Below are 114690 nucleotides of genomic sequence, written 5' to 3' on the forward strand. Positions count from 1 at the left end.
CGATCAGCAGGGTGCCGATGACGCCACCGACCAGGTGCACACCGACGACGTCGAGCGAATCGTCATAGCCGAAGCGGGATTTCAGTCCGACCGCCAGCGGGCAGATCGCACCCGCGATCAGGCCGAGGAAGATCGACCCGACCGGCGTGACCGCGCCGCACGCCGGGGTGATCGCGACCAGTCCGGCCACCGCACCCGAGGCTGCACCGACGCCGGTGACGTGGCCGTCCTTGAACTTCTCCACCGTCAGCCAGGCCAGCGTCGCCGCACAGGTCGCGGTGAACGTGGTGACCATGACGATGGCGGCCGATGTGCCCGCGGCCAGCGCCGACCCACCGTTGAACGCATACCAACCGGCCCACAGCAGACCGGCGCCGAGCAGCGTCAGCGGCACATTGTGCGGCTTGCGGAACTTGCCGAAGCCGAGCGACTTGCCGAGCACGATCGCGACCGCCAGCGCCGCGGCACCCGAGTTGATGTGCACCGCGGTGCCACCGGCGAAGTCAATTGCCTTGAGCTTGTTGGCAATCCAGCCGCCGGTGGAATCCGGTGTGACCACACCGTCGAAAGCGAACACCCAGTGCGCGACGGGGAAGTACACCAGGATCGCCCACGCCGTCGCGAACGTCATCCAGGCACCGAACTTCATCCGGTCCGCCGCCGCGCCGGAGACCAGCGCCACGGTGATCGCGGCGAAAAGTGCTTGGAACAACGCGAACAGGCTCACCGGCAGGCCGTTGATGGTGGTCATCGGATCGGTGAGGTTCTTCATGCCTGCGAATTCGGTGAAGCTGCCGACGAAACCGCCGTAGGACGTCCCGAAAGCCATCGAGAAGCCGAACAACACCCACAGCACGCCGACGACGGCCACGGCGCCGAACGTCATCATCATCATGTTGGTCGAGCTCTTGACGGACACCATGCCGCCGTAGAAGAGCGCGAGCCCGGGAATCATCACCGTGAGGCCGATGATGCAACACAGCATGAATGCTGTGGTTCCTGTATCCATATACATCTCCTGCAGTGGTGCGGCTCCGGCGCGAGCCGTTCACTGTCAGTAACCGATGTTTCTGTTACGTGGACCCGCTTGAGGTGTTTCGCACGGGTTACAGTTCCCTGCGATGTTTCGTAGTCGGCGGTTGTGGGTCTATATCGGTGTCGTCGTGGTGGTGGCGGTCGCCCTCGGCTTGCGGTCCACCGTGTTCGACCGCACGTCCGAGGAGTGCCAGCCGGTCAAGGAACTGCTGGACTACAACCGCGCCCAGGGTGAGCACATCGCGTCGAAGACCGGTGATTCAGAAGGCATTCCGACCGCAGCGGAGGAGACCGCGTATCAGGCGTGGGCCGACGGCATGGCCGAACGCGCGCAAAAGGTGACCTCGCCCGACCTGGCGCGCACCGCCACGACCGTCGCAACGCTGGCCAACGACTTCGTCGGGCAGTTCGCCAAGTTGCGCGCCGAGGCCGAGACCCGGGCCCCCGGCGCACCCGCGCCGCCCGCGGCTTTCGAGATGGCGGCGCTCAACGCCAGGCTCAGCGACAACCTCGCCCAGCTGTCAAAGGCGTGCTCCTGAGCCCCAGCGGCCACTGAACGCGATTTCTTCCAGCGGCAGTCGCTGCCGACCCTTGGCATCGCGCTCGACGACCTCCGGTGGCGCGTTGTCGTAGTCGCCGAGTGATCCGATAGCCACCACGGCGATGGGCCGCACCCCGTCCGGAATGCCGAACGCCTCGTGGGCGGCGTCGGCGTCGAAGCCGGCCATCGGATGGGCGATGAGTCCGCGGGACACCGCCTCGACGGTCATCTGCGCGATCGCGGCCCCTGCGTCGACCGCCGCATAGCGCGCCGTCCGCTCATCCTCGCCCTCGTCGACGCAGACCATGATCAGCGCGCCTGCCGCCGTCGCGTAAGCGTTGCCGCGCTTGAGCAGCCGGGCGATGCCCGTGTTGGTTTCGTCACCACGTAGGCCGACCAGGAATCGCACCGGCTGGCGATGGCCCCAGGTAGCGGCCCACCGCGCTGCCTCGAGCAACGCGACCAGATCGTCGGCCGTGAGCTCGGCTTCCGCGTCGAACAGTCGCGGACTCCACCTGGCGGCGAGGTCGGCGTGAATAGGCACCCGGGTCTGTGCGCAGCGCTCTGCAGCAATCTTGACCACGTCTTGACGCTACCGGCGGGATAAATGGGGTGCGCGAAACCCTTATTCTTAGGTGAACCCACCTCCGGAAGGTTTGACAGTGGCGCTCGTCGTGCAAAAGTACGGCGGATCCTCGGTATCTGATGCCGAGCGGATCCGCCGAGTCGCCGAACGCATCGTGGAGACGAAGAAACAGGGCAACGACGTGGTCGTGGTCGTCTCCGCGATGGGCGATACCACCGACGACCTGCTGGATCTGGCCAAGCAGGTGTGCCCGGCGCCGCCGGCCCGGGAGATGGACATGCTGCTGACCGCGGGGGAGCGGATCTCGAACGCGCTGGTCGCGATGGCCATCGACTCGCTGGGGGCGCAGGCCCGCTCGTTCACCGGGTCCCAGGCCGGGGTGATCACCACCAGCACGCACGGCAACGCCAAGATCATCGATGTCACGCCCGGCAGGCTGCAGTCGGCGCTGGACGAGGGTCTGATCGTGCTGGTCGCCGGTTTCCAGGGCGTCAGCCAGGACAGCAAGGACGTCACCACGCTTGGCCGCGGCGGGTCGGACACCACCGCCGTCGCGCTGGCCGCCGCACTGAACGCCGACGTCTGCGAGATCTACACCGACGTCGACGGCATCTTCACCGCCGATCCGCGCATCGTGCCCAACGCCAAGCGGATGGACACCGTGTCGTTCGAGGAGATGCTCGAACTCGCGGCGTGCGGCGCCAAGGTGCTGATGCTGCGCTGCGTCGAATATGCCCGCCGCTACAACGTCCCGGTACACGTCCGGTCGTCGTATTCAGATAAGCCCGGCACGATTGTGACCGGATCGATAGAGGACATCCCCATGGAAGACGCCATCATCACCGGAGTCGCTCACGATCGCAGCGAGGCGAAGGTGACGATCGTCGGCATCCCCGACGTACCCGGCTACGCCGCCAAGGTGTTCCGCGCGGTCGCCGACGCCGACGTGAACATCGACATGGTGCTGCAGAACATCTCGAAGATCGAAGACGGCAAGACGGACATCACCTTCACCTGCTCGCGGGAGAGCGGGCCGGGCGCGGTGGAGAAGCTGACCTCGCTGCAGGAGGAGATCGGATTCTCCAAGGTGCTCTACGACGATCACATCGGCAAGGTGTCGCTGGTCGGTGCGGGCATGCGCAGCCATCCCGGCGTCACCGCGAAGTTCTGCGAGGCGCTGGCCGGGGTTGGCGTCAACATCGACCTGATCTCCACCTCGGAGATCCGAATCTCGGTGCTGATCAAGGACACTGAGCTGGACAAGGCGGTGCTGGCCCTGCACGAGGCGTTCGAACTCGGCGGCGACGAAGCTGCGGTGGTGTACGCGGGAACGGGACGCTGATCATGGTCAACATCGGAGTGGTGGGCGCGACCGGCCAGGTCGGCCAGGTGATGCGAAAGCTGTTGGAGGAGCGCGATTTTCCCACTTCAGGTGTGCGGTTCTTCGCCTCGGCGCGCTCGCAGGGCAAGAAGTTGTCGTTCCGCGGTCAGGAGATCGAGGTCGAGGACGCCGCCACCGCCGATCCGAGCGGCCTTGACATTGCACTCTTTTCGGCCGGCGCGACGATGTCGCGTGTGCAGGGGCCGCGGTTCGCGGCGGCGGGCGTGACGGTCATCGACAACTCGTCGGCGTGGCGCAAGGACCCCGATGTGCCGTTGGTGGTCAGCGAGGTCAACTTCGCCGATGCGCGCAATCGCCCGAAGGGCATCATCGCCAACCCGAACTGCACGACGATGGCCGCGATGCCGGTGCTCAAGCCGCTGCACGACGACGCCGAACTGGTGCGGATGATCGCGTCGACGTACCAGGCGGTGTCCGGCAGCGGAATCGCAGGCGTCGAGGAGCTTTACGGTCAGGCCAGCGCGGTGGTGGGCGACAGCAGGGAGTTGGTGGCCGACGGTTCGGCGCTGCAATTCCCGAAACCCGACAAGTACGTCGCGCCGATCGCGTTCAACGTGGTGCCGCTGGCAGGCTCCTACGTCGACGACGGTTCCGGCGAGACCGACGAGGATCAGAAGCTGCGTAATGAAAGCCGGAAGATCCTCGGCATCCCGGACCTTCTGGTGAGCGGAACGTGTGTGCGGGTGCCGGTGTACACCGGGCACTCGTTGTCGATCAACGCCGAATTCGCCAAGCCGCTGTCCGTCGAGCACGCGCGGGATCTGCTGGCTCAGGCGCCGGGGGTGAAGCTGGTCGACGTGCCGACGCCGCTGGCCGCTGCCGGTGTGGACGAGTCGCTGGTCGGGCGCATCCGTCAGGATCCCGGGGTGCCAGAGGGCCGCGGCCTCGCGTTGTTCGTCTCCGGCGACAATCTGCGAAAAGGCGCGGCGTTGAACACCATTCAGATCGCCGAGCTGCTGGCCGCGGAACTCTGACCTTGCGCCGGCGTATTCCAGCAGGCCTCTTCTCGATATTTCTCTGCTGGAATACGGTTTCGGCAGTAACCGCGTCCGCGGAGCCGGAACCCATCCCTGGGCCCGTGTTGCCGCCACTGGCGCCGGGCCAGGTGGTCCGTATCGCCCCGGCGGCTGGAACGGGAACTCCGACAAGCGATTACGACATCGGCGCGACCGACCTCTGCGAGTTCATGGAGTTTCCCGACGGCGTCTTGCAGGTCTGCGGTGACAGCTTCGCGGGCCAGGGTGTCGGGTTCGGCCCGTGGCATTCCCCGATCGCGTTGCATGTCGAAACGGACTCCGTCGACGATCCGACGGGCGTGCGCTACGACCGGGTCACCGGCAACTTCAATCCGCTGCTCGCCGAACCCACGCCCGCGGGGATGTCCCAGTTGCCTGCGGGCGTGGTGCAGATCAACCGCGACAACTATCTGATGGTCACCACCGTCAAGGATTTAGTGCCGCAGAACTCCCGACTGGTGAAAGCCAATGCAGGACAAGGTAATTGGTCGACGGTGCCCAACTCGCAGCGGCCCGCGTCCTATCAGGGCGGCATGCAGTCGCAGATCAGCGGCTACTACGACCCGATCCCGAAACCCGATTCGCCCACCGGCTGGGTGTACATCGTGGCGAACAACTTCGATCGCAGCAGCCCGGCGGTGCTGTACCGCGCGAAACCGGAGACCTTCACCGACCGGGCCAGCTGGCAGGGCTGGTCAGCCAAGGGATGGGGCACACCGCCGACGCCGTTGTGGCCGGACCGGCTTGGCGAGATGAGCGTGCGGCAGGTCGACGGCAAGACGGTGCTTTCCTACTTCAACGCGAGCACCGGCAACATGGAAGTCCGGGTCGCAGACGATCCGACCGGCCTCGGCACGGCCCCGGTGACCACCGTGATCGTCGCGGGGACGTGGCCTGATCCCGCGGAGGACCTGGGCCCGCCGGACAACAACCGGCTCGCGCAGCCGTACGGCGGCTACCTCTCACCGGGGTCGACGCTCGACGAGTTGCGGGTGTTCGTCAGCCAGTGGAACACCGGTCCCGGCGACAACACGCCGTATCGCGTGATCCAGTTCGCCGTGAACCCGTTCAAGCCGTAGTCGTCAGCGCAGGAACCACCGGAACGACGCCCTGACCGGCGGCGCACCCCACATCGCCCCTGTCAGCGCCGCGGCGGCAAGGGCCATCAGACCCGACATCGCCATGATCGTGTCGCTGTTCATGACCAGATCTGTACCCGTCCGCCGCCCTGTCCAACCTCGATGTGAAAACAACAGCGTGCCAAGGTGATTCGCGACAGCAGGACATGACCGACAGCTATACGCCGAAGCTGCCGGCCATCCCAACGCGGTAAAGCTCAGTCCGCGCTACCCGCGGTGTTACCCATCCGTGGGAAGGGTCAATCATTTCTGGGACACTCCCGGGCGTTGATGAGCTTGCCGCAGGCCTGTCGCCAGAGCAGGGAATTCCGCAGCTCGACCGTTCACAGCTGATTCATAAGTTATTCATGACAAGCGCATCGACGCCGCTTGCATCCTCGAAGCATGAGCGAAACAACCCCCTCCTCTGAACCGGCAACCGGCCCGCTGACCACCACGCCGCCGCCCGCCGAACCACCGACCGTCGTCGCCGAGCCGCGCCGCCACGGCAGACTCACCGCGGTGGCCGCGTGGGTCGGAATCGTCGCGGGTGTCGTGTTCATCGTCGCCGTGATCTTCTTCTCCGGCTTCTTCCTCGGCGCGCATTCCGGCGGTGGTCACCGCGGCTGGCATCACGGCGGCGACCGCCATCGCGAGTTCGGTTTCATGCACCGGGGGCCGATGATGTTCCCGATGGGCCCACCGCGCGGCGAGTTCGATCGCCCGTTCGGGCCCGGCGGCCCGAACTTCCAGGGCCCGCAGGGACCCGGCTCCCAGCAGCCCGGCGGCCCGACCACGACCGCACCAAGACCGTCCTAACGGCGCCTTGCCGTCTCCGGACGGGCTGGCATGATCGTCCGCATGAGCATCGAAGTCGTTTTCACCGCAGAGTCCACGGCAACCGGCGGTGGCCGGGACGGCCACGTGAAGTCTTCGGACGGCAGGATCGACCTCGACACCCGCCCACCGAAAGAGGCGGGCGGCAGCGGCGAGGGCACCAATCCGGAACAGCTGTTCTCGGCCGGCTACGCCGCCTGTTTCCTCGGCGCGCTCCGCCTGGTGGCCCGCAACAACAAGATCGACCTCGACGATGCGAGCGGCATCACCGCGCAGGTCGGGTTCGGTAAGGACCCCGCGGGCGGATTCGGCATCAACGCGAACCTGATCGGCTATCTGCCCGGGCTCGAGCAGAGCGTCGCCGACGATCTGATGAACCAGGCGCACCAGGTGTGCCCGTACTCCAAGGCCACCCGCGGCAACATCGACGTCACGCTGTCGGCGAAGGTCTGAGCCCGTGCGGACCGTCGCAGCGATCGGCGTCGGTCTGGCGTTTGGTCTGTCAGTCGCGGCGCCGGCGCAAGCCCGACCATCCGACCCCGGCGTGGTGAACTACGCCGTGCTCGGCAAGGGTTCGGTCAGCAACATCGTCGGCGCACCAATGCGATTCGCGTCGACGTACACCGAGCCGGTCCAGTCGTATTACGTCGACAACCCGGTATGCAACAACTGGGCCGACATCGGCCTGCCCGAGGTGTTCCTCGACCCGGATCTCGCGTCGTTCAACGGTGCGGTCACGCAGACGGCCGACAACGATCAGAGCCATTTCGCCAAACAGGCGGTCGGTGTGTTCGCCACCGCCGATGCGGCCGATCGGGCGTTTCACCGAGTGGTCGACCGGACCGTGGGCTGCAGCGGTCAGACCACCGCGATGCATCTGGACAACTTCACGACCCAGGTGTGGAGCTTCTCCGGTGGGCCCGCCAGCGCGACCGACGCCGACTGGGTGAAGCAGGAGGCCGGCACCGACCGCCGCTGTTTCACCACCACCCGGAAGCGGGAGAACGTTCTTCTGCAAGCGAAAGTCTGTCAATCTGGCAACGCCGGGCCGGCGGTGAATGTGCTGGCAGGGGCGATGCAGAACACGCTGGGGCAGTAGCGAGCAACGAATCGGAAGCACACGTCACGAACCTGTCATCGAAAAAGCACGAGACTTTGTCGGTGGGCTCTGGAAGATGGACTGAGGGCCGCGATCATTCCCTACCCGGAAGGGGCCGGAAGACATGACCTTCGCCATCTCGTCCGATGTGGACGACGCCCACCCACGGAAAGCCGATGCAGACGAACTGACCAGCGCGGAGAGCGCCGCGGCCTACATCAGCGAGACGTCCCTCGCCGACGGCCGGGTCGGGCGGGTCGGCCTGGAGGTCGAGGCGCACTGTTTCGACCTCGCCGATCCGATGCGTCGCCCGGACTGGGCCGAACTGACCGACGCGATAGCGCACGTGCCGCCGTTGCCGGGCGCCAGCACCATCACCGTCGAACCCGGCGGTGCGGTCGAATTGTCCGGGCCGCCCGCCGACGACCTGATGGCTGCCATCGCGGCGATGACCGCCGACCGGGCGACGCTGCGGTCGACGTTCGCGCAAGCGGGGTTGGGACTGGTGCTGCTGGGCGCTGATCCGCTGCGACCGGCGAAACGGGTCAATCCCGGCGACCGGTACCTCGCGATGGAGCAGTTCTTCAACGCCAGCCAGACCGGCGAGGCGGGCGCGGCGATGATGACGTCGACGGCATCCATTCAGGTCAATCTCGAAGCCGGGCCCCGCGACGGATGGGCCGATCGGGTCCGGTTGGCGCACGCCCTCGGTCCCACGATGATCGCGATCGCCGCCAACTCGCCGCTACTCGGCGGCCAGTTCTCCGGTTGGCAGTCGACCCGCCAACGGGTGTGGAGCCAACTGGATTCGGCGCGCTGTGGCCCGGTTCTCGGCGTCAACGGCGACGATCCCGCCGGCGAATGGGCCGGGTATGCATTGAAGGCCCCGGTGATGCTGGTGCACGGCCCGGAGGCGATTCCGGTGACCCAGTGGGTGCCCTTCGCGGACTGGGCCGACGGCCGGGTGCTGCTCGGCGACCGCAGGCCGACGCACGCCGATCTCGACTATCACCTGACCACCCTGTTCCCGCCGGTGCGACCCCGGCGGTGGCTGGAGATCCGCTATCTCGACAGCCTCCCCGACACGCTGTGGCCCGCGGTGGTGTTCACGCTTGCCACCCTGCTGGACGATCCGGTTGCCGCCGACGCCGCCGCCGAGGCCACCGAATGGGTGGCGACGGCATGGGACCGCGCGGCCCAGATCGGGCTCGGTGATCGACGAGTGCACCAGGCCGCCAACCGCTGCGTGCAGATCGCCGCGGAACGCGCGCCTGCAGAACTCGTGGAATCGATGCGGCAATTGGTGCGTTCGGTCGAGATGGGACGATGCCCGGCCGACGACTTCTCCGATCGGGCAGTCACATACGGGATCGAAACGGCGATCACCCAACTGGCACAAGGGGAAACGTGACCGCACGCGAAACGCTCGCGCGTGAGCTGACAAAGGCCAGGGACCGCACGCTGCGGTTGGTCGACTTCGACGACGCCGAACTGCACCGCCAATACAACCCGTTGATGAGCCCGTTGGTGTGGGATCTCGCGCACATCGGCTGGCAGGAAGAGCTCTGGCTGCTGCGTGGCAACAACCCGGACCGGCCCGGCATGCTCGAGCCACGTGTCGAGCGCTGCTACGACGCGTTTCTCAACCCGCGCGCCAGCCGGATCGACCTGCCGCTGCTGCCGCCGTCGGACGCCCGCGCCTACTGCAACACGGTCCGCAACAAGGTGCTCGACACGTTGGACAAGCTGCCCGCCGACGACCCGGGCTTCAACTTCGGTCTGGTGATCAGCCACGAGAACCAGCACGACGAAACCATGCTGCAGGCGCTGAACCTGCGAACCGGCGCACCACTGCTGGGTCGCGGATCCGCGTTGCCACACGGCCGCGCCGGTGTCGCTGGTGAATCGGTGTTGGTACCAGGCGGTGAATTCCTGCTCGGAGTGGATGCGGTGAGCGAACCGCATTCGCTGGACAACGAACGCGAACCGCACGTGGTCGACTTGCCTGCGTTCCGCATCGGGCGGGTGCCGGTCACCAACGGCGAGTGGCGGCACTTCGTCGACGACGGCGGCTACGGACAGCAGCGGTGGTGGTCTGAGCGCGGGTGGAAGCACAGGCAGGAGGCGGGGCTGACCGCACCGCAGTTCTGGAACCCCGACGGCACCCGCACCCGATTCGGTCACGTCGAAGAGATCCCAGCCGACGAGCCCGTCCAGCACATCACCTACTTCGAAGCCGAGGCCTATGCGGCCTGGGCGGGCGCGCGGTTGCCCACCGAGATGGAATGGGAGAAGGCGGCTGCCTGGGACCCCGCGGCCGGGAAACGTCGCCGATTCCCTTGGGGTGCAACAGAACCCACACCGCACGTTGCCAACCTCGGCGGTGATGCGCTGCGGCCCGCACCGGTTGGGGCCTATCCGGCGGGGGCGTCTGCGTACGGCGCCGAACAGATGCTCGGCGACGTGTGGGAATGGACGTCGTCACCGCTGCGGCCGTGGCCGGGTTTCACCCCGATGCTGTACGAGCAGTACTCGCAACCGTTCTTCGACGGCGATTACAAAGTGCTGCGCGGCGGATCGTGGGCCGTCGCGCCCGGCATCGTGCGACCGAGCTTCCGCAACTGGGATCACCCCTTCCGGCGGCAGATCTTCTCGGGCGTTCGGCTGGCCTGGGACGCTTGATGTGCCGTCATCTGGGGTGGCTCGGTGAACCGCGATCGATCGCGTCGCTGGTGCTCGAACCGCCGTCGGGGCTGCTGGTTCAGTCGTACGCGCCGCGGCGGCAGAAGCACGGCCTGATGAACGCCGACGGGTGGGGCGTCGGCTTCTTCTCGCCTAGTGTGCCTAACGGCACGCCCTGCCGGTGGCGCAGCGCCGCACCGCTGTGGGGTGATGCCTCGTTCGCATCCGTCGCGCCCGCATTGAGCAGCGGATGCGTTGTGGCCGCGGTACGTTCGGCCAGCATCGGCATGCCGATCGAACCGTCGGCGTCGGCGCCGTTCAGCGACGGCCAGTGGCTGCTGTCGCACAACGGGCTGGTGGACCGAGGAGTGCTGCCGTTGTCGCAGCGGGCGGAGTCCACCGTCGACAGCGCGCTGCTGGCCGCGCTGATCTTCGACCGCGGCCTCGACGCGCTCGGCGACACCATCGTCGAGGTGGCCGCCGCCGACCCCAACGCCCGACTGAACATATTGGCCGCCAACGGATCTCAACTTCGGGCCACAACGTGGGGGGACACCCTGTCGGTGTTGCGCCAAGCCGACGGTGTGGTGCTGGCGAGCGAACCGTACGACGACAACCCCGACTGGCAGGAGATCCCCGACCGCCACCTCGTGGTGGTCGACGGCACTGCAGTCGACCTGATCCCGCTGAAAGGATCCCCATGACCATCTCGCTGTCCAACTACCTGGCCGCGGACTCCGCAGCGCGGGCGCTGCGACGAGACGTCCGCGACGGATTGACTCAGACGCCGAAGTCGTTGCCGCCCAAATGGTTCTACGACTCTGCGGGCAGCGACTTGTTCGACCAGATCACCCGGCTACCCGAGTATTACCCGACGCGCGCGGAGGCGCAGATCCTGCGAGCCGCATCGACGCAGATCGCCGACGCATCGGGCGCGGACACCCTGGTCGAACTGGGCAGCGGCACGTCGGAGAAGACGCGGCTGCTGCTGAATGCATTGAACGAGCGCGGATCGCTGCGCAGATTCATCCCGTTCGACGTCGACGCCGGAGTGCTCACCGCGGCAGGTTCAGCGATCCAACGCGAATATCCCGGCGTCGAGATCGAGGCCGTGTGCGGCGATTTCGAAGAACACCTCGGCAAGATCCCGCGCGTCGGCAGACGGTTGGTGGTGTTCCTCGGCTCGACCATCGGCAACCTGACGCACGGTCCGCGATCGCAGTTCCTGTCCACTCTTTCGGAGACGCTGCAACCGGGCGACAGCCTGCTGCTCGGCACCGACCTGGTGAAGGACGTCGACCGGCTGGTCCGAGCGTACGACGACAGCGCCGGGGTCACCGCGAAGTTCAACCGCAATGTGCTGGCCGTCGTCAACCGGGAACTGCACGCCGACTTCGACCTGACCGCGTTCGAGCACGTGGCCAAGTGGAACGCCGAGGAAGAGCGCATCGAAATGTGGCTGCGCGCCGCCATCGCGCAACGCGTGAGCATCGCGGACCTGGACCTGACCGTGGACTTCGCCGCCGGCGAGGAGATGCTCACCGAGGTGTCGTGCAAGTTCCGGCCCCAGGGCGTGGAATCCGAACTGGCGGCCGCGGGCCTGCGCAGAACCCACTGGTGGACCGATCCGGCGGGCGACTTCGGGCTGTCGCTGTCGGTCAAATGAGCCTCGCCGATCAGTGGCGGATGGCCAGGGCGAAGGCCGCCGGCCTGCACCTCGACAGCGGCGCGTGCTCGCGGCAGAGTTTCGCGGCGATCGATGCGGCCACACAGCACGCCACACATGAAGCCGAGGTGGGCGGGTACGTCGCCGCCGAGGCAGCGGCGCCGGTGCTCGACGCGGGACGCGCGGCCATCGGCGCCCTGACCGGAATGCCCGCCGCCGACGTGGTCTTCACCACCGGTGCCAACAATGCGTTGGATCTGTTGCTCGGCAGTTGGCCGGGCGAGCGCACACTGGCCTGCCTGCCCGGCGAGTACGGCCCGAACCTTGCCGTGATGGCCGCCAACGGCTTTGACGTCGCTGCGCTGCCCGCTGATGAGTTCGGCAGGCTTGCCGTCGACGACGCCGCCCGGCAGTTGGCGGACAATCCGCCTGCGCTGGTGCATCTGACACCGCTGGCCAGTCATCGCGGGCTGGCTCAGCCATTGGCGCAGCTGGCGGATGTGTGCCGCGACCTGGGTGTGCCGCTGGTCGTCGACGCCGCGCAGGCGTTCGGGCATCTCGACTGCGCGGTGGGCGCAGCGGCTGTCTACAGCTCATCGCGCAAGTGGATCGCGGGCCCGCGCGGCGTCGGAATGCTTGCCGTTGCGCCGGAACTGGCGCAGCGGCTGCGGCCCCGGCTGCCACCGCCAGAGTGGAACCTGCCGATACCGGTGATGCAGCGCCTCGATCACGGTGAGACGAATGTCGCTGCGCGCATTGGCTATTCGGTGGCCTTGGGTGAGCACCTTGCCATCGGGCCGCAACGCATCCGCGATGGGTTGGCGCGCGTCGGCCGGATGACGCGCACGGTACTGGCCGACGTCAGGGGCTGGCGGGTGGTCGAACCGGTCGACGAGCCCACCGCGATCACCACCTTGGCGTCGTTCGACGGCACCGACCCGGAGCGGGTGCGGTCGTGGCTGATCGCCGAGCGGGCGATCGTCACCACCTACGCCGAGGTGCAGCGCGCCCCGTTCGAGATGGGCGCACCGGTGCTGCGGGTGTCCCCGCACGTCGACACCACCGCCGAGGATCTCGAGCAGTTCGCCGAAGCGTTGGCGGCCGCCACCGCGCAGGTGTGAGGTAGCGCACTTCTGGCTATTCCCTCCGAATGGCCCGTCCGAAACGCGATCGCACGCACTGGCTCTACGTCTTGGTGATCATCGGGGTGATCGCCGGCATAGTTGTCGGCCTGCTGGCTCCGGACGTGGCGAAATCGTTGGGTGTGCTCGGTGAGCTGTTCGTCAAGCTGATCAAGATGATGATTGCCCCGGTCATCTTCTGCACCGTGGTGATCGGCATCGGCAAGCTGCGCGCGTCCGCGGTGGGCAAAGTGGGTGGTCTGGCCGTCGGCTACTTCCTGGTGATGTCGACCTTCGCGCTGGCGATCGGCCTTCTGGTCGGCAACCTGATCAAACCGGGCGAGGGGCTGAACATCTCGGGTGACCCGGGCAAGGGCGCCGAACTGGCGGGTGAGGCGCACGCCGAGGGCGGCCCGATGGAGTTCGTGGCCAACATCATTCCCGACACGTTGTTCTCCTCGCTGACGGCGGGCAACGTGCTGCAGGCGCTCTTCGTCGCGTTGTTGGTCGGATTCGCCATCCAGGGCTTGGGGCGGGTCGGCGAGCCGCTGCTGCTCGGCGTGGAACTGCTGCAGAAACTTGTGTTCCGCATTTTGATCGGCGTTCTGTGGCTGGCACCGATCGGCGCGTTCGGGGCGATCGCCGAAGTGGTCGGCGGCACCGGATTCGACGCTGTGATCCAGCTGGGCGTGCTGATGTTGGCGTTCTACATCACCTGCGTCATCTTCGTCTTCGGTCTGCTGGGCGCACTGCTGTGGGTGGTCGCGAAAGTGTCGATCTTCAAGCTGGCCCGGTACTTGGCCCGCGAGTATCTGTTGATCGTCGCGACCTCGTCGTCCGAGTCTGCGTTGCCCCGGCTGATCGCCAAGATGGAGCACGCCGGAGTCAAGCCTGCCACCGTGGGAATCGTTGTGCCAACCGGCTATTCGTTCAACCTCGATGGCACCGCCATCTATCTCACGATGGCGTCGCTGTTCATTGCCGACGCGATGGGCGACCCGTTGTCGATTCCCGAACAATTGGGGCTGTTGGCGTTCATGATGATCGCCTCCAAAGGCGCGGCGGGTGTCAGCGGCGCCGGACTCGCTACGCTGGCCGCCGGATTGCAGAGTCACCGACCGGAGATGCTGGACGGCGTCGGCATCATCGTCGGTATCGATCGGTTCATGTCGGAGGCCCGCGCGCTCACGAACTTCTCGGGCAATGCTGTCGCCACCGTGCTGGTCGGTCAGTGGACAAACACGCTGGATCGCAGGCAGATTCAGCAGGTTCTTGACGGCGACAAGCCGTTCGACGAGCAGACCATGCTCGATGACGACGAAACAGAGGACGTCTCAGCGAGCGAGCGCCAACCCGCGACCGCCGGACACTAACCGGCCTTGTGGGCCGTCAACAAGAACGCGGGGAACTTGATCCGGCCCTTCTCGTCGGTCGGGTGGACGGGCATAACGAACGGCGCGTCCGGCACCTCGATCGCATTGGCGTGGATGGTTGCCCGCCGGATGTCGTCGACCTGCCAGAACCGCGAAACCGCCTCGTGCAGTTCGTCTTCGTCGACCTCGTGCGGCTTCGGATCCATCTCGGCGGGAAACGCACCCTTGGCGAACACCAGGATGAAGAACGAGGCGCCGGGGGCGGCGGCCCTGTGCACCGAACGCAGGTAGCCTTCGCGACCCTCGACCGGCAGCGAGTGGAACAGCGTGCTGTCGACGATCGTATTGAAGCGGCCGTCGAACCCGGTGAAAACGGTGATATCGGCCTGTACGAACGTCGCACCGGTCAGCCCCCGCTCCTGCGCGGCGGCGGTGGCGGCGGCGATCGCGGTCGGGCTGAGATCGATGCCCACCACCGTGTAGCCGTCGGCGGCCAACGACAGTGACAACTCCGCGTGCCCGCAGCCCGCGTCGAGCACGTCGCTGCGGAAGGAGCCCTCGCGGTGCAACGCGGCCAATTGGGGCTGCGGCTCACCGATGTTCCACGGCGGCGGCCCCGTGAACGCCCCCTCCTGCCGATACGCGCCGTCCCAATCCATCACGTCGTCAGAAGTCATGGCGACCAATCTAGCCGGGGCTATCCCAGGTGTGGACCGGCTCGTTGCTGTGCATCCGCTCGCAGTACAGCCGCAGCATCTCGGCCAGCGCCTTCGGACGCGTCATCCCCCGTTCCTGCAACGCGTGCACCGTGGACACCTGCCACACCGCGCCGTTGCGGCCGGTTTTGGCGCGGCCCTCGATGACCCCGAGATAGCGATCGCGCACATCGCCCGACACCTCCCAACGTCGCAGGCCCTCGTCTGCCATCGGCAAGAGTTTTCGCAGCACCAACTCGTCGGGCGTGACCTCGCCCAGGCCGGGCCAGTACAGCCTGGCCTCCATGCCGTGCTGCGCGGCGGCGACGAAATTATGGTGTGCCGCAGCGAAACTCATCTTCGTCCACAGCGGCCGGTCCTCTTCGGACAGTGTCCGCAGCATGCCGTAGTAGAACGCCGCGCTGGCCATCATGTCCACCACGGTCGGCCCTGCGGGCAGCACGCGGTTCTCCACCCGCAGATGCGGCTTGCCGTCCACCACGTCGTACACCGGCCGGTTCCACCGCCAGACCGTGCCGTTGTGCAACCTCAGCTCGGCCAGTTGCGGTGTGCTGCCGTCGGCGAGCACGGCGACCGGATCCTCGTCGGACAGTTCGGGAAGCAGCGACGGGAAGTAGCGTACGTTCTCCTCGAACAGGTCGAAGATCGACGTGATCCACCGCTCGCCGAACCAGACCCGCGGTCGCACGCCCTGTGACTTCAGTTCGTCCGGCCGGGTGTCGGTGGCCTGCGTGAACAGCTCGATGCGGGTCTCCGGCCACAGTTGGTGGCCGAAGAAGTACGGCGAGTTGGCGCCGAGCGCCAGTTGTGGGCCGGCGAGCACCTGTGCCGCGTTCCAGTTGTCGGCGAAATCGGCGGGGGAGACCTGCAGATGCAGTTGCATGCTGGTGCACGCCGACTCCGGGGCGATCGACGCCAGTTGCAGGCTCAGCCGCTCCGGGCCCTCGATGTCGATCAGGATGTCCTCGCCGCGGGCCGTGAAGATGGAGTTCTCCAGCGCCTGATAGCGGGTCGACTCGCTCATCCAGCCGCCCGAGAGGTGTTCGGGCATCAGTGTGGGCAGGATCCCGATCATCACGATGTGCGCGCCGTTGGAGTTCGCCTTCTCCTCCGCGGCGTTGAGACTGGCCCGCACATCGGATTCCAGCTCGAGCGCTGCGCGGCCGGGTAGCCGCCGCGGTGGCACGTTGAATTCGATGTTGTAGGCACCCAATTCGGTCTGATACGCCGGGTCGGCGATCGACGCGAGCACCTCCTGATTGCTCATCGCGGGTTGGTACTCCCCGTCGACGAGGTTGCACTCGATCTCCATACCGGTCAGCGGGCGGTCGAACTCGAAGCTGGCCCGGGCCAGCATCGTCTCGAACACGTCGAGGCACAGCTGCACCTTGCGTCGGTACTCCCGCCGCTGTGCGCGAGAAAAGTCGGTCTGCTTCACCTCTTCGCCCACAACGCCGATGCTTCAGCGTTGTTGACGACTGCGCAAGCAAATCGCCGCATAAACCGCCAAGTGGCGGGTAGTCCGTCGCGATGGACATCACGGTGACCTTCATCGGCAACGCCACGACGCTCATCTCGGTCCCCGGCATCAACCTGCTGACCGACCCAAACTTCCTGCATCAGGGGCAGCACGCCTACCTGGGCTACGGGTTGCTCTCCAAGCGGCGCCACGGACCGGCCATCGACATCGGCGAACTGCCGGTGCTCGACGGGGTCGTGCTCTCCCATATGCACGGCGACCACTGGGACCGGGTGTCGCAGCGTCGCCTGGACCACGCGCTACCGATCCTGACCACGCCGCACGCGGCCAAGCGGCTGGCGCGCCGCGGCTTCGGCCGCGCGCTCGGGTTGGCCACGTGGCAGAACCACGAGATCGTGAAGGGCGCAACCAGCGTCACCGTCACAGCGCTGCCGGGCAGGCACGCGCCGACCCCGGTGGACAGGCTGCTGCCGCCGGTGATGGGCAGCATGCTGGAATTCGCCGACGGTTCGGCGCGGCGGCGCATCTACGTCTCCGGCGACACCTTACTCGTCGACGAATTGCGGGAAATACCAGTGCGTTTCGAGTCGATCGACGTTGGCGTGCTGCACCTCGGCGGCACCCGGTTGCCGTTCGGGAAGCACCTGCCGTTCGGACTCACGGTCACCATGGACGGGCGACAGGGAGCGGACGCGGTCCAAATGCTCGACCTGCCGCGGATGGTTCCGGTGCACTTCGACGACTACGGCGTCTTCGCATCGCCGCTGTCGGACTTCACCGACGAGATGAAACGACGCGGGCTGGCCGATCGCGTTATCGAGCTCGAGCGCGGCTCGTCGGTCAGGGTCTAGTGGCCACCACGACCTGCGGACTCATCAGGCCGCCGCGCAGATGCACCTCGATCGCCGGGTCGGCGTGTGCGGCCAGCGCGCGCAGCGCGGACGGACTGTAGCAGCGCAGCGAGCTGATCACACCGTCGTGCAGGAACGGCACCAGCGGGGCCAGCGGAAGCATCGTCGCCAACCGGATCAGGTGCAGTCCAGACGGCGGACGGGGCAGGTCGATGATCACCAGTCTGTCGGCCACCCGCGTGCCTTCGGCAAACACTCGCGATGCCGCCGCGGGCGCCAGATGGTGGAACGAGAACGCGAACACCGCAAGATCGAACTGCCGGTCTGCGGCGTCGATAGCGGTCGCGTTCATCTGCTGCACGACGGCCCTGGGATGATCGCCGAGGTCGCCTGCGTCGATCGCGGCGACCGACTGCTTTTCGATGTCAGTGATGGTCAGCTGCGCCGTCGGATGCCAGTCGAGCAGTTTGCGGGACAGCCCGCCGTGGCCGGAGCCCAGTTCGAGGATCTTGGGGTCGGGCACGTCGGCCACCTCGTCGAGCACGATCTTCGCGAACCTCTCGGTATTGCCGAAGAATTCGCCCGTCCACTCCAATGTGCGGATCACACTGCGCTTACGTGCGGCGTCCGCAGGGAGATCGGAGTCGCGGTCGAGGTATTCGGGGACGTTCGTCTGCAGCAGCCGGTCGAGGCAGGAGGCGTCCGGCCCGCCGCGGGGCATGCGGTCAATATCTGCTGTCTGCGAAGCCACGTAGACCATGATGGTCGATTGGAGCAGCCGGAGAAGGGAGCGCATGGGTGGCGGAGTTTGTAGCGGCCATTGACCAGGGCACGACCAGCACGCGGTGCATGATTTTCGACCACGACGGCGCCGAGGTCGGCCGCCATCAACTCGAGCACGAGCAGATCCTGCCCAAGGCCGGCTGGGTCGAGCACAACCCGGTGGAGATCTGGGAGCGGACCGCATCGGTGATCCAGTCGGCGCTGAACAAGACGAAGCTGTCCACGACCGATCTGGCCGCCCTCGGCATCACCAACCAGCGGGAGACCGCGCTGGTGTGGAATCGGCGCACAGGACGCCCGTACTACAACGCGATCGTCTGGCAGGACACCCGCACCGATCGCATCGCCTCCGCACTTGACCGCGACGGCCGCGGCGACGTCATCCGACGCAAGGCGGGCCTGCCGCCCGCCACGTACTTCTCGGCGGGCAAGGTGCAGTGGATTCTGGAGAACGTCGACGGTGTGCGTGCCGACGCCGAAAAGGGCGACGCGCTGTTCGGCACGCCCGACAGCTGGGTCCTGTGGAATCTCACCGGAGGGCCTCGCGGCGGCGTGCATGTCACCGACGTGACGAACGCCAGCCGGACCATGCTGATGAATCTGGAGACCCTCGACTGGGACGACGAACTGTTGTCGTTCTTCGGGATTCCGCGTCAGATGCTGCCGGAGATCAAACCGTCGTCATTTCCCGAGTCGTACGGGATCACCCGCGACGACGGGGCGGTGTCGGGGCAGGTGCCGATCACCGGAATCCTCGGCGACCAGCAGGCCGCGATGGTCGGCCAGGTTTGCCTGGACGCCGGTGAAGCCAAGAACACTTACGGCACAGGCAATTTCCTGTTGCTCAACACGGGCGAGAAGATGGTGCGGTCCGAGAACGGTCTGCTGACCACCGTCTGCTACCAGTTCGCCGACGCCAAACCCGTTTACGCACTGGAGGGTTCGATCGCGGTCACGGGTTCGGCGGTGCAGTGGCTGCGCGACCAATTGGGCATCATCAGCGGCGCTGCGCAGAGTGAGGCGCTGGCCCGTCAGGTCGAGGACAACGGCGGGGTGTACTTCGTGCCCGCGTTCTCCGGGCTGTTCGCACCGTACTGGCGGTCGGATGCCCGCGGTGCGATCGTCGGACTGTCTCGGTTCAACACGAACGCCCACCTGGCACGTGCCACGCTGGAGGCCATCTGCTACCAGAGCCGCGACGTGGTCGACGCGATGGAAGCGGATTCCGGTGTGCACCTTGAGGTTTTGAAGGTGGACGGTGGAATCACCGCCAATGACCTGTGCATGCAGATCCAGGCCGACGTGCTCGGCGTCGACGTGGTCAAACCCGTCGTCGCCGAGACGACCGCGCTTGGCGCAGCATATGCCGCTGGCCTCGCCGTCGGATTCTGGGAGAACACAGACGATCTGCGGGCCAATTGGCAAGAGAACGAGCGCTGGTCACCCGCGTGGAGCGAGGACCAGCGCTCGGCCGGTTACGCCGGTTGGCAAAAGGCCGTCCAGCGCACATTGGACTGGGTGGACGTCGACTGAATCGCTAGATGCAGGCGCCGAAGACGCAGACGCCGCCCCACGGTTCCCAACCGCCGTTCCAGCCACCAGGTACGGGATCGCCACGCCAGCCGCGGTCGTCCCAGCCGTGTCCCCAGCCATGGCCGCCATGCCACCCGTGCCCGTTGCCGTACCACGGTCCCGGGTCGGCGCTCGCGACGCCTGCGCCAAGTCCGAGTGCGCTTGCCGCGAGGCCTCCGGTGATTGCCATCGTTGCGAAAAACTTTGCGGGTTTCATTGTTGAGCAACTCCTTCCGCGGTCTCGATCGCTAGATTAGTTAGCTAGCTTAAATATACCCTGTTGCCCATTGTCTGACAAAGCAATTCAGCGCCGCGCAGTGGTTCGGTATTCCCCGGGGTGAGCTACGCCGCATCGTCGAGTTGGGTCCTGGTGTCGTCGTCCAGTTCGATCTCGACGACCGCTGTGTTCTCCTCGAGATGTGCCACCGACGACGTGCCGGGAATCAGCAACACATTGGGCGCCACCGAGAGGGTCCATGCCAGCGCGATCTGCGCCGGGGTGCGGCCCAGCTTGGCCGCCTCGCTCTGCACGGCGGGGTGGCCGAGCACCGGATTGTCGGCAGCAAAGGCGGACCCGAGCGGGAAGAACGGCACGAAGGCGATGCCGCGTTCCAGGCACGCGTCGAGGACAGGCTGCGACGTCCGGTCCATCAGGTTGTAGGCGTTCTGCACGCAGACGATCTCGGTGCGCTCGAGCGCAATCTGCAGGTGCTCGAGGCTGACACTGCTCAACCCGATGCCGCCGATCAGGCCTTCGTCGCGGGCCTTGATCATCGCGGTCAGCTGGGCGTCGAACAGTTCACGGTCGACCGGGCCGATCGAGCCGGCATCGTCGGCGTGGATGCGTAGATTGACCGCGGCGAGGCGGTCGACACCCAGGGTGCGCAGGTTCTCCTCGATGTCAGCGCGCAACTCGTCGGGCTGCTGCGCTGGCAGCCACGCGCCGGTGTCGTCTCGGCGTGCACCGACTTTGCTGATCAACGCGAGATCGGCGGGGTAGGGGTGCAGCGCTTCGCGAATCAGTTGGTTGGCCACATCGGGGCCGTAGAACTGCGCGGTGTCGATGTGGTCGATACCCAACTCGATTGCCCTTCGCAGCACGGCCAGCGCTTGATCGTGGTCGCGCGGCGGCCCGAACACACCGGGGCCGGGTAGCTGCATGGCGCCGAAGCCGACGCGGCCAACTGTGTACGAGCCAATCGAGTAGGTATCCATACGCGAATTGTGGGCGTCGAGGAGCGCTCACCGCTCCCCGACGCGCGCAAACCGCTAATCCTCGCCGAGGATGCCGTAGATCTCGCGGCGGGCGTTGTTCAGGATGTCGACGATCCGCTGTTGCTGCTCTTCGGTGGCGGTGTGCGCCGACTGCGCGGCGGCACCCATCAGCTGACCGATGGCGGCGCGCAGGTTGAGCTGGCCGGGCGCTTCGTCCTTCCAGCCCTCGGCGATCTCCTCCCACGGCGCTGTTTCGATCTTCTCGACCGCGCTGCGACCGTCCTCGGTCAACTCGAAAAGCTTTTTGCTGCCTTCGCTTTCGGTGCTGGCGATCAGACCCTCGTCGACCAGTAGCTGAAGCGTCGGGTAGACCGAACCGGGGCTGGGCCGCCATAGGTTCTGGCTGCGCTCGGCGATCTCCTGGATCATCTCGTAGCCGTGCATCGGCCGTTCGGCGAGCAGCTTCAAGATCGCGGAACGCACGTCGCCGCGCTTCCCGCGACCGCGGCCGCCGCGACCTCGTCCACGGGGACCGCCGGGGCCACCGAAGCCGAAGCCGAAGCCGCCGCGGGGGTCGAAGCCGAACTCGAAGCCGCGGCCGGGGCCAAAGCCGGGTTGACCGAAGCCCGGTCCGCCGTCGTGTTCACGGAGGTGGGCGCGCAGGTTCTCGCGGAGATGGTCGCGGAGCTCGCGACGCGCCTGACGCCGCTGCTGATGGAAGGCGCGCCGATCGCCGGGGCCGAAGCCGAACCCGAAGGGGCCGGGCGGCGGGGTGAAGGGGTTGGTCATGGATTGGTTCCTAACGTTCGAGGAAGAAAGCGCCCCATGCGCTTCCGATACGTTGACGATATATCGGAACCTATCGCGATGCAACGACAACTGGCGCGGTGGTCATGACCTGTGCCACGACCACCGCGCCGGAAGGGGTCAGTACACGGGGTTGAAGAAGTCGACGCCGCCGACCGGGCATTCGACCTTCGCCTTCCACGTGGTCCCGGTCTGGACGCCCGGAAACCAGAGGTTGTAGGACTGGTTGGCCTGCAGATAGAACGGCACCTTGTAGACCGGCAACGGCTTCACGGTGTTCCATCCGAACCACGGCTCTGCGCTGTAGAAGAACAGGCCTTGGCTGCCGGTCGAGTTGACGGTGACCGTGACGCCCAACGCGTCACTGGCCGTGTTCAGTGTGGACGCCGCCTGCGCGGTGCCCGATCCGAACGCCAGCGCCGGTGCCGCGACAGCGGCCGCAACCGCGCCGACCGCGGCGATGACCGACTTCTTGCGATTGAACTGCTTCGTCATGTGCTGCTCCTTCTCACGTGGTCGCGACTCCGGGTGAGCCGCTCTCATCGGTAGGAGCACCGAGCGCTGTGCGCTCTGACACTTTTCGGAAGAGCTATTTCCCCTCGTGCTCGTCGATGGCCTCGACCAGCCAATTCGCCCACTCCGCCTCCATGGCGTTCTTGCGCAGACCCCATTCCAGCGCGGCACGGCCGTAGAACGCCCCCGTGTCGGCGGTCCAATCGATCGAGTCGCGCAGTTCCTCGAGGCGCTTCACTTCGGACTCGGCATGCTCTGCCATGGCCAATACATGCTTGCGGGCCTGCTCGCGGGGCACTTCCCCGAGTAGGAAGACCCGCAACAGGCCGGCGTCGCGAAAGGGCGGATCGTCGTGCGCGTCGGCCACCCATCGCCGCAGTTCGGCGCGGCCGGCATCGGTGATGCGGTACTCCTTGCGGCCGCGCGGGCCGATGTTGGAAATCTCGATCAGCCCAGCGTCAGCGAGCTTGTTCAGCTCTCCGTACAACTGGCTCTGCGTGGCAGGCCACACATTGGCCATCGATTTCTCGAAGTGTTTGAGCAGGTCGTACCCGCTGGCGGGCGCCTGGGCAAGCAGCCCCAACGCTGCGATACGCAAACTCACGAGCAGATCGTACCTCCACTATTGACATGTCACTACCGACATGTCAGATTTGACCTATGACGGACACATCTTCGACCCTGTTCGGCACGGGTGAGTTCTTTCAGCGCGACAACTACGCACCGGTCAGCGACGAACTGACCGAATTCGATCTGCCAGTCGAGGGCGCCATCCCCGCCGAACTCGACGGCTGGTATCTGCGCAACGGACCCAATCCGCGGCAGGCGACGGCGCACTGGTTCACCGGCGACGGCATGATCCACGGCGTGCGCATCGAGGGCGGGCGCGCGGCCTGGTACCGCAACCGCTGGGTGCGCACCGACAGCTTCGTCGAGGATTTCCCGCTCTACAACGCCGACGGCACGCGCAACCTGCGGGCCAGCGTCGCGAACACCCACGTCGTCAACCACGCGGGCAAGACGCTCGCGCTGGTCGAATCTTCGCTGCCATACCAGATCTCCAATGACCTGGAGACGTTGGGCGCCTACGACTTTGGCGGCAAGCTGGTCGATTCGATGACCGCGCATCCGAAGATCTGCCCGACCACCGGCGAGTTGCACTTCTTCGGATACGGCAACATCTTCGCGCCGCACGTCACCTACCACCGGGCGGACGCCAACGGCGAGTTGACGATCAACCGTCCGCTGGACGTGCCGGCGCTGACGATGATGCACGACTTCGCGCTGACCGCCGAGCATGTCGTCTTCATGGACCTGCCGGTGGTGTTCAACCTCGATATCGCGCTCAAGGGCGAAGGCGACATGCCGTACCGGTGGGACGACGACTACGGCGCCCGACTCGGAGTGCTGCGGCGCGACGACCCGTTCGGCGAGGTGCGCTGGTTCGCGATCGACCCGTGCTACGTCTTCCATGTGGCCAATGCCTACGATGACGGCAATTCCATTGTGCTGCAGGCAGTCCGATACCCCGAACTGTGGCGCGACAGCGGCGGTTTCGATGTCGACGGGGTGCTGTGGAGTTGGACGATCGATCTGGGCAGCGGCGCGGTGTCCGAACGCCAACTCGACGAGCGCGCCGTCGAATTCCCCCGCATCGACGACCGGCTCGCTACGCTGCCCGCCCGCTACGCGGTGTCCGTCGGCGACGGCCGCCTGATCCGCTACGACCTGACGTCCGGGGACGCCGTCGAGCACGCGTTCGGCACCGCGCAGTCGCCGGGCGGCCCGGGGGAGGCGGTATTCGTGCCGTCGACGTCAGGACCCGCGGACGAGAGCAGCGGCTGGTATCTGGGCTACGTCTACGACCCGGCCCGCGACTGCAGCGACCTGGTGATCATCGACGCGTCGGACTTCGCCGCCCCACCGGTTGCCAGAATCGCACTGCCCCAGCGAGTTCCATACGGCTTCCACGGAAATTGGATAGCAGGCTGAGTAACGTGTGCGGCCATGGCGGTGAAATGGCTGCGCGAACCTGAGGCGCACGACTACGACGCAGCCGCGGCGTACCTGAGCATGCTCGCGGAGCAGGAGTCGGTGGACAAGACGGTGGCGGCGCTGAAGGCCGCCGACCCGGTGTTCCAGAAGGCCAAAGACATCCTGCGCGCCGCCGGCTTGAAGCTGTTACCCGAAACCAACGCCCACGTGCGGGCGGACCTGGTGAAGATCAGCGACGGCAAGAAGCTGTCGCCGATCCTGCTGGTGCGCGGAAGCGCGGTGGGAGGGTATCCGCTGCAGATCGCCGACGGCTATCACCGAGTCTGCGCCGGCTATCTGACCGACGAGAACACCAACATTCCTTGCCATTTGGTCACTTGGCACTAGATGTCCGGGTTCGGTTTCCCCACGCTGACGCTGATCGCGGTCGTCGGCATGGCAGGCCCTCTGCTGGCCTCCGTGCCGCGATTCAGCATCCCGGTGATCATCGGCGAACTGGTTGCCGGTCTGGTGATCGGCCGCACCGGCTTCGGGCTTGTCGATCACACCGATGCGACGTTCACCCTGCTGGCCAACATCGGCTTCGCGCTGGTGATGTTCGTCGTCGGCACCCATGTCCCGGTGCGCGACGAAACACTGCGGTCCCAGATTCCCAGGGCGTTGCTTCGAGCGGTGGCCGTCGGTACGGTGGCCGCCGTCCTCGGTGTGGTGTTGGCGCGGGTGTTCGGCACGGGACACGCGGCGGTGTACGCGGTGCTGATGGCGTCCTCGTCGGCGGCGCTGGCGCTGCCGGTGATCGATTCGCTACGGCTGAATGGCCCGCCGGTGCTGTCGGTGACCACTCAGATCGCGATCGCCGATGCGGCGTCAATTGTGTTGCTGCCGTTGGTGATCAATCCCGCACAAACAGCGCGGTCCGCTCTCGGCGCCGTCGCGATCGCGGGGTGCGCCGCGGTGGTGTTCGTCGTGTTACGCGCGGCCAACCGGCGTGGCTGGCGCAGGCAACTGCACCACTGGTCGCATAGGCGCAGGCTGGCGCTGGAACTTCGGCTCAGCTTGATCATGTTGTTCGGGCTGTGCGCGCTGGCGATGACCACTCACGTGTCGATCATGTTGGCGGGTTTCGCACTGGGACTGGTGGTCTCGGCAGTCGGCACACCGCGTCGGCTGGCCCGTCAACTATTCGGCATCACCGAAGGATTCTTCGGTCCGCTGTTTTTCGTCTGGCTCGGCGCTTCGCTGCAGGTACGCGAACTCGGTGAACATCCCGGGCTGATCCTGCTCGGCCTCGGCCTCGGTGTCGGCGCCCTGATCGCGCACGGCATAGGCCTGCTGCTCGGTCAGCCGCTGACGCTCGCGGTGTTGTCGGCCGCCCAACTGGGGGTACCGGTTGCCGCTGCGACGCTGGGTACCGAACAACATCTGCTGGGACCGGGTGAGCCGTCGGCGCTGATGCTCGGTGCGCTTGTCACCGTGGCGACCACGTCGCTGGCGGGCACCATGGCGGCGCGCCGTCAACGCGCCGACGATTCCAAAGCATCGCCCGGGTCATCGGCGTCCGCGCGGTAGGTGTTCGGGCTGACGCCGTACGCCCCGTTTGAAGGCGCTGCTCAGCGCGAACGGGGTGCTGTAGCCGACCCGCTTGGCGACCGCCGCAATGGTCGACTCGCTGGTCCGCAGCAGGTCGGCGGCCAGCGCCAGCCGCCAATTGGTCAGGAAGGCGATCGGCGGTTCGCCGAGCTGCTCGGTGAACCTGGCTGCGAAGGCGGCACGCGAGCTGTCGACGGCGGCAGCAAGATTCGCCACCGTCCACGGATAAGCCGGATTGTTGTAGATCAGCTTCAATGCCGGCCCGACTACCGGGTCGTGTTCGGCGTGCCACCACGGCGGCGCGTTGTCGTCGCGGTCGAACCATGTGCGGACCACCCCGATCAACAACAGATCCAGTAGTCGATCGAGATACGCCTCCTGCCCGGGACCTTCGCCGGTCGCTTCGGCGGCGAGCAGCTCGACCAACGGCGTTTCCCATTCGTCGGCGCGCAGCACCAGCACCGTCGGCAGCGCGTCGAGCAGTCGCGTGCTCACCTCGCTGCGGCCCTCGTACGCGCCGATCACCGAGCGCGTCGCACCAGATGCGCTGTTGCCCCAGGTGCGAACGCCAAGCGACATCTCGAATCTCAGATCCTCACCCGAACGCGTGGTGCAGCGTTGTCCCGGGTGGACGACGATCATCGGCGCTGTCGTCGGGTGATCGGCGAACACGTATCGTTCGGTGCCTCGGGTCAGCGCGACGTCGCCGGGGCCCAACCACGCCGTCCCGCCGGCCTCGCCGACGATCACCGCGCGGCCATGGGTCTGGCAGATGACGGTCAGCGGGGCTTCGTCTTCGATGCTCATCGACCACGGCGGATCCATCATCATCCGCAGGACGAATGCGCCTCGCGCGCGCACCCCGTCGAGCAGGCCGACCACGGCGTCCACGCCGGGAGCCTAACGCGCTGTAGGCCGGTACGCGGCGAGAAAGACCCGCACCGCCCTGCGGACGTGGCTGTCGACGTCGACCGAAGCCAGCACCTGCGGTCCGCCGCAGAACAGCGCCTGATCGATGCATCTGCCGACCACCAGGAACGCGAAATGCTCTGCTGCACAATCTGGTTCAGTGACGTGCAGCAACCCGCGCCGGTGCAGGGCGGCGAAGCAGTCGGCGAAGGCGGCCAGCGCTCGGACGGGCGCCTGGTCGTAGTACAGCCGGGCCAACTCCGGCACCCGATTGGCCTCCCCGACCACCAGCCTGCGCAACTGGACCACGGGCTCCTGCAGCACCGCGCGCAGATAGGCCGCAGCCAGCGCGGTCATATCGGCTTCGAGGTCGGTGGTGTCGCCGAGTCCGTGGATCCGCTCGAGGAACGGCGTCACCGTGCTCTGCAACGCGCCGTCCACGATGGCCAGCAGCAGTTCGTGCTTGTCGCCGAAGTGTTTGTACACGGTCTGCTTGGACACCTCGGCCGCGGCCGCGATCTGGTCGACGCTGGTGCCCTGATAGCCGTTGCTCAGGAACAGGTCACGGCCCGCCGCGAGGATGGTCAGGCGTTTCTGTGCCGAGCGTCCGAGCGGTTGCGCCATGACGATTTCCTATCGGTACTGGACAGTCTAGTTCTGAAAGTCCTACAGTACTGGACAGTCTAGTTTGATTCTTGGCCCGGAGGTGTGACATGACGACGACCGACCGCCCGCCGCTGTCGATTCGCGTGACGAAGTCGCTGCTCGGCTACGGCGTCATCGCGGGGCCCATCTACGTGGTGGCGGTCGCATTCCAGATGATCATTCGCGACGGGTTCGACCCGACCAGGCACGCCGCCAGCCAACTCGCCAACGGAGATCTGGGCTGGATTCAGATCGCCACCTTCCTGCTCAGCGGCGCGATGACGGTCGCCGCGGCGGTCGGAGTGCAGCGGGCGATCGGGCCTTGTCGGCTGTCGGCGTGGGCGTCGGGCCTGCTCGGTGCCTACGGGGTGGCGCTGATCGCCGCGGGCATCTTCCGGGCCGATCCGTCCGACGGCTTCCCGCCCGGTACACCCGCAGGCATGGGCGAGGTCAGCTGGCACGGGTTGACGCATCTCGCGGTGGCGAGCGTCGGATTCCTCTGCCTGGTGGTGGCGTGCTTCGTGCTGGCGGCCTGGTTTGCGCGCACTGGTCAGGCGTCGTGGGCGTGGTTCTCCCGGATCACCGGCGTGCTCTTCGGAGCCAGCTTTGTGGCGTTGGCGTCCGGAACGGGCGCAGCGGCAACCATTTTGGCGTTCACCGCGGCCGTCGTGCTGGTGTGGGCGTGGCTGTCCGCGGTATCGGTGCATCTGTACCGACGGACGGGCGCCGCGGCCTAGACGCACGCGTATGCAACCGGGACGGTCAACCATGGAGCGTGCCCAGCCCGGCCGGTTGACTTCAGACCATGAACACCAGCCCTGTCGTCATCCTGACCGCACTCGCCGCGCTTGCGAGCGCCGCCGCAGGCGGAATGATGTACGCGTTCTCCACGTTCGTGATGCGCGGGCTTGACCGCACCGGACCCGTCGACGCCATCACCGCGATGCGCGGCATCAACACCGCGGCCAACGGAAGCGCGGCCTTCCTGCTCGGCTACTTCGGCGCGGCGATGCTGGCCGTCGCGGTCGGCGTCACCGCGGTGGTGCGCCTGACTCAGCCGGGCAGTTGGTGGCTGCTCGTCGGCGCGGTGTTCGGGATCCTCGGAGCAGTCGTCACGATGGTGTTCAACGTTCCGCTCAACAATCACCTCGACACCGTGCACCCCGACGCCCTGTCGCCGGTCGACGCCGCACGCGAGTGGCAGGCGTACTTGTCGACCTGGACCGCTTGGAACCACGTGCGCAGCGCCACCAGCTTCGTCGGCTCCGCGCTGATGCTGGTGGGGTTGACTTACCGCTGAGCCGACCTAGCTCGGCGGCGTGAAACCGCCGGAGTCGGGCGCGGGCGGCGGTGCGGGCGGTTGATATGCGGGCTGAGCAGGCCAGTGCGGCGGCGGCGGTGGCGCCGGTACCTGAAGGCGTGCCAACTCGCGGCGGTGACGCTCGGCCAGCACCGCGGCGAGCACCATCTGCGACGGCACCCCGGGCGGAGGCGGCGGTGAAATCTGCGCCACCACTTCGGCGGTGATCCGGTAGGCGATCTGGTCGCGGATCGCCGGATCCAATTGCGCTGCGCGGGATAGGAATTGCCGCGCCCGCTCGGCCTGCTCGGGTCCGAGGCCGGACAGCTGCAGTGACGACGCCCACCACGCGAGCTGCGGCGGCATCGGCGGCGGTGGGCTCAGCTTCGGGGCGCGTTCGCTGATCACCACGGTGCCTGCGAAGATGTCGCCGATCCGTTTTCCCTTGGGCGACAACAGGCTACAGATCACCGCCGGGCCGCCGACGAGGGTCCAGATTTCGATGAATCCGGCTAAGGCGCGAAATAGGGCCTGGCGGAACCGTTCCGGGCCGCCGTCCTCCGACACCACCCGCAGCCCGAGCGCAATCTTGCCCAACGACCGACCCCGCGTGGCGGTCTCGAAGATCACCGGATATCCGACCAGTGACAACACCGTGAAGATGATTAGGATCGCCGCCGACAGCGCGTCGTCGAACTGGCCCAGCGTGGTGGCCCACAGCAGCACCCCGATGATGTATGCGATGAACACGACGATCAGGTCGATCATCGCCGCCAACGCACGCACCGGCAGTTGGGCGATCTGTACGTCCAGAACCACCGCGTCGCCGGTCACCACGGGTTCTTGCTGGCCGACCATACTTCGCCACGCTACTAGGATTTGCCATATGGATGTCGACGCGTTCGTGCTGGCGCACCGACCGACGTGGGATCGGCTGGAGGTGCTGGTCAAGCGGCGTCGGCGACTGACAGGCGAAGAGATCGACGAACTGGTCGATTTGTACCAGCGGGTGTCCACCCACCTGTCGATGGTGCGCAGCGCATCGACCGATTCGACGCTGATCGGCCGGTTGTCGGGTCTGGTGGCGCAGGCGCGCTCGGCGGTCACTGGTGCGCACGCACCGCTGTGGCGCGAGTTCGTCCGGTTCTGGACGGTGTCGTTCCCAGTGGTCGCGTACCGGTCCTGGCGGTGGTGGGTCGGCACGGCCATCGGGTTTTTCCTCGTCGTCGTGCTGATCGCGCTGTGGTTGTCCGGCAACCACGAAGTGCAGGCCAGCCTCAAAACCCCCAGCGAGATCGAGGAACTGGTCAACCACGACTTCGCGTCCTACTACCGCGAGCATCCCGCCGGATCGTTCGCGCTGCAGGTGTGGATCAACAATTCGTGGGTCACGGCGCAGTGCATCGGATTCGCGATCCTGCTTGGCATTCCGATCCCGTACATCCTGTTCCAGAACGCGGCGAACCTTGGCGTGATCGGCGCGTTCATGTTCGACGCCGGCAAGGGCGATCTCTTCCTCGGCCTGCTCGCGCCGCACGGATTGCTCGAACTGACCGCGGTGTTCCTGGCAGGCGCGGTGGGTATGCGGCTGGGTTGGTCGGTGATCTCGCCGGGGAACCGGCCGCGCGGTCAGGTGCTCGCCGAGCAGGGCCGTGCGGTGGTGTCGGTGGCAGTCGGGCTGGTGGTCGTGCTGCTGGTCTCCGGGCTCATCGAGGCGTTGGTGACACCGTCGCCACTGCCGACGGCCGTTCGCATCAGCATCGGCGTAGCAGCCGAAATCGCTTTTCTCGCTTACGTTTTCCACTTCGGACGCAAAGCGGTGCGGGCAGGCGAAAGCGGCGACATCGAGGATGCACCCGACGTCGTCCCGACCGCCTAGAGCCTACCGCTGGCCTTCATGGCCAGATAGTGATCGGCGAGTTCGGGCGCCAACTCCTCGGGCGGAGCGTCCACCACGTCGACCCCTGAATGCCGCAGTCGCGACGCGATGGCACGCCGGTCGTTGCGTGCCCGTTCCGCCGCCGCGGCGTCGTACACCTGGGCCGCGTCGGCGCGTCCGCCGGCGAGTTGTTCGATCCGCGGATCCGACACCGCTGCGAGTAGCACCTGATGCTTGGCCGACAGTTGCGGCAGCACGGCCATCAAGCCCTCGTCGAGCGCCGTCGCGTTCAAGTCGGTCAGCAGCACCACGAGTGCGCGCCGCCGGATCCGCCGCTGCACTGTGGCCACCATCGCCCGCGCATCGGACTCCACCAGAGCGGGTTCCAGAGGCGCCATGGCGTCGACGAGTTGTGCGAGAAGTTCGGTGCGCGACGCGTTGTACACGCCAGCGCGGGCCACCCGGTCGTGGGCGATGAAGTCGACGTGGTCGCCGGCGCGGGCAGCCAGCGCCGCGAGCAGCAGCGCCGCGTCCATGGACCAGTCCAACCGCGGCCAGCCACCTGGATCGCCGAGGGTGGGATCGACCCCGACGCGGCCCGCCGACGTGCGACCGGTGTCGAGCACGATGACGACTCGGCGGTCGCGCTCCGGCCGCCACGTCCGCACCACCACATCCGCGCGCCGTGCAGTCGCGCGCCAGTCGATGGAGCGGACGTCATCACCGATTACATACTCGCGCAGCGAATCGAATTCGGTGCCCTGGCCGCGGATCAGCACCGGCGTCATGCCTTCCAATTCGCGCAGCTTCGCCAACCGCGAGGGCAGGTGCTTGCGCGAGAGGAACGGAGGCAGGATCCGGATCTGCCACGGCACCCGATGTGATGCCTGACGGCCCGCCAGCCCAAGCGGTCCGATCGAGCGGGCGGTGACCAGCGCGCTGCGCTGATCGCCGCGCCGGACGGGGTGCAACTGTGTGACAAGTCGAATCTGTTGGCCCGCAGGGATATTGACAGCGTGTGTCCGGGGTTCGGCGCGGGCACTGGGGGCCCAGGCGTCGCGGACCTGACCGCGGAAGTGGCTGCTGTTGGGGTTCTCAACGACCAGCACGGCGTCGACGGGCTGACCGAGCCTGGCCGCGGTGTCACCGAGGCGGCTGCAGTTCAGCCTGCGCGGGCTGGCGGCGAGCGCGATGTCGGCGCCGACGACCGCGACCAACGCCGCCAACAGCACGACGAAGGTGAGCGCGGGCGACGGCGAAAACGCGATCGGCAGCACGCAGATGACCGCGATCAGGCCGACGCGGCCGGTCAGCACCACTAGCGTGGCACCGGCACGGCCGCGAGTATGCCGTCGAGCACACCGTCGGCGTTGGCACCCTCCAATTCAGCCTCCGGCCGCAGCGAGACCCGGTGCCGCAGTGTGGGTCTGGCCATCGCCTTGACGTCGTCGGGGGTGACGTAGTTGCGGCCGGACAACCACGCCCACGATCGGGCGGTGGCCAGCAGTGCCGTCGCCCCGCGCGGCGACACGCCCAGTTGCAGCGAGGGCGAATGCCTTGTCGCGCCGGCGATGTCGACGATGTAGCCAAGCACGTCGTCGGCCACCAGCACCGCGCGCACCGCCTCCCGGCCGGCAGCCAGTTCCGCGGCGCCCGCAACGGGTGTCACCGCCGACAGGTTGCGCGGATCGAAGCCGCGGGCGTGCCGGTCCAGGATCGCGATCTCCTGATCGCGCGGCGGCAGTGGCACATTCAGCTTCAGCAGGAACCGGTCCAGTTGCGCCTCGGGCAGTTGGTAGGTGCCTTCGTATTCGATCGGGTTCTGGGTGGCCGCCACGATGAACGGGTCGGGCAGTGGACGGGGTTGGCCTTCGACGCTGACCTGACGCTCCTCCATCGCCTCCAGCAGCGCAGCCTGCGTCTTGGGTGGGGTCCGGTTGATCTCATCGGCCAGCAGCAGGTTGGTGAATACCGGCCCGGAATGGAACTCGAATTCGGCTGTGCGCGCGTCGTATACGAGTGAGCCGGTGACATCACCCGGCATCAGGTCGGGGGTGAACTGGACCCGTTTGAACTCGAGTTGTAGCGCGGCGGCGAGTGTGCGCACGAGCAGGGTCTTGGCCACCCCCGGCACGCCTTCGAGCAGCACGTGGCCGCGACACAGCAGCGCGATCACCAAACCGCTGACCACGGCGTCCTGCCCGACTACCGCCTTGGCGATCTCACCGCGCAAGGCCAGCAGGGCATTTCGTGCCGACTCCGACGTCGCGGTCTTCTGTGCTGTTGGCTGAGTCACGATTGGGCGACCTGCCTTTCGATGTTGTCGAGGTCTCGAGCGAGGTGCACCAGATCGGGGTCGCTGGCGGGCTTAGGGCCGAACAGGATGTGCACCACCGCCTCAGTAGGCAACCCGCATCGCTGCGCGACGGCCGTCACGACTTCGGGAGGCTGCGCGTCGAGACCGAGGCCGACGCGCGGGATCATCCGTTGCAGCGCCGCGGTGCGCAGTGCGTCGGCGGCACGGTCGAGGGCGCGTCGTGAGCGGTACATGCGGCCGCGGCCCTCGACCGTCTCCGAAGCCCTGATCACCACGGGTAATTGTTCGGCCACCAGGGGACCGATGCGGCGACCCTTCCACAGCGCCAGCGCTGCGACCGCCACACACAGCTGCAACACCACCCAATTGACTTGTGCGGGCATCAGATCGGTGAGTCCTGTGCCGCCGCGTGTCTGGGCACCCGCTTCGCTGTGTTGTGGCGCATACCAGATCAGCCGTGGATGTGAGCCTGCCAGATTCATCGCCAGCGCGGCGTTGCCCTGATCGAGCAGGCCACCGTTGGTCATGAACTCGCTGGAGCTGACGACCGTCACCTGGCGTCCGTCGTGGGTGTATCGGACCAGCGCGCCGCCGTAGCAGCGGATTACCGGCACAACGCCTTTCGCTTCGTAACCGTCGGTAAAGCCGAGTTGCACCTCGCCCGCGCGTTGGGCCTCACGCAGGTCGCATCCCGGTTTGGAGTCACCGAACGTGGTGGCCGTACCGAGAGTGATCTCCGGCGCCAGCTTTTCGCGGGTCCGGCCGATTGGTTCGACCAGCAGCCGATCGCCCGGAAGCGCCGCCAGTCGGTTCAGCAGATCTTCGTCGAACAGGTAGAAAGTCTGCGCGATGAGGATCATCGTGTCGGGACGCGCGGCCCGCTCTACCGCCGCGATGTCATCGGCCGCGACGACGTCCACGCCGCGCTCGCCCAGCAGCGTGACGAGCGCCCTGGCACCGTCGGGCGAGGTCGCATCCGGGTCCATCGGCCCACCGGGCCGGGGCGCGGTCAGATATGCGCTCAGCACTGCCACGCCGACGATCACAGCCAACGCCAACAACACCCACCTGGCGCTGCGCCAGCGCTGCCCGATGGTGGGCCCGACGGCTGTGACGGTGGAGGTCATCGCACCTCTGCCCAGTCGCCGGGAGTTGCAGGAGCCGCATCACCGGGGGCCACCGCAGACGTGCGCGACCGAAGGTGGTCGTCGAGGTCGGCCACCATGCGGTATGCGGCTTCTGTGCCCGGCTGTTCACCGTAGGTGACATCGTTGAAAGTCTCAGCAGCCCTGCGCAATTCGCTGGCGAGCGGCGGGATCGCGCGGCCGGCGTCTCGCGCCAGTTCGGTCGCGGTGCGGCCGGGGACCGGGTCCAGCACCGAACTCTCCTCGAGTTGACGCGCGACGGCTCGGAGCCGGTGTCTGATCGCGGCGGACCAATCACCGCTTGCCGCATACTGTTCGGCGGTGGCACGGTGTTCGGCCGCGCTGAGTTCATGCTCGCCGAACAGGGCGGGCTCGCCGCCACGGTTGGTGCGCATGGTCCGCCGGGCGATCCGGATCGCCACCGCGATCGCGGTCACCAGCAAGATCACGAGCACACTGATGGTCACCCAACCGCCCGGCACCGACGCGCTCGCGTCTGCCAGCCGGTACAGTAGTTCCTCGATCCACTTCATCAGACGGTCGGTCAGCGATGGCTTGGGATAGATCGGCTTCGAGAGTTCACGCTGCGCCGCATCGTGCGCGGCGTCCCGGTCGATGTCTATCGTCGGCACGTCAGGGTTGGCGGGTCAGCCAGAGGTGGTCGGTGGAATCAGCAGGGGCGCCCGGTCCGTACGCGGCGCCGGTTTGCAGGACGAGGTCGAATGCCTCTGCGCGGATCCGGCGATCCGTGTAGAGCAGCACCACCACACCCGCTGAGAACGGCGCGGTGATGATCTGACTGATCGCACTGCCGATGGACAGCAGCACGAGCGCGAGCATCAACGCCAGCGTGGACGACGCCGCAGTCAGCACGAGTTGCCCACCGAAGCTGAATGGGATGGAGACCGCGCCGGCGATCAGTGCGGCCACGATTCCGGCGAGCAACCAGATGCCGAACACCCGCCAGAAGTCGCCGCGGATCAACTTGAACGAGCGCGACATCGCCGCGACGATCGGTAGTCGCTCCAGCACGATGAGGACAGGCGCGAAGCTGAGGATGGTCACCAGATAGATCAGCCCGAGGATTGCCACCAGCCCCAACGGCACGCCCACCACTGCGGCTGCGACGCCGCCGACGGCCATCGCCACACCGGCGATGATGAGCGCCACCACCCCGATCAGCACGACGGCGCCAATGATCTCCAGCAACGTGAAGCCGATCAACGCCCACAGCCGCGGGCGCAGCCGCCGCCACGCCTCACCGACGTTGATGCGCGCCCCGAACACGGCCCTGCCGACGACCACGGTCAGCATGCCGTTCAACAGAATCGACGACAGCCAGGTGGCCGCCGCGCCGGCAAGGCTGGACAACGACGATCCGAGCAGTATGCCCGTCGGCACCTCTTCACCGGCGATCGTTGGCGCGAGCTGACCGGCGGCGGCAAGCGGACCCAACGACAACACGAGCGCTAGGAGCTGAGCGGCTACCACGACGACCGTTGTGAGTCCCAGTGTCGCTTTGGGATTCGCGCGGATGTAGGCGACCGCGCCGTTGAAGATGTCGGAGAGCGTCAACGGCCGCAGCGGAATGACACCCGGTTTGAGCGCCAGCGGGGGGCTGTATCCGGGATACCCCGGCGGTGGCCCCCCGTAGCCAGCGGGCGGATAGCCAGGGGGTGGGTAACTGCCGGGCGGGGGATAGCCCTGGTAGGGCGGCGTCGGATAACCCGGGTAACCCGGGGGCGGGTAGCCGGGAGGGGGATAGCCCGGCGGCGGCGGACTTGCTGGGGGAAACCCGCCGGCGTCGTTGCTCATGATCACCATCCTGTCGATGACTCTGCGAATTGACAACGTGGTCGGGCCGCGCGTGCCGGCCGCTACCGTGACGACATGCCGACTGAGATCACCGTGCGCGGTTCCTTCTCCGCCTTCGAGCGGCCTGAACGCGGCACCGTGCACGCCACGATCGGTTACGAGGGCGCGGCGATGGAACCGGTGTACGGCCGCGTCGCGCGTGATCTGGACGCCGTCAAAGTGTCCGTGGCCGCGCTGGCCGACGACGGTTCGGTGACGTGGTGGTCGGCGGACCAACTGCGCACCTGGTCGCAGCGGCCTTGGAACAAGGACGGCAAGCAGCCGCCGCTGGTGCACCACGCCAGCGTCGACGTGGAGGTGAAGTTCCGAGACTTCGGCGCGCTGTCTGCCTGGGTGAGCAGGCAGGTAGCGGATGTCGAAGGGTTCCGCGTCGCGCGGGTCGAGTGGGCGCTCACCGAGAAGCGTCGCGAAGCACTGGCCAAGGAAGTACGCACCCGCGCGGTGCGAGACGCGGTCACCCGTGCGCAGGCGTACGCCGACGCGCTGAGTCTGGGCGCGATCAGGCCCGTCGCCGTCGCCGACGCCGGGATGCTCGGTGCGCGACCCGAAACCGGTCCCGCCGCCGCGTACATGCGTGCCGCGGCCGTCGGCGGTACGTCCGACGTCGAACTGGTGCCGGAGCACATCGAAGTGTCGGCACAGGTCGACGCGCGGTTCCTTGCCGGCGCCGAATCAGCGCCCCCGGCGTAGCGTTTGCGCCATGGCGGAACTCAAAGACCGGCTGCGCGCCGACCTGACCAGCGCGATGAAGTCGCAGGACAAGCTGCGCACCGCGACGTTGCGGATGCTGCTGGCGGCGATCCAGAAGGAAGAGGTGGCCGGTGACGCGCAGCGCGAATTGTCCGACGCCGACGTGATCAGAGTGCTGCAGCGCGAAGCCAAGAAGCGCAGCGAGGCGGCCGAGATCTACACGCAGAACGGTCGCGGTGAGCTCGCCGCCAACGAGCACGCAGAGGCGCGCGTCATCGACGAGTATCTGCCCACCCAGCTCACCGAAGCCGAACTGGCCGATGTCGCCGACACCGCGATCGCCCAAGTCGCCGAGGCGATCGGTGAGCGGCCGGGCGTGCGGCAGATGGGTCAGGTGATGAAGGCCGCAACCGCCATCGCCGCAGGAAAAGCCGACGGTGCCAGGCTGTCGGCGGCCGTCAAGGCCAGGCTGTAGTCGTTTCGTGATCGGGGGCTCGGGTATCCGAGTGCCATGACGCGGTTTGGCTACACCCTGATGACAGAACAGAGCGGACCTAAAGAGCTTGTCCGGTACGCCGTTTCGGCGGAACGCGCGGGCTTCGACTTCGAGGTGTCCAGCGATCACTACTTCCCGTGGCTGGCGTCGCAGGGGCATGCGCCGTACGCCTGGTCGGTACTCGGCGCCGTCGCCCAGCTCACCGAACGCGTGGAGCTGTTCACGTACGTGACGTGCCCGACGATGCGTTACCACCCGGCCGTCGTCGCGCAGAAGGCCGCCACGTTGCAGATCCTTGCCGACGGCCGATTCACCCTCGGCCTCGGCAGCGGCGAGAACCTCAACGAACATGTCGTCGGCGGGCGATGGCCGACGGTGTCGCGTCGTCAGCTGATGCTCAAAGAAGCCATCCAGATCATCCGTGAGTTGTTCACCGGCGAGCTGATCGACTGGAAAGGCGAGTATTTCGAGGTGGATTCGGCGCGGATCTGGGACCTCCCGGACATTCCCGTCACAATCGCCACCGCGGTGTCGGGTGAACGTTCGGTGGAGATGTTCGCGCCGCTTTCCGACCATTTGATCGCCGTCGAACCGAACAAAGACCTCGTTGACGAATGGCACAACGCGCGGCGCGCGACCGGGCTGCCGGGCGACGTCAGGGTGATCGGGCAGATACCGATCTGCTGGGACCCCGACCGCGACCGCGCGGTACAGCGGGCGCACGACCAGTTCCGCTGGTTCGGCGGCGGGTGGGCCGTCAACGCTGATCTGCCGACCACGGCGGGTTTCGAGGGTGCCACCCAGTTCGTCAAGCCGGAGGATGTCGCCGAATCCATCCCGTGCGGGCCGGATCTGGACGCCATCGTGGACGCGGTGCGCAAGTACTGGGAGGCCGGTTTCACAGACATCGCGCTCGTGCAGATCGGCGACGACGGCCAGGAGTTGTTCTTGAAGGAGGCGGCGGGCGCACTGCTCGAAAAACTTCGGACCGCAGCGGCCTGAACGCCGTTTGGTGCACCCTTTCCCGGGTATTCGGCGGCGACCTGCCCACATCATCGACAGCCCGGGAGGCGCCAATGTTCATCCACAACAAAGACCTTCAATTCGAGGTGCGCGTCAGCGAACCCGATCCGCGATTCGCCACTCTGCTGCAGGAACAGTTCGGCGGTGCCAACGGTGAATTGAAGGCGGCGATGCAGTACTTCACGCAGGCGTTCGTGCTGCGGCAGAAGAACCCGAAGATGTACGACCTGTTCATGGACATCGCCACCGAGGAGTTCAGCCACCTCGAGATGGTCGGGTCGATGATCACCATGCTGCTAGACGGTCTCAACGACGACCTGAAGATGGCCAACGAGCGGTGCGATTGGATGCCCGCGGTCGCCAGCCGTGACGGCCGCGACGCCATCATCCACAGCGTCGCAGTGAACCCGCTGTACTTTGCCCTGAGCGGCGGCGGCCCCGACGTCAAGGACTCCGCGGGCGTGCCGTGGCAGGGCACGTTCGTCAACGCGAACGGCGATCCGACGGTGGACCTGCGGAGCAATCTCGCGGCTGAGTCTCGCGCGAAGATCGTCTACGAATACCTCAAGCAATTCACCGACGACCCCGGCGTTCAAGACACGCTGACGTTCCTGATGACGCGGGAAGTCGCGCATTACCAACAGTTCACGGCGGCGTTGAACGAACTGCCGGTGAACTTCCCACCCGGTCAACTCGCCGGGGACGACCGCTTCCAGAATGTCGCGTTCAACATGTCCAACGGGGACGGGTCGGTGCGCGGACCGTGGAACGAGGGTCAGGGACCGTGGCCCGAGGGCATGGAGTGGGAGTACGTCGAAAAGCCCGAGCAGCAATGGCTCGGCGGCACCAAGCGGCAGAACAGAGGTGCCGAACTCAGCCCGGAGGGACAGCCCGCGGTGCAGAGCGAAAAGCCGTTCACGCACGAACAACGCACGCCCACAGACTGATTCGGACATGAGCGAGGGCCGGCCTCGAGCCGGCTCTCGTCGCGTTCAGTGCTGTTGCGGGTCCGGAGGGTTCTTATCGGCGCGGCCGCTGGCGGCGTCACGCAGATGGTCCGTCATCGCGGCGACCGTTCCCATGGTCTTCTGCACGGTCGCGTTGGGAACAGTGTCGGGATGCGGCCGGGTGGGGGCGATCTTCTTGGCCGTCTCGAGCTTTTCACCCAGCTTCTCGCGGTCCTCGCGGCTGACCGCGGCCTCGAACGCGGGCCACACGACATCCTGCTCGTATTTGATGTGGTCGCGAGCCGCCTTGACGAAATCTTGAAGTGCCTGTTGATATTCCAGGTCACCGGGTTTGCCGTCTTCGAGCGCCTGAAGCAGCTTCTTGCCCGCCTGCTCCTGAGTCAACGCGACGTCGGCGAGTTCGTCACCGCCCTCGACGGCGTCACGGACCGCGGGCCAGAAGAACTGCTCCTCGACGGCCTCGTGCTGGGATTCCGCGATGATCAAATTGGTCACCATTGTGGCCAGCCCGCTGGCGTCGGCACCGGAACCGGATGGCGCGCCGTCGAGCACCTCCAACATGCCGAGCACGCTTTTGTGGTCGTCACGAAGGAACGCCAAAGCATCCATAGTGTTCGCCTTTCGCCGATGTGACAGTTCGCAGCGCATACCCGGGCCGGACAGGTTGAAACGAATCGTCAACGGGTAGTTCAGCGTGAGACGAAAGGATTGTGATGCCACGCGGCAAAGGGATATACGACGAGGAAAAGACCGTCGATGAGACCGGCACGACCAGCGACGCGGGCGATGCCGACACCACCGACGAGAACACGCCTGACGTCGCAGACACCGATCAGGAGCCGACGGGTTAGTCGGCCTCTCGGCCTTGCCGGCTACGCCGATACGCCGCACGCCGGAAGTCGGCGAGCCAGCTCGGGGCCAACTGCACGTCTTCGTCGCTGTGCAGAACGGGGTCGAAAGCGATGTCGTCGTTGCTCGGGTCGAGGTGACGCAAACTCAACCGGGCCAGCGGCGAGAAACCGCCGAACCCGCGGGCCTGTTCGATGTCGAATTCGATTTCCCCGGAGTCGATTTGGTTCCTGATGGTGTCCAGCGACAAGCCCGGTTCGTCGATCTTGGTCACCAGCCGGGCGCGGATCCACCACACGCCACCATCGAAACGGAGCGGCATCAGGCTGGAGAACGTCGTGCGGGACCACGACCGGGTAGGCGCCAACAGGACTCTGCTGTTGGCGACCGTCGAGGCCAGCAGAACATCCCACGGCACACACGACCGCAGATCCTGCGGCGGCGGGATGCGCCATGCCAACCCGGCGACGTCGGCCATGGCGCCAGGCAGTCCGACCCCCTTCGAGACGCGGGCGATCACGTCACAGGACTGCATCGGCAGGCCGTGGTCGGGCGGCGCGAGCCGGTCGAGGAATCCCGTAGCGAGCACACCGCTCGGATGGAACAGGCGGCGATGGCGGGCTGCCGAGCCGAGCCGGATCGGCAACGCGACGATGTCTGAAGCGTGCACGGCACTGGGATGCCCTGAAGACCGCAGCGCAAAACGTGACTACGCGTTTAACCCCGGCGATACCGGGCATTAATGAGGCAGCGCGAGTCGCGCAAGCTAACCCTGTCGAAAGGCCGATGTTGACCACCGCATACACCGACCTGGATGTGCCAGCCGTGACCGAAGGCGTGTATACGCCACAAGAGGACTCGCAGCTGCTCATCGATGTGATGGAGAAAACCGGTCTGGCCCGCGGTCACCGCGTCGCCGACCTCTGCACCGGCAGCGGGGTGGCGGCGATCGCCGCTTACGAGCAGGGTGCTACTGAAGTCAGCGCTTTCGACATCTGCCCGCGAGCCGTCCAGTGCGCGAGAACCAACGCCGCAACTGCGGGCGTCGACGTCGCGGTGCATCTCGGGTCATGGGCACGCGCAGCCGAATTCGGGCCCTACGACCTGGTGGTGTGCAACCCGCCCTACGTGCCGCACGACCCTGGCGTCGACGGCACGTGGTTGCCCTCGCAGGTCGGACCGTCCCGGGCGTGGGACGCCGGGTACAACGGACGTCTGGTGCTCGATCCGTTGTGCACCACGGCGACACAGCTACTCGCGCCCGGCGGCACCCTGTTGCTGGTGCAATCCGAGTTCGCCGATCCGCGGGAAACGTTGGCGCAGCTGGCCGGCGCCGGTCTCGACGCAGAAATCATTGCCTGGCAATGGATTCCGTTTGGACCGGTGCTGAGTTCGCGGGCCGAATGGCTCGAGGAGACGGGCAGGCTTCAGCCGGGCCGCCGAGAGGAAGAGCTGCTGGTGATCAGGGCGGACAAGCCGTGAGCGACGAGCAAGCCCGCGTCGTCCGGGTGGTGCCGTCCGGACCGGTGATGGTGCAGGGCCCGGTGAAAATCGAGATGGCCGACGGCAGTGTGGTGGAATCCGACCGGTTCATGGTCGCGATCTGCACCTGCCGCCGCAGCAAGGATTATCCGTTGTGCGACACCAGCCACCGCTGCCGGATGCGACCGAAGCGGTCAGCCAAGCGGCCGGCGTAGCGACGACTGGCCTGCTCGCCAGCACCGCATAACGTGGTCGGCGAGTCGGTCCTCCACCACGTCGCGAGCCTTGATGCCGAATACCACGTCGCGCTCCAGATATGGCTCGCGCGCAATGAGATCCCCGACGACGTCCGCTCGGACCACCTGTTCGTGGACCGCATCGGCGACCACGTGCTCGCGGTAGAACCGAATGCACGGTTCGGGCGCGCCCATCCGTTCCAGTGCGTCGACCAGTCGGCGCGAACCCGGTGACGAGGTGATCTCCGTCGACGCGAAATGCCCGATGGCCGCGCCGCGGAACTCGCGGTGCAAACCGAACAACGACATCAGGTTGACCGATGCCAGCGCGTCTGCGGGCACGTCGTTGAAGTACGCCAGGTACGTGGCGTCGAGGTCGGCGGCCTCCATCAGATCGGAGTAGAGCTGCTGATGCACCAAATGCCCTCTGCCGCCGCCATATTCGTCGAACTCGACGGCGACGAACGAGGCCTTGGCCTGGCCCATCAGCCGTGGGATCGCGAAGGCGTGCGGGTCGGCCTCCTTGAGGTGGTACAGCGAGCGGTGCACGAAGTACTCGCGCATCTGATCCCAGGTGCCGGTATCGCGCAGATAGTACGAGGGGCCGGTGCCGTCGACGGGCTCGATTGAAAGAGCGTCCATCGCATCGGCCGCGGTCTCGTCTTGCGTGATCTCGCCGACGTCCTGGCGGACCGCGTCTAGGAAGACGTCTTCGAGTCGGCCGCGGGCACGCAGCAGCGACGGATTCCATTCCCATCGAGGGTTGACGTTGTCGAATCCGCGGTAGTGCAGCTCGTAGCAGATGTAGAGCGCGACCTGCAGGTCGAGGCCGTACGGGTCCGCCTCGTAGAGAGGGATGTCGATGGGGCGGTCGTGAAGGGCGGGCCGCCCACGCAAGGCCTCGATGATGGCAGCGGACAGCGGTCCGACCGCCTGGGGCAGGGTGGGTTCGACAGACGTCGACGGCAAAGTCACGTCCGATGTAATTCCCAAGCAGGGTTAAAGCCAAACTTGGAGTTAGCTGTATGTGGCCCTTGCGCGCCTCGTCTCGGCGGGGCCAGTTTAGTTCTACTGTTGGCTGGGAAGTCGACTCCCAGAGTTGTCGAGTCTCAGGGGGGACGTCGTGGTCGGCACCATCATCGCCATTTACTTCGCTGGCTGGATAGTCACCAGTTTCGCGGCCTACGCGGCCGGTAAGCGTCTCTCACACCGTCGGTCTCCGGCCGGGCACCCGTTGCTGGTCAGTGTCGCCGCAGGCGCGGTTTGGCCGCTGTTGCTGATCGGGTTGGTCGAGTTGAGTTCGGTGATCGTGCTGACGAGGGTGCCGTCGAAGCCCCGGCGCAGCCTCGGCATCTACGCGTAGAGCGCCCCGGCAAACAACGAGGCGACCTTCCTGATGAAGGTCGCCATCTGCTCAGTCGGGCTTGTACGCCCCACACTGATCCGCTCCGACACAGGGCAGTGTCAGGGTTTGTGTTTCGACGGCGGCTGGGCGGGTACCGGGCGCGGTAAATCGCCACATCACCACGGGGGAGAGTCAAGTGAAGATCAAGAAAGCGGCCGGAGCCGTCGCCGCCACCGCCGCCATGTTGGGCCTCGGTGCCGTCCCACTAGCCGGGGCGACCAGCAATATCCAAGTGATGGGCGTGCAGGAGACCCTCAAGGACATGAATGGCCCGCTGATCGGTTACACGGTCACGGGTCTCATGCCGAGCTCCGACCCCGTTCCGTACCCGGTCGCTGGCCGGCTTTATGAGGCCACGGTGAAAGCCGACGCGCTGGTCGGAACGGTCATCCCGGTGGTCCCCTTCTTCAACGCCCGCGCCGAGAGCGGGGCCAACTATCGCGTGCTGGCCAATGTCTCCAGCCTCAGTGGAGCGCCGATAGGGCAGGGTGGCAGCACCACCGGCAAGGTTTATTTCGACGTCGTCGGCGACCCGCCTAACAGCGTCGTGTTCAACAATGGCTTTGAAGACATCCTGGGATGGATTCAAACGGCCAATCCGGCTACCCCCGGTGGCTCCCCGACCGGCGGCGGCTCCTCGACGGGGACCAATGGTGGCGCACCCGGTGGCGGTGGCAATGCACAACTGGGACCCTTTAACCCAGGCGGTAATGCGGGCGGAAATTCCGGCAACAACATTACGGGCAATGATCCCGGCGCCGGTGGCGGGGCGACCGGCGGCGGCGGCAGCGGGGCCGCCGGCGGCACCGGCAGCGGAGCCGCTGGTGGCGGAGCCGGCTGACTAAGCTTCGGCGTCAATTCACTTCGCAGTAGCGCGGACCGCCGGTCGATTCATCGCCATCGTCGACCGCCGACCAAGCCACGGTGGACCTGTTGAGTTGCTGTCCGCCGGTTGTGAAGGCGAGCTGATGTGTCGAAACTTGCCCAGATGGTTCCTCGACCTTGGCGCCCAGCGCGTTCGGCGAGCTCGGTGACTGGTCCTGCCCATTGATGATGCAGTTCGGCACGGCTCCCCGACGCCCGCCTGGCGCGCAACATCAAGAAGACGCGAGTTGTCGAGAAACGCTTGCTAATAGCGCGTGCATGGAAACGCCGGGCACGTCAATCGATTCGTCAACGACGCGGTCGGCGGGTCAGCTCGACGGGGCCGCGTTCAAGAACACCAGACGGAATTTGCCGATTTGTATCTGGTCGCCGTTGGCCAGAATCGCCGACTCGACAGGTCGACGGTTGACATAGGTTTTATTGAGGCTGCCGGTGTCCACGACGCGATGTTGTCCGTTTCCCATTCGAAACTCGGCATGTCGTCGGCTGACGGTGATGTCGTCGAGGAAGATGTCGCTGGCCGGAAGTCGCCCGACAGTTGTGACCGGTTGGTTCAACAGAAAGTGGGCTCCAGCATTGCGCCCGCGTCTGACGACAAGCAGCGCCGAGCCGCTGGGCAAGCCCTCAGCCCACAACTCGGCATCGGCCGCGCCGGACGGACTTTCGAACTCCTCATCCAGGTCGAAGGGAAAAGCCGAGGTGTCATGCGCGCTGCCATCATCGCTGCTTTGGTCGTCGCTAGAATTCACGCGCATCCGACCTCCTGCTCGTCGTCTGACCGCGGGTACCGCGCGGCACCTTGAAGGCCGCAGCGATCGGATACCCCGGCCAGGACTTACCAACCACCAGGACCCCGTTTAGCGCGGACACTTCGCGACGCCGGGTACCTGCAGGACGACGACGCGATGTGGTGGTTGGTCTGGTCCACCACTAAGTCGCATGAACGTCGCTCGGTGCCATTCCCGGCCTTCCTAGCTGAGTAGTTAGCAGCACTCATGGCAGGAAAGCAGCGCAACGACTTAGTGTTCACGGCGCCGGGAGGCGCAGTGGTGCAGGTGTCGACTTGGAGACCCCGAGTCTTCCAGCCTGCCGTCGAGCGACTGGTGAACAAGAACCCAGAGTTTCCGACCGTCACTTTCCATCGTCAAGGCCGTCCGAACCATGCTGGGACACGCTTCCGCGGTGCTCACGCTGGACACCTACGCCGACTTGTTCCCGGACGACTTGGAGTTGGTTTCGGCTGCACGAGACGACGCTCGAACGCGGTCGTTGAAATCTGCTGCGGACCAGCTGCGGACTGGAGCACAAGAAGGCCCTGACCAGAACGACCAGTCAGGGCCCTTTGACCTGCGACGACGCGAGTCGGGGTGGCGGGATTCGAACCCACGACCTCTTCGTCCCGAACGAAGCGCGCTACCAAGCTGCGCCACACCCCGCGTGAAGCCACGACAGCGTATCGCACCGACCGGCGGTGAAGCCAAACGGCTTTTCCTGCCCTCGGCCACGCAGAGGCGTAGATCACGACACGCCTCGGGATGGATGTGAGTTGTCAGTGACGTTATGCACACTGACAGCAGCAACTACGAATCGAGGCAGAAATGACTGGGCTAGGAGCTTCGATCTACCTGGGATTCTTCGCCTTGGCCGCCTTGTGGCTGTTTCTGACCTCCGATGGTCCGCTCACCGGGGTTTCCGACGATCAGGGCCAGCGGCCCGACCGTTCGAATTCCACCAGCACGTCGGCCGACGGCGACGGGTCCATGCCCTGGCTGTTCAGCCACTCGTCGCAGAAGTAGGTGTCCGCATAGCGGTCACCGCTGTCGGCCAGCAGGGTCACCACCGAACCGCTGCGCCCCTCGGCGATCATCTCGGCCAGCAGGCCGAAAGCCCCCCACAAATTCGTTCCCGTTGACGGTCCCACCCGTCGGCCCAGCACCCTGCTGACGTGATGTGCTGCGGCGATCGACGCCGCGTCGGGCACCGCGACCATCCGGTCGACCACGTCGGGCAGAAACGACGGTTCGACGCGGGGACGCCCGATGCCCTCGATGCGCGACGACTTCCCGGTCGCCATGTCGCGGCGGCCCTGCGCGTAAGACGGATAGAACGCCGAGTTCTCCGGATCCACCACGCACAAGCCTGTCGCGTACCGCCGATACCGAAGGTAGCGGCCGATGGTGGCGCTCGTACCCCCGGTGCCCGCACCGACCACGATCCACTCCGGGATGGGATGAGCCTCTTCGCGCATCTGCTCGAAGATCGATTCGGCGATGTTGTTGTTGCCACGCCAATCGGTCGCGCGCTCCGCGTTGGTGAACTGGTCGAGATAATGGCCGCCGGTCTCCTCGGCCAGCCGCTCCGCCTCCGCGTACACCTGTGACGCTTCGGCGACGAAATGGCAACGCCCGCCTTGTGATTCGATCAAGGCGATCTTGGCCGCACTTGTCGACGACGTCATCACCGCGATGAACGGCAGACCGAGCAGCGCGGCGAAGTACGCCTCCGACACCGCCGTCGACCCCGACGACGCCTCGATGACCGTGGTGCCCTCGCCGATCCATCCGTTGCACAGCGCGTAGAGGAACAACGACCGCGCCAACCGATGCTTGAGGCTGCCGGTGATGTGCGTCGTCTCGTCCTTGAGATACAGCTGGACGTCACACCCGTCACACCATGCCGCGGGCAGCGGATAACGCAGCAGATGGGTGTCGGCGCTGCGACGAGCGTCGGCCTCGATCAGTCGGACCGCGTTGTCCACCCACGCGCGTGGCTGGCTGCGTGCTGCTGTCGCGGCCTTCTCGGTCACCGAACCGAGACGCTGGGGTGTGACTCCACGTGCGTTCCGGCGTCACGCCCGCCGATCGGGGCGGCCACCAGGGTCAGCAGCGTGGCCTCCGGCCGACAGCAGAACCGGGCCGGGAAGTACGGCGACGTGCCGAGACCCGCCGAGACGTGCAGTTGGGTGTGCGCGCCCCAGCGTGACGCCCCCTTGGCGCGGGACCGGTCGAGGTCACAGTTGGTGACGATCGCGCCGTAGAACGGCAGGCAGAGCTGGCCGCCGTGAGTGTGGCCGGCCATCACCAGCTGGTAGCCGTCGGCCGCGAAGCGGTCCAGCACCCGCGGCTCCGGCGAATGCGCCAGTCCCAGCGTCAGGTCGGCCGCGGGGCTGGCGGGTCCGGCGATGGTGTCGTAGCGGTCGCGCGACAGGTGCGGATCGTCGACACCGGCCACCGCGATCCGCAGGCCAGCCACGTCGAGTTCGCGCTTCGTGTGCGTCACGTCCAGCCAGCCGCGTTCGGTGAACGCCGCCCGCAGGTCCTGCCACGGCAACGGCTCGCCGTGCACGCGATGGCCGCGGTTGGTCAGGTAGTTGGCCGGATTCTTCGGCCGCGGCCCGAAGTAATCGTTGCTGCCGAACACGAACACGCCCGGGGTGGCCAGCAGGTCGCTCAGCGCCTGGACCACGGCGGGCACCGCTTTGGGGTGGGCCAGGTTGTCGCCGGTGTTGACCACCAGATCGGGCTCCCAGCGGGCCAGGTCACGCAGCCAGGCCTGTTTGCGCCGCTGCCGGGGCAGCATGTGGATATCGCTGATGTGCAGCACCTTCAGCGGCGAGGATCCCGGCGATAACACCGGCATGGTCACTTCACGCATCACGAACGCGTTCCGCTCGATCAGCGACGCGTAACCGATCCCGGCGAGGACCGAGCCAACGGTCACGGCGGTGGTGTATCTCAGCAGCGTCGCCGGCGATGGAGTCGCCGATCTGGCGGAAGCGGCAGGCATGACGAAAGCGTACTGCCAGTTGCTGGCGGGCACCGACTTCCACGGCCGCAGCGTGGTCAACTGCACAGCACGATCACGGCGGCGGGGGCGCAGGAGGCGGCGGCCCGAGTACAGGCACGGTGATCGGCGGCAACCCGGGAATCTCGACGACCGTCGTCCCGATCTCCGGCGGCATGCCCGGGAGCCCGGGGATCGCTCCTGGCGGCGGCGGAGGCGGCGCAGGCGGGATGCCGTTGGAGATCTGAATCGTGATGATCGATCCCGGCACCGTCTGCCCGGCTGGAGAGGTCCCGACCACCGCACCGTACGGCGCGCTGCTGTTGACCGGCGTGGCCTGGTCGGCGACCTGGAAACCGGCCTCCTTCAGGCGCATCCGAGCGGTGTCCTGAGTCATCCCCGAGACGCTCGGCACCCGGGATCCCGCCGCCCCGTCGACGTAGCGCGGATCCGTCGGCGGCAGCGCGACCGGTCCGAAGTTGTTCTCGATCGGCTTCATCGCGGTGAACCAGGTGCGGGCCGGTTCGTTGCCGCCGAACAGGTTTCCCGAACTGCACTGCCGCAGCGGGAAGGAGCACAGGTCGCCGGGCGTCGTCGAGTCGTCGTAGATGTAGTTGGCCGCGGCGTACTGGTTGGTGAACCCGAGGAAGGCCGACGAGCGGTGCGCCTCGGTGGTTCCCGTCTTGCCCGACATGGGCAGGTCCCAGCCCACGGAACCGGCCGACCCCGCGGCCGTGCCGTTGGTGTCGTCCTTGCTCATCGCGTTGGCCAGCGTGTTGGCCAGCCCCTCAGGCACCACCTGTTCACAGGTTTCGGTGGTGACGGCGATGTCCTTGCCGTGGCGGTCGAAGACCTTGTCGATCGGATTGGGTGGACACCAGGTGCCGCCCGACGCCAGCGTCGCCGCGACGTTCGACAATTCCAGCGCGTTGACCTCGATCGGGCCGAGCGTGAACGAGCCGAGGTTCTGCCGCTTGACGAAGTCGGCCAGGCTTTCGTTGCTCTGCGGGTCGTAGTCGCGGGCGGTGCCGGGCAGCGCGTAGGACCGCATGCCCAGCTTGACCGCCATGTCGACGGTCCGCTGCACGCCCACCTGAGAGATCAGCTTGGCGAACGCGGTGTTCGGGGAGGTGGCCAGCGCGTCGGTGACGCTCATCTGGCCGCGATAGTTACCCGCGTTCTGCACACACCAGGTGGCGGGCGGACAACCCTTGGCGCCACCGCTGCCCAGGCCCTTGGCCTCGAAGCGGGCCGGCGCATCCAACTGGGCGTTGATGCCCATGCCCATGTCCAGTGCGGCGGCCGTGGTGAAGATCTTGAACACCGATCCCGCGCCGTCACCCACGAGCGAGAAGGGTTGCGGTTGCATGGTTTCCCCGGCATCGGTGTTCAGCCCGTAGGTGCGGTTGCTGGCCATTGCCAGCACCTGATGCGAGTCTTTGCCGGGCTTGACCACGCTCATCACGCTGGCCACGCCCTGGAGGTCCGGAGCCGCGATGCTGTCGATCGCCGACTTCACCGGTATCTGCACGTCGGGATCCAGCGTCGTCTTGATCATGTAGCCGCCCTTGGCGACCTGCTCCTTGCTGATGCCCGCGCGGGCCAGGTAGTCCAGCACGTAGTCGCAGAAGAACGCGCGATCACCCGCGGCGATGCAACCGCGGGGCAACTCGTTGGGCTGCGGCAGAATGCCGAGCGGCTGCTGCTTGGCGGCGCGCAGTTCGTCGGCGTGCTCCGGCAGGTTCTCGATCATGGTGTCCAGCACCAGGTTTCGACGTGCCAGCGCGCCGTCGGGGTTGGTGTAGGGGTTGAGCGTGCTGGTCGACTGCACCATGCCGGCCAGCAGCGCCGCCTGCTGCCAGTTCAACTCGGAGGCGTTGATCCCGAAGTAGGTCTGCGCGGCGTCCTGGATGCCGAACGATCCGTTGCCGAACGACACCAGATTCAGGTAGCGCGTCAGTATCTCGGGCTTGGTGAACGTCTTGTCCAGGGTCAGCGCCATCCGGATCTCACGCAGCTTGCGCGCGGGGGTTGTCTCGATTGCGGCCCGCTTCTCGGCGTCGGTCTGGGCGACCACCAGCAGCTGATAGTTCTTCACATACTGCTGTTCCAGCGTCGAGCCGCCGCGGGTGTCCAGATTTCCGGTCAGATAGCCGGACAAACCCGTCAGGGTGCCTTGCCAATCCACGCCGTTGTGCTCGGCGAACCGCTTGTCCTCGATCGAGACGATGGCCAGCTTCATGGTGTTGGCGATCTGATCGCTTGGCACCTCGAACCGGCGCTGCGAATACAGCCACGCGATCACGTTGCCCTTGGCGTCGACCATCGTCGACACCTGCGGCACCTCACCCTCGACGAGTTGTGCCGACCCGTTGGCCACCACATCGGAGGCCCGGTTGGACAACAACCCGATGCCCCCGACGACAGGAAACAGCAGCCCCGCGACGACCACGCTGGCAAGAAGGCAGCACCAGGCGAGCTTGATGACCGTCACCGTGGGGGGCACGGCAGGCGGTCTGGTCGGGCGCTGCTCCGGCATGACGTACAGACTAACTACGGCGCTCAAGCGACAAAATGGCAGTTCATGCCGGTCGATTGCCGGGTTCGCTGTGCATAACGACCTGCGGTTGCGTCAATTTTGCCGTCTGACGGCACGGTCGTCCCAAAAAAGTGCCTCCCAGACTGTTGCCAAGAAGCGCCCTGACCACCTAAGTTGAGCTAACAGTGCGATGCAGGTCACACCGGACCCTCGCAATGTGGCGTAGATCGCATCAGCGTTCTACTCCGGAGGATCACGCCGTCGATGTGCTAGCTCGGCGGCTTGGAACGAAGGGATCGCTGGTGTCAGGTACGAGGCCCGCGGCGCGGAGGACAACCCCGAACATGTCAGCACACAGCATCGTCCACGGCGCGGAGGCCGAGGCCAGGATCGCCTGGGTCTCCCAGGCGCGCTGCCGTCAAGCTGATCCCGATGAGCTCTTCGTACGCGGCGCGGCCCAGCGCAAGGCCGCGGTGATCTGCAGGCACTGCCCGGTGATCCTGGAATGCGGTGCCGACGCGCTCGACAACCGCGTCGAATTCGGCGTCTGGGGCGGCATGACCGAACGCCAGCGCCGCGCGCTGCTCAAGCAGCACCCCGAAGTGGTTTCCTGGGCTGAGTTCTTTGCCGCCCAGCGCAAGCACCGCAGCGCGGTTTAGGCCGTCTCAGTAGCTGCGATGGTTTCGCCGGTGATCTGATCGGCGATGGCGCGCAGCGCCTCGAGATCCGACACGTCGAACGGCAGCGACGGCACTCCCACGATCGCGACGTGCGGATTGGCGCCGGTGAATCGCGACAACAGCCTGATCTCGCGCTTGGACGTCATCGCCCGGTCGGCGTGAATCCGCAGCACCGCGACCGCCACCGCGTTGGGATCCTTCTTCTCCAGGTCCTCGGCGGCTTCCTCGGCTTTCTCGGCGTGCAGATCGCACAGCATCGGGTGCGTGCGGTTGAGGATCAAGCCGGCCAGCGGCATGTGCTCCTGTGACAGCCGGTCGACGAAGAACGACGCCTCCCGCAACGCGTCGGGTTCGGCGGCCGATACCACCACGAACTGCGTGCCGCGCCGCTTGAGCAGTTCGTAGGTGCGGTCCGCCTTCTCCCGGAATCCGCCGAACGTCGCGTCCAGCGACTGCACGAAAGCCGCTGCGTCCGACAGCATCTGGGAACCCAGCACGGTCGACAGCGCCTTCATCGCCAGTCCCATGGCGCCGGTCACCAGCTTGCCGATGCCGCGGCCGGGGCCGAGCAGCAGCTTCCACAGCCGGCTGTCCATGAAGCCGCCCAACCGCTTTGGGGCGTCCAGGAAGTCCAGCGCGTTGCGCGACGGTGGGGTGTCGACGACCACCAGATCCCAGCGATCCTGGGCGAGCAGCTGGCCGAGCTTCTCCATCGCCATGTATTCCTGCGTGCCCGCCAGTGACGTGGCCACGGTCTGATAGAACTGGTTGTCCAGAATCTCTTGTGCGCGTTCGGGTCCCGAGTACTGCATCACCATCTCGTCGAATGTGCGACGCATGTCCAGCATCATGGCGTGCAACTCGCCGGGCACCTCGGGCGCGAGCGGTACCCGCTGCGGGGTGTTGCCGAGATCCTTGATGCCGAGCGCCTGGGCCAGTCGCCGGGCCGGGTCGATGGTCAGCACGACGACGGTGCGGCCGTATTCGGCCGCCCGCAATGCCATTGCCGCCGCGGTGGTGGTCTTGCCGACACCGCCGGCGCCGCAGCACACCACGACGCGGTTGGAGGTGTCCCTCAGGATCGAGCCCATGTCGAGGGCGGGTGGTGTGGTGCTCATCATCGGACCCCTTGGTGGGCAAGTGCTTCGGCGAGTTCGTAGAGGCTGCCGAGGTCGACGCCGTCGGCTATCTGCGGCAGCTCCAACCGTGCCACGTCGAGCGCGTCGAGTTGTTCCGCGCTTTCTGCGCGTGCGGTGATCCTGGTCGCGTGCTGGATGGTCTCTGTCAGCAAACCGGCAAAGTCGGTGTCGGACAAAGTGATTCCGACGCTCTCCAATCCGCTGCGGACGGCGTCGGCGTCGATGTCGCCCTCGGCGGCCTTGGCCAGATCATCGGCGTCCAGATACGCCGGGATGTTGCGGTTGACGATCACGCTGCCGATGGGGAGGTCGAGTTCGCGGAGTTCCTCGATGGCTTCGACCGTCTCTTGGATGGGCAGCGCCTCGAGCAGCGTGACGAGGTGGATGGCGGTCAGGTCGGAATGCAGCACCTTGACCACGCTTTCGGCCTGCGAATGCACCGGGCCGCCCTTGGCGAGGTCCGACACCGCCTTGGTGACGTCGAGGAACCGGGCGATGCGGCCCGTCGGCGGCGAGTCCACCACAATCGCGTCGTAGACGGGTTGCTTGCCCTTCTCGGCGCGGGTCACGATCTCCCGGATCTTTCCGGTGAGCAGTACGTCCCGCAGGCCAGGAGCGATCGTCGTCGCGAACTCGACGGCGCCGATCCTGCGCATCGCGCGGCCCGCCAACCCCAGGTTGTAGAACATGTCGAGGTACTCGAGGAACGCGGCTTCGGTGTCGATGGCCAACGCGTTCACGGTGCCGCCGCCGTCGGCCGTCGCGATCTTGACTTCGGCGTAGGGCAGCGGCGGAACGTCGAACAGCTGCGCAATGCCTTGGCGCCCTTCGACTTCCACCAACAGCACCTTGCGTCCGCCTGACGCCAGCGCCAGCGCCAGCGACGCCGCGATCGTCGACTTACCGGTACCGCCCTTGCCGGTGACGAAATGCAGACGCGCCTTGGTCAGGCGAGACGGCCAGCCGACCGGTCTACCGCTATTCGCTGAGGTAGCCACCCCTGCATGCTAGCTGGGAACAATTCGGTGCCCGATAAGCTCAGCGTCATGAGCGAACCGACCCGTTGGGAATACGCCACCGTCCCGCTGTTGACGCACGCGACGAAGCAGATCCTCGATCAGTGGGGCGAGGACGGCTGGGAGCTGGTGTCGGTACTGCCGGGGCCGACCGGTGAGCAGCACGTCGCATATTTGAAGCGCGCGAAATGAGTGCCTCTGAGCGGCTTGCCGAACTGGGCATCGAACTGCCCAATGTGGTCCCGCCTGCTGGTGCCTACGTGCCCGCGGCGCGCACCGGCAACCTGGTCTACACGGCGGGCCAGCTGCCGATGCAGGCGGGCAAGCTGCCGCAGACCGGCAAGGTGGGCGGCGAGGTCAGCCCCGAGGCCGCCAAGGCGCTGGCCAGGATATGTGCGTTGAACGCGTTGGCCGCGGTGCACTCGCTGGTCGGCATCGACAGCGTCACGCGGGTGGTCAAGGTGCTCGGGTTCGTCGCGTCCGCGCCGGGATTCAACGGTCAACCGGGCGTCGTCAACGGGGCCTCGGAACTGCTCGGTGAGGTGTTCGGCGAGGCGGGTAAGCATGCCCGCTCCGCGGTCGGGGTGTCCGAGCTGCCGCTGGACACGCCGGTCGAGGTCGAGATCATCGTCGAGGTCGCGTGAGCGACGATCGGGCAGAGGTCGCGTGAGCGACGATCGGGCAGAGGTCGCGTGAGCGACGATCGGGCAGAGGTCGCGTGAGCGACGATCGGGCAGAGGTCGCGTGACGCTCGAGCATCCTGCGTACGGGCTGCTGCGGCCGGTCACCGAGACCGCGTCGGTGCTGCTGTGCAACAACCCTGGGTTGATGACGCTGGACGGCACGAACACGTGGGTGCTGCGCGGCCGCGGTAGCGACGAGATGGTGATCGTCGATCCGGGCCCGGACGACGACGAGCACATCGGGCGGATCGCCGAACTCGGCAAGATCCCGCTGGTGCTGATCAGCCACAAACACGACGACCACACCGGCGGCATCGACAAGATCGTCGACCGCACCGGCGCGGTGGTCCGCTCGGTGGGCAGCGGGTTTTTGCGCGGGCTCGGCGGACCCTTCGTCGACGGTGAGGTGATCGACGCGGCGGGCCTGCGCATCACGGTGATGGCCACCCCGGGCCATACCGCCGACTCGGTGTCGTTTCTGCTCGACGACGCGGTGTTGACCGCCGACACCGTGTTGGGTCGCGGCACCACCGTGATCGACAACGAGGACGGCAGCCTCGGTGCGTACCTGGAGTCGCTGCGCCGGCTGCGCGGCCTCGGGCAGCGCACGGTGCTGCCCGGCCACGGTCCGGACCTCGCCGACCTGGCAGCCGTCAGCGCGATGTATCTGGCCCACCGCGAGGAGCGGTTGGAGCAGGTGCGCGATGCGCTGCGTGCGCTGGGCGAAGACGCCACCGCGCGGCAGATCGTCGAGCACGTCTACATCGACGTCGACGAAAAGCTATGGGACGCAGCCGAATGGAGCGTCCAAGCGCAATTGGATTACTTGCGTTCCTGAAATCGCAAGGCCACTAGCGCGCGCGGCGGGCCAGCCGTTCGCTGTCCGAGATCAGCACGCTCTTGCCCTCCAGACGAATCCAGCCGCGGTGGGCGAAATCGGCCAGCGCCTTGTTCACCGTCTCGCGCGACGCGCCGACCAACTGGGCGATCTCCTCCTGGGTCAGGTCGTGGGTGACGCGCAATGCGCCGCCCTCCTGGGTACCGAACCGCTGAGCCAGCTGCAGCAGCTGCTTGGCCACCCGGCCCGGCACGTCGGTGAAGATCAGGTCGGCCAGGTTGTTGTTGGTGCGACGGAGCCGGCGGGCCAACACCCGCAGCAGCTGCTCGGCGATTTCGGGCCGGTCGGCGATCCACGCGCGCAGTGCGTCGCGGTCCATGGACACCGCGCGCACCTCGGTGATGGTGGTGGCGCTCGATGTCCGGGGGCCAGGGTCGAAGATCGACAGCTCGCCGAACATGTCCGACGGGCCCATGATGGTGAGCAGATTCTCGCGGCCGTCAGGCGAGCGGCGGCCGATCTTGACCTTGCCCGAGATGATGATGAACAACCGGTCGCCAGGTTCACCCTCTGCGAACACGGTGTGTCCGCGGGGGAAATCGACCGGCTGCAGTTGCTTGGTCAGCGCGGAAACGGCGCTGGGTTCGACCCCCTGGAAGATTCCGGCCCTCGCCAGGATCTCGTCCACGTTGCCCCTCTTAAGCTGTTCGGTGATATGACATGGGCCAGCCGCCCTCTTACTGGTTAGCGTGATCAGTCTAGAGGTAGGCCACGCCGGACGTTGTCGGCATTGAGCCTCCAGCGCGACTAGCCCACGCTACACACGATTGGCATGTCGGGTCGGCTGAAATTCAGGATTGGCCCGATGATGCATCACCAGTCGATTTGGCAAACTCGACAACTCACGGTCTCGTACCGGCGCAGGCGGTGTCCAGTCGTTTGCGCCGAGTCGCTGGTGCATCCCGTTGAGCGCTCGGCTCATGCCTTCTCGTGCCAGCCTGTCGACGTCACGTGGCTCGGCCTGATGAAGAAACTCGGCGACATCCGCAGCCGAGACCGTGTCGTTGTCGAGGCTCGATTCAAGCCGCTGGAGCCCGAATGTCGCCAGCATCAGCAACGCTGGGATGAACGCTGCGAGCAACCAAGACACAAGGGTGAAGTAAACACGGCCAAGGTCTCAGCGGGATTACGAATTGTCACCGGTCCGCACGCGTCCGCGTCGAACCAGTCGTACCCCCTGCGTACGCTGGCATCCGTGACGGTGGGTGAGACTTCCAAGCCGACTAAGCAGGCCCCTTCGCGGAAGTGGGACAACGAAACCCGCGTCGGCCTGGTCCGTCGCGCACGTCGGATGAATCGCACGCTGGCGCAAGCATTTCCGCATGTTTACTGTGAACTCGACTTCACCAATCCGCTGGAGCTGACGGTGGCGACCATCCTGTCGGCGCAGAGCACCGACAAGCGGGTCAACCTGACCACTCCGGCGTTGTTCAAGCGCTACCGCACGGCCCTCGACTATGCGCAGGCCGACCGCGCCGAACTCGAAGAGCTCATCCTGCCCACCGGCTTCTATCGCAACAAGGCGAACTCGCTGATCCGGCTGGGCCAAGAACTGGTCGAGCGGTTCGACGGCAACGTGCCGAACACCATGGACGACCTCGTGACGCTGCCGGGCGTCGGCCGCAAAACCGCCAACGTCATCCTCGGCAACGCCTTCGACATTCCCGGCATCAGTGTCGACACCCACTTCGGCCGGCTGGTGCGGCGCTGGCGCTGGACCGCCGAAGAGGACCCGGTCAAGGTCGAACACGCCGTCGGCGAGCTGATCGAGCGGCGCGAGTGGACACTGCTCAGTCACCGGGTGATCTTCCACGGCCGCCGGGTGTGCCACGCCCGCAAGCCCGCCTGCGGGGTCTGCGTGCTGGCCAAGGACTGCCCGTCGTTCGGAATCGGGCCAACCGATCCGCTGATCGCCGCCCCGCTGGTCAAGGGCCCCGAGACCGAACACCTGCTGGCGCTGGCCGGCCTCTAATGTGCTCGGAATGAGCACGTCGACCAGGTGGACCGTCGCGGTGCTGGTCGTCGTGGTCGCCTTGGGGGTGGCGCTGTGGACGCAGCTCGGCGACGGGCCCGGTCCCACGTCGCCTGTCGGGCAATTCCAGCCACGTGAGCACCGCGATGCCGACACGCCGGAAGCGCTCGCGGGCCCGCGGGCACGCGCCGACCTGCCGCCATGTTCGGTCGGCACCGGACCCGGACCCGCGCAGCTGCGCGACATCACCCTCGAATGCGCAGGTGATGGGGAGCGCGTCAGTGCGGCGACCGCCGTCGCCGGCCGCCCGACGGTGCTCAACCTGTGGGCCTACTGGTGCGCGCCGTGCGCCCAGGAACTGCCCGCGATGGCCGAGTATCAGCGCCGCGCCGGATCAACGGTCACGGTGTTGACCGTGCATCAGGACGAGAACGAGGAAGCGGCGTTGCTGCGGCTGGCCGATCTCGGCGTCCGGCTGCCCACCCTGCAAGATGGGCGCAGGCTGATCGCCGCGGCTCTGCGGCTACCGAACGTCATGCCCGCCACCGTGGTGTTGCGCGCGGACGGTAGCGTTGCCGAAGTTCTGCCGAGGTCGTTCGCGAACGCCGACGAGATCGCCGCGGCGGTGGACCCCAAGATAGGAGTACCGGCGTGAGTTGGGGTACGGCTGCGGGGGAACTTGACCCTCATTCGGCCCCGTCCTGGCTCAAACCGCTGACCGACAACTGCAGGGACGTCAAACGGGCCTACCGAAGGCGGGTGCCGCCGGAGGTGCTGGCCCTGGTCACCGCCGCCAACGCCAAGGCCGCGATCACCGGGGAGAAGCGTGACGCCGCCGTCCTGGTGCTGTTCTCCGGGCCGGCCGAATCGCCGTCCGACGGATTGCCTGACGATGCCGACCTGCTGGTCACCGTGCGCGCCTTGACGCTGCGCCACCACGCCGGTCAGGCCGCGTTTCCCGGCGGGGCAGCCGATCCCGGCGACGCAGGGCCGGTGCACACCGCCTTGCGCGAAGCCCACGAGGAAACCGGCATCGACATCAGCAGGCTGCAGCCGCTGTGCACGCTGGAGCGGATGTACATTCCGCCGTCGGGTTTTCACGTCGTCCCGGTTTTGGCGTATTCGCAGGATCCGGGGCCGGTGGCCGTCGTCGACGAGCACGAGACCGCGGTCGTGGCCAGGGTGCCGGTGCGCGCGTTCATCAACCCTGAGAACCGAATCATGGTGTACCGCAAGGAAAACACCCGCCGATTCGCCGGCCCGGCATTCCTGCTCAACGAGATGCTGGTGTGGGGTTTCACCGGTCAGGTGATCTCGGCGATGCTCGATGTCGCGGGGTGGGCCAAGGCGTGGAACACCGACGACGTTCGCGAACTCGAGGAGGCAATGGCGCTCGTCGGGCGCGAGGACAGCTACGGTGAGGCTCAACAATGACATCGTCACAGTGGCTTGACCTCGCCGTCCTCGCGATCGCGTTCGTGGCCGCCATCTCCGGGTGGCGCTCGGGCGCGCTCGGCTCGCTGCTGTCCTTCGTCGGTGTGGTACTGGGCGCGGTCGCCGGGGTCCTGCTTGCCCCGCACATCGTCTCCCACATCAGCGGGCCCCGCACCAAGCTGTTCGTGACGTTGTTCTTGATCCTCGCGCTCGTGGTGATCGGTGAGATCGCCGGCGTGGTGCTCGGTCGCGCGGTCCGCGGTGCGCTGCGCAACCGCGCGCTGCGCACCTTCGACTCGATCATCGGGGTCGGCCTGCAACTGGTCGCCGTGCTGGTTGCCGCATGGATGCTGGCCACCCCGCTGACGTCGTCGGATCAGCCGAACCTGGCCGCGGCGGTGCGCGGTTCGAAGGTGCTCGCCCAGGTGGATGAGGTGGCGCCCAGCTGGCTGAAGTCGGTGCCGACGCGGCTGTCGGCCCTACTCGACACGTCCGGGCTGCCCGACGTGCTCTCTCAGTACGGCCGCACCCCGATCATCGCGGTCGACGCGCCGGATGCGGCGCTGGCCAACGACGCCGTGGTCACCGCCAGTAGGCCCAGCGTCGTCAAGATCCGCGGAGTCGCACCCAGCTGTCAAAAGGTGTTGGAAGGCACCGGTTTCGTGGTCGGACCCAACCGGGTGATGTCCAACGCGCACGTCGTGGCGGGCTCCGACAGCGTCACGGTCGAGTCCGACGGCCAGACGTACGACGCGAGTGTGGTGTCCTACGACCCCGAAGCCGACATCTCGATCCTCGACGTGCCGAATCTGCCGTCGCAGCCGCTGCAGTTCGCCGAGGGCGCCGCGCCGACGGGCACCGACGCGATCGTGATGGGTTATCCGGGCGGCGGCGATTTCGTCGCTACCCCGGCCCGCGTTCGCGAGATCATCGAACTCAACGGCCCCGACATCTACCGCTCCGCGACCGTGACCCGCGAGGTTTACACGATCAGAGGGACTGTGCGGCAGGGGAATTCGGGCGGGCCGATGATCAACCGGTCGGGCCAGGTGCTCGGCGTGGTGTTCGGTGCCGCCGTCGACGACGCCGACACCGGCTTCGTACTGACCGCCAAGGAAGTCTCCCGGCAGATGGCGAAGGTCGGCAACACCCAGCGCGTCCCGACGGGCACCTGCGTCGGCGGCGCTTAGCCGTACACCTGTTTGAAAAACCGGCTCAGCTGCTCGTTGACCGGCTCAGGCGCTTCCTCGTGGCCGAAATGGCCTGCGCCGGCGATGGATACGTAACGTCCGTGCGGCGCGTAGTGCTGGGTTCGGTAGACCGGGTCGGGCAGCACGTACGGATCGGCGTCGCCACGCATGTGCAGCACGGGCACGGCCAGCGGTCGCTTCATCGAACGCATGAACCGCCGTCCCTCGCCGCGTAGTTGGCTGCGTACGGCCCAGCGTTGGTATTCCAGCGCCGAGTGCGCGGCCGACGGAATCTGGATGGCGCGCCGCATGTGCCCGATCGTCTCCGAAAAGTCCTCGGAGGCAAGCCATTTGTCGCTGGCCCTGCTGCGCACCAAGCGCTCCAGTTCCGCGCCGTCCTTGCGGGTCAGCGAACGTTCGGGCCACATCGGCACTTGATAGCGCAGCATCGACGGCAGCAGGGCGCCGCCCTGGTCGCGTCGGGTCAGCGTCGACGCCCGCAGCGCGACGGGATGCGGCGAGCTGACCAGGGCGATTGCCTTCACCATCCGCGGGTGAAGCACCGAGGTCGCCCAGCACACCAGCCCGCCGTCGGCGTGCCCGACCAGCGTTGCCGCCTTGTGGCCCAGCGCGCGAACCAGGCCGGCGGTGTCGCCCGCCAGCGTCCAGCCGTCGTATCCGCGCGGCGGTTTGTCGCTGCCGCCGTAGCCGCGCAGGTCGACCGCGACCACTCGGGCGCCGGACAATCCGCGCAATTGGTGGCGCCAGGACCACCAGAATGATCCGAAGCCGTGCAACAGAATCACCAGCGGTCTGTCCGTGAGCGGAGCCTTCGCCGCTCGAGCCGACTCCGCCTCCACGACGTGAAAGCGAATCCCGTTGGCGTGCACCTCGAGATGCCGCCATGGACCGTCGATGCGGACCACCGACGGGTCGGGCGGGGCCATTACCAGCCTGACGGATCGGTCTGCGCGCCGGGACCTTCACCGTTGGGCGATGCCGTGATGGCCTTGTCCTTGTCGTGGCCCGGGGTGAGGGCCTCGCGGGTCTCCTTGACCGATTCGATGGTCTTCTGCGGTCCGCGGATGCGTCGCACCTTGAGATACCCGAGCAGTGCCAGCCCGCCGGTGACCACCAGCATCAGCGCGAACACGATCAGGAACGCCACCCATCGCCACAGCCAGGTGTCGAGCAGTTCGGCGAGGAAGAAGAAGAAAAAGAAGGTCGAGTAGAACAACACGACCAAGGCGAGGATGAAGTAGACGCTGCCGGTGAGGCCCTTCTTGACGTCGCGGGTGATCTCGGCTTTGGCCAGTTCCACCTCGGCGCGCACCAGCGTCGACACCTGCGCCGTCGCATCCTTGACGAGGTCACCGATCGACGGGTTCTCCTTGGGGGCATGAGGGTCGACCAGCGGTATCGAGGTCACGGTCGTCGGCACGCCATCCCTGCGATCACTCACGGAACACTTCCTCCCCGGCATCCGGTGTCAGTCGCGTTCATGTTGCCACGTGGCGTCCACGGAAACGATCCGGGCCGAAGTTAGACTGGCGTCGTTGCATGGTCAGGCGGCACGTGGACGGGAGTTTGACACTTGAGGACCAGCGTCCGCTGCCTGACGGCGTCTACGGTGATCGCGGCACTGTGCGCACTCGTGGTCCCGTCCGCCCACGCCGACGGGTTGGTGCCGCTGGGCGGCGGCTCGGGCATCGTCATCGAGGGCGACACATTCTGCACGCTCACCGCGATCGGCAACGACAATCGCGGCAACCTGGTCGGCTTCACCTCAGCGCACTGCGGCGGCCCAGGGGAACGGGTGTCGGCCGAGGGACAAGAAGCCGCCGGGGTGCTCGGCACCATGGTGGCAGGCAACGACGTGCTCGACTATGCGGTGATTCAGTTCGACCCGCAGAAGGTGCAGCCGGTCAACAACGTCAAGGGTTTCCAGATCGACGGCCTCGGCCCAGATCCGGTGTTCGGCGACATCGCATGCAAACTCGGTCGCACCACCGGCTATTCGTGCGGGGTGACGTGGGGACCGGGGGAGCAGCCCGGCACGATCGTCAACCAGGTGTGCGGCCAGCCCGGTGACTCCGGTGCGCCGGTGACCGTCAACAACCGGCTGGTCGGCATGATCCACGGCGCCTTCAGCGAGGAGTTGCCAACGTGCGTCGTGAAATACATCCCGCTGCACACGCCGGCGGTGACGATGTCGTTCAACACGCAGTTGGCCGACATCACCGCCAAGAACCGACCGGGCTCGGGCTTCGTCCCGATCGGTGCCTCGGCAGCTTGATTACTTACTCGCTCTGATCGCCTCGAACACGCCGGGGTCCACCAGCGTTGAGGTGTCACCGAGTTCACGCCCTTCGGCCACGTCGCGCAGCAGTCGACGCATGATCTTGCCGCTGCGTGTCTTCGGCAACTCCGGCACGACGTGAATTTCGCGGGGCCGCGCGATCTTGCCGATCTCCTTGGCCACCTGGTTGCGTAACTCCTCGACCATGTTGTCGTTGTCCTTGGCGTGCGCCTCGAGAATGACGAACGCGCAGATGCCTTGTCCCGTGGTCTCATCCGAGGCTCCGACGACCGCCGCTTCGGCGACGTGTGAGTGCCCGACCAACGCCGATTCCACTTCCGTGGTGGAGATGCGATGACCCGAAACGTTCATCACGTCGTCGATGCGGCCCAACAGCCAGATCGAACCGTCGGAGTCGACCCGCGCCCCGTCGCCCGCGAAATACCAACCGTGGTCGGCATATCGCGACCAATACGTCTCCTTGTAGCGCTCCGGGTCGCCCCAGATACCGCGCAACATCGACGGCCACGGCTGATCCAGCACCAGGTAGCCGGTGACGTGTTCACCTTCGTCGGCGCCGGGCACCAGTTCGTTGCCGTCCTCGTCGACGATCTTCGCCGAGATGCCGGGCAACGGCTGCATCGCCGATCCGGGCTTGGCCGCGGTCAATCCGGGCAGCGGCGAAATCATGATCGCACCGGTCTCGGTCTGCCACCAGGTGTCGACCACCGGAGTCCTGTTGCCGCCGAACGCATCCCGATACCACCGCCACGCCTCGGGGTTGATCGGCTCACCGACGCTGCCGAGCAGTCGCAGGCTGGACAGGTCGTGGGCATCGGGGATCTCGCGGCCCCACTTCATGAACATCCGGATCAGCGTCGGGGCGGTGTAATAAATGGTGACACCGTACTTTTCGATGATCTCGAAATGCCGGTGTTCGTTGGGCGAGTTCGGGGTCCCCTCGTACACCACCTGGCTGGCGCCGTTCGACAGCGGGCCGTAGACGATGTAGGTGTGTCCGGTGACCCAACCGATATCCGCTGTGCACCAGAACACGTCGGTCTCGGGCTTGATGTCGAACACGTAGTAGTGCGTGTACGAGGCCTGCGTCAGGTAGCCGCCGGAGGTGTGCATGATGCCTTTTGGCTTGCCGGTGGTGCCTGACGTGTACAGCAGGAACAACGGGTGCTCGGAATCGAACGCCTCAGGTGTGTGCTCGGTGGAGGCATTCTCGACGGTGTCATGCCACCACAGATCGCGGCCGTCGGTCCATGGTGTGTCAATTCCGGTGCGGCGCACCACAAGTACGTGTTCGACGGAGTCTTGTCCCTTGACGGCCTCGTCCACCGACTCCTTGAGCGACACCGCTTGGCCACGCCGGTACTGGCCGTCGGAGGTGATCACCAGCTTGGCTTCGGCGTCTTCGATGCGGGCTGCCAGAGCCGCCGACGAGAAGCCGGCGAACACCACCGAATGCAGCACGCCGAGGCGGGCGCAGGCCAGCATCGCGACGATCGCTTCCGGCAGCATCGGCATGTAAATGGCCACCCGATCGCCGGCGACCAGTCCGAGGTCGGTCAGCGTGTTGGCGGCCTTGCTCACCTCGGCGAGCAGGTCGGCGTACGTGATCTCGCGGCTGTCGCCGGGCTCACCCTCCCAGCGGATCGCCACCCGATCGCCGTTGCCCGCCTCGACGTGCCGGTCGACGCAGTTGTAGGCGACGTTGAGCTTGCCACCGACGAACCACTTCGCGAATGGGGCGCCCGACCAGTCGAGCACCTCGTCGAACGGTGTGGCCCAGGACAACCGGTTGGCCTGTTTCGCCCAGAACGCCAGCCGATCTTGTTCGGCCTCGCGGTACATCTCCTCGGTGGCATGGGCGGCGGCGGCGAACTCTGGCGAGGGCGGGTAGACGGACTGAACTTGCACGTGCGCGTCGGACATACCTGTGAGCCTAGTCACCCGAACGATGCGTCGACGTTGGGTTGCGGTCGCGCTCGGTATGTGGCCGACCGAGTTCGGTAGCCTGTGCTGCCGTGACCGATCCGCTGGCCCCGTTGGCCGAGTTGCCAGGGGTTGCCGCGGCGGGTGACGAGGCCCGTGAGGCGCTGGGTCGCGCGCACCGTCATCGGGTCAACTTGCGTGGCTGGCCCGCGACCGCCGCGGAGGCCGCGCTGCGGGCGGCGCGCGCATCGTCGGTACTCGACGGCGGGTCACTGACGCTTTCCGAAGACGGCGAGGCCGACCCCGTGCTGGCAGGCGCGTTGCGGGTGTCGGAGGCGTTGGAGGGCGGGGAGACCTCGTTGGTGAGCGTGTGGCAGCGGGCGCCGCTGCAGGCCATCGCTCGACTACACACACTGGCTGCGGCGGACCTGGCCGACGAGGACAGGCTGGGCCGGCCGCGCGGCGACACCGAGGTCGGTCAACGGCTGGCGCTGCTGGCCGACATCGTCACCGGCGGAACGAAGGTCCCCGCTCCGGTGTTGGCGGCGGTGGTGCACGGGGAGTTGCTGACGCTGGCGCCGTTCGGTACGGCCGACGGCGTGGTTGCGCGCGCGGTGTCGCGGCTGGTGACCATCGCCAGTGGGCTCGATCCGCACGGCCTCGGCGTGCCCGAGATGTATTGGATGCAGCGCCCCGGCGACTACCGGGCCGCGGCGCGAGGCTTCGCGTCGGGCACGCCGGACGGACTGACCGCGTGGCTGGTGTTGAGCGCTGAAGCGCTGCACGCCGGTGCGCGAGAAGCGTTGGCGATCGCAAAGGCTCAGGCCTGACGCAATGGCCTCAGCAACGCGAAGCGGGCGACGCTCCGAACTGATTCGGCTCGCCGCCCGCTAGCACGGACTCCGGTTACCAAGCGTGCTGTGTGGGTTGCGTGGGTGGCCTCGGCGTCGTTGCGATGCGCTACGACCCCAACCCCACCCAAAGGGTCGTCGTGGCCGTTCGCTCTTCGCAATCACGCAGGCCCGCAACACTTTTACCTATTCCGCGGTATGTGCTCCGCGTGGGTGCCGGGATCCGTGCTGGGAGGCCGGGTTTGGGAGATCGAGCCTTCTCTTCCGGCTCGGTCTTGGCCGCCCCTGGCTTCCGTGCTTCCTTTGTACCCCGTGACACTCGTCACATCAAGGCCCAATTGCCGGTGTCTCGCGATCGTTACGTCGGGCCGTCAGCTACTTACTTCGCTACCGCCGAGTCGCGTTGGTCAGAATGCGAAGCGGCGCAGAAGCGAGTACGTCAGCGCGCCCGCGGCAAGGGCGCTCACACCGACCGCGGCGGTGGTTGCCACGGCGGCCCCTGACGGCGCCGGGATGCGGTCGCGCAGCGATACCGGTCGGGAGAAGGTGACCACTGGCCAGTTGCGGGCCGCGGCTTCTTTGCGCAGCGCGCGGTCGGGGTTCACTACGCGTGGGTGGCCGACGGTGGTGAGCATCGGCAGATCTGTGATCGAGTCGGAGTAGGCATAGCAATGCTCGAGCGCATAGCCCTCGCGGGCGGCGAGCGCTCGAATGGCTTCGACCTTGCCCTCGCCGTAGCAATAGAACGCGATGTCCCCCGTGTAGCGCCCGTCCTCAACCACCATCCGGGTAGCCATCGCATGCGTCGCGCCCAGCGCCCGCGCGATCGGCGCGACGATCTCTTCGCCGGATGCCGAGACCACGACCACGTCGCGGCCGCAGAGCTTGTGATCGGCGATCAACTCGGCGGCCTCGGCGAACACCAGTGGGTCGACGATGTCGTGCAGCGTCTCGTTGACGATCGACTTCACCTGTTCGACATCCCAGCCGGCGCACATATTGGTGATGTACGACCGCATCCGATCCATTTGATCGTGATCCGCGCCGGACATCAGGAATAGGAACTGCGCGTAAGTCGACTTGAGAACTGCGCGCCGATTGATTAGCCCTTGATCGAAGAAAGGTTTGCTGAAGGCCAGGGTGCTGGATTTGGCGATGACCGTCTTGTCAAGATCGAAGAAGGCGGCCGTCCGAATCGGTTTGCCGGGCGTCGGCGTCGTCTGCGAAGCAATCGCCCTGTCGGCCGCCTGCTCGGATGCGGTCACACCGCCAGCATAGGGGGCGGTGCGTGACAATTGGCGACAGAGTGTACATATTGGCAGTTCACGACACGTGCCGGTAACTGCACTCTTTCCTGCTGCCTTGTGCTTTCTCTGGCAAGCAGCACTTGCGCCCGCCCGCAGTGGCGTGTGTATAGTAAGCATTACTCGGCTTATGCCGGGTGTGCATCAGCCCGACCCCCCGGGGCTGATACACGACGACCTCCGCCTCCTCCCCCCCTGGCGGGGGTCGTCCCTTTTGTGGGGGTGCTTTCGCAAACGGGACATCGGCTACGCGCTGAGTAGTTGCGGAATGCGATTTTCACCACACATGCAATCGGTTTGTCGGGTTGTCCACAGACTCGCATTCATCCACAGATGCCATCACCTCGGTAGCGGGCTGTCGGTCACCGGCCGCAGCCTGAAGTCATGACCGCAACCCCAGGGGTCTTGGCGCTGGTCGCTGACCCTTCGCTACGCGACGATGTCGACCGCGTCGCGGCCGCCGTCGGCCTACCCGTCGTGCACTCCGCCGACCCGTCCGGACGCAATGCGTGGTCGGGCGCCGGCGCAGTCGTGCTCGACGCGCCCGCCGCTCACCGGTGCGCGCAGCGCGCTCTGCCTAGGCGCGGCCGCGTGGTGCTGGTCATCGGTGCCGAACCCGACGCCGCCGACTTTCACGCCGCGATCGCCGTGGGCGCAGCGCGGGTCGTCACGCTGCCCGACGGCGACGGTGAGCTGATGGCCGAACTGGCCGACGCCGCCGAAGACTGCCGAGATGATGCCCGGCGTGGCGCGATCGTCGCGGTGATTGCAGGGCGCGGCGGGGCAGGCGCATCGGTGTTCTCGACCGCGCTGGCCCAGTCGGCGAGCGCCACGTCCGATGCGCTGCTGGTGGACGCGGACCCGTGGGGCGGCGGGATCGATCTGGTGTTGGGCTGCGAACGTGAATCGGGTCTGCGTTGGCCCGAACTGTCGTTGCAGGGCGGCCGGCTGAACTACTCGGCGTTGCGGGATGCCTTGCCGCAACGCCATGGGGTGCGCGTGCTGTCCGGCGGACGGACCGGGGTCGACATCGACGCCGTGCCGCTGAGCGCGGTGCTCGATGCGGGCAGTCGCGGAGGCGCGATGGTGATCTGCGACCTGCCGCGACGGTCGACCGGTGCTGTGGAGGCGGTGTTGAACGCGGCCGATCTCGTCGTCGTGATCGCCCCTGCGGACGTGCGGTCGTGTGCTGCCGCCGCGGCGATCGGTCCGTGGGTGTCGGCGGCCAATCCCAACGCGGGCGTCGTCGTTCGGGGGCCGTCACCGGGTGGCCTGAGGCCACGCGATGTGGCGGACATCGTCGAGTTGCCGTTGTTGGCGACGATGCGGGCCCAACCCCGGGTGACCGATGCGCTCGAACGCGGCGGGTTACGCATGCGACGACGATCGCCACTTGCTGCGGCGGCAAGGCGGGTGCTCGCGGTGCTGCACCAACGCGGGGTGTCGGCGGCATGAGCGCCTCGTTGGTCGACCGGGTCCGTGAGCGTCTGGCCACGGAGTCCGGTCCGTTGCGACCGAACGTGGTGGCCGCCGCGATCCGGGCGGAGTCCGGCGGCGTGGTGGGTGACAGCGAGGTGCTGAGCAGCCTGCGCGTCCTGCAGACCGAATTGACCGGCGCGGGCATTCTGGAGCCGTTGTTGTGCGCCGAGGGCACCACCGACGTGCTCGTCACCGCGCCCGACGCGGTCTGGGTCGACGACGGCAACGGATTGCGTCGCAGTTCGATTCGGTTCCCCGACGAAGCCGCCGTGCGCAGATTGGCGCAACGCCTCGCGCTGTCGGCGGGCCGGCGCCTCGACGAGGCGCAACCGTGGGTCGACGGCCAGTTGACGGGACTGGGCACCGGGCAGTTCAGCGTCCGACTGCATGCGGTGCTGCCGCCGATCGCGGCAGGCGGAACCTGTGTGTCGCTACGCGTGCTGCGCCCGGCCACCCAGGATCTCGCCGCGCTCACTCGCGTCGGCGCCATCGCCACCGACGCTCGCGCGCTACTCGAGAATGTGATCGCGGCACGGCTGGCGTTCCTCATCTCCGGCGGTACGGGCGCAGGCAAGACAACACTCCTATCCGCTGTGCTGGGCGCCGTCGCACGCAGCGAACGCATCGTCTGCGTGGAGGACGCTGCCGAACTAGCGCCCGCGCATCCGCATCTGGTCAAGCTCGTCGCGCGCGGCGCCAACGTCGAGGGCGTTGGCGAGGTGACGGTCCGGGATCTGGTCAGGCAGGCGTTGCGGATGCGGCCCGACCGGATCGTCGTCGGGGAGGTGCGCGGCGCTGAAGTGGTGGACCTGCTCGCCGCGCTCAACACCGGCCACGACGGCGGCGCGGGCACGGTGCACGCCAACAGCCCGTCGGAGGTGCCTGCCCGGCTCGAGGCCTTGGCCGCCCTTGGCGGTCTGGACCGCGCCGCTCTGCACAGCCAGTTGGCTGCGGCCGTGCAGGTGGTGTTGCACGTCAGCCGGGCTGCTGATGGTGCGCGCAGGCTGACCGAGATAGGAGTGCTGCAACGCGGCGGTGACGACCGCGTCCGCGTCGTGACGGCGTGGCATGTCGACAGCGGATTCGGTTGCGGCCGAGAGGCATTGGCGGCTCTGATGCGCGAAAGGGGAGTGCTGTGAGTGGCGCGGCGCTGGCGCTGGCGCTTGCCCTGCTTGTGGCACCGGCGGCCCCTGACGCCAGGTTCGAAGCGATTGGCCTTCGCAAGTCGTGCCGACGCCGGTCACTGGCGCTGCCGTGCGCGGTGTCGGTCGGCGTGGCGCTTGCGGTCATGTTGCCGATCGGCGCCGTCGCGGCTTGTGCTGTCGTCGGAGTGACGGTTTTGGTGCGCCGACGACGGCGGATACGTGCGAGCCGCCGTGCCGCCGAATCGCGTGCACTGCAGGGGGCACTGGATGTGCTAGTCGCTGAACTGCGCGTCGGTGCCCACCCGGTTGCCGCGTTCGATGTCGCAGCCACGGAGATCGACGGTCCGGTCTCGGAGTCGCTGCGTGCGGTGGCGGCGCGCGCTCGGCTCGGCGCCGACGTCGCCGCGGGCCTGCGCGGGGTGTCCGAGGAATCGTTGCTGCCTGCGCACTGGGAACGATTGGCCGCGTGCTGGCGGCTGGCGCAGGACCACGGTCTGTCCATCGCGACGCTGATGCAGACCGCCCAGCAAGATATCGTCGCGCGCGAACGGTTTTGGACCGATGTCGACGCCGGGATGACAGGCGCGCGGACCACCGCCGCCGTGCTCGCCGGGCTGCCGGTGCTCGGTGTCGGACTCGGGGAGCTGATCGGCGCGCAGCCGCTGGGTTTCCTGTTCTCCAGCACCGTGGGCGGCTGGTTGTTGGTCGTCGGCGTCACGCTCGCGTGCAGCGGCTTGCTGTGGTCGGATCACATCACCGCGCGGGTGCTGAGATGAGTTGGCCAGCTCTCCTTTTGGCGGCGGCGCTGATGTTGGGCGCCGATTCACGCCCACGGACGCGGGCACGAGCTGTTCCCGTTGGCCCGCGGCGTCGGCCCCCGACGCAGACCGCCGACGATCCGTTGGCCACCGCGTCGAGTCTGGACGTGTTCGCGGCGTGCCTGCGGTCGGGGATGGCGGTGTCGACGGCGGCGTTGGCCACTGCGGCGTCGGCGCCCGCTCCGCTGGCGCGACTGCTCAACCGTGCCGCTGATCTGTTGGCGTTGGGCGCTGACCCGGCGGTGGCATGGACGGGTGCCGACGCCGGTGGCGCGGACGCGCTGATGCGGTTGGCTCGGCGCTCGGCGTCGTCGGGGACCGCGCTGGCGCAGGGCGTCGCGGAGTTGGCCGACCAGTCACGTCATCAGGCGTCGGCCGCGGCGAACGCCGCCGCCGAGCGGGCCTCGGTGTTGATCGCCGGTCCGCTGGGCCTGTGCTATCTGCCCGCGTTCGTGTGTTTGGGCATCGTGCCCGTGGTCGCCGGGTTGGCCGGTGACGTGTTGCGGTCGGGGATCGTGTGACGGCCGACGGAAGTGGAGGGAAACAGCATGGCAGGAACGAAGATTCGCGCGCTGTGGAGCCGGTTGACGGTCCTGGCCGTCGCCGACGACGGGATGTCGACGGTCGAATACGCGATCGGGACTATCGCCGCGGCGGCGTTCGGGGCGATCCTGTACACGGTGATCACCGGCGATTCGATCGTCAGTGCGTTGACCAACATCATCACCCGGGCGTTGAACACCAACGTCTAGGCGATGAGTCGGGCGGCGTCACGGTCGAAGCGGCTTTCGCGATCGCTGCGCTGGTGGTCGTGCTGGTGTTGTGCGTCGCGGGGCTCACCGCTGTCTCGATGCAGGTGCGGTGCGTCGACGCCGCGCGGGAGGCGGCGCGCCTCGCTGCGCGCGGTGATCAGTCGGCTGTCGTTGCGGCGCAGCGCGTTGCACCCGACGGGGCGGTTGTGCGGATCCGGCGCGACGGTGGGCATGTCGTCGTCACCGTCACGGCCAAGTCCCCGATGTTGCCGGCTGTCAGCATCGCCGCGGAGGCGGTCGCCGCGGCCGAACCTGGCAGGGGATGAACGTGGATCGGCGAGCCTGATCGCGGTCGCGATGATGGCAATCTTGTTGGCGCTCACCGCGGGTGGCATCTACGTCGGATCGGCGGTGGTCGCGCGGCACCGGGCTCAGGCCGCGGCTGACCTGGCGGCGCTGGCCGCCGCGGCGCAGCTCGCCGACGGTGCGGAAACGGCGTGCGCCCGTGCCACCGCGCTGACAGACGCGATGGGCACGACCATGACCGGATGCGTGGTCGAAGACCTCGACATCGTCGTCACCGTCGCCGCGGCGGTGCCGCTGGGCAGGTTCGGTGTCGGCCCGGCCCGCGCCACCGCGAAAGCGGGCCCGGCCGACGCTTAACGCCGCGCGGTGTCGCCGATGTCGGCCAGATTGGCGGCGGCGATCTCCGCTTCGGTGGGTACACGCAGCGTCGCCAGACCCGCGTAGACGTCGTTGTCGAGCTGAATCCGATTGACCGTCACGTGAACCGGTGTCCACCCGCCGCCGTTGGCCACCATCCGGAGGACACCCGACGCGGTGCCCGTCGGAACGAAATGACTTGTCATCTCCAGTATTTGGCGGCGGTCGGTCGGATGCACGGCGCGTTCGCCGGTCATACTGGCGCGCCAGTCGAAGAACGGCGCCGGGTTGTCCAGCCACTTCAACAGCGTCCAGTTCTGCAGATCGACCAAACACCGGTGCACGCCGGGTTGCGCCAGACCGTCGATGATGCGCTGCGCCAGATGGTCGCGTGGCGCATCCGAATCCTCGGCAATGCTGCGCCAATTCATCGCTCGGCAGATCAGCTTCTCGATGCCGTCGTCCTGGCCTTCCTGCACCACTCGCGACACGAATCCGATGGTGATCGGCTCATGATTGAAGTCTCTGATTTCCCAGGTGCTGGCGAACGTCGTGCCGACTTCGGGCTTGATCGCCATGCACAGCACTTTCGCTTCGCTCGGATTGAGCTCACGGCGCGGCAGATCGTCCGCGAACGCCCTGCCCTGCGTCGGCGTCCGGTCGGGGTCCCATCCGCTGTTCCACAGCGACTCGCGGGTGTCGGTGGCGATGCCCGTCTCGAGGTCCCAGATCAGCGGTCCGGGTATCGGCCGCTCCGGCGGATCGAGGTCCGGCGGACCGATCCACAGGTGAACACCGTGGATCACCCCGTCGGACATCGTGACCACTTCAGTACGAATCACGCGGTCGTTCTTCGGCGTGATGCTGCTCAGCCCGAGGCCGGCGCGCACGGTTTCACCGATGGCCGACTGGACGGCCATCAGGTGGGGGTTGCGCCTCAAGAACGCGCTGATCGGGATGAGATTCTTGGTTCGAGGGCCTTGTGCCACCACGGCGGGCTCGCTGCCAAGTGTCTCCACGAGCAGCCAGTCGTGGGTCATGTCGGCATTTTACCGCCGGGCCATTGGCGCCCCGGCGGGGCGAGGCGGGCTACGGAATCCGCAGATCCGTCCACCTGAAGGACCTCGACCGGGTGGTGGGCTATGGTCAAAGTCTTGCAGCTGGTCTCGCTCACGAGGTAGTTTGCGTCTGCGTCCTACGTCTGGGCTTGGGCACGGATCGAGTTGTTCGACCGTGCCGGCGAGGACACCCGGCTGTGGGCCGATGGGGGCGACCGTCGAGGGGTGGGTCGCCCCCAAAGCCCGTCACCGGGGTTGTTCCAGTTCGCCGAGCACCAGGCGCAGGACCCGCACCGCGCCCGCCTTGTCGAGCGGGTCGTTGCCGTTGCCACACTTCGGCGACTGCACACACGACGGGCAGCCCAGTGGGCACTCACACGCCTCGATCGCAGCCGCTGTCGCCCCCCACCACGTGTCGATCTTGCGGAATCCGCGGTCGGCGAAGCCCGCCCCGCCCGGGTAGCCGTCGTAGACGAAGATCGTCGGCAGGCCCCCCACCGGACCCACTGCCGTCGACAGCCCGCCGATGTCGCCGCGGTCGCAGCTGGCGACCAACGGCAGCAGGCCGATCGCGGCGTGTTCAGCGGCGTGCAGCGCTCCCGGCACTTGCAGCAACTCGATCCCATTGTGCTGCAACGCCTCCGGCGTGATAGTGCACATCACCGCCATGGTGTCCAGCGTGCGGCTGGGCATGTCGAGTTCGACGAAGTCGATCACCTCACCGTCCAGGCGACGACGCAGATAGCCGATGACGGTATTGGTCACCGATACCGGCACGACGCCAACTGTCACCGGCCCGTACGTATTTCGCTCACCGGGTCCGGTGACGACGATGTCGGTGAGTTCGCGCGCGAACGTCGTGTACCCGGGGTCCTCGGCATGGACGAACGCCACCCCGTCCTCGAAATCGAGGGAGTCGACCACATAACTCTCACCCTGATGCAAATACACCGCACCGGGATGAACCGAGGCCGGCGCCTGGCCGACGCCCGCACTGCCGAGCAGTCGACCGGTGTCGGCCTCCAGAATCGCGATCTGGCCGCCCGACGAACCGCGAATGTCCACCGCGGGATGCGGATCGATGCCGGGCGCGGGGAAGTAGCCGGTGGGCCTGCGACGCAGCAGACCGTCGTCGACGAGGGTCTCCGCCACCGCCTCGGCGTTCCACATGCGCACTTCGGCCTCGGTCAGCGGGAGTTCCGCGGCCGCACAAAGTAGTTGTGGGCCAAGCACATACGGGTTGCCCGGATCGATCACCACACGCTCGATCGGCTTGTCCAACAGCGCAGCGGGGTGATGGACGAGATAGGTGTCCAGCGGGTCGTCGCGGGCGATCAGCACGATCAACGCGCTCTGTCCGCGCCGTCCGGAGCGGCCGGCCTGCTGCCAGAACGATGCAACCGTGCCGGGAAAACCCGCCAGCACCACCGCGTCCAGACCGGCGATGTCAACTCCCAATTCGAGGGCATTCGTGGTGGCCATGCCCCGCAATTCTCCGTCGGCCAGTTTGCGTTCCAGCAAGCGGCGGTCCTCGGCCAGATATCCGGCGCGGTAGGACGCCACCCGGTCGGCGAGGTCGGGAGCGACGTCCTCGAGTCGGGCGCGCGCACCCAATGCTGTCAACTCCGCGCCGCGCCGCGAGCGCACGAACGTCAACGTCCTTGCGCCCTCGGCGATTAGATCGGCCATCACCCGCGCGGCCTCGGCACCGGCCGAACGCCGCACCGGCGCGCCGTTCTCACCGAAGATGTCCTCGCGCAGCGCGGGCTCCCACAGCGCGACCGTGCGTGCACCGTGCGGTGAACCGTCGTCGGTGACCTCCGCGACGGCCTGCCCGATGAGTTCCGACGCGGTGGCCGCGGGCTGCGACGTGGTGGCGCTGGCGAAGATCACCGTCGGCATCGAGGCGGTGGCCGAATAACGCGTGCACAACCGCAGCAGACGACGCAGCACCATAGCCACGTTGGAACCGAAAATACCGCGGTAGTAATGACATTCGTCGACGACAATGAATTGAAGGTTGCGCAGGAACACCGCCCACCGTGCGTGGTTGCGGAGCAGCGACAAATGGATCATGTCCGGGTTGGAGAAAATCCATCGCGACCGTTCGCGGGCGAAACGCCGCACCTCGCTGGGACTGTCGCCGTCATACGAACTCGGTGCGACGTCGGCTAATCCCGGTACGGCTTCGGTGAGTGCCACCGCCGTCCGTAATTGGTCGTGTCCGAGCGCTTTCGTCGGTGACAGATAAAGCGCCCGCGCGCGCGAGTTTTCTTTCAGCGCCGTCAATATCGGCAATTGATAGGCCAACGATTTTCCCGACGCGGTGCCGGTGCTGAGCACGACATGCCGTCCGTCGCGCGCAAAATTCGCCGCGGCGAGTTGATGCGACCAGAGCGTCTCGATACCCCGATCAACGAACGCCCGCACGACATCTGGGTCGGCCCACGGCGGCCACGCCCGGGGCTGTCCCCGACGTGCCGGTAGGTCTGCGACGTGCCGCAACGGTTGTTCATCGGGTTCCGTGCCCTCGATCGCACAGGCGAGCAGAGCTCGCCCGAAATCCGAGCTCGGATTTGACACAGACCGCCTCCCGAAACACCTACGTAAGTGAATTGTTCCCCACTCGATCCCGCCGAGACTGTCGCACCAGCTCGGAACATGATTGACTTAGCGCGGTCGCAGCTTCTGTGTTCGTGTATTAGCACTCGCAGGATCGACGTTGCGATCGCGGTTCCTGCGAGGAATGTAGGTCGGGTCAGTTCCGATTACTCCGCGAAGGTGAAGCGGTCGGAACGGGCCCGGTGTACCGAAACACGGTGGACCGCACCCGGAAAAAAGAAAAGGAAAGATCAAGGAAATGCCACAGGGAACTGTGAAGTGGTTCAACGCGGAGAAGGGCTTCGGCTTTATCGCCCCGGAGGACGGCTCTGCGGACGTGTTCGTTCATTACACGGAGATTCAGGGCAGCGGATTCCGCACCCTGGAGGAGAACCAGAAGGTTGAGTTCGAGGTCGGCCAGAGCCCCAAGGGGCCGCAGGCCACGGGTGTTCGGGCCGTCTGAGCAAGCGAAACTGAACAACTCCCCGCGTCATCCACTACCGGACGGCGCGGGGTGTTTTCGTTTTGGGCCGTGCCCGGCCCGGCGACACATCTGTGCCGCACCCCTGGCTTACTGTCGGTGACGTGAGCCAGCTGTCGTTCTTCTCGGCAGAGTCGGTGCCGCCCGCGGTCGCCGACCTGACCGGAATCCTCGCCGCGCCGGGCCAGGTGGTCCTGGTCGGCAGTGGCGCAGAGCGAGCAGCGCGTCTGTCGGTCGTCGTCGACCAACTGTGGCGAGCCGAGGGCCTCGCGGAGATGATCACCGAGGCCGGCCTGCAGGCTGAGATCGGTCGCACCGACGAGAACACGCCGCTTGTCCGCACCGCGGCGGACCCTCGCCTGATGGTGATCGCGCGCGACTGGACTCTCGGAGCCGTCAAGACCGTGCCATCCCAGTGGCTGCCGGGGCCCCGCGAATTGCGGGCCTGGACGCTGGCGGCAGGCACTCCTGAAGCCGACCGGTACTTGCTGGGCCTGGACCCGCACGCGCCGGACACGCACGCGGCCCTGGCGTCGGCCATGATGCGGGTAGGGATAGCCCCCACATTGATCGGCACCAGAGGGGCCCATCCGGCCCTGCGAATCAGCGGCCGTCGACGGCTATCGCGCCTGGTAGAGAACGTGGGGGAACCACCCGGGAGCGTCGCGGCGTTTGAACAATGGCCCCGTCTGTGACGGGCCCCGACGAGGGGGTCAGTTTGCGTCGGTTGGCGCGGGGTGCGAAATTGTCAGTTGCCAACGGGTCCGGGATTGGACCGAGGCGTTATATACCTTGGGCCCGTGGCAACAGGAGAAGTGGAGCGTAGACAGAGGTGGCTGAGGGGGACCGCGGGAGCGGCCGCAACGGCAGCGTGAGGCGGCTCGTCATTGTCGAGTCGCCGACCAAGGCGCGGAAAATCGCCGGTTACCTGGGCTCCAACTACATCGTCGAGTCTTCCCGCGGACACATCCGTGACCTGCCCCGAAACGCCGCCGACGTGCCCGCGAAGTACAAATCGGAGCCATGGGCCAGGCTCGGCGTCAACGTCGAGGACAACTTCGAGCCGCTCTACATCATCAGCCCTGAGAAGAAGAGCACCGTCGCGGAGCTGAAAGACCTGCTCAAGGACGTCGACGAGCTATATCTGGCGACGGACGGCGACCGCGAGGGCGAGGCCATCGCCTGGCACCTGCTCGAGACGCTCAAGCCCAGAATCCCGGTCAAGCGGATGGTGTTCCACGAAATCACCGAACCGGCCATCCGCGCCGCCGCGGATGACCCGCGCGACCTGGACAACGCCCTGGTCGACGCGCAGGAGACGCGGCGCATCCTGGACCGGCTGTACGGCTACGAGGTCAGCCCGGTGCTGTGGAAGAAGGTCGCGCCGAAGCTGTCGGCCGGGCGCGTGCAGTCCGTGGCGACCCGCATCATCGTCTCCCGCGAGCGCGAACGGATGGCGTTCCACAGCGCGGGTTACTGGGACGTCACCGCCGAACTCGACGCCAGCGTGTCCGATCCGCAGGCGCAGCCGCCCACGTTCACCGCCAAGCTGAACTCCGTCGACGGCCGCCGGGTGGCCACCGGGCGTGATTTCGACTCGTTGGGCGAGCTGAAGAAGCCCGACGAGGTGCTGGTGCTCGACGAGACCAGCGCGGTCGCCCTGGCGGCCGGGCTGCGGGGTGCCCAGCTGGCGGTGTCGTCGGTGGAGCAGAAGCCGTACACCCGTCGGCCGTACGCGCCGTTCATGACCTCGACGCTGCAGCAGGAGGCGGGCCGCAAGCTGCGGTTCAGCTCGGAGCGCACGATGAGCATCGCGCAGCGGCTGTACGAGAACGGCTACATCACCTATATGCGTACCGACTCCACGACGCTGTCGGAGTCGGCGATCAACGCCGCACGCAATCAGGCTCGCCAGCTGTACGGCGAGGAGTACGTGCATCCGACGCCGCGCCAGTACACCCGCAAGGTGAAGAACGCGCAGGAGGCTCACGAGGCCATCCGGCCCGCCGGTGACGTGTTCTCCACGCCGGGGCAGCTGCACAGCCAACTCGACACCGACGAGTTCCGGCTCTACGAGCTGATCTGGCAGCGCACGGTCGCTTCGCAGATGGCCGACGCGCGGGGCACCACCCTCTCGCTGCGGATCTCCGGCGCCGCCAGCTCCGGTGAGCAGGTGGTGTTCAACGCTAGTGGACGCACCATCACGTTCGCGGGCTTCCTGAAGGCGTATGTCGAGAGCATCGACGAGCAGGCCGGCGGTGAGGCCGATGACGCCGAGAGCAGGCTGCCGAATCTGCAGCAGGGCCAGCGCATCGACGCCAAGGAACTGACCGCTGACGGGCACACCACGTCGCCGCCCGCCCGCTACACCGAGGCGTCGCTGATCAAGGCGCTGGAAGACCTCGGCATCGGGCGGCCGTCGACGTACTCGTCGATCATCAAGACCATCCAGGACCGCGGTTATGTCCACAAGAAGGGCAGCGCGCTGGTGCCGTCGTGGGTGGCGTTCGCGGTGATCGGGCTGCTGGAGCAGCACTTCAGCCGGCTCGTCGACTACGGCTTCACCGCTGCCATGGAGGACGAACTCGACGAGATCGCCGCGGGAAACGAGCGACGGACCAACTGGCTCAACAACTTCTACTTCGGCGGCGAGCACGGTGTGCAGGACTCGATCGCCAGGTCGGGCGGGCTGAAGAAGCTCGTCGGCGTGAACCTCGAAGGCATCGACGCCCGAGAAGTCAACTCCATCAAGCTCTTTGACGACGAACAGGGTCGGCCCATCTATGTGCGGGTCGGCAAGAACGGCGCGTACCTCGAGCGCATGGTCGCCGACGAGGACGGTGAGCTCAAGCCGCAGCGGGCGAATCTGAAAGATGATCTCACCCCCGACGAGTTGACGCTGGGGTTGGCCGAAAAGCTCTTCGCCACACCGCAAGAGGGCCGTTCGCTGGGGATCGATCCGGCCACCGGCCACGAGATCGTCGCCAAGGATGGCCGTTACGGCCCGTATGTCACCGAGGTGCTGCCGGAGCCGGACGAACCGGACGACGGCGCGGGTTCGCCCGCGAAGAAGGGTAAGAAGCCGACCGGCCCCAAGCCGCGTACCGGTTCGCTGCTGCGGTCGATGGATCTGGAGACGGTGACGCTCGACGATGCGTTGCGGCTGCTGTCGCTGCCGCGGGTCGTCGGCGTCGATCCGAACACCGGAGAAGAGATCACCGCGCAGAACGGTCGCTACGGCCCATACCTCAAGCGCGGCACCGACTCTCGTTCACTGGCGACCGAGGAGCAGATGTTCGACATCACGCTCGACGAGGCGCTGAAGATCTACGCGGAACCGAAACGCCGTGGCGGACAACGGGCCGCGGCGCCGCCGCTGCGTGAGCTCGGCAGCGATCCGTCGACGGGCAAGCCGATGGTGATCAAGGACGGTCGATTCGGACCGTATGTCACCGACGGCGAGACGAACGCGAGCCTGCGCAAGGGCGACGACGTGCTGTCGATCACCGACGAGCGCGCCGCCGAACTGCTGGCCGACCGCCGCGCGCGGGGTCCGGTCAAGCGGACCAAAAAGGCCGCCGCGAAGAAGAAGGCGCCTGCCAAGAAGGCCGCGGCGAAGAAGGCTGCGAAGAAGAGCTAGCGCGCTTCGCTGGACACCTCGTCGACGTCGTCGACTGCGTTGGGGGACACCAGGTTCAGCGGTCGGGCGAGCTGCGTGGGCACGGTGCGGCCGCGAAGTTCGACGATCTCGCCGACATCCCAGCACAGCGCCTCGGCGTCGAGCGCCCCGCTCACGGCGATGGCCGACGCGAGCACGTGACCGGGCTCGAGCTTGGCCAACTCGGTGAGCCGGGCCGCCTCGTTCACCGGGTCGCCGATCACGGTGTATTCGAAGCGCGCCTGCGCGCCAATGTGGCCGGCGATGGCACGGCCAGCCGAGACGCCGATGCCGAACTCGGTTTCGCCGAGGACGGTGATGAGTTCGTCGTGCAGTTCGCGCGACGCGGCCAGCGCGGCACCGCAAGCGTCGGGATGCTCGATGGGTGCGCCGAAGATGCAGAGCGCCGCGTCGCCCTGGAACTTGTTGACGAACCCGCCGTGCCGGTTGACGGTGTCGACGACGACGCGGAAGAACTCGTTGAGCAGGTTGACCACTTCGGACGCCGGGATGGTGGACGCCAGGTGGGTCGAGCCGACCAGGTCGACGAAAAGCACGGCGGCGTCGCGTTCCTGGCCGCCCAGTTCGGTACCGCGCTCCAGGGCGCGGCGGGCCACGTCTTCACCGACGTAGCGGCCGAACAGGTCACGCAGCCGTTGCCGCTCGGCCAGGTCGCGGACCATGTCGTTGAACCCGGCCTGCAGCAAACCGAGCTCGCTGGCGTCATAGATCTGCATGTGCGCGTTGTAGTTACCGCGTTGCACTTCGCCCAGCGCCCAACGCAATTGGCGCAGCGGGTCGGCGATCGACATGGCCACCAGTACGGTGCCGAACAGGCCGATCACCAACGCGGCGATGGCCAGCAGCAGGATCGGCGTGGTGAGGCGGTCGGCGGATGCGGTGAGGATCTGGAACTTGCTGGCCACCAACGCGAGCACGATGGCCAGCACCGGAACGGCGGTGGACAACACCCAGGTGAGCACCTGGCGCTGGATGACGCCCGGCGCGCGAAAGTTCTCCGGCACCCCGCCGCGTAGGGCCGCCACGGCGACCGGCCGCAACACGCGTTCGGACTGTAGGTAGCCGATGATTGCCGTCGCGGTGGCGCCGAGGCCGGTGGCGACCGCGACGACCGGCGCTGACTTGCTGGCCACCGGCCAGCTGGCGACGATGAAGACGACCGAGCCCAGACACCAGTTGGTGACGCTGATCACCGTCCGGTAGAAGGGCATCTTCAGCGCGCGGGCCCGCGCCAGCTCGGTGCTGGTGGGGTCGGAGTCGCCGAGCAGGGTGTCGCGGCGTTGCCAGCGCATCACCGGGATGAGCAGCCGCAGGCTCAGATAGGAGCCGACGGTGAACGACAAGAACAAGTAGCCGAGGAACACCGCCAGGTTGAAGGCGGGCAGGTCCTGGAGTTGGATCCGGTCCTCGGGCGGCAGGCCGAAGCGCAGGAAGCCCAGCACGAACAGCGCGCCGATGATGTCGCTCTGCAGCATGCCCAGGGTGAACACCGGCCACGGCGTGCGCGCCGCCCAGCGGACGAATGCGCTGATTCGCCCAATCGGGATGGCATCGGAGGTCACAGGTCAACCGTATCGGGCTGAACGGACGGAAAAGGGTGCTGTGGGACGGACGTGTCGGTTCGCAGCATTACTGTTATCTCGATGACCGGGGTGTTTTCGCGTCTGGTGGGTCAGGACGCCGTGGAAGCGGAATTGGTGGCTGCGGCGGAGGCCGCGCGCGGTGATTCAGCTCACAATGCGTCGGCCACCGGGACCATGACACATGCGTGGCTGATCACCGGGCCGCCTGGATCGGGCCGTTCGATCGCGGCGCTGTGCTTTGCGGCGGCGCTGCAGTGCACCTTCGACGGTGTGCCTGGCTGCGGTGAATGCCGCGCGTGCACGACGACGATGGCTGGTACCCACGCGGACGTACGGCGGATCATCCCAGAGGGCCTGTCGATCGGCGTCGATGAGATGCGCAATATCGTGCAGATCGCCTCGCGGCGGCCCGGGACGGGGCGCTGGCAAATCGTGGTGGTCGAGGATGCCGACCGGCTGACGGAAGGCGCTGCGAACGCACTGCTGAAAGTGGTCGAGGAGCCGCCGCCGTCGACGGTGTTCCTGTTGTGCGCGCCGTCGGTGGATCCTGAGGACATCGCGATCACGCTGCGCTCGCGGTGTCGGCATGTGGCGTTGGTGACGCCGCCGGTCGATGCGATCGCCCGGGTCCTCATCGACACGGATGGGCTGCCGGAGGATCAGGCGCGCTGGGCGGCCTCGGTCAGCGGCGGCCACGTCGGGCGGGCGCGCCGGTTGGCCACCGATGAGCAGGCGCGAGACCGCAGGCAGCGCGCGCTGTTGCTGGCCCGGGACGCGGCGACGCCGTCGCGGGCGTATGCGGCGGCCGAGGAGTTGGTGGCCACCGCCGAGGCGGAAGCTCGGGCGCTGACCGAGGGCCGCAACGAGGCGGAAACCGAGGAGTTGCGCACGGCGCTGGGGGCCGGCGGCACCGGCAAGGGCACGGCGGGGACGCTGCGTGGTGCCACCGGTGCGATCAAAGACCTTGAGAAGCGGCAGAAGTCGCGGCAGACGCGGGCGTCGCGGGACGCACTGGACCGGGCGCTGATTGATCTGGCGACGTATTTCCGCGACGCGCTGCTGGTGTCGTCCGGGGCGGGGGAGGTCCAGGCGAATCATCCGGATATGGCGGATCGGATCGAGGCGATGGCCGCGCACGCGTCACCGGACAAGCTGCTGCGGTGCATCGAGGCGGTGCTGGAGTGCCGGGAGGCGTTGGCGGTGAATGTGAAGCCCAAGTTCGCGGTCGACGCGATGGTGGCCACGGTCGGGCAAGCGCTGCGGAACTGAGTTGGGTTGGGCCAGCGGCCTGCCGTAGACTCGTCCCGCCTGGCTAGACCGGGCACGCCACCTTAGCTCAGTCGGTAGAGCGGCTCACTCGTAATGAGCAGGTCAGGAGTTCGATTCTCCTAGGTGGCTCAGGTTTTCCCTCGCCGCGAGCGACCGTGTTTGAGCATGACACGCCGAGTTCTTTTGGCATTTCGCGGTCGCTCGCCGTGTCAGCGGCCATATGTCCTACGCAGGAAATCGACTACCAGCGGTATGACCTCGGCGAGGTGGGTTTCCAACAGCCAATGCCCGCCGCCGAGCAGGTGCAGCGGCGCGTCGGGCAGATCGCGGTGATAGGCGCGGGCCGACTCCTCAGGCATGTATCCGTCATGTGGGCCCCAGACGATCAGTGCGGGTGGCTGATGCTCGCGCAGGTAGGCCTGCTCCTTGGTGAACCAGTTCAGCGTTGAAGGCTGGTCCTCCAACAGCCGGATGAGATTGGCCACGCGGTCGGGTGTGGACATCAGCGACCAGTGCAGCGTCCAAAGGTCGGGGCTGATGCGGTCGGCGACGTCGTCGGGCAGTTCGCCGCGGAACTCGCTGCGGAAGCCGTCGAGGGTGACGTGCTGGGCGATGCGGCGCCTGGCGTCAGGACCGGGGTTGTCCCATGACTTCTTGAGGAAGTCGTATTTCGGGCCGAACGCGTCCTGGTAGATGTCGCCGTTCTGGATGACGAGGCCGGCGATGCGGTCGGGCTTGGCGAGTGCGAGCCGAAATCCGAACTGGGAGCCGTAGTCATGCAACCAGACCACGTAGCGGCGGAGGTCCATCGCATCGACAAATGCCTGCAGAAACTCGGCATAGGCGTCGAAGATATACCCGAAGTCGTCGCCGGAAGGTGTTGCGCTGTAACCAAACCCGGGCAGGTCGGGAGCGATGCAGCGCCAGCGGGTGCCGAGGGCTGCCATCAGGTTGCGGTAGGCGTATGACGAGCAGGGGTAGCCGTGCGGCAACAGGACGACGGGTGCGTCGGCGGGACCGGCTGCACGGTAGAAGGTGCGGATCCCGTCGACGGTGATGCGGCGGTGGTGTACGGGAGCAAGCTGCATACCGCACGCGTTCCCGCTCAGGACTTGGCGTCAAACACTTCACGTGCGACGTGACATGGCGCTCATTGAGCCTTCGCGGGCCAACCGGGAATTGCTTCGCCGTGCTGGGGCGGCTGGTCTTTGAAGCCGGTCATGATGGCGATTCGCTCGGCTTCTGGCACCGGCATGGCGGCCCCGCAGCGTTGTATGAGTTCGGGAGACGGAAAGTCCCGCGCGTTTGGATCATTGCTGGGACCCCAGTACGACGAGCTTGCGCCGGTGATGAACCAATTGCCGAATACATCCGTGTCAGGCGCGGGGGCCGGGCCGCGCTGCGGCACAGTCACAGGTGCGGGCGGGTTTGGTCCGATGCGTGGGTCGTGCTGAGTAAGCGCTATTTGGTAGGGAAAGACCCCGTTGTCGCCCGGTCGGAACGGCTGCGCCGTGTCCTCGTTGACACCGATTGAGATGAATTTCCCTGGCCGCGCAGTACTTTCGACGAAATGCGCGTATTCGCCGCTGCACACGATGGCGCGATAACCGTTTCCCATTGGGGTGAGTTCGAGGAAGTGAAGCACCTGGTAGCCGAAGTGCGGGCGTGCGTCCTTCGCCGTCTTGGTGTATCCACTTCCAAGCGGCCTAATGCTGACAAGTTGCCACAAGAAATCGCCTTGCGGCTCTTGATTCTCCGGAGTGGCCCGCCGAAATCCCGGCCAGAGGTTGTCGAGATTCAAGGTGTACCAAGCCGTGTTGTACGCCTCCATGTACGCGCGAACGACCATCGCGGGTCCCGTCGTCACATCAATGCCGGGTTCGGCCGTCCAGTGGAACCGGAAATCATTGAGAAGCGGTGGCCAGTTCAAATACAGCTGCGCGGGTGAATTCGATGCTGTCGAAGATGATTTCGTCGTATTGGTGTCGCATCCGCTGGACAGAGTGATGGCCGCGATCACCGCAATGATCGCTAAGATACGACGCGTCATGGCTGTCGCGGCGGCGCCGCGTTGATGATCGCTTGTGTGTAAGTGTTCCAGTAGTTCTGCGTCATGTCGTTGACGGCACCGGGTTGACCCACTGAGCTCAGATAGTTGTTGATCTGGTTCTTGAAATTTCCGTATGCCGATGTTCCGTCCTGATCCGGAATGACGAAGTGGCCATTCGCATCAAGATGACCTCGAACGACTTCGAGGAAATGGGGATCGCCCACGCCCGCATGCGCGAGTGTCTGCGCCATGTGTAGCTGCACGGGGAACATATCGCGGCCCGCGACGCTTTGCACACCAGGCATCACCGGATCTGAACCGACGATGACATCCTTCATCAATCCGCCTAAGCCGCCCACCGTTGACCCGCCAGGAAACTCGCCGATGACGTCCTTGCCGAGGTCGAAAAGTCTGGACTGCATCTCATGCGCCTGCTTCTGCGCCTCGAATTTGTCGTGTGTCGTGTCGAAGCGTTCATCGTAAGCGCCTAAGTCCATCGCGGCTTGGAGCTTACCGGCCGACTGCATGGCGAAGTTGTCCTCACCCGCGTTCTGGTCCGCGACTGACTCTGCAGCAGCGGTCAGATAACCGTTGATGTGGGCTTGGGAACTCTCAGCGAGTATTTGGCTCGCTGTCTTCGGAGCACTCGGATCCACCGATGCGTCCAGCGCTGGGTGATCCGAATACAAAACGCTCATGAGGTGCCGGGTGTTCGCCGGTTCGACTGAACTATCTGGATCGAGCGGGGTGAACAGTCCGTTGCTGTCACCGGTGTTCATTCCGACCATATCGTCCAGGTAGGGAGAGAACGCACGCGCCCAGTCGCGGGTGAGTTCGGGGTTGACCTGCCCGAGCGATTGCCCCTGCGTATCAGGCAGATTCAACAGCTGATTGGAGTGGCTACTGGTGTACCCCGCCAAAGCGTGCGCCGTCTCCGCCGCCCGCCCTGTCGAATCGTGAGCCGCCGAATCGCCCACCCAGTCGAACAGTCCGCCGGCCGCAAGTCCATCGTCCTGCCACTGATGCTGCGTGAGGTTGTTCAAGAATTTCTCACCGCCCGACCCCGTCACCGCGTCGTGGATCACCATGTCGTCAGAGTTGACCGCGTTGAACATATTTTGCAATGTCGGGTCGACCGTTTGGTGGTACCAGCGCGGACGGTCGACCATAGGATCATTTCCGGGTACAGGCCAGCCGTTTGATTGTTCGAGTAACTGCCGGCTCTTCTCAAACATGCCGGAATCCAATGCGCTGCCGATTTGGAGGTCGCGGTTTCCGCGCTGGATCACGTCAGCCAGATCATTCAACCCAGCCACCGGCGTCGAAGCTGTCTTCAACTCTGGGAGACCGATCGAACCGTCGGGATTGTGCGTCGGTTCTCCATAACCCAACGGAGTCAGCACAGGCCCGTCGAGCACCTTTTGAATGCCATCTGGCAGCGCGTATTTCCCGCCGCTCGCCGGATTGGCCGTCGACGGCGGCTCCGTGCCGGGAAGCCCGGTCTTGATGTTCGGGTTGGACGCGAGTTGGAACACGTCGGCGGCACGACCACCATCGGGACCGGCTTTGTTTATGACCGCTTTGATCTCCGCCGGCGTCTTGTCACCGAACGCGCGCGAGAACCCTTGCAGATAGGACATCTGTTCCGGCGGCAGCGTGAGGTTCCCGTTGTCGAGCGCGGCCTGCTGTTCCGGGTTCAGCGTGGTGTTCTCGACCAGCCGCTGATGCTGCTCGGGCGTCAGCTGCCCGTTCTGCAGCGCCTCGGAGTCTTCCTTGCCGACCTCCTCCGGCGACATCTTCTCTTTGTCCGCCTCGCCCTGGCCGGTGGCGAACGCGGGGCCTTCTTTGGCGAACTTCTGGTTGCCCAGGGCTTGGTATTCGGGGTCGAGACCGCGGATCTTGCCGCCAATGCTGTTGAGTTCACCGTTGGAGCGCTGCACGATCTCCTGGACTTGGGCGATGCCTTTCTGCACGATGGCCAGCCGCATCTGCTCGCCGGCCTGGCCCTGCGGCGTGCTGGCCGCGGCGTCGACCACCCACTTGCGCACCGACTCCAGATCGCGCCGCCCCGCGGCCACCACTTGCGCCGATTCGCCCACATGAGAAGCCAAACGCTGATCCAGCCCGGCGAGCTGTTCAAAGACCCGCGCGTGTTCGGTGTTGGCCGTGCCGTAGGCATTGGCCGCACCACCGGTCCACTTCGACCCGGGCGCCGCGGACTCCACCGTCGACTTCAACCCGCGCAGCGCTGTGCTGTTGTCGTACTGCTCACCGGTGGCCGGGGTGCCCTCACCGAACGTCTGCCGCGCATTCGACCACGTCGACAGGAACGCGTTCAGCACACTCACCTGCCCATTATCCCAACCCCCCGACTACCTCGGTGCCACAAATCCGACAGGGCCCGCCGCCACGCACACCGACAGCGCCGCAGTGTTCGCGCGCACCCTGACCGCGTCACCTGCCCCCGGCAGCCGGACGAACACCCGATTCAGTCCCGGATGCACCGGCACCTTCGTCTCAGGCCCCTCCGACAACGCCATCGTCATCGACCCGTCACTGTTCGCCAGGTAGTTGATCTCCGCCGTCCAGTCCGCGGGCAGCAGCGGACCGTCCAGCCTCATCGTCACCGGGAAATCGGGCTGCACCAAATACCCGCAATTCGGCGCCGGCCCCGGCACGATCGAGCGCACCCACGTAACCTTCGCCGCGACGACGTGCCCGCTCGCATTTAGCATCCGCAAATCCGTTGTCGCGCCCGCGAATTCCGGCCGGTTCGACAACAGCGCGAACATGTGGCTCGCCAAATTCTCTGGATACGCCACCCGCTGCAACACCAACGGGTCGACTTCCTGGTCGAGCATCGCCGCACTGGACTCTTCGTGCGCCGCCGCCAACCCAGCCCGCGCATTCTGCAGATACGGCTGCGCCGGATTGTCCCGCCAACTGGTCAGGAACGTGGCCGTCGAATACAAGCTGCTACCCACGAAAAGCACTGTGGCCGAGGCGAGTACCACTGTCCTGGCCTGCGACGCATCCAGTCGCGTCGACCACTCCCGGTTCGGCGCGCACAGCCCCACCGCCAACAGCAGCGCCAACACCACCGCGAGGTCGGGCAGATACCGCAGCGTCTGCGCCAACTCGAGCGCGGTGAACCGCGACGAGCGCATCAGATAGACCGGCACCTGGCACGCGACCGCGTAGCCGAGCGCCACCAGCCATACCGCGCCGATCCGTCCCTTGCGCGCCATCGACACCACCACCGCGACCGCCAGCGCCACCCAGCCCAGCGCCATCACCGCCACCCCCGGCGTCGCCCACGGAGACGCCGGCGCCCACCGCTGCCAATCCCAAGGGCCGCCAACCAAACCCGGCACGATCCCGTGAGTCACCGAGCGGCGCAACAGGTCCCACGTCATCGCGACGTCGAAGCTCCACCGCTTCTGGTCGACGACCAGCAGGTAGACACCGATCCACGCCACGGTCACCGCCAACGCCGACACCCACAGTCGCAGGCCGCGCCGCAATACGTCGCGCACCGAATACGTCGACGTGACGTGGCAGTACAGCGCCGCAATCGCGAAGGCCACGAACGGGATCACCGCCGCCTTCTCGAAGAACAACAACCCGCCGAAGTAGACCAGCACGCCCGTCAACGCATACCGCTGGCTGCCGGTACGCACCAACTGCACCGCGTCCGCGCACACCCACGCCAGCGCGGCCAGCATCGGCAGCGAGTTCAACCCCGCCGCCCACCATGCGAACGCCGGCACCGACAGCGGAGTGAACAACGCGAACGTCAACGGCAACAACAGCACGGGCCGCCACCCGAGGATCACGTGCAGCGCCCGCAGCAACGCCAGCGAGGCCACCAGTTGCAACACCACCAGGCTGATCGCCGGTCCGATCCAGTTCAACGGCGCCAACCGGGTGATGCCGCCTGCCACCAGGAAAGCGCCCGGCATGACGTGCCCGTCGTGGTCGTCGAACAGATACCCCGGCGACAGCAGACCCTGCGTGCCCGCCCTGCCGACCAGGATCAGGTCGTCCCAGTAGAAGTAGCCCTGGAAGGCCAACACCGCGCGGACGACGAACTGCACCGCGATCAGCACGGCGGCGGTACGGGCGACCCAGTTCATCGCTCGTCGAGAGTACGGACAGCCGTCCTCGGTATGGTGAGCCGATGCGCACACTGGTTACGGGAGCGGCAGGTTTCATCGGATCGACGCTGGTAGACCGCCTTCTCGCGGATGGTCACAGCGTCGTCGGTGTCGACGATCTCAGCTCGGGCCGCAGCGAGAACATCGTCTTGGCCGAGCGGCATGACGGATTCGAGTTCGCCAAGGCCGATATCACCAGCGCCGACCTGGTCGGGTTGCTCGCCGAGACCCAACCCGAGGTGGTCTTTCACCTGGCCGCCCAGATCGATGTGCGCCGTTCGGTGACCGATCCGCAGTTCGACTCGACGGTCAATGTGGTCGGCACCGTGCGTCTGGCGGAGGCCGCCCGGCAGGCCGGCGTCCGCAAGATCGTGCACACGTCGTCCGGCGGGTCGATCTACGGCACGCCGACGACCTTCCCGACGCCGGAGACCATTCCGGTGGACCCGGCCTCGCCCTACGCCGCGGGCAAGGTGGCCGGCGAGGTGTACCTGAACATGTTCCGCAACCTGTACGGCCTGGAGTGTTCGCACATCGCGCCGGGCAACGTGTACGGCCCGCGTCAGGACCCGCACGGCGAGGCCGGGGTGGTCGCCATCTTCTCTCGTGCTCTGCTGGCGGGCCGACCGACCAAGATCTTCGGCGACGGCACCGACACCCGCGACTACGTGTTCGTCGAAGACGTGGTCGATGCGTTCGTCAAGGCCTCGGGCGAGGCCGGCGGAGGGCAGCGGTTCAACATCGGCACGGGTGTCGAAACGTCGGTGCGACAACTGCATTCGTTGGTCGCCGCAGCCGCGGACGCACCCGACGAGCCGGAGTTCCACCCTCCGCGACTGGGCGAACTCAAGCGGTCCAGCCTGGACAGCAGCCGTGCAAAGCAGGTGTTGGGCTGGGCCCCGCAGGTCGCCATCGCCGAGGGCGTCGCCAAGACTGTCGAGTACTTCCGCTCCGAAGAAAGATTGTAAGCACTCACTTTCTATCGTAGGGTGGGCAACATGTCCTACGACGTCATCGTGCGCAACGGCCTGTGGTTCGACGGCACCGGAAGCGCACCCCAGGTCCGCACTCTGGGCATTCGCGGCGGAATCGTCGCGGAGGTATCGCGTGAACCGCTCGACGAAACCGGCTGCCCAGAGGTGATCGACGCCTCCGGCAAGTGGGTCGTGCCCGGCTTCATCGACGTACACACGCATTACGACGCCGAAGTGCTGCTCGATCCCGGACTGCGCGAGTCGGTCCGGCACGGCGTCACCACGGTGCTGCTGGGCAACTGCTCGCTGTCGACCGTCTACGCCGAAAACGACGACGCCGCAGATCTGTTCAGCCGGGTCGAGGCGGTGCCGCGGCAGTACGTGCACGGCGCGCTGGAAGCGAAGAAGACGTGGTCCACGCCCGCCGAATACGTTCGAGTGCTCGATGACTTGCCGCTCGGACCGAACATTGGCTCGATGCTCGGGCATTCGGATCTGCGCACCAGTGTGCTCGGACTCGACCGCGCGACCACCGAGGGTGTCACGCCGACCAAGGCCGAACTGGACAGAATGACCAAACTGCTCGAGGAAGCCCTCGACGCCGGCCTACTCGGCATGTCCGGCATGGATGCGCCCATCGACAAACTCGACGGCGACCGGTTCCGGTCCCGCGCGCTGCCGTCGACGTTCGCCACCTGGCGGGAACGGCGCAAGCTGATCTCGGTGTTGCGCAGGCGCCGTCGCATCCTGCAGAGCGCGCCGAACACGAAAAGCCCGCTGTCCGCGCTGATGTTCTTCTTGACCAGCAGCCGGATGTTCGGCCGTCGCCCCGGCGTCCGGATGAGTCTGCTGGTGTCCGCCGACGCCAAATCCGCCACCGGTGCGGTGCACGTATTAGGGCCCGGCACAAGGCTTCTCAACAAGGTGCTCGGCTCGTTCGTCCGGTTCCAGCACCTTCCGGTGCCCTTCGAGCTGTACTCCGACGGCATTGACCTACCCGTATTCGAGGAGTTCGGCGCGGGCACCGCGGCGCTGCACCTGCGCGATCAGATCGAACGCAACAAACTCCTCGCCGACCCCGAGTATCGACGCAGGTTCCGCGAGAGCTTCGACCGCCGCAAGCTCGGGCCGACCTTGTGGCACCGCGACTTCCACGACGCCACCATCGTGGAGTGCCCCGATGCGACGTTGATCGGCAAGAGCTTCGGCCAGATCGCCGACGAGCGCGGGTTGCACCCGTTGGACGCATTCCTCGATGTTCTGGTGGAGAACGGCGAGCGCAACGTGCGGTGGACGACGATCGTGGCCAACCACCGTCCGAGGTACCTCGACAGGCTCGCCGCTGAACCCTCTGTACACATGGGCTTTTCGGATGCGGGCGCGCACCTGCGCAATATGGCGTTCTACAACTTCGGAGTCCGGCTGCTCAGACGCGTTCGTGACGCCCAGCGTGCCGGGCGCCCCTTTCTGACCACCGAGCGCGCGGTGTATCGGCTCACCTCGGAGGTGGCCGACTGGTTCGGCTTGGACGCAGGCACGCTGCGCAAGGGGGACCGGGCCGATTTCGTCGTGATCGATCCCGAAGGCCTGAACGAATCCGTCGACAGTTATCACGAGGCGACCGTGCCGTTCTACGGTGGCTTGAGTCGCATGGTCAACCGCAACGACGCGGCGGTGATCGCGACGGCCGTCAACGGCACCGTCGTCTTCCGTGACGGCCAGTTTTGTGAGGGTTACGGCACCACAGTCAAGTCCGGCAGGTTCCTGCCCGCCGGCACCGGGCAGCTGCTGAAAACCCCTGTCTGACATGGCAAGGACGCAGCAGCAGCGCCGCGAGGAAACCGTCGCCCGACTGCTCGAGGCCAGCATCGAGACGATCGTCGACGTCGGCTACGCGCGGGCGTCGGCGGCGGTGATCGCCAAGCGCGCCCACGTGTCCGACGGAGCGCTGTTCCGCCACTTCCCGACGATGGGCGACTTCATGGCCGCCACCGCCCGCGAGGTGATGCGACGCCAACTCGATCTAGTCACCAAGCGGGTAGCCGAAATCCCGACTGCCGAGGCGGCATTGGAGGCGGCGGTGCGAATCCAGTGGGAGACCACCACCAACGCGACGAACACCGTGATGTTCGAACTGATGGTGGCCGCCCGCACAGACGACAAACTGCGCGCGACGTTGCAGGCGGTGCTCGCCGAGTACGCCGCCAACATCTACGAGACCGCGCGCGCCTTCCCCGGTGCCGAGAAGTTCGACGAGGACACGTTCACGACGCTGGTGGCGATCATCACCAACGCGTTCAACGGTGCCGCGATCGTCAGACCGGTGTTGCCGCAACCCGACAGCGAGGAAAAGCAGATCGATCTGCTGATCGACGTGATGCGCGGATTGGCCTAGCGCTCCTCGGGCACCCGCGCCGTCTGCAACGCGACCGCACGCGCCAACCGCGCGTATTTCAACTCGAGGTCTTTGAACCGCATATAGGCCGACAGCGTGGTGAACACGAACGCGATGATCAACACGTACTCCATCAGATCCGCACCGCGGTCAACGCCAAGCCAATTCGCGACGACCGTGGTGTCGTCCGGACGCAGGATCGCATAGACGCCCGCGATCACGAACAGCACGTAGCCGACCTTCACCCACGCCTTGGACCGCGCGTTGCGGCGCGAACGCAGCAGGTACACCAGCAGCGACAGCACCGACACGATCAGCAGCGCCTGGATCCAGTTCATCGCGACATCCTTCCGCGTAACCAACCGTCGAAGATGATGTTGACACCGTTGAGCAGGGGCTGGCCCTTCGACATCGAGTATTGGGTGTAGAGAATCTCGACCGGCTCTTCGCTTACCCGCCAGTGGTTTTCGTAGGCCAACGCGATGAACTCGTCGGCGTGGCTCATCCCGCTCATGGTGAGGTTGAGCGCGTCGGCCACCTTCCGGTTGAACACCCGCAGGCCGTTATGCGCATCGGTCAGGCCCAGTTTGCGGCTGCGTCTGCTCAGCGCCGCCGCCGCGCGCAGCACCACCCGCTTCAGCAGCGGTGTGTGACTGACCACGCCCGGATCGGCGAATCGGGTGCCGATCACCAGGTCGGCGTCGTCGGCCGACAGTCTGTCGATCATCCGGATGACATCCTTGACGCGATGCTGGCCGTCAGCGTCGAACGTGGCGAACACGGCCGCCCCGGGCTGCTGACGGGCGTACTCGACGCCGGTCTGGATGGCCGCACCCTGGCCGAGGTTGACCGGATGCCGCACCGAATGTGCCCCCGCCCGCCATGCCACGTCGCCAGTGTCGTCGCGGCTGCCGTCGTCGACGCAGACCACGTGGTCGAAAACCGAGCGAACGTCAGAGATGACGTCGCCGATAACGCTCGCCTCGTTGAAGGCGGGGATGATGATCCAGACGTCGTGGTAGCGGGTGTCGATGCAGACAAAAATACAGGTTCACCCAGACGACACCCTTGCAAGCGCGGCCAGGTGCACGGCGATTCCCACCAGCGGCCCGCAGAGCAGCGCGATCACTGTGCGCGTTTCCAGCCCGACCGGCAGCAGCAGCAACAGCGCCGACGCCACCGTCGCGGACACCCACCCCAGCGAGTAGGCCCGGTGCAGCGCCGCCGCGACCGCCGCGGCGCCGGTCAGCGTCAGCAGCGCGATCGCCACCGCCGCCGCCGTCAGCCAGGCCAGCAGCTCGCCCTCGGCCCGGTACTGGGCGCCGAAGCCCTCCCGCAGCAGCCACGGCCCGAACACCCCGGCCAGCAGCACGCCGAGCAGCCCAAGGCCGGCCACCACCAGCGCCGGCTGCACCAACGCCCGCAGCCGCTGTGTGCGCTGGTCGACGAAGTGCGCGATCAGATTGCCCTGCATCGCGGTCAACGGCACCAGCAGCGGCGCCCTGGTCAGCGTGACCGCGAGGATCACGACGCCGCCTGCGGCCCCCAGCTCCCCCGAGGTTGCCTTGAGCAGCACAGGGAACCCCATCACCAGGATCGCGCTGGCGCCGGCGGCGGCGATCGAATGAGACGCGCCGCGCAGGAAGGTCATGGTGCCGCCCGGTGTGAGCAGACGAGCCGCCGCGCGCGCGGTCGGCGACGCGAGCAGCAACGCCAGCCACGCGGCCGCGCCGGCGACCGTGGCCCACAGGTATCCGACCAGCCCCCAGCCGACCAGGAACGTCGCCGCGGCCACCGCCACCCGCATGGCCGCGTCGGCGACCATCAGCGAGCCGTACTCAGTCCACCGGTTCACGCCGGCCACCATGCCCAGCAGCGTGGCGTGCAGGCAGAACCCCGCCAGCCCGACGCTCAGCAGAGCGACGCTCAACCACCGCGACTCGACGAACACGTGCGCCGACCACAGCGGTGAGGTAGCGGCGATCAGTGCGGCCGCCACCACGCCGACGATGGCCGCCACCCGCATCGGATGGGTGCGCGGACCGGCTACCACCTCGGTATAGCGCGTCGAGCGCACCTCGCGGGTGGCCTCCTGCAGCAGACCGAACGCGGCTCCGGTGACCAATCCGAACGCGCCCCAGAACACCCCGAACACCGAGAACCCGGCAGGCTCGAGATCACGCGCGGCCAGGTACAGCACCGCGTAACCGCACAGCGCCGACAGCACGGTGGCCGTCCCCACCCGCGTGACGCTGGCACGCGTGATGGGGCCTGTCGCTTCCGTCACGACGGGCCTTCGAGGGCAGGCACCGGCGTGGAATACAGCCACGCATCCCACAGCGGCCGCAACGACTCGTGCGCGTAATTGGCGGCCAGCCCGGTGAAGTCGTCGGTGACGGCGGTGCTGTGCCGGTAGCGTGCCGTCCAATCCTGAAGCAGCGCAAAGAAACTCTCGTCGCCGATGTGGTGTCGCAGCACATGCAGGGTCAGCGCGCCGCGCTTGTACACCCGGTCGTCGAACATGTCCCGCGGGCCGGGGTCGGCGAGCAACAGATCCTGCGGCGAATCGGCCAGCCGCTGGTGGTAGTGACGTGCCCACTCGTCGGCGGTGCGCCCACCGGAATGCTCGGACCACAACCATTCCGCGTAACAGGCGAAGCCCTCGTGCAGCCAGATATGCCGCCACCGTTTGGCGGTGACGGAGTTGCCGAACCATTGATGGGCAAGCTCGTGGGCGATCAGTCGTTCCGCGCCGCCCTCGCCATCGCAATGATTGGCCCCGAAGATCGAAATGCCCTGCGCCTCAAGCGGTATCTCCAAGTCGTCGTCGGTCACTACGACGGTGTATCCGCTGGCCAGCGGATACGGGCCGAACAGCTTGGTGAAGAGCTTCATCATCTTCTGCTGGTCGGCGAAGTCGTTGTCGAAGTTGTCGCGCAGGCGCTCCGGCAACACGGCGTACATCTGGACGCCGTTCTTTGCGATGCGGTGGCGTTCGTACGCACCGATCTGCAGCGTGATCAAATACGTCGACGTGGGCTCGGCCTGCTCGTAGGTCCACGTCGTCATGCCAGCTCGCACGCGTCGAGACAGCAGGTCGCCGTTGGCCAGCGCGTAATACGGGCTCTCCGTGCTGATTTGGATGTGGAAGCTGGCCTTGGCGCTGGGATGGTCGTCACAGGGAAACCACGACGCCGCACCATTCGGTTGGCCTGCGACCAGCACGCCTTCGGTCAGCTCCTCGAATCCGACTTCGCCCCACAGCGATCGGACCGGTCGCGGTGTGCCGCCGTAGCGCACCGAGATCTTCATCGCCGCTCCCGCGGGCAACGTGTCCTGCAACGCGATGTGCAGCTTGCCGTGCGCCGAGCGGAAGTTGGCCGGGCGCTTGCCGTTCACCGACACCTTCGTCACCGACAGCGCATCGGAGAGGTCCAACGAGAAACTCCGCAGCGCCGCGAGTGTGACGGCGGTGATGGTCGCGGTCCCTGTCAGTCGGTTGATCGCCACCTTGTACTCGAGTTCGAGATCGTACCGGGACACCCGGTAGCCGAAGTTGCCGTTGGCGGGCAGATATGGGTCGATGACCGGGGACGCCGATTTCTTCGCCGCCTTCTTGCTCCTCGTCACGCGGCGCTGGCTTCTGTTTTCTTGGCCGACCGTTCGGGGCCACCGCCGCGCTTCTTACGGAACATGTTCCATGGTGCGATCGGGTTGCCCTGCCAGCGGGTGGACGGCGGCACCTCGTCGCCGCGCATCACCAGCGATGCCGGGCCGACGGTGGCCGCCGACCCGATCCGGGCGGCGGGCAGCGCGACGCAGTGCGTCCCCAGCGTCGAACCCTGTTCCAGTACAACGGTGTCCATCCGCATGATCCGGTCATGGAACAGATGTGTCTGCACCACGCAGCCGCGGTTGACAGTCGCACCCTCCTCCAGGGTGACCAGGTCCGCCTCGGGCAGCCAGTACGTTTCGCACCAGACGCCTCGGCCGATCTTGGCACCCAATGCCCGCAGCCACAGGTTCATCACAGGGGTGCCGCTTGCGGCGCGCGCGAACCACGGTGCCGCGACGGTCTCGACGAAGGTGTCTGACACTTCGTTGCGCCACACGAACGACGACCACAGCGGATGCTCGATGGCCCGTATGCGACCGACCGCAAGCCATTTCGCGACCACGGCGATGCCGCCGGCCAACGCTCCCGCGACCAGCAGCACCGCTCCGCTGGCCAGCGCAGCCCATGCCCAGCCGAACTGCACCGCAAGCCATTGCACGGTGAACAGCACGGTGACCCCGATCGTGAACGTCACGATCAGCGGGATCAGCCGGCACATCTCCACCAGGGCACGCAGAATCTTCAGCCGCAGCGACGGATTGAAGGTGCGCAGGGCATCGGCAGCGGTGGTCTTGCGGCGCAACCGAACCGGAGGGCTGCCCAACCACGACGAGCCGGCCTTGGCCTTGTGCGGTGCCGCCGACAGCACCGCAACCAACCCGTCGTCGGGGACCCGCCGGCCTGGTTGGGTGATGCCCGAGTTGCCGAGGAACGCCCGTTTGCCGATCGTCGCCTTGGCGACGTGGATCCAGCCGCCGCCCAGCTCGTAGGACGCGACCATCGTGTCGTCGGCCAGAAACGCGCCGTCCTCGACGACGGTGAACTTGGGCACCAACAATGCGGTCGAAATTTCCGTTCCCCGGCCCACTTTCGCGCCGAGCAGGCGCAGCCACGCCGGTGTCAGCAGGCTCGCATAGATCGGGAAGAGGTAGTTGCGCGCGGCGTCCATCAGTCGCTCGGTCGCCCACAACTGCCATCCGACGCGGCTGCGCACCGGGTGGTACCCCTCGGGCATCCACATCGACAGCACCCGCACCCCGAGCACCGTCAAGGCGGCATAGGTGGCCACCGCGGCGAGGGTTGCCACCGGCGTCCACAGCGCCGCGGGCGCGATCGCGGCGGTCAGTGAGGTGGCATCCCGCACCGCCCAACCGATCACGGCCAGGCCCACCGCCAGCGCCGCCAGTGGCAGCGCGCCCAACAGGATCGACGTCAGCCCGTAGACAGCCACCCACAACGGGGCGCGCGGCGGGCGATGGTCCGGCCACGGATGCTTGGCCTTACCGGACTTCACCGCCGGAGAGCCCTTCCAGTACTGCCCGTTCTTGACCTTGCCGACCACACCGGACCCTGGCGCGACGTCGGCGTTCTTGCCGACAACGGCACCGGGAAGCAGCGTGGTGCGCGCGCCGATGGTGGCGTCGTTGCCGATCGTGATCGGCCCGACGTGGAACTGGTCGCCGTCGATCCAGTGCCCGGACAGGTCGACCTCCGGCTCTATCGATGCGCGGTGCCCGAGTCGCAGCATGCCGGTGACCGGAGGCGCGGAATGCAGGTCGACACCCTTACCCACCTTGTTGCCGAGCATGCGGGCGTAGTACACCAACCACGGTGCGCCTGCGAGGTTTTCAGCACCGCTGGCGTCCGCCAACCGCTCTGCGAGCCAGACCCGCAGATGCACATGACCACCGCGCCGGTAGGTGCCGGGTTGCAAACCGCCGAGCAGGATTCGCGCGCCCAACGCCGCGATCGACATCCGGCCCAGCGGTGTGATGAAGATCAGGAAGCCGACGGCGACCAGCCACCAGTTCACCGGCGCCAACCACGGCAGTGGATGCAGTTGCGCGACAACGTTGTTGAGCAGCGCCAGCCACACCACCCACTGCAGCCCGGCGAGCGTGGCCAGCGGCAGCGACAGCATCACCTGCGCTGCCTGGGTCAACCGCGGCGTCGGCTTGACGGTCCGCGTCTCGACTGCGGGCGGCGGGTCCAGCTCGTCGAGATAGCCGGCGAGTGACCCGAGCCGGGGATGGTCGTACAGATCGGCCACGGTCACCTGCGGATAGCGCTGACGCATCGCCGCCACCAACTGCGCGGCGGACAGCGAACCGCCGCCGAGCGCATGGAAGTCCGCCTCGGGCCCGTCGATCGGGGCGGCGAGCACCTCCCGCCACAGGCCGGCCAGCCAGCCCATAGTGCCGCCGAGATCCGGCTCCTGCTGGTCGGTTCCGCCGGGCGGCGGCCACGGCAGCGCGTTCCTGTCCACCTTGCCCGACGTCCGGGTGGGCAACTCATCGACGAGCACCAGCCTGGGCACCAGGGCCGCGGGCAACGTCTCGGCAAGCGTGGCGCGTGCCTTGCCGATGTCGAACGCCGGGTCGGCGCTCGCGACATAACCGACCAACAACGGTGTGCCGCTGGCGGTTCGTCGCACCGCGGCCGCCCCGCCACTGACTCCCGGCAGATTCACCAGCGCGGCGTCGACCTCGCCGAGTTCGATACGGCGCCCGCCGACCTTGACCTGATCGTCGGCCCTGCCGACGAAGTACAAGCCGTCGGCTTCCAGCCGCACCAGATCGCCGGTGCGATACGCACGGGCCCAGCCCAGCGTCGGCATCTGCGCGTACTTCTCGGCGTCCTTGTCCGGGTCGAGGTAGCGGGCCAGCCCGACGCCACCGATGACGAGTTCGCCGGTCTCACCGGTGGCTACCGGGATGCCCGCGTTGTCGACGACGGCCAGATCCCAACCCCGCAGCGGAAGTCCGATGCTCACCCCGCTCTTGCCGGTGAGCAGCGAGGCGCTGGCCACCACGGTCGCCTCGGTGGGGCCGTAGGTGTTCCACACCTCGCGGCCGTCGACGGCCAGGCGTTCGGCCAGATCCGGGGGACAGGCCTCGCCGCCGAAGATCAGCAGCCGCACCGCTTCGAGCGCTTCTGCCGGCCACAGCGCCGCCAGCGTCGGCACGGTCGATACGACGGTGATGTCACGCGACACCAGCCACGGCCCGAGGTCCATGCCGCTGCGAACCAGCGAGCGCGGCGCGGGCACCAGACACGCGCCGTGCCGCCAGGCCAGCCACATCTCCTCACACGAGGCGTCGAACGCCACCGAGAGGCCGGCCAGCACCCGGTCGCCCGGTCCGATTGGGTTGTCCTGCAAGAACAATTGCGCTTCCGCGTCGATGAACGCCGCGGCGCTGCGGTGGGTGACGGCTACCCCCTTCGGGGTGCCGGTGGAACCGGACGTGAAGATGATCCACGCGTCGTCGCGACCGAGTGGCGCGCCAGCCCGCCATCCGCGCGACGCGCCTTGGGCGCGGATCAGGCCTTTTTCGGTGATGATGCCGACCACCCCGGCCTGGCCGAAGACCAGTTCGGCGCGCTCGTCGGGGTCGTCGGCGTCGACCGGCACGTACGCCGCCCCGGCCGCCAGTGTCGAGAGGATCGCCACGTACAGCGCGTAACTTCCCGACGGCATCCGGACGCCGATGCGATCGCCCCGGCCGATCCCGCGTGCGGCCAGCCATTGGACGCTCTCTTCGATGTCGGAGATCAACTCGGCGTAGGTGAGCTGGACCTCGCCGTCGTCGATCGCAGGCGCATCGGGGTAGCGGCCCGCCGTCTCGTAGAGGATGTCTATCAAGGTGCGCGGTGCCGGCGCGTGCGAGGACAACAGGTATTGCGTCGGCACCTGCGGTCGGTGCCCGTTCCCGTCCGTCGTCACGAGTACAAGTTACTAAGCCGCGCGCTGGCCGCGATGGCGCCGCACGCGGTGCGTGATCACAATTGCGACAACGACGACGGCTGCGGCGACCACGTACCACTTGTACCGTTCGAACGTGTCGTAGATGTCGACAATGTGCTCGCCGGCAAGGTATCCCAGCGCAGCCCACGCGCCGACCCACAGCACCGCGCCAAGGGCGTTGTAGCCCAGAAATTTCAGCCAGTGCATGCCGACGATTCCCGCCAGCAGCCCGTTGATTTGGCGCAGCCCGTCGATGAAGCGCGCGACGGTGACGATTTTTCCGCCGTGCCGGTCGAAGAACGCCTCGGCGCGGTCCAGCCGTTGCGGAGTGAGGAAGACATAGCGGCCGAACCGCTCGGCGAGAGGGCGCCCGCCGAAGTGGCCGACGAGGAAGCCGATGTTGTCGCCGATCACGGCTGCGAGCACGGCGACCAGGAAGACCACCGCGATGTTCATCTGGCCCGCGCCGGCGAACACGGCCGCGGCGATCAACATGATCTCCCCTGGCACCGGCACGCCGAAGTCCTCGAAGAACAACATCCCCGCCACGCCGAGGTAGCCGTAGTGCTCCAGCAGCGGCTGGACGTCGGAGAAAACACCAGGAAGTTGGGCGTCAGCCATGGGGGTAACCGTAGGTTCACAAGCCCCGGTTTCGATGTGAGGCAGCTAGCTGGCACACTGGGTAGCGGAGGGGAGTATTCCTTCGCCGCTGTGTCGTCACCACGTCGACCGATATCGGACGACCGGCACCGCGGGCCTGCCAGCTATTTCGCGTGGCCAGGCGGGAGAGACCTCCGGCGTTCAACGACGGCCGGAGGCTTATTCGATGCAAGTGACCCAACTCGAGTGGATCATCACGCTCGGCGTGACGATCGCGGTGCTGCTGTTCGACGTGATCGTGATCGGCCGTCGGCCGCATGAACCGTCGAAACGGGAGCTTGCGACGTATCTGACCTTTTACGTCGCACTCGCAATCGGCTTCGGGTTGTGGACGTGGTTCTTCCACGGCAGCCAGTACGGGCTCGAGTTCTTCGCCGGATGGCTGACCGAGTACAGCCTGTCGGTGGACAACCTGTTCATCTTCTTGATCATCATGGCCAGCTTCAAGGTGCCGAAGAAGTACCAGCAGCAGGCGCTGTTGGTCGGCATCATTCTGGCGTTGATCTTCCGCGGCATCTTCATCGCACTGGGTGCGGTGGCGATCAACCAGTTCTCCTGGGTCTTCTACATTTTCGGGGCTTTCCTGATCTACACGGCGATCAACCTGGTCCGTGACACCGACCACGACGACGACGCGGAGAACTTCGTGGTCAGGTTCTCGCGCAAGCACCTCAGCCTCACCGAGACCTGGCATGGGTTGAGCCTGTGGGTCAAGGAGAACGGCAAGCGGCTGATGACGCCGATGTTCCTCGTCATCGTCGCGCTGGGCACCACCGACCTGCTGTTCGCGCTGGACTCGATTCCCGCGATCTACGGCCTCACTCAGGAGCCGTACTTGGTGTTCACCGCCAACGTGTTCGCGCTGATGGGCCTGCGGCAGCTGTACTTCCTGCTCGGCGACCTGCTGAAGCGCCTGGTCTACCTGTCGCAGGGGCTGGCGGTCATCCTGGCGTTCATCGGCGTGAAACTGCTGCTACACGCATTGCACGAGAACGAACTGCCGTTCATCAACGGTGGTGAGCATGTGCCGGTGCCCGACATCCCGACGTTGCTGAGCCTGGGCGTCATCATCGTCACGCTGGTGATCACGACGGCGGCCAGCCTCTACAAGACGCGCGTGCACGACGTGAAGAAGGATGCGGAGACGCAGACCTTGGATTCGGCCTGAGCGGAATCATCGACACGGTCGGCGTGTTTTCCTAGCGTGACCGGCGTGCGGCTATTCGTGGCGAACTCGCCGAGCGGTGACTGGAGTGAACTGACCGATGGCGATCAGCGCACGGTGCGCGTCGCCGCTTCCGACCTGCAGCAGGCCCGCCGCGCCAGGGCGCGCATCAGGGCCGGCGGTGACGACTCGGCGGTGATTCTCGATGTCACCGTCGCGGTGGCTGGCGACTTCCGTTCCGCGAGAAGCGTTCTCGGGCCTGCGCGAGAGACAGTGCAGTATGCGGGCACCATCGACGGACTCGCCGGGCTGATCTCCGACATCTCGCGGGCCGACGTCGCCGACGGTGTCACGTTGATTCCCGCTTCGCCGCGACAGGATCTGCGGGACCTGGGGCGTGAAGTGCTCCGATTGCTGTCCATGCACGATCAACCCAAGGCATCGTAACGTTGGATTGATTAGCTGCCGGTTGAGTTGTTCGCGATTCAGACTCGTTGAGGCGACGTTTCGGCTGCAGGTCACGTAACTGAACTTATTCCGGCAATACAATCCGGCGGCGTCGTGACGTCAAGTGGGTAGCATGCCTAGTGCTGTTTGTATGCGAAAACACCAGCCGCGATGTACAGTTTCTTAGCTGGCTGGTCGTGAACTTTCGTTGCTGTGACGATGGCGCAGCAGGTAGTGCAACTCTTTATGAAACAGGGGCGTCCTTTGCGCGTTTTTGCTATCCGCGTCAATTTCGAGGCGCGATGACCACGCAACCCACCACAGATTCGACCGAGGCGGACGCCACGAAGGTCGATTCCCCGCAGCAAACTCACAGGCGGGCGAGGATTATCGGGCTGGATGGCGTGCGCGGGCTGCTGTGTCTGAGCATCGCGATCACCCACGTCACGGGCTACTACACCGCCCACACCGCGCACGTCTGGAAGACGAATGTCTTCGGTTTCTCTCTCGTCTACTTTTTTGTGCTAAGTGGTTTCCTGCTGTTCCTGCCATATGTCCGAAATGTGGTTGCCGAGCGGTCCTCGGCGCACATGCCGAATGTGCGTGACTACGCGGTACACCGCCTCGCCCGGATCATGCCGGCATACCTGGTCATCTTTCTGATCGTGAATTTCGTGTTGCGGCTGTCCTATGTCGACAATGCGTCGCTGATGCCCGACGACGCCAAGACCGGAATCGGCGTCATCACCGCCCCCGGTGAATTGCTGGCCAACCTGGCGTTGGTGCAGACGTATTTTCCTGCGTACATCCAAACGGGCATCGGGCCGTCCTGGTCGCTGACGTTGGAGTACGCGTTCTACCTGTCGCTGCCGCTGCTGGGGTTTGCGGTGTTCGGTCTGCGCAAGCGCAGCGGACGAAATCCGTTCGTCGTCGCCATGTTGGCGCCCACCATCTTGTTGCTGGTCGGGTTGATCGGCCGCTCGCTTATTCCGGTGGTGAATCAGTATGCGGGCACCACCGACTTCATTCTGCTCAACTGGGGTCCGAACATCGCCGCGGTCTTCACCAAGAGCATCCTCACCAACGCGGACAACTTCGCGATGGGGATGTTCGCCGCGGTCGTGTTCGTCGCGATCGAGCGCGGCGCGCTGCCGCTGCGGATCAGTCGACGCATCCGGATGGCCAGTGCTGTCGCGATACTCCCCGTGCTGGTGGTCAGCGCCGCCTTCTTCGGCATCGCAGTGCAATTCGTGACGGCGGGCGTCGGTGTGGTCGCGGCCCTGATGATCCTCATCGTCGTCGTGCCCCTTGCGCACGGCCGGAAATCGAAGTTGGCGACCTTCCTCGACGTCCGCCCGATCCGCTACGTCGGCGAGATCTCGCTGTCGGCGTATCTGTGGCACTTCCCGATGCTGCTCCTGCTCGGCAAGCTCGGGTGGATGGCGGCCGACACGCTGCCGGGCATGCTGCACAACATCGTGCTGCTGCTCGCGGTGACGATCCTGGCCGCGACCGTCACGTTCTACCTGGTCGAAAAGCCCGCGATGAATTACGCCAGGCGTCTGCGCGCCAAGAAATCGCCTGCGTCGCCGGGTGAGTCGAAACTCACGCCGGCGGCCAAGTAACCGTCAACCAAGCGCGTCGAAGATGAGGTCGGCGTAGCGGATGGTGCGCTCGGTTCCCGTTGTCCCCGGACCCATCCTGTTCATGACATAGGAGAAGGTGGCGCGGTGGTCGGGGGCCATCACCACCATCGATCCGCCCCAGCCGCCCCAAAAGCAGACCCTGCCCTCCGGCACCCCGGGAACGCTTTCCGGCGACGGCAATCCGAACCCGATGCCGAACCGCAACGGCACCATCAGCACCAGGTCGATACCGTTGGATTGCTCCTGGAAGATCAGGTCGATGGTGTCCTCACTCAGCAACTGCACGCCGTTGGCCTTGCCGCCCAACGAGATTGGTGACAGGGCGCGCGCCAGCGCGCGGGCGTTGCCGTGACCATTGACACCGCCGATGTCGGCGCGGCGCCAGGGCGTTGTCTCGACGATCAGCGCGGTGTTCTCGTCGGGCGGGAAACCCGCGAATGTCTTGTAGGCGGGGTGGTCGTGGGGTAGGTCGTCGAGTGAGATGGGTAGCGGCGGAGGGGGAATCACCTCCGCGACGCGGTGCTCATCTGCGGGGCCGAGACCGATCTGCACGTCGGCCTGCAGGGGTGCGGCGATCTCGTCGCGCACGAACTCTTTGAGGGTTTTGCCGGTGGCGCGCCGGATCACCTCGCCGATCAGGTGCCCGTAGTTGACGGCGTGATAGCCGGACGCCGACCCCGGGGGCCACCAGGGCTCCTGGCGGGCCAAGTGGTCAGTCGCCTTCTCCCAGTCGTAGATGTCTTCGATGCCGAACGGCACCTGCCAACCCGATACGCCCGACGTGTGCGACATCAGGTGACGAACTTCGATGTCCTGCTTGCCGTTCTGAGCGAACTCCGGCCAGTAACTGGCGACCGGAGCGAACGCGTCGATATTGCCTCGGTCGATCGCGATCAGTGCGGCAAGCGCGGTCAGGGTCTTCGTGCACGAGAAGAAGTTCACGATCGTGTCCTGCGCCCACGGCGTCGTCTTCGCGCGGTCGGCGTGGCCGCCCCAGACGTCGACCACCATGTCGCCGTCGATATCGACGGCGATCGAGGCGCCCAGTTCCTCGCCTTTGGCGAGTTCGTCGGCCAGTGCGTCGGCGACCTTGGCGAAGCGACTCTCGCAGTGACCGTTCACGGCATCGTTCATCGGGCCATCATGCGGCATCGACGCGGAGTTGTTTGTCCAATGCGTCCAAAACGCGCGCGGGCGGCGTACCGTTTGCACTGCAAATTCCCAGCACGGGCGGAGGAATCTGATGCGCAAACTCGGCATGGCCCTTGCCATAACCGCGATGATGTTCGGCTCGGTGGCCACCGCGCAGACGGCATACGCGGCGCAGAGCTCACACGACACGAATGTGGCCACACAGCCGGCGGTGCCGGTCGGACCCAAGGTGCAGATGCTCGATTGCTACGGCACGACCGGCGGGATGGGCTGCGGGCCCGGATGGGTTTGGCGCGACGGTTGGCGCGGATTCGGCTGCTACCCCTGCTGACGGATAGGAGCACGACGTGAAGAGAGTTCAGACAATCGCCGGCGGAGTCGCTGCGGCCGCGGCGCTGACGTTCAGCGGGTTCGGTTATGCCGCAGCACAACCGGGCGATTTCAGCGCGTTGCCGGTGGACCCGAATTTGATCACCGACTCGCTCGCCTACAACGCGGCGCCCGCCGTGTTCAATCCGGATGGGCAGCCAGGTGTCGAGACGGTCTACACCCACCGCGACGGCAGTCGCACGATCACGAGCACCATCCTCGTGCTGCCCGACACGCAGGCCGCAACGGCCGCGTTGGACGCGGCGAGGGGACAACTGGCGGTCGCGGACGGCAAATCCCAACCCGCTGACGTTGGTTCGGGCGGGACGATACTGACGGGCATGTCACCGGACGGTTCGAAGTCCGTGACCGTCCTGTCCTTCACCCAGGGCAATGCCGCGGCCACCATCGAATTCGCGGGCGCGCCAAGCGATCCCGCGCCCGAGGACCTGGTCCTCGAACTGGGCAGGAAACAGGACACCGCGATCCAGGACTGGCAGGCGGCCTAGCCTCACCAGTTGTCGTAACCGCCTTCCGGGCCGAGCATGCGCTCGAGCCGGGTCCGGTTGATGCGCGCCAACTCGTTGCGCACGATCTTGCGCTCGGTGTCGCAGTCGTTGTGCAGCCGGTCGGTCATGGTGGCCAGCACGTCCTGCGCCGAATTGCCGTTGACGAACATCACGAACCCGAAGCCGAAGTGCTCCAGGTAGCGCTTGGAGGCGACGGTGAGCTTGTCCATCACCTCGGCCTGGTCGCACCACACGGCGCATTGTTCGGCCGCGGACTTCTCGCTGCCCGGCCGCCGTCCGACGTCGGGGTAGGCCTGCAGGATCGAGTTGATCGAATCCTCCGAAAGCCCGAACAACAGGGCGTCGGCGTGGCGGAACAACCGGTCGTGGCTGTCGTACGGGCGGCCGCGGGCGAGGTCGGCGGCCAGCGGCACGCTGTAGCAACACTCGTAGATCGCATGCACGGCTCGACGCATCGGCATTGCGTTGAACGCGTCCAGGCCGATTCCCTGATGCATCAACACACAGCAATCTTCAAGTGTGCAGAGCACGCCGACGTTACCGTGTGTTACGGCGAGGAAAAATCACCGCGGACGTGAGGAGCGAAATTAGCTACCGCGGACGTGAGGAGCGAAAAAATCAGCTACCGCTAGTGCCCGGCCTGTTTGAAGCGCTCGACGGAGGCCTTCAACTCCGCTTCGGCTTCCTCTCGGCCCACCCAGTCAGCGGCCTTGACGAACTTGCCCGGTTCCAGGTCCTTGTAGTGCACGAAGAAGTGTTTGATCGCCTCCAATTCGAAGGCGGGCACATCGTCGAGGTCCTGAATGTGGTCCCAGCGCGGGTCACCGGCAGGCACGCACAGCAGCTTGTCGTCGCCGCCCGCTTCGTCGGTCATTCTGAACATCGCGACCGGTCGCGCCTCGACGATGCAGCCGGGGAACACCGACTCGGGCAGCAGGACCAGCGCATCCAGCGGATCGCCGTCCTCACCGAGGGTGTTCTCGAAGAAGCCGTAATCGGTCGGATAACCCATCGGGGTGAACAGATAGCGGTCCAGCTTCACGCGGCCGGTTTCGTGGTCCACCTCGTATTTGTTGCGCGATCCCTTGGGGATCTCGATGACGACGTCGAACTCCACCGCCGCGGCTCCTCACGCATGTGCACAGGTCTGACAGGACGGGCCTCACCCTAACGGAGGGATACGCTGCTGTGAGGTGCTGGGCAACAGAGCGGGAGAGTTATGCGGCCGACGCAGTGGCGGCGATCAACGCATGTGCTGATCGGCGTGGCGGTGCTGCTGCTGGTGGCCGCCGTCGTCGCGGTGGCCGCCGTGCTCACCAGCGGCAACTCGACCAGCGATGCCCAGGTCGTGAAGCCGGCGCCGGCCGCGGCGACCGCAGCCCCCGGCGTCGTCCCGGTCGGCGACTCGGCGACCAAGCCGACCCCCGACCGGTTGGCCGGGCTGCTGGCGCCGCTGGTGGCCGACCCGAACCTGGGCGCCCTGACCGGAAGGATCACCGATGCGATCACCGGCGCGCAGTTGTGGGCGCAGGGCGCAGATGTGCCGATGCAGCCGGCGTCGGTGAACAAGACGCTGACCACTGCCGCCGCGCTGCTGGCGCTCGACCGCGACGCGCGGCTGACCACCCGTGTGCTGTCGACCGGGCAACCCGGCGTCGTCGTGCTCAAGGGTGGGGGCGACCCGACTCTGTCGGCCGCGCCACCGGGCAAACCGACCTGGTACAAGGGTGCGGCCCGGATCAGCGATCTGGCCGACCAGGTGCGTCGCAGCGGTATCGACGTCACCACCGTCCAGGTGGACGTCAGCGCGTTCAGCGGTCCGACCATGGCGCCGGGCTGGGATCCCGCCGATATCGGGGGTGGCGACATCGCGCCGATGGAGGCCGTGATGCTCGACGCCGGCCGCACCCAGCCGGTCACCGTCGAGTCCGGGCGCTCCACCAGCCCCGCCCTGGATGCGGGGCGCGCGCTGGCCGTCGCGCTGAGGGTGGACCCGGCGACCGTGACCATGCTGCCCAACGGGGTGCGCGGCGGTCAGGAGATCGCGTCGGTGCAGTCGCCGCCCCTGCTGGAGCGGCTGCGCCAGATGATGAACGAATCGGACAACGTGATGGCGGAGTCGATCGGCCGTGAGGTCGCCGCGCAGGCAGGCAAGCCGCAGAGTTTCGACGGCGCCGTGCGGGCCGTGCTCGGCGAACTCGACAGGGCCAAGATCGACACCAGCAATTCGCATCTGGTCGACTCCAGCGGACTGTCGGTCGACGACCGATTGACGGCCGAGACGCTCGACGAGGTGGTCAATGCGGCCGCAGGCAACGACCATCCCAAGCTGCGGCCCCTGGTCGACCTGCTGCCGATCGCCGGGGGCAGCGGCACGCTGTCCAACCGCTACCTCGACACGGACGCCGGCCGGGCGGCCGCGGGTTACCTGAGGGCCAAGACGGGCTCGCTGACCGGAACCAATTCGTTGGCAGGCATCGTCACCGACGCCAGCGGGCGGGTGCTCACCTTCGCGTTCATCTCCAACAACGCCGGGCCTACGGGCCGAACGGCGATCGACACCCTGGCCGCGGCGCTGCGATCCTGCGGGTGCAGCACATGAATTCGTCGACCAAACCGAAGCTGACCGTCGGCCGCGCCGTCGACTGGCAGTTCGCCGCCACCGTGGGCGCCAAACTCGCGCGTCCAGGTCCCGCCGCCACCGACTACACCCGCCGACAGGTCATCGAGCAGTTGGCCGAGGCGTCCCGCAGCGCCGAACTACCAGTCCGCGAGGTGACCGGCCTCAACGAGGGTGGTGAGATTCCCGAGGCCCACGTCGTCGACCGCGTCGAATGGATCCGCGCCGCAACGCAATCCATGCGGGTGATGACCGGCGGCACGCAAAGTCCACGCGGCATGATCACCAGCCGCATCACCGGTGCGCAAACCGGCGCGGTGCTGGCGTTCATCTCGTCGGGCATTCTCGGCCAGTACGACCCGTTCGGGCCCAACGGCGGCGAACTGTTGCTGGTCTATCCGAACGTCATCGCCGTCGAACGCCAATTGCGGGTGTTGCCAGCCGACTTCCGGCTGTGGGTGTGCCTGCATGAAGTCACACACCGAGTGCAGTTCCGGGCCAATCCCTGGCTGGCCGAGCACATGTCACAGTCGCTGGCCGTGCTGACGGACGACGCCACCCAGGACATCACCGAGGTGGTCGGCCGACTTGCCGAGTTGGTTCGCAACAGGCGCGATGGCGTTGCGCCCGAACCGAATTCGACCGGTGTGCTCGGGTTGCTGCGCGCTGTGCAATCGGAACCGCAGCGCCGCGCGCTCGACCAACTGCTGGTGTTGGGCACTCTGCTGGAGGGGCATGCCGACCACGTGATGGACGGGGTCGGCCCGGCGGTGGTGCCGACCGTCGCCACCATCAGGCGCCGGTTCGACGAGCGCCGCAGACGCAAACAGCCTCCGCTGCAGCGCATCGTGCGGGCCCTTCTCGGTTTCGACGCCAAGCTCAGCCAGTACACCCGCGGTAAGGCGTTCGTCGACCATGTCGTCGGCCGGGTCGGGATGGCCCGCTTCAACGCTGTCTGGTCGAACGCCGAAACCTTGCCGCTGCCAACCGAAATCGACGAGCCGCAGCGATGGATCGACAGGGTGCTGTAGCGACGCTGAAGTCGGCGCTGGCCGCATTCGCCAGCGAGTTCGTCGCCGACGAGCAACGCTGGTGTGTCGCGCTGTCCGGCGGCGCGGATTCGTTGGCGCTGACCGCGGTGGCCGCCGCGGTGAGACCGACCAGCGCACTGATCGTCGATCATCGGCTGCAACCCGACTCCGGTCGCGTCGCGGCAACCGCCCGGCAACAGGCGCTGACATTGGGATGCGTTGAGGCGCAAGTGCTTTGTGTCGACGTCGGTACCGAGGGCGGACCTGAGGCCGCCGCGCGCGCCGCCCGCTACCGGGCGCTGGATGCCGCGCGCGACGACGCCTCGGTGCTGTTGGCGCACACACTCGACGACCAAGCCGAGACGGTGCTGCTGGGGCTCGGCAGGGGTTCGGGTCCGCGGTCGATCGCAGGGATGCGGCCCAGCGATCCGCCGTGGTACCGCCCGCTACTCGGCGTCCGCCGCGCGGTGACCCATGCGGCGTGCGACGAGTTGGGCCTGACTCCGTGGCACGACCCGCACAACGCCGACCGCCGATTCACCCGCAGCAGACTGCGCTCCGAGGTACTGCCGTTGCTGGAGGACGTGCTCGGCGGCGGGGTCGCCGAGGCGCTGGCCCGCACCGCGGCCGCATTGCGTGAAGACACCGACGCCCTCGACCGGTTGGCCGACGAGGCGTTGGCCGAGGTCGGCACGGGCTCAGGTTCAATTGCCGGCTCGGCCGGCGGTGCACTGGACACCGCGCGGTTGGCTGCGCTGCCGGAGGCGCTCCGACGCAGGGTGATTCGCGGCTGGCTGCTGGCAGGCGGTGCGAGCGGGCTGACCGACAAACAGATCCGCGGCGTCGACACTCTGGTCACCGCGTGGCGCGGTCAGGGCGGAGTCGCCGTCGGTTCACCACTGCGCAGTCGGCGCCTGATCGCGGGGCGCCGCGACGGGATGCTGACGCTGCACACCGAACCGGTGTGAAGGTGTGGCACGCTGTGGACGTGGTCGAGCAACCTACGGAGCTTTATCCCGGCGACATCAAGTCGGTGTTGCTCTCGTCGCAGGCGCTCCAGGACAAGATCGCCGAACTCGGCGAGCGGGTCGGCGACGACTACCGCGACGCGATCGCCGAGAACTCCCAAGACCTGCTCCTGATCACCGTTCTCAAGGGCGCGGTCTTCTTCGTCACCGACCTGGCGCGGGCCATTCCGCTGCCCACCCAGCTGGAGTTCATGGCGGTCAGTTCCTACGGTTCGTCGACGTCGTCGTCGGGTGTGGTGCGCATCCTCAAGGACCTGGACCGCGACATCAACGACCGAGACGTGCTGATCGTCGAGGACGTTGTCGACTCCGGGCTGACGTTGTCCTGGCTACTGCGGAACCTGGCGACGCGGCGTCCGCGGTCGCTGCGGGTGTGCACGCTGCTGCGTAAGCCCGACGCGGTGCGCGCCGACGTCGACATCGCCTACGTCGGCTTCGACATCCCCAACGAGTTCGTCGTCGGCTACGGCCTCGACTATGCCGAGCGCTACCGTGACCTGCCGTACATCGGCACGCTGGACCCGAAGGTGTACGAGCAGTCCTGACCCCGCCGGCCTAGCCCGGCCCGCCGAAATGCACGTTTTGGTGACAGAGTACGAGTAGGCGCGTACAAAACGTGCATTCCGAGCCAACAGGCGTCGGTTATGTGCCGGGTAATGGCGGAGATCGGGCTCCGCGACGCAAGATAGCTCAATGACGGAAACAGCCCTGCGGATCTGCCCGCTGTGTGAGGCCACCTGCGGCCTGACGCTGACCATCTCCGACGGCCGGGTGACGGCCGCGCGCGGCGACCGCGAGGACGTCTTCAGCCACGGATTCATCTGCCCGAAGGGCGCCAGCTTCGCCGAACTCGACAACGATCCCGACCGGCTGAGCGGGCCGTTGGTCCGCCGCGACGGCGAGCTCACCGAAGCCACCTGGGACGAGGCCTACGCGGTGGTCGCCGAGCGGCTCGGCGCGGTGATCCGTGACCACGGCGGCGCGTCGGTCGGCGTCTACCTCGGCAACCCGAACGCGCACACGATCGCAGGCAGCCTCTACGCGCCGTTGATCATCCGCGCGCTGCGCACCCGCCAGATGTTCAGCGCCAGCACGCTGGACCAGATGCCCAAGCACGTCGCGCTGGGACACATGTTCGGCAGCCCCGTCGCGTTCACCGTGCCCGATCTGGACCGCACCGACTATCTGGTCATCATCGGCGCGAATCCCCTTGTCTCCAACGGAAGTTTGGCCACCGCCACCGATTTCCCCGGCAAGCTGCGCGCCCTGCGCAAGCGCGGCGGCAAGCTGACAGTCATCGACCCGGCGCGCACCCGCACCGCCGAACTGGCCGACCGCCACCTCGCCCCGCGGCCCGGCACCGACGCCGCGCTGCTTTTCGCCGTCGTCCACGTGCAGTTCGACGAAGACCTGGTCGCACCGGATCTCGGCGGCCTGGCCGATCACGTCAACGGACTGGAGCAGGTCCGCGAACTGGCCGACGCGTTTGCCCCCGAGACGGTAGCCGCGCACTGCGGTGTGGCCGCCGACGAGATACGCGTCCTGGCCCGTGAGATCGCAGCGGCGCCCACGGCGGCGGTGTACGGCCGAATCGGTACGTCCACAGTCGAATTCGGCACAATCGGCAGCTGGCTCGTCGACGTCATCAACGTGCTGACCGGAAACCTCGACCGACCGGGTGGCGCGATGTTCCCGCTCGGCGCGGCGATGCCGGCACCGCGACCCGCCGGGCCCGGCAAGGGTTTCGCCACCGGGCGATGGCACAGCCGCGTCTCGGGGTATCCGGAGGCGCTCTCCGAACTACCCGCCGCCGCGCTCGCCGAGGAAATCGACACCGAAGGGGACGGCCAGATCAAGGCGATGATCACGATCGCGGGCAACCCGGTGCTGTCGGCTCCCGACGGCGACCGCCTCGACCGTGCGCTCGACAGCGTCGAGTTCATGCTCAGCATCGACCCGTATCTCAACGAGACCACGTGTCACGCCGACGTGATCATGCCGCCACCGCCGCCGTCGCGGGCCGGTCACTACGACTTCGCGCTGAACAACCTCGCGGTGCGCAACAACGCCCGCTATACGCCGCCCGCCGTGGCGTTGGACGGCAGGCCCGACGAACCGGAGATCCTGTCGCGGCTGGCGCTGATCCTCTACGGCGTGGGCCACGACCAGGATCCTGGCCTGGTCGACCAACAGGTCATCACCACCACCCTCGAGAAGGAGGCCGCGGACCCGCATTCGCCGGTGGCCGGGCGCGCAGTCGATGAGATGATCGCGATGCTGATCGACGGACCCGGCTACGAACGCAGGCTGGACATGATGCTGCGACTCGGCCCCTACGGCGACGCGTTCGGCGCCAATCCCGACAGTCTGACGCTTCAGCGGCTGAAAGCGGCACCGCACGGCATCGACCTCGGCCCGCTGCAGCCGCGGATCCCCGAGGTGCTCAAAACACGTTCAGGCCGAATCGAACTCGCTCCGGAGGCGTTGATCGCCGACGTGGCGCGGCTGCGGGATTCGCTGGGCCGCGACGACGACGGCTTCGTGCTGATCGGTCGTCGGCACCTGCGTTCGAACAACAGCTGGATGCACAACCTGCCTGCGCTGGCCGGCGGCACCAACCGCTGCACGTTGCAGATCCATCCGGACGATGCCGCCGAACTCGGGTTGACGGACAACGCGTCGATCAAGGGCCCCGGCGGCGACCTGGTGGCGCCGATCGAGCTGACGCCGGGCATGCGGCGCGGTGTCGTCTCGCTGCCGCACGGCTGGGGACACGACCGCGGCGGCACCCGTCAGCTGGTCGCCGCCGACCAACCGGGTGTCAACGTCAACCAACTCAACGACGGCGGACAGCTCGACCCGCTGTCGGGAACCGCCGTGCTCAACGGCATCCCGGTGGTGGTGTCACCGGCCTGACGGAAATCAGGTGAGCTCGAAGATGACCGTCACGGAGAAGTTCACGGTCTGCTGACCGGGTTCCACCGGCACCGCTGCCATCTCGGCGCCCTTGAAGTTGGGCAGCGGGGTGGGCGGCGGGGACCCGCCCGACTCGGTGATCGAGACGACCTTGCCGAGGTGCAGCCCGGACAGCTGTGCGTACTGCTGAGCGCGGTCCTTGGCGTCGTTGAACGCGCGCGCCCTGGCGTCCTTCACCAGCTGTGAGTCGTCGTCGAGCGAATAGTTCACCGAGTTGATCCGGGTGGCGTCGCCGCCGGTGTTGATGATCGACGCCAGCGTCTGCGATGCGGTGTCGAGCTTGCGGACCTTGATGTCGATCGAATTGTTCGCACGGTAGCCGACGATGGTGGTGCTGTCGCCGCCCGCGAACTGTGGCTGCAGGCTGACATTCGAGGTGCTGATGTCCTTGCGGTCGATGCCTGCCCCGACCAACGCGTCGATGACCGCCTGCTGACGATCGCTGGTCTGGTTCATCGCGCCACTGACGTCGGGCGCGACGAACTCGATGGACGCGTTGACGTTCAGCGTGTCTGGCGCACCCTGCACCTCACCCGCCCCCACCACGGTGACTTGACGGGTTTGGTTGTCGGAGGAGCCCGTTGGCCCGGATGTCGAGTCGCAGGCCGAGAGTCCAACGGCGGCAAGCGCCGCCGCGGCGATGAGAAGCAGACGGGTGGGCATGCCTGGCACCATACCGTCAGGGAGTCACCAGGATCTTGCAGTGCGCATCGGGATGGGCCAGGTCGTCGAACGCGGCGCCGACGCCGTCCAGACCGACCTCCCCGGTGATCATCGGTGCGACGTCGATGTCGCCCTCGGCGATCGCGCGCAGGCAATCGGTGAACTCGGTCGGGTCGTAGGCCAGGACGAACTGCACGTTGATCTGCTTGGCGATCGCGAAGTACGGGTGGAAGGTGTCGGCCTGCATGCAGACGCCCGCTACGACGACGCGTGCGCCGACCGGCGCCCGACGCAGGATGTCGTCGATGATGCCAGGCACGCCGACCGCCTCGAAGATGACCGCAGGCCGTGCGCTGTCGAACGGGGAGGCTTCGGCGGGGTCGACGGTGGCGGTGGCGCCCATGGCCTGCGCCAGGTCGCGTCGGCGTGCCGAAAAGTCGGCTGCGACAATACTTTCCACACCGAGACGACGCAGACCGGCGATGACCGCGAGCCCAATCGGCCCACAGCCCAGCACCAACGCCGCCTCGCCGCGCTGGATCGAGGACTTGTTCACCGCGTGCAGGCCGACGGCCATCGGTTCGGTCAGCGCAGCGTGCCGCGGGTCCAGTCCGTTCGGAATCGGCGTCACCAGGGGCGCGCTCAACAGCATCCGCTCGGCGTATCCACCGATGGTCTTGTTGGAGTAAACGATTGGCTCGACGCCGGTCGCCGACACGAGCACCGGCAGTGAGGTGACCAGTGTGCCCGCGGCGGGGGCTTCGGTGTCGGGACCCGCCTCCAGCAGCTCGGCGCTGAACTCGTGACCCATAAAGATGTCGCGGTTCAGATCGATGTTCATGGTGCCGCCGCCGAAGCCCTCGATCTGGTTGTTCAGTTCCAGGACGTCCGCGCCGTGTTGGGCGAAATGCAAGTCAGAGCCGCAGATTCCGCACGCTTTTACGCCGACCAGCACCTGGCCCGGTCCGGGGACCGGTTCGGCCACGTCGTCGCGGAGTACCATGCGACCGCCGCGCAGCACCGAGGCGCGCATCAGGACTTCTGTTCCTTCAGTTCGTCGGTGTGCTCGCTGATCGCCTTGACGATCGCCTCGCCTGCGCGGCCGAGCAGCTTGTCGCGCATGCCCTTTGCCCAGTCGTGCGATGCCCGCGGTGCGATCAACTGACCCTTGAAGTGCGGGATCACCTCGCGGGCGAACAGTTCGTAGGAGTGGTAGGTGGCCGCGGGTGAGGCCCAGTCGTGGCCGAGCAGCAGCAGCGTGCCGAATCCACCGGACTGCTCGAGCAGGTCGTGGATGTAGGCCACCGCGTCGCCGGGGGTGCCGATGCAGCAATTGCCCATGCCCGCGTATTCGGCGACGAAATCCCGCGGCGATTGTGTTCCCGCGGCACCGTCGCTGGCATTCGACAAGGGCACGAACCCGGCCGCGCCGAAATAGTTCGCGAAGTCCTGCAATCCGTACGTGCAGTCGTCGATGGCCTGCTCCCTGGTGTCGGCCAGATGCATGATGGCCAGCACCCGCCAGTCGGCGCGGTCGGGTTCGTCACGGCCCGACTTCGACGCCTGATCCGTCACCACCTGCCAGGTGTTCTCCAGTGCCGCATAACCGCCGGGGACCGACATCGACAGCGACAGCAGCGACGTGCCGAGCGCGCCGGCCAGCCGCGGCCCCGACGGGGAAATCATTGCCGCGGTGGAGATTTCGGGATACGGCCAGGTGAACGGACGGATGTGCAATTGCGCGTCGCGCAGCGTGAACCAGTCGGACTGCCGGTCGATCCGCTCGTCGGGTGCCGCGCGGAACAGCGCTAGGATCGCCTCGAGTGACTCCTGCATCATCCGGCGCTGCTCGACCGGGTCGATGCCCATCATGTAGGCATCGGAC

At 66.7% G+C, this 114690-nt stretch carries 115 protein-coding genes, 2 tRNA genes and 1 pseudogene (1 of these 118 only partly in view); 65 read left to right on the top strand and 53 right to left on the bottom strand.

The features are described from left to right. The coding region (locus A5724_RS02560) for an ammonium transporter (RefSeq protein WP_067796206.1) at positions 1-1009 on the bottom strand (1009 nt) is incomplete at its 3' end. A 112-nt stretch (positions 1010-1121) separates the two neighbouring features. Here A5724_RS02560 and A5724_RS02565 point away from each other — a divergent pair. Beyond that, the gene (locus tag A5724_RS02565) at positions 1122-1574 is read left to right on the top strand and encodes a hypothetical protein (protein ID WP_067795743.1); all 453 of its coding nucleotides are present in this window, start codon (positions 1122-1124) and stop codon (positions 1572-1574) included. Here A5724_RS02565 and A5724_RS02570 read toward each other — a convergent pair. After that, positions 1557-2159: a nitroreductase family protein gene (locus tag A5724_RS02570; protein WP_067795746.1), complete on the bottom strand. Its 603-nt coding sequence runs from the start codon at positions 2157-2159 to the stop codon at positions 1557-1559. The genes A5724_RS02565 and A5724_RS02570 overlap by 18 nt on opposite strands. A gap of 79 nt (positions 2160-2238) precedes the next feature. On the opposite strand from A5724_RS02570, the gene A5724_RS02575 reads away from it, so the two are divergent. The 12 genes from A5724_RS02575 to A5724_RS02630 all read left to right on the top strand — a co-directional run bounded on the left by A5724_RS02575 (position 2239) and on the right by A5724_RS02630 (position 14476). After that, positions 2239-3504: an aspartate kinase gene (locus tag A5724_RS02575; protein ID WP_067795749.1), complete on the top strand. Its 1266-nt coding sequence runs from the start codon at positions 2239-2241 to the stop codon at positions 3502-3504. Between the two features lie 2 nt (positions 3505-3506). Continuing rightward, positions 3507-4538 carry an aspartate-semialdehyde dehydrogenase gene (locus A5724_RS02580; protein ID WP_067795752.1) on the top strand — a complete coding sequence of 344 codons (1032 nt, stop codon included), beginning with the start codon at positions 3507-3509 and terminating at the stop codon, positions 4536-4538. A gap of 35 nt (positions 4539-4573) precedes the next feature. After that, positions 4574-5659 carry a DUF4185 domain-containing protein gene (locus A5724_RS02585; protein ID WP_067796209.1) on the top strand — a complete coding sequence of 362 codons (1086 nt, stop codon included), beginning with the start codon at positions 4574-4576 and terminating at the stop codon, positions 5657-5659. Between the two features lie 444 nt (positions 5660-6103). After that, a complete protein-coding gene (locus tag A5724_RS02590; RefSeq protein WP_067795755.1) occupies positions 6104-6517 on the top strand; it encodes a hypothetical protein in 414 nt (137 codons plus the stop codon). Positions 6518-6559: 42 nt separating this feature from the next. Then, the gene (locus tag A5724_RS02595) at positions 6560-6988 is read left to right on the top strand and encodes an organic hydroperoxide resistance protein (RefSeq protein ID WP_197518529.1); all 429 of its coding nucleotides are present in this window, start codon (positions 6560-6562) and stop codon (positions 6986-6988) included. A gap of 4 nt (positions 6989-6992) precedes the next feature. Beyond that, positions 6993-7634 carry a sensor domain-containing protein gene (locus tag A5724_RS02600; protein ID WP_067795761.1) on the top strand — a complete coding sequence of 214 codons (642 nt, stop codon included), beginning with the start codon at positions 6993-6995 and terminating at the stop codon, positions 7632-7634. Between the two features lie 124 nt (positions 7635-7758). Further along, entirely contained in the window at positions 7759-9045 is a 1287-nt protein-coding gene (gene egtA, locus A5724_RS02605; RefSeq protein ID WP_067795764.1) for an ergothioneine biosynthesis glutamate--cysteine ligase EgtA, read from the top strand. Next, positions 9042-10316 carry an ergothioneine biosynthesis protein EgtB gene (egtB, locus tag A5724_RS02610; protein WP_067795767.1) on the top strand — a complete coding sequence of 425 codons (1275 nt, stop codon included), beginning with the start codon at positions 9042-9044 and terminating at the stop codon, positions 10314-10316. The genes egtA and egtB overlap by 4 nt, the downstream gene beginning before the upstream one ends. Beyond that, on the top strand, positions 10316-11020 hold the full coding sequence (gene egtC / locus A5724_RS02615; protein ID WP_067795776.1) for an ergothioneine biosynthesis protein EgtC: 705 nt from the start codon (positions 10316-10318) through the stop codon (positions 11018-11020). Before egtB ends, egtC begins: the two co-directional genes overlap by 1 nt. Continuing rightward, positions 11017-11982, top strand: coding sequence for an L-histidine N(alpha)-methyltransferase (gene egtD, locus A5724_RS02620; protein WP_067795778.1), 966 nt, complete (start codon positions 11017-11019; stop codon positions 11980-11982). Before egtC ends, egtD begins: the two co-directional genes overlap by 4 nt. After that, complete coding sequence (gene egtE, locus A5724_RS02625; protein ID WP_067795781.1) at positions 11979-13103, top strand: ergothioneine biosynthesis PLP-dependent enzyme EgtE; 1125 nt, start codon at positions 11979-11981, stop codon at positions 13101-13103. The genes egtD and egtE overlap by 4 nt, the downstream gene beginning before the upstream one ends. Positions 13104-13132: 29 nt before the next feature. Further along, positions 13133-14476, top strand: coding sequence for a cation:dicarboxylate symporter family transporter (locus tag A5724_RS02630; RefSeq protein ID WP_067795784.1), 1344 nt, complete (start codon positions 13133-13135; stop codon positions 14474-14476). On the opposite strand, the gene A5724_RS02635 is transcribed toward A5724_RS02630, so the two are convergent. Together A5724_RS02635 and A5724_RS02640 are read right to left on the bottom strand one after the other, a co-directional pair. Further along, positions 14473-15153: a class I SAM-dependent methyltransferase gene (locus A5724_RS02635; protein WP_067795786.1), complete on the bottom strand. Its 681-nt coding sequence runs from the start codon at positions 15151-15153 to the stop codon at positions 14473-14475. The genes A5724_RS02630 and A5724_RS02635 overlap by 4 nt on opposite strands. A gap of 10 nt (positions 15154-15163) precedes the next feature. Then, the gene (locus tag A5724_RS02640) at positions 15164-16642 is read right to left on the bottom strand and encodes a glutamate--cysteine ligase (protein WP_156752101.1); all 1479 of its coding nucleotides are present in this window, start codon (positions 16640-16642) and stop codon (positions 15164-15166) included. Between the two features lie 80 nt (positions 16643-16722). Between A5724_RS02640 and A5724_RS02645 the strand changes: the two genes are divergently transcribed. Further along, complete coding sequence (locus tag A5724_RS02645; protein WP_067795791.1) at positions 16723-17523, top strand: MBL fold metallo-hydrolase; 801 nt, start codon at positions 16723-16725, stop codon at positions 17521-17523. Here the strand turns inward: A5724_RS02645 and A5724_RS02650 are convergent. Continuing rightward, complete coding sequence (locus A5724_RS02650; protein ID WP_067796212.1) at positions 17513-18283, bottom strand: methyltransferase domain-containing protein; 771 nt, start codon at positions 18281-18283, stop codon at positions 17513-17515. The genes A5724_RS02645 and A5724_RS02650 overlap by 11 nt on opposite strands. An 8-nt stretch (positions 18284-18291) precedes the next feature. Between A5724_RS02650 and glpK the strand changes: the two genes are divergently transcribed. Continuing rightward, positions 18292-19839 (top strand): glycerol kinase GlpK, encoded by a 1548-nt coding sequence (gene glpK / locus A5724_RS02655; RefSeq protein ID WP_197518538.1) that lies wholly within the window; start codon positions 18292-18294, stop codon positions 19837-19839. Positions 19840-19843: 4 nt separating this feature from the next. On the opposite strand, the gene A5724_RS02660 is transcribed toward glpK, so the two are convergent. The 5 genes from A5724_RS02660 to A5724_RS02680 all read right to left on the bottom strand — a co-directional run bounded on the left by A5724_RS02660 (position 19844) and on the right by A5724_RS02680 (position 23017). Continuing rightward, a complete protein-coding gene (locus A5724_RS02660) occupies positions 19844-20068 on the bottom strand; it encodes a hypothetical protein (protein ID WP_067796215.1) in 225 nt (74 codons plus the stop codon). Positions 20069-20220: 152 nt separating this feature from the next. Further along, positions 20221-21093, bottom strand: coding sequence for an oxidoreductase (locus A5724_RS02665; RefSeq protein ID WP_067795797.1), 873 nt, complete (start codon positions 21091-21093; stop codon positions 20221-20223). A gap of 54 nt (positions 21094-21147) precedes the next feature. Next, a complete protein-coding gene (locus tag A5724_RS02670; protein ID WP_067795800.1) occupies positions 21148-21882 on the bottom strand; it encodes a PadR family transcriptional regulator in 735 nt (244 codons plus the stop codon). A gap of 138 nt (positions 21883-22020) precedes the next feature. Continuing rightward, positions 22021-22395 carry a hypothetical protein gene (locus A5724_RS02675; protein ID WP_067795803.1) on the bottom strand — a complete coding sequence of 125 codons (375 nt, stop codon included), beginning with the start codon at positions 22393-22395 and terminating at the stop codon, positions 22021-22023. A 94-nt stretch (positions 22396-22489) separates the two neighbouring features. Then, a complete protein-coding gene (locus tag A5724_RS02680) occupies positions 22490-23017 on the bottom strand; it encodes a PadR family transcriptional regulator (protein WP_082964815.1) in 528 nt (175 codons plus the stop codon). A gap of 56 nt (positions 23018-23073) precedes the next feature. On the opposite strand from A5724_RS02680, the gene A5724_RS02685 reads away from it, so the two are divergent. Genes A5724_RS02685 through A5724_RS02695 form a run of 3 tightly spaced genes read left to right on the top strand, consistent with a single transcriptional unit; the run spans position 23074 to position 25977 of the window. Then, positions 23074-24405: a carotenoid oxygenase family protein gene (locus A5724_RS02685; protein ID WP_067795811.1), complete on the top strand. Its 1332-nt coding sequence runs from the start codon at positions 23074-23076 to the stop codon at positions 24403-24405. A 15-nt stretch (positions 24406-24420) separates the two neighbouring features. Beyond that, the gene (locus A5724_RS02690) at positions 24421-24795 is read left to right on the top strand and encodes a hypothetical protein (RefSeq protein ID WP_067795816.1); all 375 of its coding nucleotides are present in this window, start codon (positions 24421-24423) and stop codon (positions 24793-24795) included. After that, positions 24796-25977, top strand: coding sequence for a cation:proton antiporter (locus tag A5724_RS02695; protein WP_067795818.1), 1182 nt, complete (start codon positions 24796-24798; stop codon positions 25975-25977). Here the strand turns inward: A5724_RS02695 and A5724_RS02700 are convergent. Beyond that, positions 25923-26889: pseudogene (locus tag A5724_RS02700) on the bottom strand (AraC family transcriptional regulator). The gene A5724_RS02695 and the pseudogene A5724_RS02700 overlap by 55 nt on opposite strands. Positions 26890-26898: 9 nt before the next feature. Beyond that, positions 26899-27531, bottom strand: coding sequence for a TetR/AcrR family transcriptional regulator (locus A5724_RS02705; RefSeq protein WP_067795823.1), 633 nt, complete (start codon positions 27529-27531; stop codon positions 26899-26901). A gap of 89 nt (positions 27532-27620) precedes the next feature. On the opposite strand from A5724_RS02705, the gene A5724_RS02710 reads away from it, so the two are divergent. Together A5724_RS02710 and A5724_RS02715 are read left to right on the top strand one after the other, a co-directional pair. Then, the gene (locus A5724_RS02710) at positions 27621-28289 is read left to right on the top strand and encodes a DUF998 domain-containing protein (RefSeq protein WP_067795827.1); all 669 of its coding nucleotides are present in this window, start codon (positions 27621-27623) and stop codon (positions 28287-28289) included. Between the two features lie 68 nt (positions 28290-28357). Next, complete coding sequence (locus A5724_RS02715; protein WP_067795832.1) at positions 28358-28852, top strand: DUF1772 domain-containing protein; 495 nt, start codon at positions 28358-28360, stop codon at positions 28850-28852. 6 nt (positions 28853-28858) lie between these two features. Here A5724_RS02715 and A5724_RS02720 read toward each other — a convergent pair whose 3' ends face one another. Next, positions 28859-29710: an RDD family protein gene (locus tag A5724_RS02720; protein WP_067795835.1), complete on the bottom strand. Its 852-nt coding sequence runs from the start codon at positions 29708-29710 to the stop codon at positions 28859-28861. Between the two features lie 28 nt (positions 29711-29738). Here A5724_RS02720 and A5724_RS02725 point away from each other — a divergent pair, with 28 nt between their 5' ends. Then, positions 29739-30731: a stage II sporulation protein M gene (locus A5724_RS02725; protein WP_067795838.1), complete on the top strand. Its 993-nt coding sequence runs from the start codon at positions 29739-29741 to the stop codon at positions 30729-30731. Here A5724_RS02725 and A5724_RS02730 read toward each other — a convergent pair. Genes A5724_RS02730 through A5724_RS02750 form a run of 5 tightly spaced genes read right to left on the bottom strand, consistent with a single transcriptional unit; the run spans position 30728 to position 36008 of the window. Then, positions 30728-32050: a DUF58 domain-containing protein gene (locus A5724_RS02730; protein ID WP_067795842.1), complete on the bottom strand. Its 1323-nt coding sequence runs from the start codon at positions 32048-32050 to the stop codon at positions 30728-30730. The genes A5724_RS02725 and A5724_RS02730 overlap by 4 nt on opposite strands. Beyond that, a complete protein-coding gene (locus A5724_RS02735) occupies positions 32050-33027 on the bottom strand; it encodes a MoxR family ATPase (RefSeq protein ID WP_067795845.1) in 978 nt (325 codons plus the stop codon). The genes A5724_RS02730 and A5724_RS02735 overlap by 1 nt, the downstream gene beginning before the upstream one ends. Further along, a complete protein-coding gene (locus tag A5724_RS02740; protein ID WP_067795849.1) occupies positions 33024-34175 on the bottom strand; it encodes a DUF4350 domain-containing protein in 1152 nt (383 codons plus the stop codon). The genes A5724_RS02735 and A5724_RS02740 overlap by 4 nt, the downstream gene beginning before the upstream one ends. Continuing rightward, positions 34172-34825 carry a DUF4129 domain-containing protein gene (locus tag A5724_RS02745; RefSeq protein WP_067795852.1) on the bottom strand — a complete coding sequence of 218 codons (654 nt, stop codon included), beginning with the start codon at positions 34823-34825 and terminating at the stop codon, positions 34172-34174. The genes A5724_RS02740 and A5724_RS02745 overlap by 4 nt, the downstream gene beginning before the upstream one ends. A 1-nt stretch (position 34826) precedes the next feature. Continuing rightward, a complete protein-coding gene (locus tag A5724_RS02750) occupies positions 34827-36008 on the bottom strand; it encodes a glycerophosphoryl diester phosphodiesterase membrane domain-containing protein (RefSeq protein ID WP_197518530.1) in 1182 nt (393 codons plus the stop codon). A 75-nt stretch (positions 36009-36083) separates the two neighbouring features. Between A5724_RS02750 and A5724_RS02755 the strand changes: the two genes are divergently transcribed. The 4 genes from A5724_RS02755 to A5724_RS02770 all read left to right on the top strand — a co-directional run bounded on the left by A5724_RS02755 (position 36084) and on the right by A5724_RS02770 (position 39224). After that, a complete protein-coding gene (locus A5724_RS02755) occupies positions 36084-36758 on the top strand; it encodes an SIMPL domain-containing protein (protein WP_067795858.1) in 675 nt (224 codons plus the stop codon). A gap of 10 nt (positions 36759-36768) precedes the next feature. After that, positions 36769-37233, top strand: a complete 465-nt coding sequence (locus A5724_RS02760; protein WP_067795860.1) for a GatB/YqeY domain-containing protein — start codon at positions 36769-36771, stop codon at positions 37231-37233. Between the two features lie 36 nt (positions 37234-37269). After that, entirely contained in the window at positions 37270-38256 is a 987-nt protein-coding gene (locus tag A5724_RS02765; RefSeq protein ID WP_067795863.1) for an LLM class F420-dependent oxidoreductase, read from the top strand. 74 nt (positions 38257-38330) lie between these two features. Then, entirely contained in the window at positions 38331-39224 is an 894-nt protein-coding gene (locus A5724_RS02770) for a manganese catalase family protein (protein ID WP_067795866.1), read from the top strand. 45 nt (positions 39225-39269) lie between these two features. Here A5724_RS02770 and A5724_RS02775 read toward each other — a convergent pair whose 3' ends face one another. Further along, positions 39270-39854: a hemerythrin domain-containing protein gene (locus A5724_RS02775; RefSeq protein ID WP_067796220.1), complete on the bottom strand. Its 585-nt coding sequence runs from the start codon at positions 39852-39854 to the stop codon at positions 39270-39272. A 104-nt stretch (positions 39855-39958) separates the two neighbouring features. On the opposite strand from A5724_RS02775, the gene A5724_RS34080 reads away from it, so the two are divergent. Next, complete coding sequence (locus A5724_RS34080; RefSeq protein ID WP_197518531.1) at positions 39959-40096, top strand: hypothetical protein; 138 nt, start codon at positions 39959-39961, stop codon at positions 40094-40096. On the opposite strand, the gene A5724_RS02780 is transcribed toward A5724_RS34080, so the two are convergent. After that, positions 40093-40764 (bottom strand): phosphodiesterase, encoded by a 672-nt coding sequence (locus tag A5724_RS02780; protein WP_067795870.1) that lies wholly within the window; start codon positions 40762-40764, stop codon positions 40093-40095. The genes A5724_RS34080 and A5724_RS02780 overlap by 4 nt on opposite strands. Before the next feature lie 119 nt (positions 40765-40883). Between A5724_RS02780 and A5724_RS02785 the strand changes: the two genes are divergently transcribed. Together A5724_RS02785 and A5724_RS02790 are read left to right on the top strand one after the other, a co-directional pair. Next, positions 40884-41576, top strand: coding sequence for a HemK2/MTQ2 family protein methyltransferase (locus A5724_RS02785; RefSeq protein WP_067796223.1), 693 nt, complete (start codon positions 40884-40886; stop codon positions 41574-41576). Then, on the top strand, positions 41573-41791 hold the full coding sequence (locus A5724_RS02790; protein ID WP_067795873.1) for a CDGSH iron-sulfur domain-containing protein: 219 nt from the start codon (positions 41573-41575) through the stop codon (positions 41789-41791). Before A5724_RS02785 ends, A5724_RS02790 begins: the two co-directional genes overlap by 4 nt. On the opposite strand, the gene A5724_RS02795 is transcribed toward A5724_RS02790, so the two are convergent. Further along, a complete protein-coding gene (locus tag A5724_RS02795) occupies positions 41771-42787 on the bottom strand; it encodes an iron-containing redox enzyme family protein (protein ID WP_067795876.1) in 1017 nt (338 codons plus the stop codon). The genes A5724_RS02790 and A5724_RS02795 overlap by 21 nt on opposite strands. 148 nt (positions 42788-42935) lie before the next feature. Between A5724_RS02795 and A5724_RS02800 the strand changes: the two genes are divergently transcribed. Both A5724_RS02800 and A5724_RS34085 read left to right on the top strand, forming a co-directional pair. Further along, entirely contained in the window at positions 42936-43175 is a 240-nt protein-coding gene (locus A5724_RS02800; protein WP_067795879.1) for a hypothetical protein, read from the top strand. Between the two features lie 178 nt (positions 43176-43353). Then, on the top strand, positions 43354-44058 hold the full coding sequence (locus A5724_RS34085) for a DUF1942 domain-containing protein (protein ID WP_067795882.1): 705 nt from the start codon (positions 43354-43356) through the stop codon (positions 44056-44058). Positions 44059-44410: 352 nt separating this feature from the next. Here the strand turns inward: A5724_RS34085 and A5724_RS02815 are convergent, their stop codons facing one another. The 5 genes from A5724_RS02815 to ponA2 form a co-directional block, all read right to left on the bottom strand. Beyond that, the gene (locus A5724_RS02815) at positions 44411-44857 is read right to left on the bottom strand and encodes an FHA domain-containing protein (RefSeq protein WP_067795887.1); all 447 of its coding nucleotides are present in this window, start codon (positions 44855-44857) and stop codon (positions 44411-44413) included. Positions 44858-45464: 607 nt separating this feature from the next. Beyond that, positions 45465-45538 (bottom strand) — tRNA-Pro (locus A5724_RS02820). Positions 45539-45801: 263 nt separating this feature from the next. Next, positions 45802-46908: a PLP-dependent cysteine synthase family protein gene (locus tag A5724_RS02825; RefSeq protein WP_067795891.1), complete on the bottom strand. Its 1107-nt coding sequence runs from the start codon at positions 46906-46908 to the stop codon at positions 45802-45804. Further along, on the bottom strand, positions 46905-47888 hold the full coding sequence (locus A5724_RS02830; RefSeq protein WP_067796226.1) for a metallophosphoesterase: 984 nt from the start codon (positions 47886-47888) through the stop codon (positions 46905-46907). The genes A5724_RS02825 and A5724_RS02830 overlap by 4 nt, the downstream gene beginning before the upstream one ends. 73 nt (positions 47889-47961) lie before the next feature. After that, positions 47962-50424, bottom strand: coding sequence for a transglycosylase/D,D-transpeptidase PonA2 (ponA2, locus tag A5724_RS02835; RefSeq protein ID WP_067795896.1), 2463 nt, complete (start codon positions 50422-50424; stop codon positions 47962-47964). Between the two features lie 302 nt (positions 50425-50726). Here ponA2 and A5724_RS02840 point away from each other — a divergent pair, with 302 nt between their 5' ends. Further along, on the top strand, positions 50727-51083 hold the full coding sequence (locus A5724_RS02840) for a WhiB family transcriptional regulator (RefSeq protein ID WP_067795898.1): 357 nt from the start codon (positions 50727-50729) through the stop codon (positions 51081-51083). Here the strand turns inward: A5724_RS02840 and A5724_RS02845 are convergent. Together A5724_RS02845 and A5724_RS02850 are read right to left on the bottom strand one after the other, a co-directional pair. After that, positions 51080-52222 carry an ArsA family ATPase gene (locus tag A5724_RS02845; RefSeq protein ID WP_067795902.1) on the bottom strand — a complete coding sequence of 381 codons (1143 nt, stop codon included), beginning with the start codon at positions 52220-52222 and terminating at the stop codon, positions 51080-51082. The two genes, A5724_RS02840 and A5724_RS02845, sit on opposite strands and share 4 nt — an antisense overlap. After that, positions 52222-53241, bottom strand: coding sequence for an ArsA-related P-loop ATPase (locus tag A5724_RS02850; RefSeq protein WP_067795904.1), 1020 nt, complete (start codon positions 53239-53241; stop codon positions 52222-52224). Before A5724_RS02850 ends, A5724_RS02845 begins: the two co-directional genes overlap by 1 nt. A 48-nt stretch (positions 53242-53289) precedes the next feature. Here A5724_RS02850 and A5724_RS33550 point away from each other — a divergent pair, with 48 nt between their 5' ends. From A5724_RS33550 to A5724_RS02860, 3 genes are all read left to right on the top strand, one after another. Further along, the gene (locus A5724_RS33550; protein ID WP_013472940.1) at positions 53290-53451 is read left to right on the top strand and encodes a DUF4177 domain-containing protein; all 162 of its coding nucleotides are present in this window, start codon (positions 53290-53292) and stop codon (positions 53449-53451) included. Beyond that, a complete protein-coding gene (locus tag A5724_RS02855) occupies positions 53448-53903 on the top strand; it encodes a RidA family protein (protein ID WP_067795908.1) in 456 nt (151 codons plus the stop codon). The genes A5724_RS33550 and A5724_RS02855 overlap by 4 nt, the downstream gene beginning before the upstream one ends. Positions 53904-54003: 100 nt before the next feature. Beyond that, positions 54004-54780, top strand: coding sequence for an MBL fold metallo-hydrolase (locus A5724_RS02860; protein WP_067795910.1), 777 nt, complete (start codon positions 54004-54006; stop codon positions 54778-54780). Between the two features lie 13 nt (positions 54781-54793). Here A5724_RS02860 and crp read toward each other — a convergent pair whose 3' ends face one another. After that, positions 54794-55468 (bottom strand): cAMP-activated global transcriptional regulator CRP, encoded by a 675-nt coding sequence (gene crp / locus A5724_RS02865; protein WP_041312815.1) that lies wholly within the window; start codon positions 55466-55468, stop codon positions 54794-54796. Between the two features lie 129 nt (positions 55469-55597). Next, positions 55598-55930, bottom strand: coding sequence for a hypothetical protein (locus tag A5724_RS02870; protein WP_067795912.1), 333 nt, complete (start codon positions 55928-55930; stop codon positions 55598-55600). A gap of 201 nt (positions 55931-56131) precedes the next feature. Here A5724_RS02870 and nth point away from each other — a divergent pair, with 201 nt between their 5' ends. The 4 genes from nth to marP are packed head-to-tail and all read left to right on the top strand — an operon-like array spanning position 56132 to position 59436. Beyond that, positions 56132-56812: an endonuclease III gene (nth, locus tag A5724_RS02875; protein WP_067795914.1), complete on the top strand. Its 681-nt coding sequence runs from the start codon at positions 56132-56134 to the stop codon at positions 56810-56812. A 10-nt stretch (positions 56813-56822) separates the two neighbouring features. Beyond that, positions 56823-57467 carry a TlpA disulfide reductase family protein gene (locus A5724_RS02880; RefSeq protein WP_067796230.1) on the top strand — a complete coding sequence of 215 codons (645 nt, stop codon included), beginning with the start codon at positions 56823-56825 and terminating at the stop codon, positions 57465-57467. Further along, a complete protein-coding gene (locus tag A5724_RS02885) occupies positions 57464-58246 on the top strand; it encodes a CoA pyrophosphatase (RefSeq protein ID WP_067795919.1) in 783 nt (260 codons plus the stop codon). Before A5724_RS02880 ends, A5724_RS02885 begins: the two co-directional genes overlap by 4 nt. After that, positions 58243-59436, top strand: a complete 1194-nt coding sequence (gene marP / locus A5724_RS02890) for an acid resistance serine protease MarP (protein ID WP_067795922.1) — start codon at positions 58243-58245, stop codon at positions 59434-59436. Before A5724_RS02885 ends, marP begins: the two co-directional genes overlap by 4 nt. On the opposite strand, the gene A5724_RS02895 is transcribed toward marP, so the two are convergent. Next, positions 59433-60383 carry an alpha/beta fold hydrolase gene (locus tag A5724_RS02895; protein ID WP_067795924.1) on the bottom strand — a complete coding sequence of 317 codons (951 nt, stop codon included), beginning with the start codon at positions 60381-60383 and terminating at the stop codon, positions 59433-59435. The genes marP and A5724_RS02895 overlap by 4 nt on opposite strands. Then, entirely contained in the window at positions 60383-60919 is a 537-nt protein-coding gene (locus A5724_RS02900) for a phage holin family protein (RefSeq protein WP_067795927.1), read from the bottom strand. The genes A5724_RS02895 and A5724_RS02900 overlap by 1 nt, the downstream gene beginning before the upstream one ends. Before the next feature lie 111 nt (positions 60920-61030). On the opposite strand from A5724_RS02900, the gene A5724_RS02905 reads away from it, so the two are divergent. Next, positions 61031-61732, top strand: coding sequence for a S1 family peptidase (locus A5724_RS02905; protein WP_369830598.1), 702 nt, complete (start codon positions 61031-61033; stop codon positions 61730-61732). Here A5724_RS02905 and acs read toward each other — a convergent pair whose 3' ends face one another. Then, positions 61733-63679, bottom strand: coding sequence for an acetate--CoA ligase (gene acs, locus A5724_RS02910; RefSeq protein ID WP_067795931.1), 1947 nt, complete (start codon positions 63677-63679; stop codon positions 61733-61735). It lies immediately after the preceding gene. A 92-nt stretch (positions 63680-63771) separates the two neighbouring features. On the opposite strand from acs, the gene A5724_RS02915 reads away from it, so the two are divergent. After that, the gene (locus tag A5724_RS02915; RefSeq protein WP_067795935.1) at positions 63772-64509 is read left to right on the top strand and encodes an oxidoreductase; all 738 of its coding nucleotides are present in this window, start codon (positions 63772-63774) and stop codon (positions 64507-64509) included. A 428-nt stretch (positions 64510-64937) separates the two neighbouring features. Here A5724_RS02915 and A5724_RS02920 read toward each other — a convergent pair whose 3' ends face one another. Continuing rightward, positions 64938-65795, bottom strand: coding sequence for an HAD-IB family hydrolase (locus tag A5724_RS02920; protein WP_156752102.1), 858 nt, complete (start codon positions 65793-65795; stop codon positions 64938-64940). A 423-nt stretch (positions 65796-66218) separates the two neighbouring features. Between A5724_RS02920 and ssd the strand changes: the two genes are divergently transcribed. Genes ssd through A5724_RS32800 form a run of 7 tightly spaced genes read left to right on the top strand, consistent with a single transcriptional unit; the run spans position 66219 to position 70691 of the window. Continuing rightward, entirely contained in the window at positions 66219-67289 is a 1071-nt protein-coding gene (ssd, locus tag A5724_RS02925; protein WP_067795938.1) for a septum site-determining protein Ssd, read from the top strand. Continuing rightward, positions 67286-68452, top strand: a complete 1167-nt coding sequence (locus tag A5724_RS02930; protein WP_067795940.1) for a TadA family conjugal transfer-associated ATPase — start codon at positions 67286-67288, stop codon at positions 68450-68452. Before ssd ends, A5724_RS02930 begins: the two co-directional genes overlap by 4 nt. After that, positions 68449-69234: a type II secretion system F family protein gene (locus A5724_RS02935; protein WP_067795942.1), complete on the top strand. Its 786-nt coding sequence runs from the start codon at positions 68449-68451 to the stop codon at positions 69232-69234. The genes A5724_RS02930 and A5724_RS02935 overlap by 4 nt, the downstream gene beginning before the upstream one ends. After that, on the top strand, positions 69231-69797 hold the full coding sequence (locus tag A5724_RS02940; RefSeq protein ID WP_067795945.1) for a type II secretion system F family protein: 567 nt from the start codon (positions 69231-69233) through the stop codon (positions 69795-69797). The genes A5724_RS02935 and A5724_RS02940 overlap by 4 nt, the downstream gene beginning before the upstream one ends. Positions 69798-69824: 27 nt before the next feature. Next, positions 69825-70028: a DUF4244 domain-containing protein gene (locus tag A5724_RS02945; protein WP_067796239.1), complete on the top strand. Its 204-nt coding sequence runs from the start codon at positions 69825-69827 to the stop codon at positions 70026-70028. 41 nt (positions 70029-70069) lie between these two features. Next, complete coding sequence (locus tag A5724_RS34365) at positions 70070-70354, top strand: TadE family type IV pilus minor pilin (RefSeq protein WP_232004686.1); 285 nt, start codon at positions 70070-70072, stop codon at positions 70352-70354. A gap of 34 nt (positions 70355-70388) precedes the next feature. Next, positions 70389-70691, top strand: coding sequence for an Rv3654c family TadE-like protein (locus tag A5724_RS32800; protein WP_232004680.1), 303 nt, complete (start codon positions 70389-70391; stop codon positions 70689-70691). Here A5724_RS32800 and A5724_RS02960 read toward each other — a convergent pair. Both A5724_RS02960 and A5724_RS02965 read right to left on the bottom strand, forming a co-directional pair. Then, a complete protein-coding gene (locus tag A5724_RS02960) occupies positions 70688-71731 on the bottom strand; it encodes a PAS domain-containing protein (RefSeq protein WP_067795950.1) in 1044 nt (347 codons plus the stop codon). The genes A5724_RS32800 and A5724_RS02960 overlap by 4 nt on opposite strands. A gap of 264 nt (positions 71732-71995) precedes the next feature. After that, positions 71996-74332 carry a DEAD/DEAH box helicase gene (locus A5724_RS02965; RefSeq protein WP_067795954.1) on the bottom strand — a complete coding sequence of 779 codons (2337 nt, stop codon included), beginning with the start codon at positions 74330-74332 and terminating at the stop codon, positions 71996-71998. 277 nt (positions 74333-74609) lie between these two features. Here A5724_RS02965 and A5724_RS02970 point away from each other — a divergent pair, with 277 nt between their 5' ends. From A5724_RS02970 to topA, 3 genes are all read left to right on the top strand, one after another. Beyond that, entirely contained in the window at positions 74610-74813 is a 204-nt protein-coding gene (locus A5724_RS02970) for a cold-shock protein (RefSeq protein ID WP_006243848.1), read from the top strand. A gap of 122 nt (positions 74814-74935) precedes the next feature. Further along, on the top strand, positions 74936-75526 hold the full coding sequence (locus A5724_RS02975) for a hypothetical protein (RefSeq protein WP_067795959.1): 591 nt from the start codon (positions 74936-74938) through the stop codon (positions 75524-75526). A gap of 137 nt (positions 75527-75663) precedes the next feature. Continuing rightward, the gene (gene topA / locus A5724_RS02980; protein ID WP_067795962.1) at positions 75664-78471 is read left to right on the top strand and encodes a type I DNA topoisomerase; all 2808 of its coding nucleotides are present in this window, start codon (positions 75664-75666) and stop codon (positions 78469-78471) included. On the opposite strand, the gene A5724_RS02985 is transcribed toward topA, so the two are convergent. Continuing rightward, positions 78468-80072: an adenylate/guanylate cyclase domain-containing protein gene (locus A5724_RS02985; protein WP_067795964.1), complete on the bottom strand. Its 1605-nt coding sequence runs from the start codon at positions 80070-80072 to the stop codon at positions 78468-78470. The genes topA and A5724_RS02985 overlap by 4 nt on opposite strands. 81 nt (positions 80073-80153) lie before the next feature. Here A5724_RS02985 and A5724_RS02990 point away from each other — a divergent pair, with 81 nt between their 5' ends. Continuing rightward, positions 80154-81362: a DNA polymerase III subunit delta' gene (locus A5724_RS02990; protein ID WP_067795967.1), complete on the top strand. Its 1209-nt coding sequence runs from the start codon at positions 80154-80156 to the stop codon at positions 81360-81362. Between the two features lie 56 nt (positions 81363-81418). Next, a tRNA-Thr gene (locus A5724_RS02995) sits at positions 81419-81491 on the top strand. Positions 81492-81571: 80 nt separating this feature from the next. Here the strand turns inward: A5724_RS02995 and A5724_RS03000 are convergent. The 4 genes from A5724_RS03000 to A5724_RS03015 all read right to left on the bottom strand — a co-directional run bounded on the left by A5724_RS03000 (position 81572) and on the right by A5724_RS03015 (position 87548). Beyond that, entirely contained in the window at positions 81572-82450 is an 879-nt protein-coding gene (locus A5724_RS03000) for an alpha/beta fold hydrolase (RefSeq protein ID WP_067795973.1), read from the bottom strand. A 62-nt stretch (positions 82451-82512) separates the two neighbouring features. Continuing rightward, complete coding sequence (locus A5724_RS03005; protein ID WP_067795975.1) at positions 82513-83412, bottom strand: hypothetical protein; 900 nt, start codon at positions 83410-83412, stop codon at positions 82513-82515. Next, entirely contained in the window at positions 83409-85760 is a 2352-nt protein-coding gene (locus tag A5724_RS03010; RefSeq protein WP_067795978.1) for an EspA/EspE family type VII secretion system effector, read from the bottom strand. Before A5724_RS03010 ends, A5724_RS03005 begins: the two co-directional genes overlap by 4 nt. Positions 85761-85784: 24 nt before the next feature. Continuing rightward, on the bottom strand, positions 85785-87548 hold the full coding sequence (locus A5724_RS03015) for a hypothetical protein (RefSeq protein WP_067795980.1): 1764 nt from the start codon (positions 87546-87548) through the stop codon (positions 85785-85787). A 44-nt stretch (positions 87549-87592) separates the two neighbouring features. On the opposite strand from A5724_RS03015, the gene A5724_RS03020 reads away from it, so the two are divergent. From A5724_RS03020 to A5724_RS03030, 3 genes are read left to right on the top strand one after another with little or no spacing between them, the layout of a single operon-like run. Continuing rightward, the gene (locus A5724_RS03020) at positions 87593-88537 is read left to right on the top strand and encodes an NAD-dependent epimerase/dehydratase family protein (protein WP_067795983.1); all 945 of its coding nucleotides are present in this window, start codon (positions 87593-87595) and stop codon (positions 88535-88537) included. A gap of 30 nt (positions 88538-88567) precedes the next feature. Next, complete coding sequence (locus tag A5724_RS03025; RefSeq protein ID WP_067796245.1) at positions 88568-90349, top strand: amidohydrolase family protein; 1782 nt, start codon at positions 88568-88570, stop codon at positions 90347-90349. 1 nt (position 90350) lies between these two features. Next, positions 90351-90938: a TetR/AcrR family transcriptional regulator gene (locus A5724_RS03030; RefSeq protein ID WP_067795986.1), complete on the top strand. Its 588-nt coding sequence runs from the start codon at positions 90351-90353 to the stop codon at positions 90936-90938. Here A5724_RS03030 and A5724_RS03035 read toward each other — a convergent pair. The 6 genes from A5724_RS03035 to A5724_RS03060 are packed head-to-tail and all read right to left on the bottom strand — an operon-like array spanning position 90935 to position 99139. Next, positions 90935-91276, bottom strand: coding sequence for a DUF2304 domain-containing protein (locus A5724_RS03035; RefSeq protein WP_067795989.1), 342 nt, complete (start codon positions 91274-91276; stop codon positions 90935-90937). The genes A5724_RS03030 and A5724_RS03035 overlap by 4 nt on opposite strands. Next, on the bottom strand, positions 91273-91983 hold the full coding sequence (locus tag A5724_RS03040) for a glycosyltransferase family 2 protein (RefSeq protein ID WP_067795991.1): 711 nt from the start codon (positions 91981-91983) through the stop codon (positions 91273-91275). The genes A5724_RS03035 and A5724_RS03040 overlap by 4 nt, the downstream gene beginning before the upstream one ends. A 6-nt stretch (positions 91984-91989) precedes the next feature. Next, on the bottom strand, positions 91990-93225 hold the full coding sequence (locus A5724_RS03045) for a hypothetical protein (protein ID WP_067795995.1): 1236 nt from the start codon (positions 93223-93225) through the stop codon (positions 91990-91992). Beyond that, positions 93222-94568: a M1 family metallopeptidase gene (locus A5724_RS03050; protein WP_067795998.1), complete on the bottom strand. Its 1347-nt coding sequence runs from the start codon at positions 94566-94568 to the stop codon at positions 93222-93224. Before A5724_RS03050 ends, A5724_RS03045 begins: the two co-directional genes overlap by 4 nt. Next, on the bottom strand, positions 94565-98497 hold the full coding sequence (locus A5724_RS03055; protein WP_067796001.1) for a Pls/PosA family non-ribosomal peptide synthetase: 3933 nt from the start codon (positions 98495-98497) through the stop codon (positions 94565-94567). The genes A5724_RS03050 and A5724_RS03055 overlap by 4 nt, the downstream gene beginning before the upstream one ends. 12 nt (positions 98498-98509) lie before the next feature. Next, a complete protein-coding gene (locus A5724_RS03060; protein ID WP_067796004.1) occupies positions 98510-99139 on the bottom strand; it encodes a DedA family protein in 630 nt (209 codons plus the stop codon). A gap of 205 nt (positions 99140-99344) precedes the next feature. Here A5724_RS03060 and A5724_RS03065 point away from each other — a divergent pair, with 205 nt between their 5' ends. The 3 genes from A5724_RS03065 to A5724_RS03075 all read left to right on the top strand — a co-directional run bounded on the left by A5724_RS03065 (position 99345) and on the right by A5724_RS03075 (position 102415). Then, on the top strand, positions 99345-100346 hold the full coding sequence (locus A5724_RS03065; protein WP_067796007.1) for a TerC family protein: 1002 nt from the start codon (positions 99345-99347) through the stop codon (positions 100344-100346). A gap of 45 nt (positions 100347-100391) precedes the next feature. Beyond that, positions 100392-100790 (top strand): hypothetical protein, encoded by a 399-nt coding sequence (locus tag A5724_RS03070; RefSeq protein ID WP_067796248.1) that lies wholly within the window; start codon positions 100392-100394, stop codon positions 100788-100790. A 302-nt stretch (positions 100791-101092) separates the two neighbouring features. Continuing rightward, complete coding sequence (locus A5724_RS03075) at positions 101093-102415, top strand: acyltransferase (RefSeq protein ID WP_067796010.1); 1323 nt, start codon at positions 101093-101095, stop codon at positions 102413-102415. Between the two features lie 3 nt (positions 102416-102418). On the opposite strand, the gene A5724_RS03080 is transcribed toward A5724_RS03075, so the two are convergent. Beyond that, complete coding sequence (locus A5724_RS03080) at positions 102419-103570, bottom strand: serine hydrolase domain-containing protein (RefSeq protein WP_067796015.1); 1152 nt, start codon at positions 103568-103570, stop codon at positions 102419-102421. A 109-nt stretch (positions 103571-103679) separates the two neighbouring features. On the opposite strand from A5724_RS03080, the gene A5724_RS03085 reads away from it, so the two are divergent. Together A5724_RS03085 and A5724_RS03090 are read left to right on the top strand one after the other, a co-directional pair. Then, entirely contained in the window at positions 103680-103919 is a 240-nt protein-coding gene (locus tag A5724_RS03085) for a hypothetical protein (RefSeq protein ID WP_067796016.1), read from the top strand. 16 nt (positions 103920-103935) lie between these two features. Further along, complete coding sequence (locus A5724_RS03090; protein WP_067796019.1) at positions 103936-104466, top strand: hypothetical protein; 531 nt, start codon at positions 103936-103938, stop codon at positions 104464-104466. A 2-nt stretch (positions 104467-104468) separates the two neighbouring features. Here A5724_RS03090 and A5724_RS03095 read toward each other — a convergent pair whose 3' ends face one another. Then, entirely contained in the window at positions 104469-104990 is a 522-nt protein-coding gene (locus A5724_RS03095) for a 2-oxo-4-hydroxy-4-carboxy-5-ureidoimidazoline decarboxylase (protein ID WP_232004682.1), read from the bottom strand. Between the two features lie 125 nt (positions 104991-105115). Further along, positions 105116-105604 (bottom strand): inorganic diphosphatase, encoded by a 489-nt coding sequence (locus A5724_RS03100; protein WP_067796022.1) that lies wholly within the window; start codon positions 105602-105604, stop codon positions 105116-105118. Positions 105605-105706: 102 nt separating this feature from the next. Here A5724_RS03100 and dacB point away from each other — a divergent pair, with 102 nt between their 5' ends. The 5 genes from dacB to A5724_RS03125 all read left to right on the top strand — a co-directional run bounded on the left by dacB (position 105707) and on the right by A5724_RS03125 (position 112082). Then, positions 105707-107089, top strand: coding sequence for a D-alanyl-D-alanine carboxypeptidase/D-alanyl-D-alanine-endopeptidase (gene dacB / locus A5724_RS03105; protein ID WP_067796028.1), 1383 nt, complete (start codon positions 105707-105709; stop codon positions 107087-107089). Further along, positions 107086-108138, top strand: a complete 1053-nt coding sequence (locus A5724_RS03110; protein ID WP_082964831.1) for a zinc-dependent metalloprotease — start codon at positions 107086-107088, stop codon at positions 108136-108138. The genes dacB and A5724_RS03110 overlap by 4 nt, the downstream gene beginning before the upstream one ends. Continuing rightward, positions 108117-109106, top strand: a complete 990-nt coding sequence (gene tilS, locus A5724_RS03115; RefSeq protein ID WP_067796034.1) for a tRNA lysidine(34) synthetase TilS — start codon at positions 108117-108119, stop codon at positions 109104-109106. The genes A5724_RS03110 and tilS overlap by 22 nt, the downstream gene beginning before the upstream one ends. Next, positions 109103-109711 (top strand): hypoxanthine phosphoribosyltransferase, encoded by a 609-nt coding sequence (gene hpt / locus A5724_RS03120; RefSeq protein WP_067796037.1) that lies wholly within the window; start codon positions 109103-109105, stop codon positions 109709-109711. The genes tilS and hpt overlap by 4 nt, the downstream gene beginning before the upstream one ends. Positions 109712-109859: 148 nt before the next feature. Beyond that, positions 109860-112082, top strand: a complete 2223-nt coding sequence (locus tag A5724_RS03125) for a molybdopterin-dependent oxidoreductase (RefSeq protein ID WP_067796041.1) — start codon at positions 109860-109862, stop codon at positions 112080-112082. A gap of 6 nt (positions 112083-112088) precedes the next feature. Here A5724_RS03125 and A5724_RS03130 read toward each other — a convergent pair whose 3' ends face one another. The 3 genes in view from A5724_RS03130 to A5724_RS03140 are tightly spaced (at most 16 nt apart) and all read right to left on the bottom strand, a layout consistent with a single transcriptional unit that may run on beyond the window. After that, positions 112089-112805 carry an SIMPL domain-containing protein gene (locus tag A5724_RS03130; protein WP_067796254.1) on the bottom strand — a complete coding sequence of 239 codons (717 nt, stop codon included), beginning with the start codon at positions 112803-112805 and terminating at the stop codon, positions 112089-112091. A gap of 16 nt (positions 112806-112821) precedes the next feature. Further along, the gene (locus A5724_RS03135) at positions 112822-113838 is read right to left on the bottom strand and encodes a zinc-binding dehydrogenase (RefSeq protein WP_067796045.1); all 1017 of its coding nucleotides are present in this window, start codon (positions 113836-113838) and stop codon (positions 112822-112824) included. Beyond that, positions 113838-114690, bottom strand: the 3' portion of a protein-coding gene (locus tag A5724_RS03140) for an LLM class flavin-dependent oxidoreductase (RefSeq protein WP_067796046.1). 347 nt of this gene lie beyond the right edge of the window; only the last 853 of its 1200 coding nucleotides appear in the window; its start codon lies beyond the right edge, outside the window; the stop codon is at positions 113838-113840. Before A5724_RS03140 ends, A5724_RS03135 begins: the two co-directional genes overlap by 1 nt.

The organism is Mycobacterium sp. ACS1612 (genome assembly GCF_001667505.1).
In the GTDB taxonomy this organism is placed as follows: domain Bacteria; phylum Actinomycetota; class Actinomycetes; order Mycobacteriales; family Mycobacteriaceae; genus Mycobacterium.

Excerpts from the sequence above, each read along its gene's own strand:
- A5724_RS02565 (WP_067795743.1), top strand. The coding sequence starts at position 1,122 with ATGTTTCGTAGTCGGCGGTTGTGGGTCTATATCGGTGTCGTCGTGGTG.
- A5724_RS02580 (WP_067795752.1), top strand. The coding sequence starts at position 3,507 with ATGGTCAACATCGGAGTGGTGGGCGCGACCGGCCAGGTCGGCCAGGTG.
- A5724_RS02590 (WP_067795755.1), top strand. The coding sequence starts at position 6,104 with ATGAGCGAAACAACCCCCTCCTCTGAACCGGCAACCGGCCCGCTGACC.
- A5724_RS02595 (WP_197518529.1), top strand. The coding sequence starts at position 6,560 with ATGAGCATCGAAGTCGTTTTCACCGCAGAGTCCACGGCAACCGGCGGT.
- egtA (WP_067795764.1), top strand. The coding sequence starts at position 7,759 with ATGACCTTCGCCATCTCGTCCGATGTGGACGACGCCCACCCACGGAAA.
- egtC (WP_067795776.1), top strand. The coding sequence starts at position 10,316 with ATGTGCCGTCATCTGGGGTGGCTCGGTGAACCGCGATCGATCGCGTCG.
- egtD (WP_067795778.1), top strand. The coding sequence starts at position 11,017 with ATGACCATCTCGCTGTCCAACTACCTGGCCGCGGACTCCGCAGCGCGG.
- egtE (WP_067795781.1), top strand. The coding sequence starts at position 11,979 with ATGAGCCTCGCCGATCAGTGGCGGATGGCCAGGGCGAAGGCCGCCGGC.
- A5724_RS02630 (WP_067795784.1), top strand. The coding sequence starts at position 13,133 with ATGGCCCGTCCGAAACGCGATCGCACGCACTGGCTCTACGTCTTGGTG.
- A5724_RS02635 (WP_067795786.1), bottom strand. The coding sequence starts at position 15,153 with ATGACTTCTGACGACGTGATGGATTGGGACGGCGCGTATCGGCAGGAG.
- A5724_RS02645 (WP_067795791.1), top strand. The coding sequence starts at position 16,723 with ATGGACATCACGGTGACCTTCATCGGCAACGCCACGACGCTCATCTCG.
- A5724_RS02650 (WP_067796212.1), bottom strand. The coding sequence starts at position 18,283 with ATGGTCTACGTGGCTTCGCAGACAGCAGATATTGACCGCATGCCCCGC.
- A5724_RS02660 (WP_067796215.1), bottom strand. The coding sequence starts at position 20,068 with ATGGCAATCACCGGAGGCCTCGCGGCAAGCGCACTCGGACTTGGCGCA.
- A5724_RS02665 (WP_067795797.1), bottom strand. The coding sequence starts at position 21,093 with ATGGATACCTACTCGATTGGCTCGTACACAGTTGGCCGCGTCGGCTTC.
- A5724_RS02670 (WP_067795800.1), bottom strand. The coding sequence starts at position 21,882 with ATGACCAACCCCTTCACCCCGCCGCCCGGCCCCTTCGGGTTCGGCTTC.
- A5724_RS02675 (WP_067795803.1), bottom strand. The coding sequence starts at position 22,395 with ATGACGAAGCAGTTCAATCGCAAGAAGTCGGTCATCGCCGCGGTCGGC.
- A5724_RS02685 (WP_067795811.1), top strand. The coding sequence starts at position 23,074 with ATGACGGACACATCTTCGACCCTGTTCGGCACGGGTGAGTTCTTTCAG.
- A5724_RS02690 (WP_067795816.1), top strand. The coding sequence starts at position 24,421 with ATGGCGGTGAAATGGCTGCGCGAACCTGAGGCGCACGACTACGACGCA.
- A5724_RS02695 (WP_067795818.1), top strand. The coding sequence starts at position 24,796 with ATGTCCGGGTTCGGTTTCCCCACGCTGACGCTGATCGCGGTCGTCGGC.
- A5724_RS02705 (WP_067795823.1), bottom strand. The coding sequence starts at position 27,531 with ATGGCGCAACCGCTCGGACGCTCGGCACAGAAACGCCTGACCATCCTC.
- A5724_RS02710 (WP_067795827.1), top strand. The coding sequence starts at position 27,621 with ATGACGACGACCGACCGCCCGCCGCTGTCGATTCGCGTGACGAAGTCG.
- A5724_RS02715 (WP_067795832.1), top strand. The coding sequence starts at position 28,358 with ATGAACACCAGCCCTGTCGTCATCCTGACCGCACTCGCCGCGCTTGCG.
- A5724_RS02720 (WP_067795835.1), bottom strand. The coding sequence starts at position 29,710 with ATGGTCGGCCAGCAAGAACCCGTGGTGACCGGCGACGCGGTGGTTCTG.
- A5724_RS02725 (WP_067795838.1), top strand. The coding sequence starts at position 29,739 with ATGGATGTCGACGCGTTCGTGCTGGCGCACCGACCGACGTGGGATCGG.
- A5724_RS02740 (WP_067795849.1), bottom strand. The coding sequence starts at position 34,175 with ATGACCTCCACCGTCACAGCCGTCGGGCCCACCATCGGGCAGCGCTGG.
- A5724_RS02750 (WP_197518530.1), bottom strand. The coding sequence starts at position 36,008 with ATGAGCAACGACGCCGGCGGGTTTCCCCCAGCAAGTCCGCCGCCGCCG.
- A5724_RS02755 (WP_067795858.1), top strand. The coding sequence starts at position 36,084 with ATGCCGACTGAGATCACCGTGCGCGGTTCCTTCTCCGCCTTCGAGCGG.
- A5724_RS02760 (WP_067795860.1), top strand. The coding sequence starts at position 36,769 with ATGGCGGAACTCAAAGACCGGCTGCGCGCCGACCTGACCAGCGCGATG.
- A5724_RS02765 (WP_067795863.1), top strand. The coding sequence starts at position 37,270 with ATGACGCGGTTTGGCTACACCCTGATGACAGAACAGAGCGGACCTAAA.
- A5724_RS02770 (WP_067795866.1), top strand. The coding sequence starts at position 38,331 with ATGTTCATCCACAACAAAGACCTTCAATTCGAGGTGCGCGTCAGCGAA.
- A5724_RS02775 (WP_067796220.1), bottom strand. The coding sequence starts at position 39,854 with ATGGATGCTTTGGCGTTCCTTCGTGACGACCACAAAAGCGTGCTCGGC.
- A5724_RS34080 (WP_197518531.1), top strand. The coding sequence starts at position 39,959 with ATGCCACGCGGCAAAGGGATATACGACGAGGAAAAGACCGTCGATGAG.
- A5724_RS02815 (WP_067795887.1), bottom strand. The coding sequence starts at position 44,857 with ATGCGCGTGAATTCTAGCGACGACCAAAGCAGCGATGATGGCAGCGCG.
- A5724_RS02830 (WP_067796226.1), bottom strand. The coding sequence starts at position 47,888 with ATGCCTGCCGCTTCCGCCAGATCGGCGACTCCATCGCCGGCGACGCTG.
- ponA2 (WP_067795896.1), bottom strand. The coding sequence starts at position 50,424 with ATGCCGGAGCAGCGCCCGACCAGACCGCCTGCCGTGCCCCCCACGGTG.
- A5724_RS02845 (WP_067795902.1), bottom strand. The coding sequence starts at position 52,222 with ATGAGCACCACACCACCCGCCCTCGACATGGGCTCGATCCTGAGGGAC.
- A5724_RS33550 (WP_013472940.1), top strand. The coding sequence starts at position 53,290 with ATGAGCGAACCGACCCGTTGGGAATACGCCACCGTCCCGCTGTTGACG.
- A5724_RS02855 (WP_067795908.1), top strand. The coding sequence starts at position 53,448 with ATGAGTGCCTCTGAGCGGCTTGCCGAACTGGGCATCGAACTGCCCAAT.
- nth (WP_067795914.1), top strand. The coding sequence starts at position 56,132 with ATGAATCGCACGCTGGCGCAAGCATTTCCGCATGTTTACTGTGAACTC.
- A5724_RS02880 (WP_067796230.1), top strand. The coding sequence starts at position 56,823 with ATGAGCACGTCGACCAGGTGGACCGTCGCGGTGCTGGTCGTCGTGGTC.
- marP (WP_067795922.1), top strand. The coding sequence starts at position 58,243 with ATGACATCGTCACAGTGGCTTGACCTCGCCGTCCTCGCGATCGCGTTC.
- A5724_RS02895 (WP_067795924.1), bottom strand. The coding sequence starts at position 60,383 with ATGGCCCCGCCCGACCCGTCGGTGGTCCGCATCGACGGTCCATGGCGG.
- A5724_RS02900 (WP_067795927.1), bottom strand. The coding sequence starts at position 60,919 with ATGCCGGGGAGGAAGTGTTCCGTGAGTGATCGCAGGGATGGCGTGCCG.
- acs (WP_067795931.1), bottom strand. The coding sequence starts at position 63,679 with ATGTCCGACGCGCACGTGCAAGTTCAGTCCGTCTACCCGCCCTCGCCA.
- ssd (WP_067795938.1), top strand. The coding sequence starts at position 66,219 with ATGACCGCAACCCCAGGGGTCTTGGCGCTGGTCGCTGACCCTTCGCTA.
- A5724_RS02930 (WP_067795940.1), top strand. The coding sequence starts at position 67,286 with ATGAGCGCCTCGTTGGTCGACCGGGTCCGTGAGCGTCTGGCCACGGAG.
- A5724_RS02940 (WP_067795945.1), top strand. The coding sequence starts at position 69,231 with ATGAGTTGGCCAGCTCTCCTTTTGGCGGCGGCGCTGATGTTGGGCGCC.
- A5724_RS02945 (WP_067796239.1), top strand. The coding sequence starts at position 69,825 with ATGGCAGGAACGAAGATTCGCGCGCTGTGGAGCCGGTTGACGGTCCTG.
- A5724_RS32800 (WP_232004680.1), top strand. The coding sequence starts at position 70,389 with ATGGCAATCTTGTTGGCGCTCACCGCGGGTGGCATCTACGTCGGATCG.
- A5724_RS02960 (WP_067795950.1), bottom strand. The coding sequence starts at position 71,731 with ATGACCCACGACTGGCTGCTCGTGGAGACACTTGGCAGCGAGCCCGCC.
- A5724_RS02970 (WP_006243848.1), top strand. The coding sequence starts at position 74,610 with ATGCCACAGGGAACTGTGAAGTGGTTCAACGCGGAGAAGGGCTTCGGC.
- A5724_RS02990 (WP_067795967.1), top strand. The coding sequence starts at position 80,154 with ATGACCGGGGTGTTTTCGCGTCTGGTGGGTCAGGACGCCGTGGAAGCG.
- A5724_RS03000 (WP_067795973.1), bottom strand. The coding sequence starts at position 82,450 with ATGCAGCTTGCTCCCGTACACCACCGCCGCATCACCGTCGACGGGATC.
- A5724_RS03005 (WP_067795975.1), bottom strand. The coding sequence starts at position 83,412 with ATGACGCGTCGTATCTTAGCGATCATTGCGGTGATCGCGGCCATCACT.
- A5724_RS03015 (WP_067795980.1), bottom strand. The coding sequence starts at position 87,548 with ATGAACTGGGTCGCCCGTACCGCCGCCGTGCTGATCGCGGTGCAGTTC.
- A5724_RS03020 (WP_067795983.1), top strand. The coding sequence starts at position 87,593 with ATGCGCACACTGGTTACGGGAGCGGCAGGTTTCATCGGATCGACGCTG.
- A5724_RS03025 (WP_067796245.1), top strand. The coding sequence starts at position 88,568 with ATGTCCTACGACGTCATCGTGCGCAACGGCCTGTGGTTCGACGGCACC.
- A5724_RS03030 (WP_067795986.1), top strand. The coding sequence starts at position 90,351 with ATGGCAAGGACGCAGCAGCAGCGCCGCGAGGAAACCGTCGCCCGACTG.
- A5724_RS03035 (WP_067795989.1), bottom strand. The coding sequence starts at position 91,276 with ATGAACTGGATCCAGGCGCTGCTGATCGTGTCGGTGCTGTCGCTGCTG.
- A5724_RS03060 (WP_067796004.1), bottom strand. The coding sequence starts at position 99,139 with ATGGCTGACGCCCAACTTCCTGGTGTTTTCTCCGACGTCCAGCCGCTG.
- A5724_RS03065 (WP_067796007.1), top strand. The coding sequence starts at position 99,345 with ATGCAAGTGACCCAACTCGAGTGGATCATCACGCTCGGCGTGACGATC.
- A5724_RS03075 (WP_067796010.1), top strand. The coding sequence starts at position 101,093 with ATGACCACGCAACCCACCACAGATTCGACCGAGGCGGACGCCACGAAG.
- A5724_RS03080 (WP_067796015.1), bottom strand. The coding sequence starts at position 103,570 with ATGAACGATGCCGTGAACGGTCACTGCGAGAGTCGCTTCGCCAAGGTC.
- A5724_RS03085 (WP_067796016.1), top strand. The coding sequence starts at position 103,680 with ATGCGCAAACTCGGCATGGCCCTTGCCATAACCGCGATGATGTTCGGC.
- dacB (WP_067796028.1), top strand. The coding sequence starts at position 105,707 with ATGCGGCCGACGCAGTGGCGGCGATCAACGCATGTGCTGATCGGCGTG.
- A5724_RS03110 (WP_082964831.1), top strand. The coding sequence starts at position 107,086 with ATGAATTCGTCGACCAAACCGAAGCTGACCGTCGGCCGCGCCGTCGAC.
- tilS (WP_067796034.1), top strand. The coding sequence starts at position 108,117 with ATGGATCGACAGGGTGCTGTAGCGACGCTGAAGTCGGCGCTGGCCGCA.
- A5724_RS03125 (WP_067796041.1), top strand. The coding sequence starts at position 109,860 with ATGACGGAAACAGCCCTGCGGATCTGCCCGCTGTGTGAGGCCACCTGC.
- A5724_RS03130 (WP_067796254.1), bottom strand. The coding sequence starts at position 112,805 with ATGCCCACCCGTCTGCTTCTCATCGCCGCGGCGGCGCTTGCCGCCGTT.
- A5724_RS03135 (WP_067796045.1), bottom strand. The coding sequence starts at position 113,838 with ATGCGCGCCTCGGTGCTGCGCGGCGGTCGCATGGTACTCCGCGACGAC.